We start from the raw sequence: 115,343 nt of genomic DNA on the forward strand, positions 1-115,343 counted from the left end.
TACGATAAGATATTAGGATACATAAAATTAGGAAAAGAAGAAGGTGCAGAAGTATTAACTGGTGGAGATGCAAATCATTTACAAGGTGAATGCGAAACAGGTTATTATATTAAACCTACTTTGTTTAAAGGAAATAACAAAATGCGAATTTTTCAGGAAGAAATTTTTGGTCCTGTTTTGGCTGTTACAACTTTCAAAGACGAAGCTGAAGCAATTGAAATCGCAAATGATACAATTTACGGATTGGGTGCAGGTGTTTGGACGCGTGATGCACATCAATTGTATCAAGTTCCTCGTGCTATTCAGGCTGGTCGTGTTTGGGTTAATCAATACCATAGTTATCCTGCTGGAGCGCCTTTCGGAGGTTATAAACAATCTGGTATTGGACGCGAAAATCACAAAATGATGTTAGATCATTATCGCCAAACTAAAAATATGTTAGTTTCTTACAGCAAAAAGAAATTAGGTTTCTTCTAAATCAATAATTAATCAAAATCTCAAAAAATGAAACGTGTTGATGCTACAGAAAAAGCAATTGATTTATTGAATGAATTAAAAGCTAAACATGGCGATTTAATGCTTTATCAAGCAGGAGGTTGTTGTGAAGGAACGCAACCACAATGTTTCAGAAAAGGAGAATTTTACCTTCGTTACAAAGATGTTTGCATTGGAGAAATTGATGGAGTTGAATTTTGGATTGATAAAGATTTATTCGAATATTGGAAACATGCTCATTTCGAATTAGATGTTATTGAAGCTATCGGAGCTGGAGGTTTTTCTTTAGAAGTTCCTCTTGGCAGAACATTCAAAGTCAATTACAGACTTTTCAATCAAGATGAACTTAATCAATTAGATGAAGTCAAAATCAATTTATAACAGAAAAGCCATTTGCTAAGCAAATGGCTTTCTTATTTTTAGAAAATAAATTTTATCCTAAAACTGATATCGCGTTATTAATGCGAGCAATTGTTTCGTCTTTACCTAAAATTGACATAATTACAGGAACATCTGGTCCTTGTAACGCACCAACTAAACTAAGACGTAAAGGCATTCCGATTTTTCCAAATCCAATTTCTTGAGTGGTTACAAAATTAGCCATTACATCATGAAGGGTTTCAGCATCAAAATCTGAAGTATTTAGAACTTCAATAAATTTATTCAAAATATCTTTTGAATCTTCTTTCCATGCTTTTTTAGCTGCTTTTTCATCGTAAGAAGATGGAGCTATATAAAAGAATTTACCTTGTTCGAAAATATCTTTAACGAAATTTGCTCTTTCTTTTAATAATTCAATCACTTTAGCATCTAAAGAAGAATTTGCTTCGATTCCATTTTCTTTCAAAACTTCCTCAAAAGATGGTAACAATTCTTCAACCGATTTTAATTGTAAATATTGATGATTGAACCAAGTTGCTTTTTCTGGAGAAAAACGAGCACCTGATTTCGAAACTTTTTCTAATGAGAATAATTGAATCAATTCTTCCATTGTAAAAATCTCTTGTTCAGTACCAGGATTCCAACCCAATAAAGCTAACATATTAAGCACTGCATCTGGGAAATAACCTTCTTGTTTGTATCCTTTTGCAATTCCTTCTTCTGTTTTCCATTCCATTGGGAAAACTGGAAATCCGTGTTTGTCTCCATCACGTTTACTTAATTTTCCTTTTCCTTCTGGTTTTAAGATTAATGGTAAATGTGCGAAACGAGGTGCTTCCCAACCAAATGCATCATACAATAATTCGTGCAAAGCCATTGATGGTAACCATTCTTCTCCACGAATTACGTGAGAAATTCCCATCAAATGATCGTCCACAATATTGGCTAAATGGTACGTTGGCATTCCGTCAGATTTGAACAAAACTTTATCATCTAAAGTTGATGCATCAATCGTGATTTTTCCACGAATCATATCATCCAACAAAACTATGCGCGCATCATCAATCTTGAAACGAACAACATAAGGTGTTCCATTTGCAATTAATTCATTCGTTTCAGCTTCTGTCAACGATAAAGAGTTCTTCAACTTTCCTCTTGTCGACCAATTATAGATAAATGTTTCTTTATTTTCTTCAGCCTTTGCACGAGCTGCTTCTAATTCTTCAGCTGTGTCAAAAGCGTAATAAGCTTTTCCGTTCGACAACAATTCGTCTACATATTCTTTGTAGATTTCTTTACGTTCTGATTGGCGATAAGGACCTAAATCTCCTCCAAATCCTACTCCTTCGTCAGGATTTAAACCTAACCATTTCAACGAATCGATAATATATTGTTCAGCACCTTCCACATAACGTGTTTGGTCTGTATCTTCTATTCTTAATAAAAACTTTCCGTTATGATGTTTTGCGAAAAGATAATTGTATAACGCTGTACGAACTCCTCCGATGTGCAAAGCACCTGTAGGACTTGGCGCAAATCTTACGCGAACTTCTTTTGCCATTGATTCAAAATTTTTGCAAATTTAAGCTGTTCCGTTCTATATTAGCTATTTATTTTAAAGAATATTCTTATTTTATCTTCTCGATAGATTACATTTATCTTTCATTAAAAACTACAAAATGAAATTATATACGATAGAAACAGGAAATTTTAAATTAGACGGAGGTGCAATGTTTGGAATTGTTCCGAAATCTATTTGGAATAAGACGAATCCTGCTGATGATAGAAATTTAATCGATCTTGCGATGAGATGTCTATTAATCGAAGATGGCGAAAGATTAATTTTGATTGATACAGGAATTGGAACAAAACAAGATGCTAAATTCTTTGGTTTTTACTATTTATGGGGCGATGCTACTTTAGATAATTCTTTAGCCAAACATGGTTTTCATCGAAATGATATTACAGATGTTTTTTTAACACATTTACATTTTGATCATTGTGGAGGAGCAATTCAGTACAATAAAGAGAAAGATTATTTAGAAGCTTCATTCAAAAACGCAAAATTTTGGACAAATGCCAATCATTGGGATTGGGCAGTAAATCCAAATCCACGCGAAAAAGCATCTTTCCTGAAAGAAAATATTTTACCTCTACAAGAAAGTGGACAACTTAATTTGATTGATTTACCTCAAAATGGACCAATTTTAGAAAATTCTCCACTTGGTTTTGATATATTATTTGTTGACGGACATACCGAAAAACAAATGTTGCCAATTATTACATATAAAGGCAAGAAAATAGTTTATATCGCAGATTTAATCCCGACCGTAGGTCATATTCCTTTGATTTATGTAATTGGGTTTGATACACGACCTTTAATAACAATTGATGAAAAAGCATCGTTTTTACAAAAAGCAATCGAAAATGAGTACATTTTGTTTTTTGAACACGATCATGTGAACGAATTAGCAACATTAAAAATGACAGAAAAAGGTGTTAGATTAGATCAAACCTATTCATTTTCAGAAGTTTTCGATTCTATTTAAAGTCAAAAACTTAACCAAAATGATTTCACAAATTCAGAAAAATATTTTCATACCTTTGTGTTGTCATTTTAAAAAAATATAGAAGCATGGGATGTGGATCTTGTGGAACTTCTAATGGCCTTCCGAAAGGATGTAACAATAATGGTGCTTGTGGCACTGATGGTTGCGGAAAATTATCAGTTTTTGATTGGTTATCGAATATGCAACTTCCAAATGGACAAGAAAAGTTCAATTTTGTGGAAGTTCGTTTCAAAAACGATCGAAAGTTTTATTATAAAAACGAAAACAACATATCTCTAAATATTGGCGATGTAATCGCTGTTGAAGGAACGCCCGGTCATGATATCGGGGTTGTTACACTTACGGGTGAGCTTGTTAGAATCCAAATGAAAAAGAAGAATCTTTCGTGGACTGCGGAAGATGTCAAAAAGGTTTATCGCAAAGCAAACCAAAAAGATATCGAAACTTGGGTAGAGTTTCGTGATAGAGAAAAACAAACAATGGTTGATTCTCGAATTATGGCTAAAAACCTTAATTTGGAAATGAAAATTTGTGATGTTGAGTACCAAGGAGATGGAGCGAAAGTAACATTTTATTATACAGCAGAAGGACGTGTCGATTTTCGTCAATTAATCAAAGAATACGCAGGTAAATTTGGCGTAAGAATTGAGATGAAACAAATCGGTTATCGTCAAGAAGCTGCAAAAGTTGGTGGAATTGGATCTTGTGGTCGCGAATTATGTTGTTCAACATGGTTAACAGATTTTCGCTCTGTGAGTACTGCTGCTGCACGTTATCAACAATTATCAATTAACTCGCAAAAGTTAGCTGGACAATGTGGTAAATTAAAATGTTGTTTGAATTTTGAATTAGATTCATATTTAGATGCATTGAATAGTTTTCCTTCAATGGAAAGTCGTTTCGAAACAGAAAAAGGTTGGGCACATTGTGTTAAAATCGACGTTTTCAAAAAAGAAATGTGGTTCGCTTATGATAAAGGAGGAATTGTTTGGTATAAATTTTCTGTAGAAGATATTCAAGAATTTTTAGCAATAACAGAAAAAGGTCAAAAAACTGAACCTTTAGAAGATTTAGCTAAAAATGTAGAAGAATCTAAACCAGATTTTTCTGATGTAATTGGAGAAGATTCATTAGAACGTTTTGAACGCAAAGAGAAACAAAACAAAAAACGTAAAAGAATTAAGAATAATCAAAATTCTGGAAACGAAAAAGTTGCTGCAAATGCGAATAATCTAAAACCTCAGAAGGCAAAACAAAAACAGCCTAATGAAGCGAAAGATAAAACAAATCGTCCTGAAAATAAACAAGGTAAGAATCCTAATCAGTCTAAAAAGAATAATCAAAATAGACCGAATAAAAATTCGAATCCTAATCAGAATCAACAACAAAATCAGCCAAAAGAGAAGCAACAGCCAACTCAGGCTAATGAGCAACAAGCTCAGCCAAGTACTGATCAGCAAAAGCCGCAAGGAAATAATCGCAATCGTAATCAACAAAAACGAAAACCGAATAATCCGAGCAATAATAGCCAACAAAATAATCAAACAAATCAGGCTAATCAGTCAACTCAACAACCAAAAAAACAACCTCAGCAAAACAATCAAAATGCTGAGCAAAAACAGAAAACAAAGGATGAGAATCAAACAAATAATTCTCAACCGAATCCAAATAAATCGAAAAATCGAAATAAAAAAAGATTTAATCGTGGGCCAAAACCAGATGATACGCAACAGTAGTTTGCTTTTTATTTTAGTCTTTTTCTTGTTTAGCTGTGAGGCAAAACATTATTATCAAGACACAAAAGATGTGAAAGACCAATGGAAGAGTAATCAACCTCAAACCTTTACGTTTGATGTTAAAGATCCTAAACCTTCGGCTGTAAACATTGGATTTGTGTTAAGAAATAATACGTCGTATGAATATAGTAACTTATATTTGTTCACGAAATTCATCGATCCTAAAGGAAATGAAATGATTGATACGTTACAGTATTACATCGCAAATCCTGACGGAAGTTGGATTGGTAAAGGAATGACAACAAAAGAAATGATGCTGGTTTATCGTGAAAATTTACCAATAAAAGACTCTGGTCGCTATCAACTAAAAGTTTGGCAAGGTATGCGAACAAAGAATTTGAAAGGAATCGAAGACATTAGTTTGATTGTTGATAAAGCTGAATAATACAGAATGGAAAACAATAAAAATTCTAAAACAAGCACAACTTCTAAAGCAAAAAAGAAGTTCAATAGCTTTTCATTGGCAAAAAAAATAATCGTAACCATTTGGGTACTATTTTTTGCCGCAGTAATAGGAGTTTTCGGAATATTTTGGGCGACATCTAACGGATGGTTAGGTGAAATTCCAAATGTACGTGATTTAGAAAATCCTGATATTTATGTCTCATCAGAAATTATTTCTTCTGATGGCGTTTTATTAGACCGTTTCGAAGCAGAACGTAGAACTCCTGTAGATTACAAAGACTTACCTCCACATTTGGTTGATGCTTTATTGGCTAAAGAGGATGTTCGTTTCTTTGATCACTCGGGTGTTGACGTAAAAGCTGCTGCACGTGCTATTACTTCTGGAGGAGACTCTGGAGGTGGTTCTACGATTACTCAACAGTTGGCAAAACAATTGTACACAAAAGATCCTTCTTCTAACAAAGTAAAACGTGTTTTACAAAAATTAAAAGAATGGGTAACATCTGTTCAATTAGAAAAGTTATACACGAAAGAAGAAATTATTGCAATGTATTTCAATAAATTCGACTTTATCTACGGTGCGAAAGGAATTGAATCGGCTTCTAAAGTTTATTTCAACAAAACAACAAAAGAATTAAATTTAGATGAAGCTGCAACTTTAGTTTCAATGTTTCAAAATCCTGTAGCATACAATCCTGTAAAATATCCTGAAGTTTCGAAAGAAAAGAGAAATCTTGTATTGGACCAAATGATGAAATACAACAAAATTTCTCAAGCTGAAGGTGAGGCTGCAAAAGCTGCTCCTTTGGTTACGGATAAACAAGATATCATGAAGCATGATGAATCGCATTCAGCATATTTCAAATCTGCGTTGAGAAAGGAAATTCAACAATGGATGGTTGATTACGAAAAAGAAACTGGTAAATCATATAATCTTGAAAAAGATGGTCTTAAAATCTATGTTACATTAGATTCTAGAATGCAAGCTTTAGCAGAAGATGCTGTAAAAAAACAATTAAAAGTTTTACAAGATCAGTTTTTTGGAGAACAACGAGGACGTAGTTTAGCACCATTTTATAATGTTTCTGCAGATAAAAGATTAAGAATTTTTAAGCAAGCTATGCAACGTACAGATTTGTACAAGAAGATGAAAGCAGAAGGAAAATCTGAAGCAGAAATTGAAACTGTTTTCACAACTCCACGAGATTCTGTACAGTTCTTTACATGGAACGGCATTCAATACAAAAAAGGTAAAACATTAATGGATTCTATCGAATATCACAAACATATTTTACAAGCTGGTTTGATGTCGATGGATCCTAAAGATGGAACGATCAAAGCTTGGGTTGGTGGTATTGATTGGAATTATTTCAAATTTGATCACGTAAAACAAGCGCGTCGTCAGGTTGGTTCTACTTTCAAACCATTTGTTTATGCAACTGCAATTAATCAATTAGGATTAACGCCTTGTCATACGATTTCTAACGAAAGAATTCCAGGAAATTGGTCTCCTCGTAATGCAAATGGAAAATATGGTGGATCTCAAGATTTAAGAACAGCTTTGGCTTATTCTACCAATATTGTTGCTGCTCGTTTGATTATGCAAACAGGTACAGAACCTGTTATCCAAATGACACGCGATTTAGGTGTTGAATCTCCTATTATTAATGATTATACTATTGCTTTAGGTTCAACAGATTTATCATTATATGAAATGGTAGGTGCGATGAGTGCTTTTGCAAATGGAGGAATTTATATCAAACCGCAATTAATTCTAAGAATCGAAGATAAACAAGGTAAAGTTATCAAAGATTATACTCCTCAAACTCGAGAAGTTGTCAATGAAAATGTTGCTTATACGATGATTGATTTAATGAAAGGTGTTGTAGATAGAGGTTCTGGTGCAAGATTAAGAAATCGTTACGGAATGACCGCAGAAATTGCAGGTAAAACTGGAACAACAAATGAGAACTCTGATGGTTGGTTTATGGGATTAACGCCAAATTTAGTTACTGGAGTTTGGGTTGGTGCAGAAGACCGATTCGCTCACTTTGCGAGTACAGCCACTGGACAAGGAGCTAATACTGCTCTTCCAATATGGGCTTATTACATGCAAGGTGTATACAAAGAAGGTGGAAAATTTGGAGTAACAGCTAGTGATAAATTCGAGAAACCAAAGGATATCGAGAAGCATTGGGATTGTTCAAATACCTACGGTTTCCATCAATATGATCAAATATATGACCCAGGTCCAATTATCGAAGGTGGAGATGGAATTACAACTTCTAACGATAATTATGATCAGAAAGAAGAAAATGAAAATTCAAATGAATAATTAATCATAAAAAAAAACCATTTGCGATGCAAATGGTTTTTTTTATTTTATTTAATCGATATTTTCATTCTCATTATCAAATTGATTATTATAAGCTTCGCGTTCTTGTGCTAACTTTTTTTCTCGTTGCTTCTTCTTAAAATCTTTAATTGTCATATAAGTTAATAACACAACAAGTGCAGCTACCAAAAAATAATTGGCATATGTAAATATATTAGTAATCGTATCTGCTACTACATCTTCTGGTGTTGTGACCACTTGATCTTCCATAGAACTATTTTTATTGGTAAAACTCTTTCGGGTATTCAACTATTCCTTTTACATTTTTCAAGGCATCAGGAATCAACTCAATCGCCATACAATTCTCATCTGGAACATCGAAAGGTAATTGAATATCAAATTCAGAGGCTTTTAAGTAACCAAATTTAGGATAATAAGTTGGATGTCCTAACAAAATAACAGATTCAAAACCTAATTCCCTTGCTTTTTGATGTGCAAATTCTATTAAATGACCACCAATTCCATTTCCTTGATAATTTGGCAAGACTACAACTGGTGCAAGCGCTAAAGAATCATAAGAAGAGTTAGAATTAATAATCTTAATCTTTGTCAATAAAATATAACCTACAACAAGTTCATTCATTACAAAAACTAAAGATAAATCTGGAACAAAGTTTTCAGAATTTCTTAATCTTTCAACTAAAAATTGTTCACGATGATCACTATATTCTTCATTTTCAAAAGCCTTTTCTATTAACTTGAAAACATGTTCGTAATCTCTTTCTTCCTCTTTTCTAATAAACATTCCTCATTCAATTGAATCATCTTATAAAATTAGAAAAAGGTTTTAACAAAACAAACTACAAATCGTATCTTTGTAGCTTATAGATTATAAGCAGATGAGTCATCCAAAAAGATATACAATTACAGCGGCGTTACCATACGCTAACGGTCCTTTGCACATTGGTCATATGGCAGGTGTGTATGTTCCTTCTGATATTTATGCACGTTTCTTAAGAAGAAAAGGGAAAGATGTTGCCTTTATCGGAGGTTCTGACGAACATGGTATTCCAATTACTATTCGTGCAAAAAAAGAAGGTGTTACGCCACAAGATATTGTTGATCGTTACCACGAAAACATTAAAAATACATTAGAAAATTTTGGTATAACATTCGATATTTATTCTCGTACAACTTCAGCTAAACACAAAGAAGTTTCTCAAGATTTTTTCAAAACATTGTATGATAACAACAAGTTTACAGAAGAAGTTACAGAACAATATTATGACGAAGATGCACACGAATTTTTAGCGGATAGATACATTCGTGGAGAATGTCCTAAATGTGGTAATACAGATGCTTACGGAGATCAATGTGAAAAATGTGGATCAACATTAAGTCCAGAAGAATTAATCAATCCTCGTTCTGCTTTATCTGGAAATACACCAATCAAAAAAGAAACGAAGAACTGGTATTTACCATTAGATCAATACCAAGATTTCTTATCAAAATGGATTTTAGAAGGTCACAAAAATGACTGGAAATCGAGTGTTTATGGTCAAGTGAAATCATGGTTAGATGATGGTTTAAAACCTCGTGCAATGACGCGTGATTTAAACTGGGGAGTTCCTGTTCCAGTAGAAGGTGCTGAAGGAAAAGTAATGTATGTTTGGTTCGACGCACCTATTGGTTACATTTCTTTTACACAAGAATGGGCAGAACAAAACGGAAAAAACTGGAAAGATTATTGGCAAAACGAAGAAACGAAATTGGTTCATTTCATCGGAAAAGACAATATTGTTTTCCACTGTATCATTTTCCCAACAATGATGAAAGCGCATGGCGACTACATTATGCCAGATAATGTTCCGGCAAACGAATTCTTGAATTTAGAAGATGATAAAATCTCAACTTCTCGCAATTGGGCTGTTTGGGCACACGAATATTTAGAAGATTTCCCTGGTCAACAAGATACTTTGCGTTATGTGTTAACAGCTAATATGCCAGAAAACAAGGATAATAACTTTACTTGGAAAGATTTTCAGACAAAAAACAACTCAGAATTAGTTGGAATTTTAGGAAACTTTATCAACCGCGTAATGGTTTTATCTCACAAATATTACGAAGGAATTGTTCCTGAAAAAACAATTGAATTTGAAGAATTAACTGAAATAAAATATTTTGCAAAACGTATCGGAGATCATTTAGAAAAGTATGAATTCCGTGCTGCTTTAACAGAATATATGAATTTGGCTCGTCTTGGAAATCAGTTTTTACAAGCGCAAGAACCTTGGAAAAAAGGTGATGATCCAGAAGCTGTAAAAGGAATTATGTACACTGCAACACAAATTTCTGCTGCATTGGCACAATTAGGAGAACCTTTTATTCCGTTTGCTTCGCAAAAAATGTTAACGATGATGAACTTAGAAAAAACAACGTGGGAAGATTTAGAATCGACTGACGAATTTGTACAAACAGGACATCAATTAGGTCAATCTGAATTAATTTTTGCGAAAATTGAGGACGAAGCAATCGAAGCACAAATCAATAAACTAAACGAAAGTAAAGTCAAAAATAATATGACAAACCCAAATGCAGAACCTCAAAAAGAATTGATTTCTTTTGATGATTTCCAAAAAATGGATATCCGTATCGGAACTATTTTAGAAGCGAAAAAAGTAGAAAAAGCTGATAAATTATTCGAACTAAAAGTTGATACAGGAATGGATGTTCGTACAATTGTTTCTGGTATTGCAGAACATTTTAACTTAGAAGAAATTGTAGGAAAGCAAGCAATGGTTTTAGCAAATTTAGCACCTCGTAAAATTCGTGGAATCGAATCGAACGGAATGTTATTATTCGCTGATAAAGCAGACGGAAAATTAACGTTTGTTAATCCAGAAGAAGAAACGCCAAACGGTGTTCAAGTTGGATAGACTTAGATTTTAGATATAAGTATTGAGATATTAGAAAGCCACTTCGATGAAGTGGCTTTTAATTTTTGCGATAAAATAATTTTCGATATTAATTTATACTAATTAACTTTATGGTTTATATACTTTTATGTTAAAATATTTATCGTGCTTACTATTATTGCTTTTCAATGTAAATGTTAATAGTCAAGAAACAAATCTTATAGGAAAATGGGTATTGGTAAGAACTTTATATAATGATCAAAAGTTTTTAGAAATTAATCATCTAGATTATGCTCAATCCTTAATTTACGATATTAAACCAAATGAATTTAAAATTAATAATTTTAAAAATTTTCCTGTTGAATTCCAAAAAAATCAAATTATTTATCCTTTACAAATAACAAACTATACTTTTGAAGGTGATTATTTAGTAACAAATATAGAAGGGAGTAATTTGAAGCATTATTTTCTAAAAGTAGAGGATTTATTGAAACGATTTTCTGAGTTTAGCCAACCTACATCATCTAACGAAGATTATATATTGGATAATGGATTAAACAGTTATGATTTTAACCAAGATATTCCTTTGGAGATTTTTATAAATAGAGGATTAAAAAATGTTGTTCCAAAAAATGATAAACGGATTTTTGAAGCTGAATTTGTATTAAATCTTAATCATAAAATTGAGGATATAAAGATTATCAATTCTATTTCTCCAAAATTTGATCAAGCGTATAAGAATCAGTTACAATTGGCTGAATTTTTTCTAAAAAATAATACTGATCGCAAGTTAATTATTAAAAATCGAATTATATTAGATAATGTTAACGTCAATTTCTTTCTCAATTCTAATGTAAGAAGCCTTGGTGAAAAAATTGAGGAGTATTATAAAAACAATAATTTTCCTAAAATAGTAGAATTATCTGAAAACTTTGATAAAGTAATCAAAAAAGAAAATAAAGAAAGTCTTTATATAAGTACAGTTCTTAAATATATTGCGATCTCCCACCTTGCTGTTGGTAATAAAAAAACGGCTTGTGATAAATTTAATGAATTAGGCGATATAAAAAATTTTCGTGTAAGAAACTTTCTTTTAGATTTTTGTAAAGAATAGTGGCTAACTTAAATTTTAGAAATCAAAAAGCTACTTCGATGAAGTGGCTTTTACATTTGAAAATTATCTCGTTAAAACTTCTATAAACTTTCCTTGTTCATTTTTTTCTGAATTAACTTTTAAAATATAATCCTTCTTTTTAATTAAAAAATAATCTTTTCCTTTCATTTTAAAAACTGTATCTCCTTTTTCAATTGAATCACACACATTAGAAAACCATCTACCATCATTAAAAGTATCTATTGTATTTGTTTCAGGATTATTTCCAATAATAGTAAAAGATGCAGATTTTACTCTGTCATCTTTATAATTTTTATTAGAAATAATATTTACACAATAATCTAACTCAGTCTGTTTTTGTCCATTTGTAAAATCACTTTTAAAAAAGTACAAATAGATAACAATTAATAAGAAAACAAATACTAATACTTTGCTATCAAATATTTTACTCATTAACCGCTAATGCTAAACATTCTCTGGAAAAGTAAACGAATCGCCTTGATTTGGTTTATTTTTTCGTTGTGTTGGATTATCTTCTTTTGTTATTTGATGCTCGTTTAGTTCATGCGCCGCTGTAAACGAAGTGACCATTGTATTTAACATTTCCGATGCTGCCGTTGGTGAATTTGGTAAAAGAACTAATTTGCTTCCAGATTTTTCTCCAATTGCTTGCAATGTATCATAATGTTGCGTTACGACAATTAATGCTGAAGCTTCTTGCGACGTAATTCCCGCTCCATTTAACACATCAACAGATTCTAATAAACCTTTTGCTATTTCGCGACGTTGATCAGCAATACCTTGTCCTTGCAAACGCTTTGACTCTGCTTCGGCTCTTGCTTTTTCTACAATCAAAATACGTGCAGCATCACCTTCGTATTGCGCAGCCAATTTTTCACGTTCGGCAGCATTAATACGATTCATCGCATGCTTTACTTGTTCGTCAGGATCAATATCTGTAACTAATGTCTTAACGATTTCATATCCATACGAATTCATTGCTTCTTGTAATTCACTTTTTACTGCAACCGCAATATCATCTTTCTTCTCGAAAACATCATCTAAACGAAGTTTAGGAACCTCAGCTCGAACAACATCAAAAACGAAAGAAGTTATTTGCGTATAAGGATTGTCTAATTTGTAGAAAGCATCATAAACCTGAGCCTTAATAACTTGATATTGCACCGAAACTTTTAAGCGAACAAATACATCATCTTTCGTTTTGGTTTCGACAACTACATCTAATTGTTGAATTTTAATAGACATTTTTCCTGCTATTCTATCCACAATCGGAATTTTGAATTGTAATCCAGGATTACGAATGCTATGAAACTTGCCAAAACGTTCAATCACAACAGCCGTTTGTTGCTTTACTGTGAAAACGAACAAAAAAAGAATAATAATTCCAAAAAATAATAAAATCCCTATATATCCCATGAGTTATTAGTGTTTTGATTTAGTTGGATTAAAATACAAAAAAATTAGGAATGTTAAGTTATAACATTCCTAATTCAAATTTTGCTTCTTCGCTCATCATGTCTCTATCCCAAGGTGGATCAAACGTGATTTCTACGTAACATTTTGATACGTATTCTATCTCTTCTACGCGCTGTTCTACCTCTAAAGGTAAACTTTCAGCCACTGGACAGTTTGGAGATGTCAAGGTCATGGTAACTTTTACCTCACCATCTGCATTCACTTGCGCATCATAAACCAATCCCAATTCATATATATCAACTGGAATCTCTGGATCATAAACTGTTTTGAATTTTTCAACCAATTTCTCTCCAATCGAATCTAATTGTTGTTCTGTTAATGCCATTGTTATCAATTGTTATTGTTCTGCAAATGTACGAATAGTTTAGCTTACGTGGAATTTTTCTAAATAACTATTTTTAATGATTTAAAATAAAATATTTATAAGTATAGAAAATCGCTTTTCTGGAGAACCCAAAAAAGCGATTTACAAACACGAAGAACTTTTTTATAAGAAAAGTTTTATCATTATATAGTTTTAATTATAGACCTACTGTCCAACCTTTAGCCCAAGTTGGTGTATCCACACCATTTCCAGCTCCTGTATTATCTGCTTTTGCATAAGCATTAGAAACGTTAACTGCTGCACCTGCAGAAGTTTTACCTGTTGCTTCTACTCCAACGTTAATAAATTGTACGTTTTTCAAGAATAAATCATTTGGAATCCAAGAGATTGTAGCATCATGTTCGATATCGATACCTTTTGCCCAGTTTGCTAAAACAAAATTCTCGAATTTTCCTTTCGTACCAACACGTAATTTCATTGCTTGATTTTCTCCTTCTCCTGTATAAGAAGTTCCTAAACCAATTAAAGTTACATATCTAATTGTAGGATTAGAAATTGGAGTTAAGGTATGATTACTTGAATTGTTATCCGCTTCTATACCTCTATTTCCTTTGCTACGACCTTCTTTTCCGTACCAATATTCGTTTGTACCAATCCAACCTTCTGTCCAGTCAAACTGATCATCTTCGTTTTCATTTGATACAATATATTTTGTGTTAACAGTTCCACCAAAGAATTCGATTCCATCATCAGAACCTGCATACATTTGTACATATTCAATTTTAGTTCCGTTACCAACACCAAATAAAGAAAGTCCATTAAATTCTTTTTCAGAATTATAAATTGCTCCTGCATATTCAATACGAGTATAGGTAATTGTACCAGAATTATCATTTGCAACATCACCACCATATGTTAATTCAGAAACCTCAGCAGTAGCTGTTTTTGCCTTGTTAATAGGTGCTTTACCACATAAAACTACACCTCCCCAAGAACCTGGTGCTTTTTTATCTGATGTAAATACAACTGGTTTAGCAGAAGTTCCGTTCGAAAATATTTTTCCTCCTTGCGCAACAGCTATAAAAGAAGATGTACCTCCGTTAGCAACGATTAGTGTACCAGCAGGAATTATTAATTCAGCTCCGTCATTAACTTGAATTTTTCCTGTTAAGTAGTATATTTTTGATGCATCTAAAGTAATTTTATCTCCACTTTTTAATTCACCTTTAAAATCAGCAGGATTCGCAACAAATCCTGAAGGATTTGTATTAATGTCTCCATTATCATCATCGTTACTACAACTTGTCAAGGCTAATGTAGAAAATGCTCCTACTAAAAATAGTTTTAAAATTGATTTTTTCATAATTAAATGTTTTATTGTGTTTGTTTTAATTGTTTTAAAATTGATAGTTAACAGATAAACCGAAGTTCATTCCTTTTTTATAGCTTAATGTTTTTACATCTCCATTCAAGTTTTCTTGAACACGATCTATCGTTGGATTTAATAGATTTTTAGCAGAGAAATTGATTCCGATATTTTTATTCAATTTCGAACGTAAAATGAAATCTAATGTGCTAAATCCTTTATCTACTTGATTTCCTCTTGTTTCAGTTCCAAGCGCATAAATACGATCAGAGAAATAGTTATAAGCCACAGTCGCCATTACACTTCCTCCGCTTGCCCATTTCTTAGAATAAGATAAATCTGCATTTGTAATAAACTTAGAAGCCCCTGTAAAAGCATCTTCTGCATTTGTAAAGTTGGTATTGATACGTTGACCATTGAACAATGTTTCGTTATACACTTTTTCATTATCCAATTCTTGATTAGAATACATATAAGCTCCATTAAAACCAACAGTTAATTGTTCTGGATTAGATGTTTTATTATCTAAAATTGATTTTCTAACCTCTAATTCTGCACCAACTGCATATCCCCAATCACCTGTATTTGCGTAAGAAATATCATTAGATGATGAAGCAATTGTTGTTGTATTGATTGGATCTTGAATATATTTCCCGAAACCTCCCAAAGAGATTACTTCTCCACTTTTCGGGAACCATTCCCATTTAATGTCTGCATTGTAATTTGTTGACGGATATAACATTGGATTTCCACGGAAAGTTTCTGTTACATCTTCATAAACAAACATAGCAGTTTCTTTGAATTGAGGTAATGTATAGGTTTTAGATGTAGCGAAGCGTAAGTTTTGATTATCTGTTAATTTATAACGTAACATCAAACTTGGTAATAATTCGAATTGATCGAATGAATTTTTACCTTGTGATAATGCTGTGTACCAATCGATACTTTGTTTAAGATATTCTGCACGAACGCCCAAAACAGCTGTTAATCGATCTGTAAAATTATATTCTACCTCTGCAAAACCAACTTGAATATCTTTTTGTCCGCTGTAAACTTGTGATCTATAACTTCCGTCAGATTTGATATCAAACGTTGTGATTTCGAAACCTGAACCATAATTAGACTGGTTGAAGAAAGCATCTAAATTATTTGGATCAACTTGAATTCCACTTCTCAAAATTTTGAAATTAAATTGATTCGCTTCAAAATCTCTTTCTTTGTGTCTACCTTGGTATCCAATAGAAATTTTAGCTTTATAATCTTTCAAATCTCCACCAAACACTCGGTTATATTCCAAGTTTGCAGAAACCTCGTTCTCATTAAGATTTTGGTAATAACGATTACTTAACGAAGCATCTTGAGAAGCTAATACATATTGTCCAGATTGCTTATCCAAACGCATTGTATTTTGCAAACGATCTGGCATATCTTGTTTCACCGTATTGTATGAAATTCCCCAATGAAACTCAGATTTATCATCTAACCTGTGGTCACCTAATAATTGATTGACAAAAACTTGGTTTCTTTCATAAGTTCCTCTGCGAATAAATCCATTATTATCTTCCGCTAAATCTCTAATAAAACCTTTATATTCTTGTAAACTTTGAGAAGTATTGTTAATAAAAATACTATTTGCTCTTAATCGATTATTTGGGTTAAAATCATAATACAGATTCACCATTCCTGTTGTATTCGTATTATAACTATCTTTTGTATACTCATTGAAACCTTTCAAATTATTTCCTTGAGCATCTACAGAACGTGCTAAACCTTTCTCGATACTTTGAGCTGAATTATCAAAAGAAGCTGTTGCAAAGAATCCGAATTTTGCTCCGTTTTCAAACTTGTAACTTTTACCTCCTTTTATATTGAAACCTCCAGCTACAGCAGATTTAGATTGTGGATTGAAACTATTTGTAAAATGATATCCAGTTGTTGCATTTGCTGGAATTTTCGTTTTTTGAAAACCAAACCAATTTGGTCCATCTTGCAAATTGAAGTTCTTATTTGTAATCGCATTTGAATTAAGATTTAATCCAGTTCCGATTTCTAATAAACCATTTCCTTCATATAATTTTGATGCAATATCAATATTTGCTCCACCAAAATCAGCCATCATTCTTACATTGAATGTTTTGCTCAACGAAATATAATCAATAACATCTGTTGGAAATAAATCCAGTTTAACATTCTTGTTACTTGGATTTTCTGAAGGAATTGGTAAACCATTCAATGAAGTATAATTATAACGATCTCCTAATCCACGTACAAAAACATCCCCCGTGCCTTCTTGCTTAGTAACACCAGCCATTTTTGCAACTGCCGATGCCGCATCACTTACACCTTTACGATCCAATTCTGCAGCACCAATATTCTCCACCATTTTCACAGATTTCTTCTGTATATTAAGTAAAGATGCTTCTCCAGATTTATCTTTTCGTCCTGTGACAACTGCTGCTGATAAATCAATTTTACCATCTTTAAAATCTTCTGGCTTCAAATACATGTTTAATGTATTCGAGTCTGATAAGTTTTGAGAAATTGATTGATAACCATCAACTTTAATATCAAGTTGATAAACATCGTCTGGAACAGAAATTTCGTAGTGACCTTTTTCGTCAGTTTTAGCTTGTATATTCAACCCTTCAACCGTAAAAGATTTTCCAGAAAGTGGTTCATTCGTTTGTTGATCAAATAGTGTTCCTTCTAATTTAATATTAGTTTGTGCAAACAATGCTACTGATCCTAATAATAAAAGTAAAGTTAAATTGCGTTTCATTGCGTTTGATAATTCGTGTTTGTTGTTTGCAAAGTTGTTGGATTCCAATGAAAAACATTTTTAGAAATTGTAAAGGTTTTGTTAGGTAATTGTTATGAAATTATCGTAATTTTAAATGAATGTTAAGAAATGTTTTTGGTTGAGTTCTCCTAAAATTTAAGCTTAATTTTACATCAACTAATTTTATTTAGTTATTACAAACAATTATGAAGAACATTAAAATTTTATTAGTTGACGACGAACCAGATATCTTAGAGTTTATTGGTTACAACTTAAAAAAAGAAGGGTTTGAAATAGAAACTGCTCAAAATGGTGTAGAAGGATTGAAACAAGCCAAAATTTTCCGCCCAGATTTGATTCTATTAGATGTGATGATGCCGCAAATGGACGGAATGGAAATGTGTGCAGAATTGCGTAAATTAGATTCTTTTCAAGATACTTTAGTCGTTTTTCTTTCTGCTCGCGCCGAAGATTTTTCTCAATTAGCAGGTTATGATGCTGGTGCAAATGATTATATTTTAAAACCAATCAAACCAAAAGTTTTAGTGAGTAAACTAAATGCCTTATTGAAGTTAAAACAACCTAACGAAGCACCAAAAGACGAATTTATCAAGCTAAATAATTTCGAGATTAACCGCGAAACCTATAAAGTAAATTTCCAAGGAGAAGACTTTTTATTACCAAGAAAAGAATTCGAATTGATTGCTTTATTAGCTTCAAATCCTGAGCGAGTTTTTAAACGCGAAGAGATTTTAGAAAAAGTTTGGGGAAACGAAGTCGTTGTTGGAGGTCGTACAATTGATGTACATATGCGAAAATTGCGCGAGAAATTTGGGAACGATCGTTTCTCTACAATCAAAGGAATCGGATACAAAATAAATGACTAAAAGCTCGTAATGGCTTCAACTTTCAAAGTTCAAAACATCTTTCTATATGCCTTTCTCAGTACACTAATCTTGGCTTTAGGATTTGTTTTGTTCTCTTTTTTATGGTTTGGAAATATTGAATTTATTCTCCAAGAAAAATTATTTTTCATCAGTTTGATGATTCTTTTATTGATTGGCTTAACCATTTTTTATTGGTTTTCTTTAAAAAATCAACGAAGAAAAGATTTCACTGAAATCTCGAAAAATATTCCACAATTTCAATCCAGTACAATGGATTTTGAAGAACTTTCTCAAAAAATATCAACCATTACAGAAGATCAATCCAAAGAAATAGATGTTTTACATGAGCGAGAAAATTACCGACGAGATTTCTTAGGAAACATTTCACATGAATTGAAAACGCCTCTTTTTTCGGTACAAGGTTATTTGTTAACATTGATTGAAGGTGGTGTTGAAGACGAATCGATTCGTGACAAATACTTAAATCGAATTAATAAATCGGTTGATCGATTAATTTATTTGGTAAAAGATTTGGATATGATTTCGGAGTTAGAACGTGGACGAATCAACATCGAGTTTTCAGTTTTCAATTTAACAGCTCTTGTTCAAGATGTGATTGATTTGTTAGAAATAAAAGCAGAAAAAAATAACATCAAAATTTCGCTAAATTATCCAATTCATCAACCGATAAAAGTCGTGGGTGATATTCAAAAAATACAACAAGTTTTAATTAATTTGATTGTAAATGCAATCAATTATTCAAATCCAAATACAGAAGTTTCGATTGATTTTGAAGAATATGATGACAAAATTCAGATTTCAATCAAAGATGAAGGTGTTGGAATAAAACAAGAGGATATTGACCGAATTTTTGAGCGTTTTTATCGTGTAGATAAATCAAGAAATCGTAATAATGGAGGTTCTGGATTAGGCTTAGCGATTGTAAAACATATTTTAGAAGCGCATAAACAAAAAATTTATGTGACAAGTAAAATTGGGAAGGGTTCTACTTTTTCTTTCTATTTACAGAAAAGTTAATAGTGCTCTTTTTTCTTGGTAAATTTCAACGTAATACTACGTTTGAAAACTTTCAATGTATCATTTTTAGCATCTTTCCATATAAAATAAGGCGGTTGAATATTCAATATGTTCCCTTTTGTTGCTAACGAATCATCAAACATTTCGGCATACATTACTGTATCTTTTTCTAAAAACGATTTATCTTTATAATCAATCAAATAATATTCATTTTTCAAATACATGGGATCTTTTACTCGCAGTGTAGAGTCTTTTGCATCTACATTCCATTTTATATGAATGGGATTAAATCCATCTTCATAACTCACAAAAATACGTGTCGTATTCACAATATGTCGAACAGAAAATATCAGGATAGTAAAAAAAACAAGTATACCGATATAGTAAAATATCAATTCTTTTTTCATGGTTTGGTTTAGGTGTTGATTATTAACGTACAAATATCGTCTTTCTAAGTTAAAAGATACATAAAAAATGTAAATTTGCACTAATTTAATTTTAATATAACTTCCGATAATGCAATATAATCCGAATGAAATCGAACCAAAATGGCAAAAATTTTGGATTGAAGACAAGACGTTCAAAGCTGATAATCAATCAGAAAAACCAAAATTTTATGTATTAGATATGTTTCCTTATCCATCTGGAGCTGGCTTGCACGTAGGTCATCCACTTGGGTATATTGCATCTGATATTTATTCTCGTTACAAAAAATTAAAGGGTTTCAACGTTTTACACCCAATGGGTTACGATTCTTTTGGTTTGCCTGCGGAGCAATATGCGATTCAAACAGGTCAACATCCTGCGATTACAACAACAACGAATATCGAAGGTGGTGTTGATAAACAAGGAAATGTGATTGCTGGTTACGAAAACCAAATGAAAAAGATTGGTTTAGGATATGACTGGGATCGTGAAATCCGTACTTCTGAGCCAGAATATTACAAATGGACACAATGGATTTTTAATCAATTATTTGATTCTTATTACGATAATTCAACTGATAAGGCTGAACCAATCAGTAAATTAGTTGAAACTTTTAGAACAGAAGGAAATGCTAATGTTAATGCAGTTGCAGATGAAGATATCGAAATTTTCTCAGCTGAGCAATGGAACGCTTATTCTGAAAGAGAGCAACAAACTATTTTATTGAAATATCGTTTAACATTTTTAGCAGAAGCAGAAGTAAACTGGTGTCCAGATTTAGGAACTGTTTTAGCAAATGATGAAGTGATTAACGGATTGTCTGAACGTGGAGGATTCCCTGTTGTTCGTAAAAAAATGACACAATGGATGATGCGCATCACAGCTTATGCAGATCGTTTATTATCTGGATTAGATGGAATCGATTGGCCAGACGCAATTAAAGAAGCACAACGCAATTGGATTGGAAAATCTCAAGGTGCATCAATCTTTTTTGATGTTGCAGGAAACGATGAAAAAATTGAAGTTTTCACCACTCGTCCTGATACAGTTTTCGGTGTTTCATACGTAACATTAGCGCCAGAACATCCTTTGGTTTCTCAAATCACAACAGCAGAAAATAAAGCGAAAGTTGATGCATATGTAGATTTCACATCAAAACGTTCTGAACGTGATCGTTTAGCAGATGCTAAGAATATTACAGGAGAATTTACAGGGGCTTACGCAACTCATCCATTTACTGGAAAACAAATTCCGATTTGGATTGGTGATTATGTATTAGCATCTTACGGAACTGGAGCTGTAATGGCTGTTCCTGCTGGTGATGAGCGTGATTTTGCTTTTGCAAATCATTTCAATTTACCAACTGTAAATATTTTTAAAGGACAAGATATTTCTGAAGCTGCTTTTACAGAAAAAGGTGGATTCGAATTACAAGATTCTGATTTCTTAAACGAATTAGATTATAAACAAGCAGTTGCAAAAGCAATTGAAGCTTTAGAAGAAAAAGGTTTTGGAAAAGGTAAAACAAACTTCCGTTTACGCGAAGCTGTTTTCTCTCGTCAAAGATATTGGGGAGAACCAGTTCCGGTTTATTTCAAAGACGAAATGCCTTACACAATTCCTACAGAAGCTTTACCAATTATTTTACCTGAAGTTGACGAATATTTACCAACTTCTGAAGGTGAGCCACCTTTAGGACGTGCAACAAAATGGGCTTTTGATACAACAACGAATCAAGTTGTAGATAATACTTTAATCAATAACGAAACTATTTTCCCAATAGAACTAAATACAATGCCAGGTTGGGCAGGTTCTTCTTGGTATTGGTTACGTTATATGGATGCAAAAAATGAGAACGATTTTGTATCAAAAGAAGCTGTTGATTATTGGCAAAATGTAGATTTATATATGGGTGGATCTGAGCATGCAACTGGTCACTTATTATATTCTCGTTTTTGGCAAAAATTCTTATTCGATAAAGGTTTAGTTCCTACAGACGAATATGCGAAGAAGTTAATCAACCAAGGAATGATTTTAGGAATGAGTGCTTTTGCATACCGCATTAATGGTACAAATACATTTGTTTCTAAAGGTTTAAAAGATCAACACGAAACAACTCCAATCCACGTTGATGTAAACATGTTAAAAGATGGAGGTGATGAATTAGATACAGATAAATTCAAAGCTTGGCGCGAAGATTATGCTACTGCTGAATTTATTTTAGAAGATGGAAAATACATCACAGGACGTGAAGTTGAAAAGATGTCAAAATCTAAGTTTAACGTTATTTCTCCTGATACTATTTGTGACGAATATGGAGCTGATGCATTACGTTTATATGAAATGTTCTTAGGTCCATTAGAACAAACAAAACCATGGAATACGCAAGGTTTATCGGGTGTTTATTCGTTCTTAAAAAAATTCTGGCGTTTATATCATTCAGGAGCAGAAGAAACTTTCTTCGTTTCTGATGACGAACCAACAAAAGAAGAGATGAAAGTATTGCATCAATCAATCAAAAAAGTAGATGAAGATGTAAACAATTTCTCTTTCAATACGTCGGTTTCTACATTTATGATTGCTGTAAACGAATTAGGAAAATTAAAATCAAATAAACGTGCAATTTTAGAACCTTTGGCAATTATTATTTCTCCTTATGCACCACATATTGCTGAAGAATTATGGGCTAAATTAGGAAACGAAACTTCTATTGCTTTGGCAGATTTCCCAGCATTTGATGAGAAATGGTTAGTTGCAGATGCTAAAGAATATCCTGTTTCGTTTAATGGTAAAATGAAATTCTTATTAGAATTACCTTTAACCTTATCAAAAGAAGAAATTCAAGAAATTGTAATGAACGACGAACGTACAATCAAACAATTAGGCGATCGTACTCCAAAAAATATTATTATTGTTCCTGGAAAAATCATCAATATCGTTGGATAATTTTTGGATAAAAATATAAATTTTGAGCCGAGTAAATTACTCGGCTTTTTTATTAAATTTATTTACTTATAATTGAACCTCAATTTTTATGAAATACACACCTATATTAGAAACAGAACGATTAATCATCAGACCAATTACGATTGATGATTTACAAGATTTTTTTGAAATGGATTCTCAACCAGAAGTTCATGAATTTCTAAAAAAAGATCCGATCAAATCTATAGATGAAACAAAAGAAGTTATTGAAGATATCCAAAAACAATATGAAGAACTTGGACATGGTCGTCTTGCTGTTGTAGAAAAAGAAACAGGTAAAATGATTGGTTGGACTGGTTTTAAATATATTATCGAAAGCGAATCGATGAATAATAAATTCGACTTTATTGATATCGGATATCGTTACAGAAAAGAAGCTTGGGGAAAAGGTTATGCAACCGAAGCAGCAGAAGCTTGTATGGAATATTACAGAAAAAATATGTCGCATATTAAACTTAACGCAATAACGCATGTTAATAATATAGCATCAAGAAATGTATTAGAAAAATTAGGCTTCGAGGTAACCGAAACATTTCATTTTGACATGTGGAATTTAGATTGTTTTTGGTACGAATTAAAAAAATAATTAATACTCAATACAATCATAACGCAACCTTTTAAGTAATTCTTTCTCTTAGATTTAAACACTATTTATGAGAAAGAATTATCTTTTTATTTTATTAAATTTAGCTTTCGCACAATTTATTTTTGCACAAGAAAAAACAAATGATGAACGTAAAAATGTCGTTTCACTAAATGTTCTTTCCGCTACATTATCTCCGCCAAGATGGACATTTGGTTACCTATATAAGATTAATGAACATTATTGGATTGGTACTGATATTGGATATGGAAGCGCTAAAAGTATTCCTGTAAGTCACAAACCTAAATACAAAATAAACGATGACTATCAAATAGTTGAAATTCGTCCTGAATTTTATGTAAATATCAATCCTGGAGGAAAAGTAAAACATCTTATTTCCTCGGAGTTATTTTATATTCATCATACAGATCATCTCGAAAATGGAGAATTTTATCGAAAAGATGATCAAAATTTTTCTTATTTATATTCTTATGATACTTCCGATTACAAACGAGAAAAATATGGAATAAATCTTAATTATAATGTTTTTATACAATTGCACAAAGGTCTTATACTAATGCCAAAAATTGGTTTCGGAGTCAAAACACGAAAAGTAAACTATTCTAATATCGATAATATGCAAAGCGTAGAAACTAAAATTTTTGATGATTTTATGGGAGGTTTAGAAAATCATTATAAAAAAGAAGGAACGATGACAGGTTTCAATTTAAATCTTAACTTTAAAATCGGTTATCAATTTTAAACAAAAGATGAAAAAAATAATTGTTACGACACTTTTTTTAGGAATAACACAACTAAATTTTGCACAAAAAATTTCGACAAACGACTACGAAATAAAAACGACTTTAGTAGATTTTAATCTAAAAGGAAAGGTTGAAAAAGTAATTTCTACAGCAACAGATGCAAAAGGAAATTCGGCGACTTTACCTTTTTTAGAAAATGAATTTTACAATCAAATTTCATTAGAATTTAATTCGAAAGGTTTGTTAACAAAGCGAACAAATTATTTAGATTATCAAGGAAAATTAGCTGTTTATAACTATGTTAATTACAACTACAATAACTCAAATTTAATTGATAAACAGACGAATACAGTTATTAACAATGGTGAAGATCCTAAACGAATTGCTTCGGACAAAACATTTGTTTATGATAACAAAAATCACTTGATTAGTTTGACTGAAAAGATAGAAGGAAAATCATCAAAATCTAGTTATGAAACGCTGTTTAACTATTCGAATAAGTTGAATAAAATCACAACGAAAGTAGAAGGTTCTACGATTTCTGAAAACAATTTGACGTACAATAAAAATGGCTTATTGGTTTTGGACGAAATGACTTCATTTGATGGAAAAAAAGGTCGAAAAACCTATTATATTTATGATAAAGAAACACCTGTTTTTCAAGAAGAAATTGTTGGAAATTCAAGTAAGATCATGTTCTTTGAAAACGGAAATATTTCGAAACTACAATCATTTGACAACAATAAAGCTTTGGTATATCAAGCTGATTTTGATTCGAAAAATGAAATTGTGAACTTTAAGAAACAATCCTTCCGAAATGGGCAAACCATTTTAACTTCTTATCAAGTTTCGTACGAATACGATGCAAAAAACAATTGGGTAACAGCTTCTATTTCCACAAATGGAGAAATAAAATATATCGTAAAACGTGCAATCAATTATTATTAAAATACAAAAGGTTGAGCAATGCTCAACCTAAAAATAAAGTTTTTAGTTCCAAACTTCTTCTGCAATTTCTTTGATCAATCGTATTTTATTCCATTGATCTTCTTCTGTTAAAATATTACCTTCTTCTGTTGAAGCAAATCCACATTGTAGACTTAAACTTAACTGATTTAATGGTATATATTTACTCGCTTCTTTAATTCTATTGATAATTATTGACTTTTCTTCTAAGGTTGGATTTTTACTTGTAATTAATCCTAAAACAACATTTTTATTTGCTGGTATATGTTTTAACGGTTCGAAATCTCCTGAACGATCATCATCAAATTCTAAATAAAAATTATCTACATTTTCTTTTCCAAAAAGATACTCAGCAACTGGTGCATATCCACCAGAAGTCGCCCAAGTAGAATGATAATTTCCTCTACAAACATGCGTAGATAGTCGCAAATCTTTTGGTAAATCTTTTAATGCTTCATTGTTCAATTTTAAATAGATTTCTTGTAATTCTGTCTGATCGTAATTTTCTCCAGCCATATTTTTCCAGAAATTTTGATCACATAACATTCCCCAAGTACAATCATCAATTTTTATATCGCGACAACCTAATTCATAAAATTTAAGAATTGTCTCACGATAAGCTTTAGAAATATCAGCAAATAAATCTTCTCTATTTGGATAAAATTCGTTCACTTTTTCTTCATTCGATTCGCGAACCAATTCAGCATAAAATTGTGCTGGAGCAGGGATACTTTGTCTTACAAGTGCTCTATTTGCCGTAATTTCTTTTAGAAAAAGAAAAGCTTGAAAATAAGGATGATCTTCTGAAAAATTAATTTTACCTGTTAATCGAGCTGAATCATTTCGAGTTTCTTCGCCATGAAATAAATAACCTCTTTCCATTAAATTATGTTCAACACCAGAGAATCCCCAAAAAAAATCTAAGTGCCAATAACTTTGTCTAAACTCGCCATCTGTCACTACTTCTAAACCCGCTTCTATTTGTTTATCAACAATTTTCTGAATTTCTTGATTTTCAATTTCACGTAATTCATCAACAGAAATTTCTTTTAACTCAAATTTTTGTCTTGCTTCTTTTAATCTATTTGGTCTTAAGAAACTACCAACAGTATCTACTTTCAAATTTGCTTTTGTACACATATCTTTTTTTTTAATTTTTATCTACACAAATTTAAAAAGACAAAACATTCAATTGTAATATTGTAAAAAATAAGTATTTTTAACTTTTATTAAGTGTTTTTATGAAATATTACACTTTAATACAATAAATATAATTAGATAAAAGAATAATATTTTGATGGATACATTAGACGCAATAGATTTAGAGCTTCTTCGAATACTACAAAAAGACTCAAAATTGACTGTAAAAAAGATTTCTGAAATGGTAAACTTATCTGCATCTCCAGTTTTTGAGCGAATAAAAAGATTAGAACAACAAGGATATATAAAAAATTATAGAGCTGTTTTAGACGCTGAAAAATTAAACAAAGGATTTATTGTTTTTTGTAACATTAAATTGAAACAACATGATCGTGTAATTGGTCATAAATTGGTAGAAGATATTTTGAAAATAGATGAAGTAGTAGAATGTTATAATATTTCTGGAGAATATGATTTCATCTTAAAAGTACAAGTTTTAGACATGAAACATTACCAAGATTTTGTTTTTAATAAATTAGGTGAATTAGAAAGTATCGGAAGTACACACAGTTCTTTTGTAATGGCTGAAATAAAAAATACATATGGGATTAATTTCTAATAAAAACAAAAGGTTGAGCTAAGCTCAACCTTTTTTCCACAAATAAATAACACACTACTTTTTAATTACTTTGAAAGTAGAGTTGTTAACTTTTATGAAGTAAACACCTTTTTGTAAAGTAGAAACATCCAATTGATTTTTCCCTTTTTGTAGTGTTTTCTCTGCTATTTTATTTCCTGTAATAGCGAAAATTTCGGCTTTAGAAGCTTCATTTGTTTCGATAAACAATAAATTGTTAACAGGATTTGGGTAAATATTTACCGAAGATTTATTCAATTCATTTGTTCCTAAAACAGCTGTTGAAATTGAAACCGTCTGCGCTACAACTTTTCCATTCGAATTGAATGATAGCTTTATTTTAGCTGTTCCGTTTTTTAATGGATTAATGACTAACTCATCATTTTCGTTAATAGAAATTTCTACAACATCATCATTTTCGATAATTTCTAAATCCTTCACAATCGCTAAAGCTAAATTATCATTGTCAGAAACTTTATCTTTCAAATCTATTGTCGTAGCTGTATTAATATGATAAGTTGTTTCTAAGTCATTAATAATTGGCGCTGAATTATCAGGAAAAACTGGCAAAGATTGAAACCAATAATAATCGTCTAGTGCAATTGTCTTGATTAAATTTCCTTTGTTATCAAATCTGTGAATCCAGTTTTTTTGGTAATGTGTTCCATAACCATTTTCTGTTGTCGTTACAATCAATTCATCTGTTACAGGATCTACACGCAAACCAGCTCCATAAATAACTTGTTTGTATTGCTCATCTTGTCCTGGAATAGTCGCAAAATTTTCGCTGAACTCGTTTTTGTCTACATCATATTTCACCATTGTTGGGCTCACAGACCAACCAGAACCTGGAAAAAAGTAAATCGCATTTTCTTGAGAAGAAGCCGTAAAACTACCTGCATTCCACGCTCCCCAAGTATTTGGAATTGTTTTCGTTGGAATTGCAACTTCTGTTGTTTCTAATGTAGTTGGATTAATTTTAACCAACTTATTTGCTAATGCTCCCCAAACGTTTCCATCTTTTGTTTGTGTAACAGAAATAAAACTACCTGCGATAGTTTGTTTAATTGTATGTGTTTTTGGATCGATTACTAAGATTCCACCTTTCTGAGTTACAGCAAAAACATAAGTTGATGTACGTATCATATTGGCTAATGCACCAACTTTATCAGCTCCTGAGATTAAAGCTCCTTGCTTCATATTTTCAATATCAAACAAATAAAGTCCACTCGAAGTTCCTACATATCCTGTTTTTGTATCTACTCCAACAAAACTTCTTCCATCTCCTCCAAGTGTCGTAAAACTTGCCTTTTTTTGTAAAGTTTTAGCATCTGCAATCACCAAACGATTTCCTTGTTTCGAAACAATGTAAAAATTATCGCCATAAATTGTAGCAAAAGGAGGTGTTACACCTAATTCTTCGTTTGTGTTTGCAGTTTTATAAATATTGTAATCAACCGTATTATCTTGATTTAAAAAATTGATTGATCCATTTGAATGACCAAACCAATCTTCATTCAAAATAAAAATACCGTTTGTGTATTCTTTTGTTTGTGCAAAACTTGTTTGTATTGCTGCTACCGTAAAAATTGAAAGTAAAAATTTTTTCATATGTTGTTTTTAAACTATCCGAAACCATCATCCAAAAATAACAGCTCCGGATAAAAAATATTTAGAATGAGATGTTATTGAATTTTTTCTACCTTAAGTTTATCCATTGTAAAATATAAAGCTGTATTTGCTCCCCAATTTCCTACATCAGTAGTTTCTAAGAAAAACATCAAGTATTTTACTTCTCCTAAAGCAGAAAGATCTACATCTTGCCAATTTGTTGAAATGTTATTAATTCCGTTTCTGAAATCAACAAAATAATGTGTAACAGGTTTTTCGGTAGTTAATTGCTTATTTGCAGAAACACCATAAATATGAATAGCAAAATAATCGCCTTTTTCAAATTTTCTTGCATAATCATCTCCGTTAAGAATCCCATAATAAGCCCATGGACTCATCACAAGTTTTACACTTTTAGCTTTATATTTATTTGAAGAGTCTGTTATTTCTACAACACTTGAGAAACGATCAGTATCTACTTCTGTTCCGTATTTAAGAACTTTGTCTGATGGTTTGTGATCTGCAAAAGAAACTAAAAATGGTGTTCCTTGTCCATCAGCACCTCCTTTTGCCATTGATCCCCATTGGTTATCTAACCAACCTCCTTCACTACTTATTTGATTTGAATTATCATTGCTGTTAGAAACTGTGAATCCCATCCATGTAAGATATTCTGGCCACGCAATGTGATTAAATTTGAAAATTCCAGAAGTTAGTTCAGCATTTTCAACATATGTACTTTCCCAGATTTTACCTCCAGCTGTAGAAGTTCCTTTTGAAAGGTCAAATTTTGATAAATCTAACGTTTCATATTTCTGTTGTTCAATTAATTCTGTATTATCATCATTGCTACATGATGCTAAAAAAAAGAATGATGTTGTCGCAAATAATAAATTAAAGAAGAGTTTCTTCGTAAAATTAAAATTCATTTTAATTATTTTATGATGTTATTAATGTAAATCGTAAGCTCCAGTTACTTCAGTTGAAATTTCGCCTAACCAACCCGCTTCCTGATTAGTTCCTGTGTATATTTTGATAAAATCTATTCCCATTAATTTGACTGGATTTCCGTTTTTATCAACAGCCCAATCAATATCAATATTTGAGTCTTCGGAACTATTTTGAGCATTATCTGCATAACCATATGCATATTGTTTTCCTGTCCAAATTCCATTATTTTCGGAATAATTATTTGGTAAAAGTGTTCCTGAAAACTTCAGTTCATTTTGTCCAAACCATAATGGATAATACGATTGCTTATGAAAAGAATTTTTCGTTTTATAGCCCGATTTTCCTTGATTATCTGTCCATTTTACATATTCAGGATTAGGAATAATATCTTCCACAGTTGGTTTTTGAAATGTGATCGAATAATTTTTTATTGTATTCGGATTTTTATACTCACTTCCTGCAATTTCGTACCATTCGTCTTCGTCAGGTTTTCCGTTTTTATTTTTATCGTACGCAACCATAATGATACCAGGCTCAGAAGATCCAGCGAAACCATTTCCTAAAACTTTGAAATCACGTTTATTTACCTTATTCATAATTGTATGATCAAAGCCAAAAACAACATAACCACCAAATCCACCTAAAGAGATCATTCCTGTTTCTTTTCCAATCAACTCTTTTTCTGCTTTAGCAGTCATTTCAGCTTGCTTATCCCCATCTACAAAAGCTGGAAGTTTATTAACAAACTGACCAATTGATGGTAAATAATCAAAAACTTGTGCGATGTATTTATTGTATGTCGTTGTTTCTTGTTTGACAATAATTTTTGTTTGTAACGTTTTAGTATCGGTTAACGATTTTATTTCTAATGTCAAATCATAATCACCAGCTTTATCTGAAACAAAACCTAATGTTTTTTCATTTCCGATAATTTCATTCCCAAATTTCCATGTATATGTCGCATTTTCGAAACCAGAAATCGTTGGCTCAATCGGGATGATTTTTAATCGTGTTGCATCATAAGAAGCTTCTAAAGTTGCATTATCAGGATTTAATTCGATAATATTATCGTCATCACTACAGCTTTGTATCAAAGCAAAACTTAGCGCAGTTAGTAAGATTTTTGAATAATTCATATGTAAATTTTATTTGTAAACAAAAGCAAAATGAGCTGGAATATTTCCACCAGCAGTTTTCCATTTAAAGACTCCATTTTTATCAAAACAATAGACATAACCCATTGAAATATAATTCCCTACATCGGTTATAAAAATGTCTTTTGTCTTTGGGTTAACAGCAATTCCGTAGGGTGTTTCTATATTTTTGATAACAGGATCATTCACCAATGTTTTATTGATAACCTGTTCTGTTTTGGTGTCTATTACGCCATAAGATTTGGTGTATTCGAAAGTGGTATAACTAAATTCGTTCGAAAAAAAATAGAGTTTATCATCATCAATCGTGAAGTTAGAAACTGGAATATCAAATTTCTTTTTAATTTGATGTGTCTTACTGTCAATAACAAAAAGATTAGATGAAATATCTCGATAATTACCACGAGAAGTAACATATAAATCTCCTTCAGAATCTTTTTTTATTCGATGAAGATTTACTTCAACATCAATTTTCTTCGTTTCTTTGAATGTTGATAAATCAATAACCGAAATTGTTTTATCATAATCTGGAGCACGATAACCACCTGAATTTGCAACGTATAAATTATTTCCAACAACTTCTAACTCGTCTGGTTGATAACCAACTGTTACTTGACGCGTCACAGATAAATTAATCGTATCAATTTCTACGACTTTTCCTAAAGGAGCTTTCGGATCAATTGTAACTGGTCCGGCATACGATGTTGCATACGCCTTACCATTTGCAAATGTGATGTATCGACCATTTTCTAAAGGAATTGTTCCTAAATGCTTCGCCGTTTTTGCATCCATTACCTCAATAAAATTAGAAACATTGATGACGGCATATAGTTTATTTCCATAAATCTTAATGTCATTCCCAACATCGCCTAATTCTTTTACCATGGTTGGATTTACAGTCGCATAAATATTTCGATTATAGGTTCCTGTTTTAAAATCCATATAATCTATTGTCGCCATATTACTTCCCATATTTCCTTCGTTCAGCAAATAAAATCCAACCACATCCGTTTCTTCTGGAGTTGTTACACCATCTTCTTCACTTTCGATTAAATAAGTATCTTGCTGACATGCATAAAAAGTGGTTACTGTTAATAAACAGACCATTAATCGTTTAAAATATCTCATAAATTTGCGCTTAATATGAATTTGAATTGCCTTCCTGGCATTGGATAATTGTAAATCACATCGTATTGTTGATTCAAAACATTGTTTAATTCAAAAGAAACTTTGAACGAATTTTGATTCAACTTAAATTCTTTATGCACTCCTAAATCATTTGTAAACCAAGGATTTAGTCGATTATATTTATTATTATCTTGATGCACATTGTATCGTTCGCCCACATAAATAAAACTGTAATTGAAATTCCACGTTTTGTATGAAGCTCCTAAAACAAAAGATCCGCTATGCTTGGCTGTATATGGAATTTGATTTTTGTAGTAACTTTTTGCAGGATTAGAATAATCTAACGCTTCTAAAAAACCATAGTTCAACATTGGCGAAACCTCAATATCACCTACTTTAAAAGTTGATCTTATTTTTACATCTAGACCTTTTATTCGGACTTCATCCAAATTCATCATCGTGAAACGAAACAAACTACTTGAAGGTGCTGCGATAATTTTATCAGTTACTTTATTATAATAAGCATCAGCTTGAATGGAAATATTTTTGAAGAAACTCTGAGATGATTTAGAATAGGTAAATCCTAAATTATATTGTGTAGAATATTCTGGTCGAAGATAAGAATAGCCAATATTCGTGTAATACAGATCGTTGAACGTTGGCATTCTAAAAATACGTTTGTAAAATGCTCTAATATTAAAATCGTGAGATTTGAATGGTTGATAATTTGCAATAATAGTTGGTGTCCATACATTTTTATCTGGTGCGCTTGTGTTTTTTTCGACCGATTCTTTCACAAATGTTCCTAATAAACTTCCTTGTAGATTAAGACGACCAAATCTGTAAGTTGAAGCAAAAGCAACCAAATTTATATGACGGGTTGGGTATGAAAATTCTTTTAAATCGGCATCTAAATTGCTAAACTGATAGTCCGTTGCAACGTTCACATCCCACTTATCATTAATAGCATATACATTCGCCCATGAAATATAAAATTCGCGTTGAATAAATTTATTTTCATTTTTTACCGTAGAAACAGTGTCTGTAAAATGTGTAAAATCGTATGCAAGTTTTGCATTAATCTTGGATTGAAAATTCTTGAAACGTTTTTCGTATTTTCCTTGAACAAAATAATTTTTATCTACCCATGTTTGTCCACGACCATCTAAACGTCCACGGACAATTGATGCTGGTATTCCTCTATCCGAATCAAACAAATAACCTTTTACATTCCAATTCGATTGATTTCCTTTCCCGAATAACCCCAATTCTACACGCTTCGCATCAACTTGTCCATCGCGACGTCTTAAAACGGTATCATAAGCTGTGGAACCATCTAAATTTTTGCGTTGATAACGAAATTTATACACACCATTCGTTTTGATATATTCTGCACTTAAAACAGCTGATAATCGATCAGAAATCTTATGTTCAATTCGTGTTGAAGGATTAATTAATTGAATAGATCCTAATTTATATCTAATTGTGATATTAGTTCTTTTGTTATTTCTAAAAATAGGCTTCTTTGTTTCTAAATAAATCGCCGAAGCTGATGCATAATCTTTTGCAGATTGAAAAATGTTACTTTTTTGACCGTTGTATAACGAAATGACTTCCATATCATCCAACGAAAACTTTCCTAAATCAACAATTCCATTCTGCGCATTTCCTAATTGAATTCCATCATAAAATACTGCAACATGTTGCGACCCCATTCCACGAACATCAATTGTTTTTAAACCACCAACACCTCCGTAATCTTTTATTTGTACACCAGAAAAAAAACGAACAGCGTCTGCCACAGAATGGCTATTTAAAGCCTGTAACTGCTCTCCTTTCAATTCCTGAACTGGAACTACTGATTTGTTATTAATTGTTGAAATTTCGACTTGTTGAAGCTCTAAAATACTATCACGAATTATTTGCGCAGAGGCAATGCCACATGAAAGTAAAATCAAGCTGCAACAATAAATTATAGTTTTTAGATTTCTCATTTAGCACTAATCAACTGTTGCTAACGAGAGTGTATGAAGTATAATAGAGAGGTAAACCTATCCAAAAATTGTTCTTCACGCTTTAGTCCCCGAAAGCTGTTAACATATATCATTTTGGTAGGTCTTCTGACTTACTCCTTTTTTAGAAATCCTTCCCATCAAAAATGACAGTGGATAAATATAATTCTAAAAAATTATGGAGCTTACAGCAGCGGGTCTGTTCAGGATTTTCACCTGATTCCCTGTTACCGAACAATTAAGTTCGCACCAAATGTTAGTCAAAAGTAAAGTTATTATTTTGAATAAAAAATTTAATCTGAAACAAAACAAAAAAAGCTAACTCTATGTTAGCTTACTCTTTTACTTTATTTATCTGAATTACTTCTCCTGTTTCATCTATCTGAACAGCGATTTTCTCATAATTCCATTTATCAAATTCTTTTTCACCAACAATTATAGCTGAACCAGTGCCTTTTGTACCTTTTATTGGAACTGTAATATTAGCTTCGCCCGTATTGTTTGTTACCGAAATATTTCCACTAAACATTCCATCAGTCTTTATATCTGTGCCTAATTTTTCCTTTACTTCAGGATTTTGATTAATGATATTCATTGCATGTTTAGTAACATCACTATCAGAAGTAATTTTACTAATACCCCAAAAAGCACCACCTACAATTAATCCAATAAAAAGAATAACAAATGTAAGACAGCCTACTGGTACAAACCATTTCCAATTTCGCTTAAACCAATTTTCTTTAGGTAGTAATTGATTATCGTATTGATTTTCTTCCATAATCTAAATTATTATAAGTAAATCAAATATAATTATTTTTGGGCGTTCCTCGCTAATAATCATTCGATAATAAAAAATAGTCTTTCGTGTAGCTCGGTCGGGCTATCCGTTCCAATCTTTTGTTTTTTGGGGTTGCTAAACTTGTCGAAGTACAAAAAACAAAAGGATTTCCACTACTATCCCTAACGCGGGTTGAGTTCTAAGTTTTGAGTTATAAGTTATAAGTTATAAGACGTAAGATTTAAGACTTACAGAATAGAAGTAGAAGTTAAACTATCATAAGGGTGTTTTCAAGTTCTGAGTAAGTTGTAAAAAGGAAGCTTTCATTTTATCAAGAAGAAGCTTCTCGTTGACTAATTAGAAGCCTCTTGTTGGATGAAAGCAAGCTTCTTGTTTTATAAAACATAGTTTGGAGATGCGTAAAGCTTAAAACGTTCAGCCTAAAGCGCGACGTATAACCACAAAAAAATCCTCAAGAAATAAATCTTGAGGATCTTAATAAAAACTGGCGACGACCTACTCTCCCGTAAGTAACAGTACCATCGGCGCAGGCAGGCTTAACTTCTCTGTTCGGAATGGGAAGAGGTGAGCCCTGCAGCTATAGTCACCCTAATATTTTTAAATAGGTATTAGTTCCTATTATATGTTGACATTATCAGAAGCTCTAGGCATTAAGCTTAAAGCTTTAGGCGTAAAGCCTTCACACAATCTTTGGTATTACATGTTTTAATCCAAATAAGATTAACTAACCTTCTCTATGACGATTAAATCAATGTTAGTATTTAATCTTTATTAATATTTTGTTGATTTGAAATCAACTTATCTGATTCGTTCTACTTTTTAAGAAAAAGTCTATGGGTAATTAGTACTACTCGACTATGACATCACTGCCTTTACATCTATAGCCTATCAACGTTGTAGTCTACAACGACCCTTTAAAGAAGTCTAATCTTGCGGCGAGTTTCGCACTTATATGCTTTCAGTGCTTATCTCTTCCAAACGTAGCTACTCAGCGGTGCACCTGGCGGCACAACTGATACACCAGAGGTTTGTTCAACACGGTCCTCTCGTACTAGAGTCAACTCCGCTCAAACTTCTAACGATCACAACAGATAGAGACCGAACTGTCTCACGACGTTCTGAACCCAGCTCGCGTGCCACTTTAATGGGCGAACAGCCCAACCCTTGGGACCTTCTCCAGCCCCAGGATGTGACGAGCCGACATCGAGGTGCCGAACCTCCCCGTCGATGTGAGCTCTTGGGGGAGACTAGCCTGTTATCCCCGGAGTACCTTTTATCCTTTGAGCGATGGCCCTTCCATACGGAACCACCGGATCACTATGTCCTGCTTTCGCACCTGATCGACTTGTAGGTCTCACAGTCAAGCACCCTTATGCCATTACACTCTACGCACGGTTACCAAGCGTGCTGAGGGTACCTTTGAAAGCCTCCGTTACTCTTTTGGAGGCGACCACCCCAGTCAAACTACCCACCATGCACTGTCCTTCCAAATGGAAGTTAGGCTCCAAGTAAATAAAGGGTGGTATTTCAACAATGACTCCACAATACCTAGCGATACTGCTTCATAGTCTCCCACCTATCCTACACATTATTTACCCGAAGTCAATACAAAGCTATAGTAAAGGTTCACAGGGTCTTTTCGTCCCGTTGCGATTAACCGGCATCTTCACCGATACTACAATTTCACCGAGATCATGGTTGAGACAGTGCCCAGATCGTTACACCATTCGTGCAGGTCGGAACTTACCCGACAAGGAATTTCGCTACCTTAGGACCGTTATAGTTACGGCCGCCGTTTACTGGGGCTTCAGTCAAAACCTTCGAGTTACCTCTAAGCTCCTTCCTTAACCTTCCAGCACCGGGCAGGTGTCAGACCCTATACGTCATATTTCTATTTTGCAGAGTCCTGTGTTTTTGATAAACAGTCGCCTGGGCCTTTTTACTGAGGCTGACATTGCTGTCAGCGACCTTTCTCCCGAAGTTACAGGTCTATTTTGCCTAATTCCTTAACCATGAATCGCTCGAGCGCCTTAGGATACTCTCCTCGACCACCTGTGTCGGTTTACGGTACGGGCTGCACATCTCGCTATTTCTTGGAACAATGTTCAGAGGATTATCACTCCAGCCGAAACCTTCGTGTACTATCCCTACTTTACGTAGGTTCAACGTACTATTCCGTCAGTACGCACCTCCTACAATCATTCGTCACTTTTATTGAGTGCAGGTACGGGAATATTAACCCGTTTGCCATCCACTACCCCCAAAGGGTTCGTGTTAGGTCCCGACTAACCCTCAGCTGATTAGCATAGCTGAGGAAACCTTAGTCTTACGGCGAATAAGTTTCTCACTTATTTTATCGTTACTCATGCCTACATTTTCTTTTCTAAAAGCTCCACCACCCATTACCAGGTGACTTCTGCGCCGTTAGAATGCTCCCCTACCAGATGTACATAAGTACAAATCCATAGCTTCGGTAATATGCTTATGCCCGATTATTATCCATGCCGGATCGCTCGACTAGTGAGCTGTTACGCACTCGTTAAATGAATAGCTGCTTCCAAGCTAACATCCTAGCTGTCAATGCAATCCAACCGCGTTTTCTCAACTTAGCATATATTTGGGGACCTTAGCTGATGGTCTGGGTTCTTTCCCTCTCGGACATGGACCTTAGCACCCATGCCCTCACTGCCTAGAAACATATATTAGCATTCGGAGTTTGTCAGGAATTGGTAGGCGGTGAAGCCCCCGCATCCAATCAGTAGCTCTACCTCTAATATACTTAACTAAACGCTGCACCTAAATGCATTTCGGGGAGTACGAGCTATTTCCTAGTTTGATTGGCCTTTCACCCCTACCCACAGGTCATCCGAAGACTTTTCAACGTCAACCGGTTCGGTCCTCCACTTTGTGTTACCAAAGCTTCAACCTGCCCATGGGTAGATCACAAGGTTTCGCGTCTAATACTACTGACTTAAGCGCCCTATTCAGACTCGCTTTCGCTACGGCTCCGGACCTGAAGTCCTTAACCTTGCCAGCAACATTAACTCGTAGGCTCATTATGCAAAAGGCACGCCGTCACACTTACGTGCTCCGACCGCTTGTAGGCGTACGGTTTCAGGTTCTATTTCAACTCTCTATTCGAGATACTTTTCACCTTTCCTTCACAGTACTAGTTCACTATCGGTCTTTGAGGAGTATTTAGCCTTGGAAGATGGTCCTCCCATATTCGGACAGAATTTCTCGTGTTCCGCCTTACTCGTTATCAACTAGATAAAAATTTCACCTACGGGACTATCACCCTCTACGGTTAACCTTTCCAGGTTATTCTGTTATCCTTATAAAGTCTTTAGGGCTAATCCGCGTTCGCTCGCCACTACTTACGGAATCTCAATTGATTTCTTTTCCTATTGGTACTTAGATGTTTCAGTTCCCAACGTTCGCTCTCTAATAAATTAGAGTGACATGTCTTCAACATGCCGGGTTGTCCCATTCGGAAATCTTCGGATATAATGTGTATGTGCCACTCCCCGAAGCTTATCGCAGCTTATCACGTCCTTCATCGCCTCTCAAAGCCTAGGCATCCGCCGTACGCCCTTTGTAACTTTTTTCTCGATTTAACCGTCATATTATTGAGCGGTTATGTTAATCTTACTCGTTTTTTGATTAATTGTATACCTTTATAAAACTTTGATCTATTTCTAAATCTGTTTGTTTTTGATTGTATGCGATTATAAATAAATTTATAATCTGTTTCTAATAATGTCAATGAACTCTTCTGTTAATTCGGAAATATGATAATCTGCTAATTAGCTAATTAAATAATTCTCAAATTAAAATCGTGGAGAATATCGGAGTCGAACCGATGACCTCTTGCGTGCAAGGCAAGCGCTCTAGCCAGCTGAGCTAATCCCCCTCTTTATGTTATTTAGTAGTCTCAGGCAGACTCGAACTGCCGACCTCTACATTATCAGTGTAGCGCTCTAACCAGCTGAGCTATGAGACTCTTTAATACTCTTAAAGAGTGGTCTTTTTGTTAGTTTTAAGATTTTAGTAATGAGATATGAGATTTAGATTTATCTAATTTCTCAATTCTAATATCCACTAGCTAACTTATATATTTATATATACAGTACAGAATAAAAAGCCGAATCAAAATCAATCTTCTAACTAATAGAAGAAAATTCGTCGTTCTCTAAATATGAGATGTTCCAGCCGCACCTTCCGGTACGGCTACCTTGTTACGACTTAGCCCTAGTTACCAGTTTTACCCTAGGCAGCTCCTATTACGGTCACCGACTTCAGGTACCCCCAGCTTCCATGGCTTGACGGGCGGTGTGTACAAGGCCCGGGAACGTATTCACCGCATCATGGCTGATATGCGATTACTAGCGATTCCAGCTTCATAGAGTCGAGTTGCAGACTCCAATCCGAACTGAGATAAGTTTTAGAGATTCGCATCTTGTTGCCAAGTAGCTGCCCTCTGTACTTACCATTGTAGCACGTGTGTAGCCCAAGACGTAAGGGCCGTGATGACTTGACGTCGTCCCCACCTTCCTCGCGGTTTGCACCGGCAGTCTCATTAGAGTCCCCGTCTTTAAACGCTGGCAACTAATGATAGGGGTTGCGCTCGTTGCAGGACTTAACCTAACACCTCACGGCACGAGCTGACGACAGCCATGCAGCACCTTGCATTCTGTCCGAAGAAATTACTGTTTCCAATAACGTCATTATGCATTTAAGCCTTGGTAAGGTTCCTCGCGTATCATCGAATTAAACCACATGCTCCACCGCTTGTGCGGGCCCCCGTCAATTCCTTTGAGTTTCATTCTTGCGAACGTACTCCCCAGGTGGGATACTTATAACTTTCGCTTAGCCACTGAATCCGAAAATCCAACAGCAAGTATCCATCGTTTACGGCGTGGACTACCAGGGTATCTAATCCTGTTCGCTCCCCACGCTTTCGTCCATCAGCGTCAGTTAATGTTTAGTCACCTGCCTTCGCAATTGGTGTTCTGCGTAATATCTAAGCATTTCACCGCTACACTACACATTCCAGCAACTTCAACATTACTCAAGACTAACAGTATCAATGGCAGTTCTATCGTTAAGCGATAGGATTTCACCACTGACTGATTAATCCGCCTACGGACCCTTTAAACCCAATAAATCCGGATAACGCTTGCACCCTCCGTATTACCGCGGCTGCTGGCACGGAGTTAGCCGGTGCTTATTCTTCTGGTACCTTCAGCTACTCACACGTGAGTAGGTTTATCCCCAGATAAAAGTAGTTTACAACCCATAAGGCCGTCATCCTACACGCGGGATGGCTGGATCAGGCTTCCACCCATTGTCCAATATTCCTCACTGCTGCCTCCCGTAGGAGTCTGGTCCGTGTCTCAGTACCAGTGTGGGGGTTCACCCTCTCAGGCCCCCTAAAGATCATCGTCTTGGTGAGCCGTTACCTCACCAACTAACTAATCTTACGCATGCCTATCCTACTGCGATAAATCTTTCAAAAAATTATGATGCCATAATCTCTATTATAAAGTATTAATCCTCCTTTCGAAGGGCTATCCTTTTCAGTAGGGCAAGTTGCATACGCGTTACGCACCCGTGCGCCGGTCTCTAGTTCCCGAAAGAACTATACCCCTCGGCTTGCATGTGTTAAGCCTCCCGCTAGCGTTCATCCTGAGCCAGGATCAAACTCTCCATTGTAAATTATTTTTTTTAGTCTAAAAGACTTCTGTTTTTACAACTTCGAATTTCCTATAGCTCCATTATTCAAGGATTGACTTCGTTATTATTCGGCTATTATTTCTTCTGTATATATTATAATTTCAAATGAACTTCTCAGTTTCAAACTTACTTAAACATCGCTGTCGCAGTAAGCGGTTGCAAAGGTAAAACTTATTTCTTAACTACCAAATTTTATTTTAAAAAATTTAAAGTTTTTATTTTAATAAGTCAAATTAACTCTACTCTCAAACTCCTTTCGGAATCGGTTTGCAAAGGTAAAACTTATTTCTAAACTACAAAATTTATTTTTGAAAAATTTTTGATCGTTATCGTTTTACAATGTCAACTACAATACTACTCGTCTTTCGTATTGGGATTGCAAATATACGCACCCTTTTCTCGTTTTTCCAAACACATTTTACATTTATTTTACATTCTATCCCTAACTGACTGTTATGACGCGAAATATTTTTTGATAAAAGTGATGAGTGGTGAGTTTTGAGTAGTGAGAATGGATATTTTTGATTGACAATTTTTGAAATACGAGGGAAAGATTGTAGAGGTTCAGTAGAAAATTGGATAATATAAAAGAACATATATTCATTTTTTCTTGATACAAAAAGAATCAATGCCTCGATATACTCAGCACAAGCAAATCAAAAACTTAACTAAAAGGCATTTTGGAATTTCGTTAAATAAGAAAAAATCTCTTTATTACAGACTAAAAAAACTACTAGATTTCTCGACAAGCTCGAAATGACAAGGAAAATAAGGTTGGTTTATTACGCAAAAGTGCGTTTTCACCGCAAGAAATGATTAGACGTTTTGCTTTTATTTACAAAAAGAAAAGCAAAATGTCTACTTTATAGGTAGCTACTCGGGAGAAATTGCGCAAAGCGGAATTATTTTTAAATAAAAAAGCTCGAAAAATCGAGCTTAATGTAAATATGGATTCAATATTATTATATAAGATGTTTCAAAATTCGATTCAATTCTTCTAATTCCACTAAGAATCCATCGTGTCCAAATAAAGATTCAATCTCTATATATTTAGCTTTTGGAATATGATTCGCGATAAATTTTTGTTCCGAAGGCGGAAATAAGATATCCGAAGAAATACCTATAACTATTGTATTGGATGAAATTTGAGCAAGTGAATTTTCTAAACTTTCTTTATTACGTGCAATATTCTGCGAATCCATTGCTTTGGAAAGCGTCCAGTATGAATGCGCATTAAATCGATCTGCTAATTTCTGCCCTTGATACTTTTGATAAGACGATGCTTTGAAATCATTATAAATCGAATGATCATCTTTCTGCTTTTGATCATATATAGTATAGGTACGATAAGAAAGCATAGCAATTGTTCGCGCTGCAATCAATCCATTTCTTCCTCCATCTTTTGTTTTATCATTAAAAGTAGAATCAGCTTCGATTGCTAAACGCTGAGACTCGTTGAAAGCAATTCCCCACGGAGAGTGTACTGCATTTGTCGCTAACAAAACCAAATTATCCACTTTTACCTTATTAAGTAATGTAAATTCTAATGCTTGTTGCCCACCAAGTGAACCACCAATTAATAAATGAATAGATGAAATTCCTAAATGTTCGGCTAAAAGCTGATGTGCGTTTGCCATATCTTTTATCGTAATTGTTGGAAAATCGCGGTAATAAGGAGCATTTGTTTCAGGATTTGTAGACAATGGATTTGTTGTTCCGTAATTAGAACCAATCACATTTGCACAAATGATAAAATGATCTTTCGGATTAAACAAATCGTTTTCACCAAAAAGACCAGCCCACCAATCAAAAACATCCGAGTTTGCCGTTAATGCATGGCAAACCCAAATGATATTGTCTTTATTTTTATTTATTGTTCCTGCCGTATGATAGGCAATTGTTAAGTTTTCTAAAGATTGACCATTTTCTAATTGAAATGATCCATTATAATGATAATGATTAAAATTCATTACTAATTTTATACGAAAATAATCAGTTTATTTAATTTTATCAAACGCTTGTTGCAAATCATATTTGATATCATCGATGTGCTCAATTCCGACAGAAAGACGTAACAAACCTGGATAAACACCAGCAGATTGCTGTTCTTCATCACTTAATTGTTGATGAGTTGTTGCGGAAGGATGAATAATCAACGATTTTGCATCGCCTACATTTGCCAAATGACTAATTAATTCTAAGCTGTCAATAAAATGATTGGCTTGCTCAGCACTTCCTTTGATCACAAAAGAAAGGACCGCTCCAAAACCATTTTTTAAATATTTCTTTGCCAGATGATGACTTGGAGAAGAAATCAAACCTGGATAATTTACTTTTTCCACTTGCGGATGAACTTCTAACCAACGTGCAATTTCTAAAGTATTGTCTAAATGCTTCTGAACTCTTAATGATAAAGTTTCTAAACCTTGAAGCAATAAAAAAGAATTGAATGGAGAAATTGCTGGACCAAAATCGCGCAAACCTTCTACACGTGCACGAATAATAAATTGAATATTACCAAAAGGACCATTAATTCCGAAAACATCAGAAAAAACTAAACCATGATAACCTTCTGATGGTTCTGAGAATTGTGGAAACTTTCCGTTACCCCAATCATAATTTCCACCATCTACAATCACACCTCCAATAGAAGTTCCGTGTCCACCGATCCATTTTGTAGCAGATTCTACTACCACATTTGCACCATGTTCTAATGGTTTGAAAATATATCCACCTGCACCAAATGTATTATCAACAATTAATGGAAGATTATATTTTTTTGCAATTGCAGAAATTGCTTCAAAATCGGGAACATTAAAACTCGGATTTCCGATAGTTTCGGTATAAATCGCTTTGGTATTTTCGTCAATTAAGGATTCGATAATCGTTGGATCTGCATTTTCTGCAAAACGAACATCAACTCCCAAACGTTTGAAACCAACTTTGAACTGATTATACGTTCCACCATAAAGATTAGAAGCAGAAACGAAATTATCGCCCGATTCTAAAATATTATTTAATGCAATAAATTGTGCCGCTTGTCCTGATGAAACAGCCAAAGCTGCAACTCCACCTTCTAAAGCAGCAATGCGTTTTTCGAAAACGTCTGTTGTTGGATTTTGAATTCGTGTATAAATATTTCCGAATTCTTTTAATGAAAATAAATTTGCTCCATGTTCAGCATCATTAAAAACGTATGATGATGTTTGATAAATAGGAACTGCACGTGATCCTGTTGTTGGATCTACTTCTTGACCTGCATGAACTTGTAAAGTATCGAAATGTAATTTTTTTTCTGTTGACATAATAAAATTGTGTTGAATGTGACTTTTAATTAAATGTTAGGATAAATTAGTTGCCGAAAAATTAGCGGCTACACATTCGAATTTTACTATTGATACAATTATAGATGCTTTGAAGCAGGACGCCGTGTCCAAAAGAATGTTTTTGAGAATTGTACTTCATCTGAAAAAATTTTAATCATTTCCAGTTACACATTGTAACTTCTTATTTGATGAAGTGAAATTAGAATAATTTTCTAAATTATAAAATATTTAAACTATTTTTAGAAAATAAATCTATAAAATTAATTTTAAAAGAAATTTTATATTTAAAACTCTAAAATAATTCTTTCGAAATCTATAAAAAGCAATTTAACAGAATAATATTTAAATAAGAAAAGTCAATTCTGACTAAAAAGTATAAAAAAAGGAGATCAAAAATGATCTCCTTTGTATTATTTGTTCTAAAAAAGTAATTAGTTCGCTAAAACGATTACTTTATTATTGTTCATTTCTATTGTTCCTCCTTTGATATCTAATAATAATGTAGACTCATTTGATGGAGATGTATAAACTTTACCTGATTGATTATCGAAATCTTCGAAAGTTTTTGTGTGAACTTTAATTTTGATTGTTCCTTCACCTAAAGTTGCAACGATAGGAGCGTGGTTATTTAGTAACTGAAATTCACCATCTTTTCCTGGTAATGTTACAGCATCTACTTCAGCATCGAAAACTACGTGTTCTGGAGTGATAATTTGTAAGTACATAATCCTATTGTTTTAAAAAAAAGAGTACTTAGTAACTTTTAGAGTAAAAGAAACGTAAGCACTCTTCTATATTGTTATATAAAAATATTATTTAACTTCTGCTAACATTTTTTCTCCAGCCTCAATCGCTTCTTCGATTGTACCACGTAAGTTGAATGCAGCTTCAGGATATTGATCAACTTCTCCGTTTAAGATCATGTTGAATCCTTTGATTGTATCTTTAATGTCTACTAAAACACCTGGGATACCTGTAAATTGCTCTGCAACGTGGAAAGGTTGAGATAAGAAACGTTGGATACGACGTGCACGGTGTACAACTAATTTATCCTCTTCTGATAACTCTTCCATACCTAAAATCGCGATGATATCTTGTAAAGCATTGTAACGTTGTAAGATTTCTTTTACACGTTGTGCTGTTTCGTAGTGCTCTTTACCAATAATTGCTGGTGTTAAGATACGAGAAGTAGAGTTCAATGGATCTACCGCTGGGTAAATACCTAATGAAGCAATCTTACGATCTAATACCGTTGTAGCATCTAAGTGCGCGAAAGTTGTAGCTGGCGCAGGGTCAGTTAAATCATCCGCAGGAACGTAAACCGCTTGTACAGATGTAATAGATCCGTTTTTAGTAGATGTAATACGCTCTTGCATAGCACCCATTTCTGTTGCTAATGTTGGTTGATAACCTACGGCAGATGGCATACGTCCTAATAAGGCAGAAACCTCAGAACCTGCTTGTGTAAAACGGAAGATATTATCTACGAAGAATAATACGTCACGTCCTTGACCTTGTCCATCACCATCACGGTAATATTCAGCTAATGTTAAACCTGATAAAGCAACACGAGCACGTGCACCTGGAGGTTCATTCATTTGTCCGAATACGAAAGCAGCTTTCGACTCTTTCATTAATTCTTTATCGGCTTTCGAGATATCCCATCCTCCATTTTCCATAGATTCCATGAACTCGTCACCGTATTTGATAATTCCAGATTCGATCATCTCACGAATTAAGTCATTACCTTCACGAGTACGCTCACCAACACCTGCGAATACAGATAAACCTCCGTGTCCTTTTGCGATGTTGTTAATTAACTCTTGAATTAATACTGTTTTACCTACTCCGGCACCACCAAATAAACCAATTTTACCTCCTTTTGCGTAAGGTTCAATTAAGTCGATTACTTTAATACCTGTGAATAAAACTTCTGTTGCAGTTGATAAGTCTTCGAATTTTGGAGCTGGACGGTGAATAGGTAATCCGTTTTGTTTGTCTAAATTCCCTAAACCATCAATAGCATCTCCTACTACATTAAATACACGTCCGTTGATTGCCTCTCCAACTGGAACCATAATTGGTCCACCTACAGCGATAACCTCTTGACCTCTTTGTAAACCATCAGAACTATCCATTGCGATACAACGTACAGTATCTTCACCGATGTGTTGCTCAACTTCAAGAATTAATGTTTCTTTTCCTTGACGAGGAACCTCTAATGCATCATAAATATTTGGAAGGCCTTCTGCGTTATCAAAAATAACGTCAATTACAGGTCCAATAACCTGTGCAATCTTACCTTTCTTTTGATTTGCCATTATATGAAATGATTTAGTTTATTTTATTTGGGTGCAAAGGTAAGTTAAAAACATTGTATTATTTACATAGTTTTTAAGATTTTTGTCATAATATTTTGATTAGTAATCAGAATATTACAATCTAAGGAAATTAAAAATAGATTTGAAGTTCGATTTGAAAGCCTTAATTTTGTGCAAAATCATTTTTAGTGAACGTTTATCAATCCGTAGAAGAAATCAAACCTATCAAGCGTCCTGTCCTTACTTTGGGCATGTTTGATGGTGTACACATAGGTCATCAATCTATTCTAAAACAACTCAATACAATTGCAAAAGAAATTGATGGAGAAAGTGTTTTGATTACGTTTAACCCACATCCTCGAATGGTTTTACAACCAAATTGTGATTTAAAATTTTTGACCACTTTAGAAGAAAAAGAAACCGTTCTTCATCAATTTGGATTAAAACATTTGATTATTCAAGCGTTTACAAAAGATTTTTCGCAAGTAACTTCAGTAGAATTTGTGAAGAATTTATTGGTTGATCAAATCAAAATTGACACATTGGTTATTGGGTACGATCATCATTTTGGAAAAAATAGAGAAGGTAACTTTGAGCAATTACAGGTACTTTCGAAAGAATATGGTTTCAATTTGATTCAATTGCAAGCAGTTGAAGAAAACGACATTGCAGTAAGTTCTACCAAAGTTAGAAACGCTTTGTTGAATGGAAATATCGCATATGCGAACAAAGCACTGAACTATCAATATCCACTTTCTGGAGAGGTTGTTCATGGTGATAAAATTGGACGTACACTTGGTTTTCCTACCGCTAATTTACAAGTTGATCCAAATAAATTAATTCCGAAAGATGGTGTTTATGCCGTTGATGTTTTCGTTGATAATAAAAAATATTTAGGTTTATTGAGTATTGGATTTCGCGAAACTGTTACCAATTCACGTGAGCATAGGGTAGAAGTGAATATTTTAAATTTTGATCAGGAAATTTACGGAGAAATAATTCGTCTCGAATTCTTAGGGCATTTAAGAGATGAAAAGAAATTTGATTCATTAGATGATTTAATTATCGCGATGAATCAAGACAAAGAAAATGCAATAAATTTATACGGAAATAAATAGTAAAAGGTTCGCGAAGCGAACCTTTATTTTTTAAAAATTCACTCCTCAATGAATTAGCATTACTATTAGTGTGTTATAAATATATAATATTTTTTAACACTTTCTATAAATAGTAACAAAATTTTCTTCATTATTCTAATTCACTCAATTCGAGGAAATAAATATTTTTTGTTACTTTATTTCATAGTAAGTAAAAATCTCTTTTTTATTCTTCTCCAAAATCCCCAATAAAACAGCATCCATCTTTGGTTGATTGGTAGTCAATGTAATTTTGTCTTTCACTTTCTGAAAAGTAATAATCACATTATTTGTTGAACTTTCAAAAACTAATTTAGTTGGAGTTGAAACATTCAACAGTTTAAAATTTGTACGCAAAATATCCGATTTTACTGTAAATTTTAATGGTTTATATAAAATAGATGAATTATCTATTGTTGATTTTTTTGGAGAAACCTGCAAAACAGAAGCTTCTTGCAAAGAAGTATTCGCCATTTTTTCATCTGCAACTACAGACATTTTCATCACTTTAGAAGTATCATCTTTTATTCTTGAAGTCCCTCTAATTACAATTGAACCATTTGTTTTCATGGAAACTGAATCTTTCACATATCCATTTACATTTAAAGTAGCAAATTGTTTTTCTTTTTCTATCGAATCTAAAACTTGTGAACGAGCATCCATTGCTTTAGGTGCTGAATATTCAGCAGCAGGAGCAGAAGCTTTACTTAATTCAGGAAAATAGCTTCCACTTGCAGCTGCACCAACAGTATTTTCTTCGATTACCTTGTACACAGATTGTTTAACAACCTTATCATTCTTCACAATTTCTATTGGTTCATCAAAAGTTTTATCTTTAGATTCCAACACTTTTATTTCTTCTTGTTCAACAGGAGATTGCTCAACAATTGGCGCATTTGTTTTTACAATTTGAAGAGAATTTTCTCTATTTTCTGTATTAATATTTTCGATAAAAAGCACAAAATAAGGAATTGCAATTAACGCAAAAACCGCTGCAGAAAACCAGACACTCGAAACGAATTCGCGAATTGGTTTCTTTTTCTTTTCTTCGTTCTGCAAACCAGATTCAATACGTTTCCAAACCAAATCTCTCGGTTTTTCGCCGACAGTTTCGTTACTTCTTGATCGAAATAAATCTTCTATTGGATCATTTATGTTCACGATAAATTTGATTTTATATGTTCATTCTTACTTAACATTTCCTTCAATTTGGTTTTCGCTAAATTGAGTTGCGATTTCGATGTGCCTTCTGTAATTCCTAAACTTTCGGCAATTTCTTTGTGCTTGTACCCCTCAATAACGTAGAGGGTAAATACGAGACGACAACCATCGGGCAAATAATTGAGGAGTTTCATTACATCATCTTCTTCTATTTGTTGCGAAGCTTCTTGATTAGATGAAATAGAAGAAGAGTAATCGTCTACATTGAGATGAAAAATTTTATTTTTCCGCAATTCCATCAAACATTCATTAATCATAATTCTCCTCATCCAACCTTCAAAACTTCCTTCGAACGAATAATGCTGTAGATTCTGAAAAATTTTCAAGAATCCTTTAACCAAAGCATCCTCTGCTTGCTGTATATCCGTAAAATATCGTTTACATACTGCAAAAAAACGCGCATCGTATTTTTCATAAAGCAGTCGCTGTGCTTTCGAATCATTATTGATACAAGCTTTTATCAGTTGTTTTTCGTCCAAAATACTTTTCTTTCTTCTGTTTAGATGCGAAAATTACGTTTATGGTTGCTTTGTTAACGTAAAATATTTGTTAAAGTTCTGAAAACTTATTTATTAAACATAAAAAAGTCGCTCAAAAAGCGACTTTTTTATGTTTATATTATGATAGAATCTTATCCTACCAATTTATTTTTTACTAAATATTCGGCAATTTGTACTGCATTTGTCGCAGCACCTTTGCGTAAATTATCAGCAACAATCCAACAATTTAATGTATTTGGTTGAGACATATCACGACGAATACGACCAACAAAAACATCATCTTTTCCTTCTGAATAGAAAGCCATTGGATAAGTATTTGTATCTGGATTATCTTGTAACGTAACTCCTTCTTGTTCTGCTAATAATTTGCGAACTTCGGCTAAATCAAAATCATTCTCAAATTCGATGTTTACAGACTCCGAATGTCCTCCTTGAACAGGAACACGAACTGCAGTTGCTGTAATATTCATCTCATCAACACGCATAATCTTACGAGGCTCGCGTGTTAATTTTAACTCTTCTTTTGTATAACCTGTTTCTTCGTCAAAAACATCACAATGAGGTAATGCGTTTTTGAAGATTTGATATGGATAAACTTTCGCAACGTCACGACCTTCTATTTCTCCATTCAATTGCTCTACAGCATCTTTACCTGTTCCTGTTACCGATTGATAAGTAGAAACAACAACGCGTTTGATACCATATTTTTTGTGCAATGGATTTAAAACCATTACCAATTGAATTGTAGAACAATTAGGATTTGCAATGATTTTATCGCTTGTTGTTAAAATATCTGCATTGATTTCTGGAACAACTAACGGACAGTTAGGATCCATTCTCCAAGCCGATGAATTGTCTATTACAGTTGTTCCAACTTCTGCAAACTTAGGCGCCCACTGTTTGGAAGTTTCTCCACCTGCCGAAAAAACTGCGATATCTGGTCGCATTTCTACAGCATCCTGCATTGATACAATTTTGTATTCTTTTCCTCTGTACTCAATAGTTTTCCCTATTGATCTTTCTGATGCTACTGGTATAATTTCAGTGATTGGAAAATTTCTTTCTTCCAAAACTTGGAGCATAACTCTGCCGACCATTCCGGTAGCGCCTACGACTGCTATTCTCATTTGTTTATTAAATAATGTATTATAAATTTCGAAATGCTAATTTACAGATTATTTCGATACATTTTTCTCTCTTTCATAGGTTTAGCAATCAATTTGATATGATATAATTTATGTTATGATGTTAATTCAGGTTTTTAAACTTTTCATTGAATTAAAATTGATGAAAATCATTAATGAAAGAATTTTAGACATAAAAAAAGTGAAACAAATTGTTCCACTTTTCAATAATTGTTTATAAACTTTTTTTCAACAATTATTTTTTGATGATTTTTTGAGTGTGAGTTACACCTTTATCATCTTTCACTGTTAAAATATAAACTCCTTTAGGAAGTGATGCAGTATTCACTTTACCTTCTTTAGAAACATTTACATTTATAGTTTTACCTGTTAGATCTGTTAATTGAATTTGTGCAATTTTTGAATTTTTTAATAACACATTAAATTCAGTGTTAATTGGGTTTGGAAACACATTCATGTCTTTAACATTTGAAAATACTTCTCCTGTTCCTAAAGAGGATTCTCCAATAACAACAAAAGCTAATCCATTGTAAGTACTATCTTCAACTATTTCTGATACTGTACTCCAAGATGTTAATCCACCTTTTAAAATATTACTTGGATCGATTACTTGGGCAGAATTATAATTAGAATCCCCAACAAACCAATTAAAATTTAACATACTATCGTTCATATCAAATAAATTTGTTTTTGCTGCAAATACCAACCAATATGTTTTATCTTTTGAAAGTATAAGATTATGACCTAATGCTTTTAGTACATCTATTGTAAAATAATAAATTCCCTCAGTATCAGGATCTTCTTCTATATAATAGGCTTCATGACTTTTATCAATATCAATTTTAACAACAGGTGTTACATTGTTACCAGGGTACCCAGTAGGTTTTCCTTTATCATCTTCGTAAATATAAAGAATTATGCCTTGAGAAACTTCAGTAGGAAATGTATGTTCATTCTGATATCCTCCAATCATTACTTTTCTTACATTACTATTTTCTTTCAGAATAAAATCGTCTGCTAAAGCAATATAAGTTCCATCATTTAATACTTGTGATAACATTCCATTTAGCGAAGATATTTCTTGATAAAATAATAGACTATCTTGTTTATTTGTTACTAATTCAGGAATGCTATTTGTTTTAGTAACAATGTTTGTTTTTAATAAATCTGTATTTTGTGCTAGACAAATAAAATTGATTAATAAAATAGTGAGTAGAGTAAGCTTTTTCTTCATAATTGTTAATTTAAATTAATTTCGTTTTTTGTTAATTTATTCATATAAATATACTCTAATAAATATATTATACAAAAAAATTAACATCATAATTAATAAAATTCATGATTATTAACTAGTAAAAGAATTTTAATCAATGTTAATGAAAAACGTATATCCTTTATATTTTTCTATAGAAATAAACTCGCAAGAATTTTTTTTTATAGAATTGGATTTTAACAGCTGTTTTTTCATATTTAATGATTTATAAAACAATCACTTCTATTGAATTTGTTATCATATTTATTACTTAAATTTTTAAAAAAAATTGAGATATTATAAGTTTTATTAACAAAAAGAGAAGCCAATAGCTCCTCTTTTTGTTAATTTATAATAATGATAAATTTATTTTTTGATGATTTTTTGGATTCTTGTAACTCCTTTGTCATCTTTAACTCTTAAGAAATAAACTCCTTTTGCTAAAGTTGATGTATTCACTTTACCATCTTTAGAGAATTTAACTGGAATAACTCTTCCTGTTACATCTGCAACTGTTACGTCTGCAACTTTAGATCCTTCTAATTTAATGTTAATCTCTGTTGTAGCAGGGTTTGGAAATACAGCTAATTTTGTAGAACCTAATTCTACAGTACCCATCGTTTCAGTAGATCCAGTAATATTTCCTACTGGATAAATATAAGCAGCACCTCCATTAACATTCGTTCTAACATCTGCATAACTACCTTGAATGACAACACAGCCACCTAACGGATTACCAAAATAAGCTGGTCGTGTTTCAGTTAAACCCGCCTGGCTTGTTAACCAAGGTTGAAATGATTCACTCCAATTATTTTGTAATCCAGTCATCGTAAATACAGAAGAAACTCCAAACTTTTGTCCTTCAGCAATAGGAAAAGCATCTGAAAACTCAATATTAACCCATTTCGCACTAGTAGATGCTGTTAAAGAAATACTACCATAATTATCTGTTTCTGTTACAGATGTGAACGGAATAGTACTACCATAAGTAGTTCCATTATAATATACAATTGTAGATTCGATTAAAGTATTATCCCATGCTCTCCCGAAAACATCTACTGAAATAGGTATAAATGCACCAGTAATACCATAATCCGCTTTTAAATCATAAAACCTAGTAATTGTAACAGGTGCTTGAACATTATTACATGCAACAGAAGCACTACCGGCTGTTATTGTTTGAGTTGATAGTTGAGAAAATGTTTGATTAGCCTTATTTATAGGAGTACTTTCAGAAATAACAGATTCATGAATATTTGCATCAAATTTAGCTATATTATCTTGTGCTAATGTTATTGTAGATAATACTGCAATTGATAAAAGAGTAAAAATTTTCTTCATAATTATTAATTTTTAGTGTTAATTGTTTTTAATTATTCAATAAAACTAATTAATAATAATGCAAAAGAAAAATTTTTAAAAATAAAAAATCCATAATCACAAGGATTATGGATTAAATAAATCTTAATATGATTTTTATCTTATTTTTAAGCAAACTCGTTATAAGCAGCTTTTAAATTTTCTGCGATAGCTGCTGCAGAGTGTCCTTCGATATGGTGACGCTCTAACATATGTACTAATTCACCATCTTTAAATAAAGCAACTGCTGGAGAACTTGGAGGAAATGGAGCAAAAAACTCACGTGCTTTTTCTACAGCTTCTTTATCAAAACCTGCGAAAACTGTTGTTAAATGTGCTGGAACTTTGTCATTATCCAAAGACATTACAACACCTGGACGTGCTGCACCTGCGGCACAACCACAAACACTATTTACCATTACCAAAGTTGTTCCTTCTTGTTTGATAGCTGCTTCTACTTGTTCTGGAGTAGTTAAATCTTCGAAACCATTAGAAGTTAACTGAGCCTTCATTGGCATTACTATTTCTGCTGGATACATATTCTTCTTTTTTTGTTTTAATAAAAATAAATTATTTTCAAAGTTACATAATTCTAAAACTTTTTAGATTACTTACTTTTGCAGTTACAAATTTACGTAGAATTTAGCAATATGAAATTGACTTTTGGTAAGAATGAGAAACTTAAAAGCAGAAAAGCATTCGATGAATTATTTTCTGATGGAAAAACATTTGTTTCTCATCCCATCAGATTTGTCTACAAAATCAAGCCAAAAGTGGATTATGATATACGAGTAGGAGTAAGTGTTGGGAAAAAGAAATTCAAACATGCGGTTGATCGAAATTTATTAAAACGTCGTGCAAAAGAAGCCTATCGTTTAAATAAATTAATAGTTTTACCTTCTCTTGATTATTCTATTGATTTAGTGATGATATATACATCATCTAAACCTCAATCTTTTGAAGTGATAGAGCAATCTGTCAAAGTTTTATTAGAAAAATTAAACGAAGTGATACAAACAAAAAAAGATTAATCGAACTGATTAATCTTTTTTTTATTTTAATGAAATAAATGGTTTATTTCTTAAGATTTGCTTGTAATCTGAAAAAACTAAAGTAAACAGATACTAAGATCAAGCCGCAAACAGAAGCTCCAATTCCTAAAACGCTACGAAAGTTTCCTTCAGCCATCAATCCAGCTTTATAATCCATCTCATATAGGTTGTAACCTAATCCTATCAACAAAACGATTGTCGCGATATAAATATATGTTTTCATTTGATAATGAATTTTTAAATTTTAATTTCATTCATAAACAATGCGCCAATATTTGAGGTAAATAATTTAATCGCTATTGATAATAAAATTACTCCAAATACTTTTTTCAGCACCGATAAAACTCCAGGTCCCATCCATTTTTCGAGTTTTCCTGCAAATTTCAGCACCAAATATACGATTAACATATTTAATATAATCGCTATCACAATGTTAATATCTGAAAACTGAGAACGAAGTGAAAGTACAGTTGTCAAAGAACCTGCACCCGCAACTAACGGAAACGCAATAGGAACAATGGATGCAGAGTTAGATTCTACACCTTTTTGAATTTCAATTCCTAAAATCATTTCAATAGCGATGATAAAAATCACAAAAGCTCCGGCAACAGCAAATGACTGAACATCAACTCCGACTAATTTTAAAATTTTTGTTCCAAAGAATAAAAAAGAAATCATCAAAATTCCTGCTGCAATAGAAGCTTTTTCGGACTGTATATGCCCAACTTTACTTCTGATTCCTACAATAATTGGAATACTTCCTAAAATATCAATAACTGCAAAAAGAACAGCAAAAGTGGTTCCGATTTGGTTGAAAGAGAATTTCTGAAAAAAAGATGTAATACTATCCATTTCTTGTTTCTTAATTTTTATAATTGGTTGGTACAAAAGTAGATGTTTTTTGTCAAATTATAATATTCAAGTTTAAATAGATTTACTGATCTAACCAATTTTTGAAATCGGTCACTTTTTCTCGGCTTACAATCATATCTTGTTCGTTGTAAGTAGTTAAAATTATTTTTAATCTTGAATTAGAATACATTGTAATTTCCTTAATCGAATCTATTTGGATAATTTGACTACGGTTAATTCTAAAAAATTTCTTCGGATCAAGTTGTTCTTCTACTTTATCTAAGGAAAAATCAATCAAGTAATTTCGGTTCTCTTTTGAGTGAATGTAAGTTGCTTTGTTTTCGCTAAAAAAACATTCGATATTCTCGGTTTCAATAATTTTGATTGAAGTTCCTATTTTGATGGAAAAACGTTCTTTAAATTTCTCGATTTTATTGGTTGAAAAAAGACTTTTCAATTCATTTAAATTAAATCTAGATGAAGTTTGCTGAAATTGTTTTTCGAATTTATCAAGTGCAAATTTCAATTCCTCTTCATCAACTGGTTTCAACAAATAATCTACCGAATTTAGCTTAAAAGCCTTCAAAACATATTCATCATAAGCTGTCGTAAAAATTATCGAAGAAGACAATTCTACTTGATTAAAAATCTCAAAAGACAACCCGTCTGACAATTGTATATCCAAAAAAATTAAATCTGGATTTGGATTTTCCTTCAACCAAGCAACACTTTCTTCGACAGAATGTAGCATTTCATGAATTTGATAACCCAATTTTTCTACACGTCTTTTTAGTAATCGCGCTGCTGGTTTTTCGTCTTCTATAATTAATATTTTCATCACTATTTATTGCCATTTTTTATTTTGCTCTTTCTCCAAGATTTCTTTAGCCTTATTTTCTTCCCAACCAGAACCATACGCAAAAACTTTTACAGCATTTAGTGCAACTCCCAATCCCCAACCTAAAACTGGCCAATAAAACCACCAATGTCCATTACTTGTAACTAAATTCAGAATAAAAAAGAATAAACTCATTACAACATAAGTTCCTAAATGTGCATAAAACTTTTTCAATTCCTTAGCTCGTTCTATGGCACGTTGATAGGCTTGTTGCTCATCAATATTTTGTGATTGTGTATTCATAGTTGTATTTTTTTGTGTTAAAATAGGAAGTTTAACGTTAAAAATTTCTTCATTTTTTTCGATAAGCACTTCTCGATTAGAGATTAATTGATATCGGTTAATAATATTTTTTAATCCAATTCCCGTCGAATCTTTGATTGTTTCTTTAGGTTGAAAAGAGTTTTCCACAATTAAGAAATTGTCTTTTTTAGAAATTTTTATTTTTAATGGTTTTTGTTCCGAAACCACATTATGTTTGATTGTATTTTCTAATAAAATTTGCAATGAAAGGGGAACAATAAATTCGTTTTCTGAAAAAATTGATTGTTCTATTTCAAAATCAATACTATTCTCAAAACGCAATTTTAGTAAATTAACATAGGTTTTCGCAAAGTTTATTTCTTCTTGAATCGGAACAACTTCTTTATCTTTTTGTTCTAAAACATAACGATAAATCTTAGAAAGTGACGTTGTAAAATCTATTGCGTTATCTGGATTTTCTTCAATCAAACCTGTTAAAACATTCAAACTATTAAAAAGAAAATGAGGATCTAATTGGTTTTTTAATGTTTCGAATTGTGCAGTTGCAGTTTCTGCTTTTGTTGATTCTTTTACAATTTCTTGCTCAAGTTTATTCTTTTTTCGATCGATAAAATAAAATAATCCTAAAAAAAATGAAGTTATTAAAGCTACCAAAAAATAATTGATCAATTGATCATAAAATATTTTTTTATCCAATAAAGGATTTACAAATTTTACGAATACATAATATAAACCTAATGTGCTAAAAATAGATCGCAAAAAATACTTTCTGATAATTTTATTTGGATTAGCAGATTGAGGCAGATTTTGTCTAAAATCGTGAAATATACTTGTATTAATAAACGATGCAGCAAATGCAAATGCAAAATATCCAACAAAATATTTTAAAGCTTCTGGATGAAAATATTGATCAATTGTAACATTAGGAGATGTAAAAAACAATACGCTATATATCAAAATATTGACAACGAATAAGATTAAAATATTACGTAAAATCAATTTCTTTTCGGACACAATTATTCCATAAATAAATTTGTAAATAATAAATCCTAAAGCTGAATATTTAATAATATTATTTCCAATTTCTTCATTCTTAATTGATACTAATGAATAAATCATTAGTATTAATACAAAAATTATTTTTTTTACATCACTATTCATTTCAAGCAATTAAATTAATCAACCAAAAAATAATTTCGTGAATAAACTGAGCAAATAAAGCTATCATTATTGTGTGGTTTTACATTCATTATTCAATAATTTTTCAGCGCGATCTTTTCCCCATTTTGGTTCGTTATTCTTTGGCTTTTCAGCATCAAATAAAGCTAAAGATTTTTTTACATTTTTACAATCTTGTGTAATATCCATCCCGCTGTACTTTGCAGAATTGATATTAAACTCTGCTAATCCTAAAACAGAACGTGGATTTGTAGGATTTAATGCCAACGATTTTTGATAAGTTTGTAAAATTTCTGGGTAATAAATTGCACCATTTTGCATTGGATTTTGCACTAATTCTGCAGTTAAATACAAGGCTTTTAAGTTTAAAATCTCAGTATTTAACGGATTATTTTTTAATAAATCATCTAATTGATCTTTTGCTTGTGATAAGATTTTTTCGTTATTATCTGTATTTGTAGATTCAAATGTTTTCAAGATTTCAGATAAAGTCAAGTAATATTTTGGTAACCATTCATTAGGATAAGTATTTATTAATTGCTTAAAATTAGCTTCTGAAGAATGATTTCCTTTGTTCCATTCTATTAAAGTATTACTCAAATCTGATTCAAATTTATTTTGTGCAAAAGTTGATATTGAAAATAATGTTACGATTGTTAAGAAGATTGTTTTCATAATTTGTGTTTTTTATTTGTTGAGTCAAAGTTCTTACAAACACTTTTTTTATGAAATTATATGTTACCGAATCGTCAAATATACTGGATGAATTGTAAAATAAAAGGGACAACTCAAAACTGAGATTATCCCTTTTACGATCTAAAAAACTTGAAATTTATTTTCGCATTAATTCTTCTACTACATTTTGTGTTGCTTCGAAAACTTCTTCTAAATTTTGATTCAATCCTCCGAAAGCATATTTCGCTTGTCTTGCATTATTCAACAACAATTTCCATTGCTCTACAGCAAGTACGCTTACACCATTTTCGGTTAACTTAGCTGCAATTATTTCGTCTGAAAAATTAGCTAAATCTATGTTAGTATTCTTCATTGCAACATTGCACAAAATGGTTTCTTGTAATTGATAAAAATCTTTCTGATCTTCTGCTTTTATTTTCTGTTTCAATTCTTCTAATTCAACAGAAATTTGATGTAAATTAATTGTTGGTTTTTCTACCAATGTAAATTTTTGTGTTTCCGTTTTTGGTTGAAAAGCTTCGAAATTATTTTGTTCGTTAAGTGGTTTTATTTTAGGTAAATTACTTTCTTTTTCAGAAGGATTATTTTTCTTTCTCATCAAGAATAAGCTTCCTGCACTCAACGCAATTACGCCTCCTGTTAACCATAACCAACCACTTTTTCCTTCTTTAACATCATTCTTTATCTCATCAAATTTATCCGAAAATGTAGAATCCGTAGACAAATTAGAAGCTAAACTTGTCGAAGCATTATTACTTTTAGAACCTGAAACATTAATATTAATTGAATCAGATTTTAATGTTATATATTTTTCTTTTGCAGGATCAAAATAACTAAATTCTACAGGCGAAATCGTGTATTCTCCTCCATAATTTGGAACAAGAACTGTTTGCTCTGCAACTTTACCTTTCATTCCTGTATCATACGTTTTGTAGGCATCACGTTTTTTAGGCGCAAATTTTTCCAAATTTTTTGGTGTTGTTATTTCAGGTAAATTAATGGTATTGAAATTTCCTGTTCCAACAATTTCAACATCAAAATTGATGCTTTCGTTTGTTGATACTTCTTTTTTATCAACCGAAGCATTCATTTTAAATTGCCCTACAGCGCCACTAAAATTCTTTGGTTTACCTTCTTCTGGTAATTCTTTTGCATTAATCACGACTGGATTACTGCGTACTTCTACAGGTTCTGCTCCATACGTTGTTGGCAATACGACATCTACTGAAAATGGATCAATTTCAATTTTTCCTGGTTTTTGAGGAAATACATAATAACGTGCAATTTCTTCTGAGAAATATTGTTTACCAGCAACTATTTCTTGTTTGATATTTTCGGGAGAACTTTTTACTATTTTAGGGCTTAATCCATCTAAATTTCCTTGACGAAAATTCTGTTTACGATTTAAATACGACAAATCTTTTGCATATAATTTTACCGATAAACCTACTTGTTCGTTCACATAAGGATTTGTTTTAGAAACTTTACTTTCTAAAAAAACAGGTTGCGATGTATTACTTCTAAAACTATTGTGTGTTAAACCTGTTCCTTTCACAATAACATCAACAGGCTTTGAAGTATATGTTTTTCCGTTGATAACAATTTTTGCTGCTCCAACTCTATATTTTCCTTCTTTTTCTGCTACAAAAGCTAGAACAATTCCATCTTCTATTATTCCACGTCCATTAACATAGGATACGTTTTGAGAACGTTGTTCGCCCACAATCTGTAATCCTTTATGTGGAGGATATTTCATTGCCTGATCAATCGTATAACTATCGGTGTTAGATTCGATAAAAAAGCCCACAGTAAATGCTTCTCCTAAACCGACCTGCGTTTTATCTGCATCCGATTTAAAACTAATTTGTTGTGCTAACGTTGTTATAGACACTAGGGCAAACACTAAAAAGCTATTTATAACTCTTATCGTTGTCATTACCAATCCTTAGATGTTGTTGTACGTTGTTTTTCTGCTTTTTGCTGAATAATTCTTCGTTGAGTTTTGGCTTCCTGGTTTTGTAATGCTTTTAGCAAACCATCTCCCAAATTATTCTTTGCATTATCTTGTTCTTTTCCATCTCCATTATTTCCTTGTTTTATTTCTGGAGACGAATTATTTCCTTGTCCTTTATTATTTCCATTTTCACCACCAGCTTTCGGATTACCTCCTTTATTTTGCTGTTTTTGCTGATCAGATTGTTGATTTTGTGACTGATTCTGATTTTGCTTTTGGTTATTTTGGTTTTGTTGATTCTGTTTATTTTGTTGCTGTTGTTTCTGCTGATCTTTTTGATCTTGTTTATTCTGATCTTTATTGTCTTTATTGTCTTTATTATTTTGATCTTTTTGCTTTTCACGTTCTTTCTCTAACATTTTTTTTGCTAAAGCATAATTGTAACGTGTTGCATCGTCTTTTGGATCATTTTTTAAGGCTTGTCGATAATTATCAACCGCATTTTGATAATCTTTTTCTTGCATAAACGCATTTCCTAAGTTGTGATAGGCAAGATGTTTATCATTCTTTGTTTTCGAAACTTCAGCAGAACGTTTGTAATGAGCAATGCTTTCTTTATATCGTTTTTGTTGAAATAAAGCATTTCCTAAATTGTAATTTGCTTTGATAGAAGTTGGATCTTCCATTGTAGCTTTTTTGTAGGCAACTTCTGCATTATCAAATTTTCCTTTTTGATAATACTCATTTCCTTCAATAATGTAGCTTTTCGCTTTCGATTGACTATAACCAAAAACGGATAAAAGCATTATTCCTAAAAATCCTATTTGTTTTAAAAAATACATCATTTTACCATACAAACTTACTATTTCTTTTTGTTAAAAATCTTATATTCAGATGTTAATAATTCCACAAAAAGTAAACACACCGCAACCGCTAAAAACCACTGAAAAATATGATTCATATCTCTTGTTGTAGAGTTAGCAATTTCGTTTTTATCTAATCGGGCTTTATACATTGATAATGCGGATAATGCATCTTGTGTATTATCTAAATGTATGTAAGTTCCGTTTGTATCTTGTGCTAATTCGCGTAGATTTTTATCTTCTAATTTTGTAATAACTGTAGACCCCGTTTCGTCCTTTTTATAGTCTTCGGCGTAGCCATTGTAGTACATTGGAATTGGAGCTCCTTTATCTGTTCCTACACCAACTGTTACAATATGAATTCCGTTATCTTTTGCTATTTTAGATGCTTGATTTACGGTATTTTCGTTATCTTCTCCATCAGAAATTAAAACAATTAATTTACTTGTATTTGCTGAACCTTTGAATGTTTTAGCTGCTTCTTGAATCGCATTTAAGTAATTTGTTCCTTGACTTGAAATTAACTCTGTATTAACATTTTGCAAATAACTTTCGATTGCTGCATAATCATTTGTCAATGGAGAAATTGTATAAGCGTTGGCTGCAAAAGCAACCAAAGAAGCTCTATCTCCACCCAATTGACCTAATGTTTCGGTGATTAACTTCGTTGCTTTTTCTAAACGAGAAGGTGCAACATCTTGTGCATTCATACTCGAAGAAAGGTCTAATAAGAAAACCATATCAATCCCTTCTCTTTTTACTTGTACATCGCGTTCTCCATAAAGAGGATCCATTAAGGCGATGACAATTAAAAATAATGCTACACAAAAAGCGATAATTTTAAATCCATAACGCTTAGAAGAAGTGATTGGAAAAACAAATGGAAATAAATCTTTATCTGCAAAGGTTTTCTTTATACGTTCGCGCCATTGAAATACTGTTATCGATAAAAAAATAACGATAAACAATAAAATCATCAACCAAATATTATGTAATTCTCCCCACTGCATTAGATTAATTCTTTAAAAACGGTTCTTCTTAAAATTGCTTCTAATACTAAAATGATAAATGCTGGTAATAAGAAACGTGCAAACAATTCGGTATAATTATAATATTTGACTTCGTTAATTTCTGTTTTTTCAAGTTTATCAATTTCTTGATAAATGTTTTTCAGGCTTTCATTATTCGTTGCACGGAAATATAAACCTCCCGTTTTATCTGCAATTTGTCCCAACAATTTTTCGTCAATTTGTACTGGACGCATATCAAAAACATAATCACCTAACATATCGTAACCATAAGGCATAGGCGCCATTCCATTTGTTCCAATACCAATTGTATACACTTTTATCCCTTTATCTGCTGCAATATCAGCAGCTTGAATAGGCGAAACATACATCAAATCTCCGGAAGGATTTACACTTTCAACACCATCTGTAATCAAAATCACCACTTTTGATTTTGCTTTACTATTCTTAAGATGATTAACAGCAGTTGCTAAACCTATTCCTATTGCCGTACCATCTGCCAGACTTCCTGAATGCAACATTTCAATTTCTTGTGTCAATACATCTCGGTCTGTTGTGAGTGGAACACGAGTTAAAGCTTCTCCAGAATATTCGACTAAACCAATTCGGTCTGTTTTTCTTCCAAGTGAAAAGTCTTTTGCTACATCTTTTAGAGCCGTTAAACGATCTGGTTTCAAATCACGCGCTAACATACTCAACGACGTATCTACTGTTAATAAAATATCTACACCTTCGTCAGATTTTACCTTTGTTGTAACATCTACATAACGCGGACGAGCTAATGCAACAATGCATAAAGCCATCGCAATAATTCGCATCAAAAACAGTAGTGGTTTATATGTTGCTAACGAACTTTTAGCTCCACCGAAAGCTTTGAGAGAAGGTAATTTTAAGGATGCTTTTTTCTGACTTGTTTTACGAATTTCTCTAAAAATAAAGAAAGGCAAAGCAAGTAATAAGAGTAAGATCCAAGGATTTTGAAACTCAAAATTTAGCATTCCTAATTGTTATTAAACTGTTTATATTTTTCTCCTGTCACTTGATCTTTTTGTAAATCTTCATTTTCAGGAATTTCTAAAGGTTTTACACGCTCCACAAATTCATCTATCCAATTTCTGTGTGTAGTATTTATTGGTTCATCAAACTCTTGTTTGGCGAATTTAACCAAATCAGCATCGAACAAAAATTGTTTAAATTTCTGTATATCTTCTGGTAAAATATCTTGTTTTGTTGCAATGTATTTTACTAAATCATCAGACAAAATTTCTAAAGCCGAAAAATTATATACACGCCCTAAATAACGTCTAATAATAAATGATAATTGTGTGTAATATTCTTTTTGTTCACCACGTTTCAAATATTTTTTTGCGTCCAATGCTTTCAAACTTGCCTTCGCTTCATCATAAGGCGTTTTGTATGATTTTTCGCCCGATAATTTTGATTTTGCACGAACATATAACACAACCAAAACTATTCCGATAATAAACAAAATCAACGCAATAATGCCATACAACCAATACTTATTCCAATAATCGCGCATCGAATATTGTTCTTCCATCACAGGTTTTATCGGGAAAATTTCATTCTTAGTTGTATCAACTGCAATATCTTGAATTTCAATTTCAAGTTGTTTTGTCGTTAGATCTTTTCCATTTTTTTGAATGATAAATGACGGAATATTAAATTTCCCTGCATCATATCCAGTCAATTCCAAATGTTGAACAATTTCAGATTTTCCATCTGTTTTTACTGTGTCAAGTTTTTGATCTAAAACTTCTATATGATAATTTAAAGAATCGGCAATTGTAGGAAATACCACTTTATCTCCTTCTTTGTAATCAATTTTTACTTCATATTTTATTGGCTCACCAACTTTAATTGTCGTGCGATCCAATTTTGGCGTAATTTCTTGCGCAAGTGAAAATTGAAAGATAAAAAAACTTACTAAAAGCAATAAATTCTTCATTAGGCTTTATGACTTTTAAAGTAGTTTAACAATGGGCGAACATAATCTTCGTCGGTACGAATACTAATTGCACCTGAATGATTTTTCTTGAAAATAGATTGATAACGTTGATCCAAATCGCGGTAATATTGTGCATATTGTTGACGTAATTTTTTCGAAGAAGTATCAATCAAACGGATTTCTCCTGTTTCATTATCTTGTACGTGAACCAAGCCAATATCTGGAAAAGATTGCTCTTTTTCGTCATAAATTCTAATTCCAGTCACATCATGTTTTTTTGCTACGATTCGCAACGCTTTTTCGTAATCAGAAGAATCAATAAAATCTGATAAAATAAAAACATTTGATTTTCGGCGAACCAAATTCATAAATGTTTCCAACGTCGCTGCCAAATCAGTTTTCTTGCTTTTTGGCTCATACGAAACAATTTCTCTTACCAAACGCAACACATGTTGTTTTCCTTTTTTTGGAGGAATAAATTTTTCGACTTGATCCGAATATAAAATCAAACCAACTTTATCATTATATGTAATTGCTGAAAAAGCTAATGTAGCACTCAATTCAGCAATCGTTTCCATTTTAATTTGTTTTCGTGTTCCAAAGTTTTCAGAATTCGAAACATCAACCAATAAAAACATGGTTAATTCACGTTCTTCTTCAAAAACTTTTACATAAGGTTCACTATATCGAGCAGTTTTATTCCAATCAATATTACGAACATCATCACCATATTGATAAGGACGAATTTCACTAAAAATCATACCTCTCCCTTTGAATGAACTTTGATATTCACCCATAAAAAGGTTGCTCGCTTTACGCTTGCTTTTTAGCTCAATACGTTTTACACGTTTGATGATTTCTTTTGCATCCAAAGTTTAAATGATTTTGAATAATGGTTTAAGGAACTGGAACAACATTTAGAATATTGTCGATAATTTCTTCTGGCGAAACATTTTCTGCTTCTGCTTCGTAGCTAATTCCAATGCGATGACGCAATACATCTTTTGCCATTGCACGCACGTCATCTGGAATAACATAAGCACGTTTGCGTAAAAACGCATAAACTTTTGATGCTTGTGCCAAATTGATTGATCCACGAGGAGAAGAACCAAAGGAAATCATTGGAACTAATTTTTCTAATCCAACTTTATCTGGAAAACGAGTAGCGAAAATAATATCTAAAATATATTTTTCAATTTTTTCATCCATATAAACTTGTTTCACCATTTCACGCGCATCCAACAATTCTTGAATAGAAATTACTTTTTCAATTTTTGGAAAAGATTGATTAATTGAGTTTCTCAAAATCAAACGTTCTGCCTCAAATTCTGGATATGTAATTACAGTTTTCAACATAAAACGGTCAACTTGCGCTTCTGGTAAAGGATAAGTTCCTTCTTGCTCAACTGGATTTTGAGTTGCCAAAACCAAGAAAGGTTTTTGTAACGGATATGTTTCGTCACCAATTGTTACTTGACGCTCTTGCATCGCTTCTAATAAAGCAGATTGCACTTTTGCAGGCGAACGGTTAATCTCATCAGCTAAAACGAAGTTCGCAAAAATTGGTCCTTTTTTGATTCTAAAATCGTTTTCTTTTACATTGTAAATAAGCGTCCCCACAACATCTGCAGGTAACAAATCTGGTGTAAATTGTATACGAGAAAAAGATCCATCAACAGCATCAGATAATGTTTTAATCGCTAATGTTTTTGCTAATCCAGGAACACCTTCTAATAAAACGTGTCCATTTCCAAGTAATCCGATTAATAGACTTTCAATCATTTTTTCTTGTCCAATAATCGCTTTATTGATTTCCGATGTCAACCTTGCAATGCTTTCGCTTTTTGCTTCTATTTGTTGGTTTAGTTGTTGTATATCCAAAATTTCGTTGAAATTAATGTTTATATTATTGATTCAAATTTCCTCTAAAATTAACAAATACAATTGATTTAGAAATTAAAACTTTCATACAATATTGTTAAACTTTGTTAAGACAAATGTAGTGTAGCAAACGATTTGATAAATATTTTTTAAAAATATTTTCGAATAGTTACAAACTATTTATAAACAATGTTCGTTTTCAATTAAAATTCATTTAAACCATTAAACAATAACTATTTAAAGAATATTTATATTTTTACTAAAATTTATTAAAACTATTATGAAAAACTACTTATTATTAATCATTATTGTACTTGGTTCTATAATTTATGCACAGAAAGAAAAAGTAAAATCTGGTACTGTTGACTTCTTAAAAGGTCAGTCGAAAATGAAGGTTATTTTTGACTATTCAAATCTAAAAATTAATGCAGATAGCATTACAGAAGCAGAATATGTCCAAAAAAAGATTGTTGATCTAAATAATAAAAATGCTGGAAATGGAGATATTTGGAATGATAAGTGGATTGGTGCTAAAGAGTCTATTTGGGAACCAAAATTCATGGAATTATTAACAAAATATGGTGCAAAATCTACTGGTATTTCTTTCTCTGAAAATGCTACAGACACTCCTTACACAATGATTGTTAAAGTAGATTGGATATATCCAGGATGGGATGCATTTGTAATGAAACAAGCAGCAAAAGTATCTACAACTATTTCTATTGTTGATTCTAATAATTTTGAAGATAAAAAATTTGTTGTCAATTATAAAGAAGCTCCAGGAACTCAATTTGGTAATAATTATAGTGATGAATCGAGAATTGGAGAAGGATTTGCAAAAACAGCTAAAACTTTTTCTAAAATGTTAGAGAAAAAAATAAAATAATAGTATTCAGCATTTAATTAATCCACTCAAAATGAGTGGATTTTTTTATTCATTTTTGTTAAAATAATTTTGAATTCTGTTATTTAACCGACGTTTTAAATGACTTTACCTCAATATTTTTGCTTCAGTTTTTTTGTGTTGCAACTTTGTACAAGCAAAATGAAAGAACATATTAATTCTAACATTTTAAGTTGTAAACAAAACACAGATTATTATGAAAAAAGTATTTTTATTAGCAAGTATGATGATGGTTATGGCAGTTTCTGCACAACAACGACCACAATCACAAAAAAACAGTGACAAAAAAGAACAAAGACAACGTCCTTCTGTCGATAATCAATTAAAAGAATTTGAACAATATAATTTAACATCAACACAAAAGAAGAAAGTAAAGTCGTTGTTAGAAAGTAGAAATTCTCAAATAAAAAAATCATTTGAAAAAGGTAAAAAACAACAAAATGGAATGAATGATTTTGATACTAAGTTAGAGAAAATTTTAGATAAAAATCAATACAAAAAATATAAACAAAATAGAACAGAACACGCAAGATCAAAAGATTATAGTATGCGTGGTAAAAATTATTTAAACGATCAAAGACGTTCTAAAAAATCTGCATAAGCAGTCTATAAATCATGTTAACCGACAAAATTTACTGGTTAACCTTTATTTATTGAAAAAGTGAAAATTAAATTACATTTTTACTTCGAATTTTAAAGTTATTCATTGTAGCACAAGTTACAGTAATTCATAAATAAGTTTTTTTAAAAGTAGTTTTTAAAATTCATTTTCATTCAATTATCAAGTGAAAAGCGAGCCAATTGGCTCGCTTTTCCATTTTATTCTTCTGGCATTGCTTGCCATTTTTTATATAAATTAATAATAAAATAAAAACTAATAATAAATAATAGTGGATTGATGTAAAGGAAAACTTCTGCAAATTGTTGTAACATCAACAGTTCTTTGTTTGTTTCTCTCAACTCATAAATTCCAATTCCCGAATTAGAATCGTATAACATTTCTGCTCGCAAATCTGTATAAAAACTAAGCATCATCATTCCAATAAAAATATTAGTCGCAACAAACCAATTTAGATTAACTCCTGTTATAACTTTATATTTTTTGGAACGTAATCCAAGTAGTGTAATTACAAAAAAAGCAATGTAAAATAGTAATAATATAATGTAAGGCGTAAATTTTGTATAACCGAAACCTGCATCAATAGAAATACCGAAAACGCTTCCTAAAATTCCTAAAATTCCAGATCCAATCAAAGAAATTAACCAAACTTTGAATGAACTAAATCTGAATGTAATGACAAGAACTGTAAAAATTAACGCAACAAGTAAATAGTATTGAATTTGATCTAACCAAGTCGATTGATATTTCGCAAACTCAATATTTTCATACACGCTGTTCAAACTATTTTGGTTGATATAATCGTTCTGAATTTTATTAGATGTTTGAAAAACATCAATATAATTAAGTTTATGATCAATAAAATAATACGGATATTGAGGCAAATAATCGATCCAATTTTTATGTTTGAACTGATAACCTATTTCTTGTTTTTTCAGTAAATCGGTATAATTATTCAATAAATTTTCTATCGCTTTTCGATCATTTTTCTGCAATAAAGCAATCCATTGCTCATCGTAAAATTGATGATTTTTAGTAGAATCTTTCAGATTCTCAAATGCCATAAAACTATAATTATATAAACTCGCTAAGTTGTAATAAACATCTGGTTTTCCTGAAGCATTAACAGGATTTGCATATGAAACAGAATCTAAACCGATGGAATAAGCCGAATCAACGGCCATCTCTGCTGGATAAGCGATTTCATCTACAGATTCATTAGTAGATTTTATACTATTTTTTAAAGGTTGGTAGGTTTCACTAAAAATAATCTTTGAATAACTAAATCGTTCTGGAAAATAATCTCTTAATAAAGTTTCAAATTCAGGATTTCTGAAATAAGGTTCTAAAATAGAATCATATGAATACATAGGATTTTCTCTTAAATACTCCTTTTTATTAATTTCATATAACTCTTTTGTTTCTTTTTCCGAAACCAACGAATCAAAAGCTGGAACAGGTAAATTTCTCGAATAATTATCATAACCAAAAGTTGGTTGTAAGGTAAAACCTTGTGTTCGGTTAATAATGTCAATATCTTTCAAATATTGTTCTTCAGACATATAATTTGAAACTCTTAATTTCAAGCCTGTCTTAAAAGAATTTGATGCATACATCATCAAAAAGAAAATGAAAAAAACTGCTAAAAATTCTTTGAACAGATAATTTCTTGAAGTTGGATAATTAGATTTGAAACGATTATTTTTAATATAAAAATACAACCAAATTACAGTAATAATTACTCCAATTAACACATAATAAATAAAGATACCTGAATTGGAAAATACTTCGAAAAGTCCACTTTCTTGTAGTTGAGATTTTTTATTAAAAAACAAAAAACCATTGATAAACGCAATAAAATTGAAGATCAAAACCGTTAGTAAAATCCAAATAAATTTCAGATTCCAAATCAGTGGATATTTTGTAATTAAAGTTTGATTTATTTTTTTGAACATAGTGAGTTGGTTTTAATTGACAAAAAAGCGACGACTTGATTTCGAAATATCTCGAATGTATTTTACTTTCAATGCTGATTTTCCTATTTCGGTAAGAATAATATTCATTGAAATATGTTCATCAAAATAGGCGATATAAGAACCTCCATTAAATTTGATTTGCTTAATTTCAATACTCGATAAAGCTGTTAATAACTCTTCTTTAGTATTCTCAATATCGATTTCAACAATGGTAAAATCTCCTTCTAAATCATTTTTATCTCCCTGTACCTTAAGCTTTCCTTGTTCTAAAAAGAGAACTTCTGTTGATACTTTTTCAACTTCATACAATTGTTGAGAACTCAAAATAACTCCAAAAGGATTTCGAATCGACTGCGATAAATATTTCAAATCTTCGAGAATAATTTGCTGCGCCAAAATGTCCAAATTCGCTAAAGGTTCATCTAACAATAAAACTTTTGGACGGCGTAATAACGTTCGCGCCAATTCGAATCGCATTTTATAACCAGAGGACAATTGTCGCCATTGCAAATCTTTATATGGCCAAAGTCCTAAACGTGCTAGCATCACATTTGCTAACAACCAATTTTCTTCGCTGTAAATATTATAACATGTTAATGTAAATTGTAAGTTTTCCATCAAGGAACCATACAAAACTTCGATTCGCTGCGGAACATAAACCAATTTTGTTTTCAACTCGAAACTAAAAGGTTTTGCAGAGGAAAAATGATAATTAATTTCACCTGAAGTTGGTTTTAATTCACCACAAATCAAACGCAATAAAGTCGTTTTTCCATTTCCATTTTCACCAACCAAACCAACAACTTCTCTCGATTTGAGATCGAATGTTATAGGATGAAGTTTAAAATTTCGACGATGATAAGCTTTTTCAACATTGTTTGTTGATATCAAAGTTTCCTCTTCTTGAAAGGGTGGAGCGGTAGTCTTTTTTAGCTTTTCAACAAATTGTAAAGCTTGAGATGTTTTATAATCATTTGTAGATTTTTCGTTGTAATAGGTATCTGAATACGAAATAATCTCTTTGTAAAAATCTTTCTCACCCAAATCTAAAACACAATCAATTAATCGTCGATAACCTAAATCGAGATCATTATTTTGCAAATGATTTTCTACTTCGTTTAGCCGTTGGTTAAATTCATTCATAAACTGATAATTAGTCAATTACGAATATAACAATGCTTTTTGTTTAATAAAATAGCTATTTGTAGTTAAATTTCAGTTTCAACATTTTTTGATAAACTATCTTAATTACTTTTTAATTTATTGTTTATCAATTATTTATAATTAACAATTTTTAATATAATTGAATCAAATCAATATAAATAAAGACTTATTCACAACTTTTAATAAACTAGGTTTATAACATTTTAATTCACTTCAAATCAGTCATTTACTATGAACAATTCAAAATATTTAATCATATATAAACAATATCTTAATAACTCAGTTAAAAACATATTAAGTTACTATATAACAGGAAATTACTATTAACAATTTCATCCCACAAAATGTATTAATTGATAAGCTGAAATAAATTCGTTTTATCAATTAGTTACAAAAAAAGTCGAGCAAAAGCCCGACTTAAATTTTTACTATTTAAAGTATTTTTTTCCTTTTTATTTTAAAATTGCAGCAACTCCAGGTAATTCTTTACCTTCTAGAGATTCTAACATTGCTCCACCTCCTGTAGAAACGTAGCTTACTTTGTCATCGTAACCAAATTGTTTTACGAATGCAACAGAATCTCCACCACCAACTAACGAAAAAGCTCCGTTTGCTGTAGCTTCAGCAATTGCATCTCCTAAAGCGATCGTACCTTTTGCAAAATTTGACATTTCAAAAACTCCTAAAGGACCATTCCAAAGAATCGTTTTCGAATTGTTGATGACGTTTGCAAAAACTTTTGACGATTCTACTCCAACATCCATCCCCATCCAACCATCTGGAATTTCGTTTGAAGGAACTGTTTGTGAATTTGCATCGTTACTAAAATTATCAGCGATAACATTATCAACTGGTAAATAAACTTTTACATTATGTTTTTCACATTCTGCTAAAATTTCTTTTGCCAAATCTAATTTATCATCTTCAACCAAAGAATTTCCAATTTTACCTCCGTTAGCTTTTACGAAAGTATATGTCATTCCTCCACCAATAATCAAGTTATCAATAACTGGTAAAATATTGTTGATAATCGTAATTTTAGAAGATACTTTTGCTCCTCCAAGTACTGCTGTTACAGGTTTTTCACCATCAGCTAACACTTTGTTAATAGCAGTTAATTCTTGTTCCATTAACAAACCAAAACACTTATTTTCTGGAAAAAATTCTGCTATAATTGCTGTAGAAGAATGAGCTCTATGAGCAGTTCCAAATGCATCATTTACATAAATATCTCCAAATTGAGCTAATTCTTTTGCAAAGTCTTTATCACCAGCTTCTTCTTCATTATGGAAACGAACATTTTCTAATAATAAAACTTGGCGCGGTTTTAGATTAGCTACTTTTTGTTTCGCATCATCGCCAATAACATCATTTGCAACGATTACATCAACGCCAAGAATTTCTGAAACTTTTGATGCAATATGTTTTAATGAATATTTATCATTGAATTCGCCTTTAGGACGTCCCAAATGACTCATTAACACAACAGCTCCATCATCTTTCAATACTTTGTCGATCGTTGGTTTAGCAGCTCTAATTCTTGTGTCATCAGTTACATTTAAATTTTCGTCTTGCGGAACATTGAAGTCAACACGAATCAATGCTTTTTTATTTTCGAAATTGTAGTCGTTGATTGTTTTCATATTTTGATTTGAAATTTTGAATTACACAAAAGTAATCAAAGTTTCATTTTCGAACTTAAAATCATTCAACACAATTTTCAACTATTAACAATTCATAAATATTATAATAGATTAATAAATTTTTAAATTTTAAAAAAAGAAAAAAATGTTACTATTATTAGCACTGTTAATATGTGGATAACTAAAGTGAGATAAATTTTATTTAATAGCAATTAACAAGCTATTATTCGTAATTTTGTTTTGTAATGAAAGAGTTAGATAAGCTATTAACAAATTATCATTTTAGTTGATAAACAGCTTTTGTTAAAAAGAAGTTTTGTGAAAACTATTCATAACGGTGTGTAAATCTTTCATGCCAAAATGAAAACTTTTACTTGACTTGTATTGATTTATTTCTAATTGGATTTTTGAATCAGATTTCCAAATTTTTCCTTCGAAAAGTTATTAGATTTATTCAGTAAACTTTTAACAAGTTGTTACTTTAACTTAACGTTTGATTTACAATTATTTAAACAAAAAAACAAAAAACACCTGTTAATTAAATGAAAATTGCAATCGGAGCGGACCATGCTGGGTTCGATTATAAGGAGAAATTAATAACCTTTTTAACAAGTCAAGGATTTGAAGTTGAAGACTTTGGAGCGTTCTCAACAGCAAGTGTTGATTACCCTGATTTTGCGCATCCAACAGCACAAGCTGTAGAAGATGGTAAAGCAGATTTCGGAATCTTGATTTGTGGAAGCGCACAAGGCGTTACAATGACAGCAAATAAACACCAAGGAATTCGTGCTGCACTATGTTGGATGACTGATATTGCGCGTTTGGCTCGTCAACATAACAATGCAAATGTATTAACATTACCTGCACGTTTTATTGCGTATGAATATGCAGAAGAAATTGTAAACGCATTTTTATCGACTCCTTTCGAAGGTGGTCGTCACCAAGGACGTGTAGATAAAATTGCTTGTTCGTATAACGGATAATTTTATACATATATAAAAGACATAAAATCGGTCAATTCGTATGAATTGATCGATTTTTATTTTAAATAATAAACTTAAATATGTATTTGAGTTTAAATAATTAATTATAAATAGAGTATATAGTTTAAAATTAATTATTTTTTAAACCAATTATAGTCAATAGTTAACTTTATTGTTTTTATCATTCTAATTTTACATCCAGAAATTAATGAAGCAATTATTTAAAGATTAAAAGAATGAGCAGAGCATTATTACTTAGAGAACAAGCAATATCTTTCGTAAAAGAAGAATTCTCTAAAGGATTACAACAACAATTAAACATTATTCCTGTATCAGGACCATTAGTAGTTTTGGATGGAACAGGTATTAATGATGATTTGAATAGTATAGAAAGACCTGTAAAATTTCCGATTAAATCTTTGAATGATAAAAATGCTGTAGTCGTACACTCTTTAGCAAAATGGAAACGTATTCGTTTAAAAGAATTAGAAATAGAACCAGGTGAAGGAATTATTACTGATATGCGAGCATTACGTCCTGACGAAGATTATTCGCCAATTCATTCTATTTATGTGGATCAGTGGGATTGGGAAAAAGTAATTGTTCCTGAAGATCGTCAACTTGCTTATCTTTTCCAAACGGTTGAATCTATTTATAAAGTCATCAAACAAACTGAAGAAAGTGTAGAAGCTAAATATCCTCGATTAAAATCGGTTTTACCTGATAAAATTACGTTTATTTCTTCTGAAGATTTACTACAAAAATACCCAACATTTACTCCAAAACAGCGAGAGAACGCAATTTGTAAAGAATTTGGAGCGGTGTTTATTTATGGGATTGGAGGTGTATTGAGTAACGGAGAATTGCACGATGCGCGTGCTGCAGATTACGATGATTGGAGTACAGAAAACAGCCAAGGATTTAAAGGTTTGAACGGTGATATTTTAGTTTGGAACCCTGTTTTAGAATCTGCTTTCGAATTATCTTCGATGGGAATCCGCGTTGATAAAAAAGCATTGACTAAACAACTAGAGATTAGAAACTCTTCAGATCGTAAAAACTTATTATTCCATTCAATGTTACTAGATGATAAGTTAACAGAATCGATTGGAGGGGGTATTGGACAATCTCGTATGTGTATGTTTATGTTGAAATCTCGACATATCGGGGAAGTACAAGCAAGTATTTGGGACGGAAAAGTAAAAGAAAAATTGAAAGAAGAAAGCATCGAATTATTATAAGTTTAAAAAGCAGTTTCCTTAAAAGAAACTGCTTTTTTTGTGTCTTATTTCAAAATAAACAATGTTTATAAGTGTTAATAATAGATATTAATTTATTTTAATTCAGCATTTTAATAAATTTAAAGATTGTTCATTAAGAAATACGTTCGTTTTTCTTTGCAATAAAACTATCAAAAATTTTTGGCTCAATTTTCGCAATAACTCAAAACGTTACAAGTAATCTTATCCTTAATGTAACATAGAATTAGTTGTAAATTGTTATTTTAGAGAAGGATATATTACCTTTGCAGTGGTTATGTTGTTTATTAACATCTTATTAAAAGTTATCAAAAATTAATTGATAATCAATAAATTGAGATGTTTATTTATTAACTATTTATAAAAAGAGTTTCTAAAATAGAAAAAGAAATTCGAGAGAAAACAAATTATGCCAAGAAAAAATTTTAAAAATACAAAGGCGAAAAAAGACAAAAACATAACAAAGTTTACCAAGTCTATTATCGAAGTTTTATTTCAAAATCCAAATAAACCTTTAAACTATAAACAAATTGCAGCAGCATTAAACTTAACTAATAGAATCGATGTTGAATTATTAATTAAGAATATTAATGTTTTATTAGCTGATAAAAAGATTTCTGAAGTAGAAAGAGGAAAATACAAAATCAATGCGACGAATGATTATATGGTTGGGATTGCGGATTTGACTTCTTCGGGAAGTGCCTATATTATCATTGATGGATTAGAACAAGATATTTTTGTACAAAAAGGAAAAACGAGAAATGCTTTAATGGGCGATACAGTTCGTGTCTATGTTTATCCAAAAAAGAACAAAAATTCGTCACGTGTAGAAGGTGAGATCGTTGAAATTGTAGAACGAAATAAAACAGAATTTACAGGAATTTTCGAATTAGGAAAGAATGGAAATTTTGGTTTTGTTACCATGCAAAATGGAAATCACGATTTTTTTATTCCAAAAGAACGTATCAATGGTGCGCAACCAGGAGAAAAAGTTGTAGTTCGATTAACAAATTGGCCAGAAGGTTCTAATTCTCCATTTGGTGAAGTGACTCAAGTTTTAGGAAATCCGGATGACACAGATGTAGAAATTCATGCAATTTTATTAGAATACGATTTGCCAGCTCAATTTCCAGAAGATGTAGAAGAAGAAGCAAATCAGTTGGATACTTCGATAGATGAAGCCGAAGCTGCTCGTCGTCGAGACATGCGAAATGTAACAACGTTCACAATCGATCCAAAAGATGCGAAGGACTTTGATGATGCTTTATCGATTCGAAAATTAGAAAATGGTAATTGGGAAATAGGTGTTCACATTGCTGATGTTACGCATTATGTTCGTCCAGGTTCGTTAATCGAGCAAGAAGCATACAAGCGCGCAACTTCTGTTTATTTAGTAGATAGAGTAGTGCCAATGTTGCCAGAAGTTTTATCGAATGTTGCATGTTCTTTGCGTCCTAATGAAGATAAATATACATTTTCGGGCGTGTTCGAAATGGATGATAATGCAAAGATTGTAAAAACATGGTTTGGTCGTACTGTAACGCATTCGGACAGACGTTTTACATACGAGGAAGCGCAAGAAATTATCGAAGGAAAAGATGGCGATTTTAAAGATGAAATCTTGACTTTAGATCGTTTAGCCAAAACAATGCGTGGAAAGCGTATGAAGTATGGAGCGGTTAATTTTGATAAAGTCGAAGTAAAATTCGATTTAGATCAAGCGCATAATCCACAAGGAATATTCTTCAAAATTTCGAAAGATTCGAATAAATTGATTGAAGAATTTATGTTGTTATGTAACCGAAAAGTTTCAGAATTTATCAGTTTAGATAAAAATGGAAAAGAGAATGCAAACACATATATTTACCGTGTTCACGATGATCCTAATCCAGATAAATTATTAGATTTAAAGAATTTTATCCGTCAGTTTGGTTATGAACTAGAGATTGGAGATCGTAAAACTACTATTAATTCGATGAATAAATTGTTAGCAGAAGTAAAAGGTAAGCCTGAAGAAAATATGGTGGAAACTTTGTCAATGCGAACAATGGCAAAAGCAAAATATACAACAGAAAATATTGGGCATTATGGTTTGGCTTTCGATTATTACACACATTTTACGTCACCAATTCGTCGTTATCCAGATATGATGGCTCACCGTTTATTACAAGATTATTTAGATGGTAAAAAATCGCCAACAGCAGCTGTTTATGAAGACAAAGCAAAACATTGTTCTTCTCGCGAAAAAATTGCTGCCGAAGCAGAACGCGAGTCAATCAAATACATGCAAGTAAAATACATGGAGCAGTTTGTAGGACAAACATTTGATGCGTTTATTACAGGTGTTCAAGATTATGGAATTTTTGTGGAAATTCCAGAAACTCGTTGCGAAGGTTTGATACGTTCTCGCGCAATGAAAGGAGATCATTTTGTGTTCGACGAAAAAAATCATGCTTTAGTTGGAAAACGTACTGGTGTTAAATATCAATTAGGAAGCCCAGTTAGAATCAAAGTTTTAGGTGCTGATTTAATCAAGAAGCAATTAGATTTTGAATTAGTTGATGCTTAAGTTTCATAATTTAAACTTATCTTGCAGACCTTAATTAAGTTATGGAAATAATATTTTCGGCCATACTAATAGGTTTTTTATTAAGTACAATTCTTATCGGACCTGTATTTTTCTTGCTTATTGAAACAAGTCTACGAAGAAGTTGGAAAACCGCTGTAGTATTAGATTTAGGAGTTATTGCTGCTGATATTTTATGTATTGCTGCTGCCTATTTTGGAAGCAAAGATTTTACAGATTATGTGACCAATCATCCCAAATTTTACCGCATTTATATCATTGCAGGTTTCTTTGTTTTGATTTATGGAATTTTTATGTATTTTTCTAAACCAAAGCTGCATATAGAGGGCGAAGCAGGATTTGTGAGTAACAATTATTTGAGAACTTTTATCAATGGATTTATCATGAATTTATTGAATATTGGTGTCATTGTTTTTTGGTTTGTAATTGTATCTTCAATTATGATTCAATATCCAAATCCAAGCGATTTTATGCTCTATATGGGAGTTGTTTTGACAACTTACTTTGTAATCGATTTGGGTAAGATATTTTTGGCAGGGAAGCTACAGAAACGTTTTACAGATCAAAAAGTATTTATGGTGCGAAAAGGAGTTGGAATTTGTCTTTTAGTCTTTGGATTAATTATTATTCTCAAAGGCTTCGGCTTTTTTAAAGAAATCGATCAAAAGATAGAACATCAATTAATCAATCAAGAACAAACAAGTTAAAATATAAACACCCATCAAATTTTTGATGGGTGTTTTTAATTATTAATTTCTCGTTAATATCAGCTGAGATCCATCAACATATGATTGATCTAATATTAATGTCGATTTAGAGTAAGTTGACATCCATTTCAAATTATCAATCTCTATATTATCACTATTATAGTTAAATTTATAATCTCCATTATTATATCCCAGTGTTTCTGAATTAGCACCTGAAATAACTAAAGTATTATCACTTTTAAAGTTATACACAATATTTTGTTGATCGTAATTAACTGTTTTTAAAGTTATTTCTCCAGTTTGAGAAGTAACATAAATTTAACCTTGTGATAATTTCCAATTACCAATTATTGGTGATTTATTTTCCGATTCATCATCATTACATGAAGAAAAAACTGAAAATATGATTAATGTAAGATAGAATAGTTTTTTCATAATTAATTTTGATTAGTTTAATCATTTATTTAGAATAATACATCCATAAATTACCTCAAAAGTGACTTCCCCGAATTCTTATAATTCCATGATTTTAGCTTTAATAAATCAGCAATTGTTGAAGCAATTTGATCAGTATATGTTTGATTTTGGTTGAATTTTTTAGGGTTAATTCCATTCCCTATCATCAAAATAAAACCTTCGTCTGATCCTGGAATTTCATCATAATGCTCAGACCATTGTCTTCCATTTCCGCGTCCATGATCTGTTGTTACAATAATCGTTGTTTGATCTTTGTAAAAAGGATCACTCTGTACATAATTCCATAACTCTTCAATCATTCTATCATTGCGATTAATCGAATTTATATATTGATCATAATCTTCTATATGTCCGTAATCATCGGCTTCTCCATAGCCAATAAAAAGTAATTTTGGCTTTTGATGTTTCATGGCTTCTAATGCAAATTCATGTGTAAAAATATCAAATCTTGTTCCCCACCATTGTCGTGGCGTTTCCAATTGAAAACGTTCTGTAAGAATTTCTCGTTCAGATTTATTTTTATTAAAACTATCTTGATAACCAGCGTTTACCAACAGTTTAGAGCGTTCTTGGTTGAAGATATAAGGATACATCATCCAGCTTCCGAAAATCATAACTTTATCTGTTAATTTCTTTTGTTGATTAGCAATTTCGAAAACCGAAACATTTGGATTTTGAATTGCTTTATTATTTACAATTCGCTCATCATCTGCTTTTCCTGTAATTATTTCATTGTATCCAGGATAAGACCATAATCTTTTGTTTTTTAAATTTACAAAGTTTTGTTGGTCTCTATTTCCTAAAATAACACCATCTTCTCTGATTGTTTTCCATGTAAAAGGCATTAATAATTCTCGACGTTTTAGTGAATCTTCCGCCCAGTATTTATCATTGGTTTGTACAATTAGTGAATTATATTTTTTATCGTTTAAGATTGATTTTTCTACTCCTCGAAAAACTTCTTTCCAACGAACACCATCTAGTGTAATTAAAATTACTTTTGGTTCTTGTGCAAAAAGAAAATTGGAGAATAAGGCAAGAATAAGAAATGTATATTTCATGTGATTTTAATTTCTTATAAAAATAGGAAAAGCATCGATATGATGCTTTTAAAATATTATTTTTCGAGTTTGTTTATGATTTGTTGATAAACTTCTTCAGGACTTAAATTTTGAAAATAATCATAATTTTCGAAACCTTTTGGATCTTTTCCAAAGATAGATGTAGGTCGACATTTTAATGTTTCATCTTGTATAATATCATCTATTGATTGTCCATAACCCAAAAAACCAGCAAATGGATGCGTTCCGCCCCAAATGGAAATGGTACGTGTTCCCATTAACGAAGCCAAATGCATATTAGCACTATCCATGGAAATCATAGCTTCTAATTTTGAAATTGCTTCTAATTCTTCTTCAAATGACATTGTTCCTGCTAAAGATTTAATAGTCGGATTGAAACTTTCCCATGTTTTTAACTCTTCAGCTTCAGCTTTTCCTCCACCAAATAAATAAATTTTGTAACCATTTTCAGCTAATTTTTTAGCAACGATTTTCATCTTTTCAATTGGATACATTTTACTTGTAAAGGCAGCAAAAGGAGCAATTCCGATAGATTTTGGTTCTTTAGTAGATTTAGGTTCTATTTTATGCTTTAAATTGACGTTAAAACCAAGTTGACGCAAAACATCAGCATAGCGTTCTGTTGTTAGTTTTAATTGCTTAAAAACGCGATTTTCTTGATTTACTAATGCTTTCTTCTCAGATCGACCTTTGTCTAAGGTTGCAGTTTTAGTTCCGTTTAAACGAAATAAAGCTGTAATGATTTTTGATCGAATAACATTGTGAAAATCTGCAACATAATCAAAATGATAGTTTTTTAACTCCTTGTATAATTTGAATAAGCTAAAAAAGCTTTTATAATCTTTATTTAAATCAACTGAAATGAATTTTATTTGCGGAAATTGCTTGAAAATAGTTCCCATAAAAGGACGAGAAGCAACGTATACTTCTACGTTTGGATTCTGTTCTATAAACTCTTTTAAAACAGGAGCTATCATTGTAACATCACCCAAAGCAGAAAAACGTAAAACCAATAATTTTTTACGATTCGTGTTCTCCATTATTTCTATTGTTAATTTCTTTTGCAACCATTTTCATTTGCTTTTCAAACTCCTGTTTTGATGCTTCAAAATATTGATCTGAATTTTCTGCATGTTTAGCAATTTTACGCAATGACTTTCGGTCACTTTTTATAAAAATTTCGCCAATTTTAGATGCTTCTTCATAAGTAAATCCATATTTCAAAAGAATTTGTCTCCCAACATATACCGAAGAGAAAAAGTTTTCTCTATATACTTCGTTCAGGCCGTCTTTTAAATAATTATACGCATAACTACGATTTTTTGCACGAACAATTATTTCAAGATTTGGAAAATTTTTTCGAACAATGTAAACCAATTTCTGATTAATTTCTGGAGGATCTAAAGCTGCCACAAAATATTTAGCATGTTCAGCACCAGCAGATTTCAATAAATTGACATTTGTCGCATCGCCATAAAATACATTAAAACCTTGTTTACGCATTTTCTCAACACGCTCGCTATCATTATCCAAAACAATAGATTTTATTCCAGTACTTTTTAATACACGACTAATGGTATTTCCAAAATCACCAAAACCAGCAATAATAATTTCTCCTTCGGCAGAATGTGGATTAATTTTATCATTTTCGATAATGGTTTTCACTCTAGTTTTTACACCAAAATATTTGAGTATTAATTTTTCGTTCAAGACTAGAAGTAATGGCGTAATCACCATTGTAATTGCAGTTGTAGCAAGCATTAAATCGTACCATTCTTTGTTTAGAATATCAAGATTTCGTGTTAAAGATAAAATTACAAATGCAAATTCTCCAACTTGAGATAGTAGTAAAATAAACAACCATTTTTGATCAAAATCAAATTTGTGTTTAATACCTATAAACCATAAAACCAATGATTTGATAAACATAATTCCAAATGTCAATCCAAGAATCATTAAGGGTTTGTCTCCTATTAATTTGAAATTTATTGTTGATCCAACTGCAATAAAAAATATGCCTAATAAAAGTGATTTAAATGGCTCTATATCGCTTTCTAGTTGGTGTTTATATTCATTATTTGCCAAGACAACACCTGCAATAAAAGCTCCTAAAGCAGGAGAAATTCCAACTTTTTGCATTAAGATAGAAACACCAATGACTAAAAGTAATGCAGAAGCAGTATAAATTTCGCGAACTTGTAATTGTCCGACATATTTAAAATATGGTGTAATGATATATTTTGCAATAACATAAATAAAAGTAATTGCACCAACAATGACTAAAGTTTTCATGAAAGCCGGACCGCCAACTAATAAACTTTTTGAATCGTCTCCAATCGATTGTATCAAGGAATCTCCAACCAAAAGTGGAATTATTGCTAAAATTGGAATAACCATGATATCTTGAAACAACAACACCGAGAAAGTTGATTTTCCAATACTAGTTTTTGTTAATCCTTTTTCACTCAAGGTTTGCATAATTATCGCTGTGGAGGACATTGTTATTGCAAAAGCGAGAGAAACAGCTAACGAAAAATTCATTTTTAGCGCAAACATACCAACTAAAGTTGCAATGATTATAGTTCCTAAAACTTGCATTCCTCCAAGGTTGATGATTTTATTTTTCATCTTCCAGAATTCTTTTGGATCAAGTTCTAAACCAACTAAAAAAAGCATCATGACAACACCAAATTCAGTTGCGTGCATTATATCTGTTCCATCTTTACCAACAAATTCTAAGACGTAAGGTCCAATTAAAACTCCGGCAATTAGGTAGCCTAAAACAGAACCCATTCCTAATTTTTTGGAAATAGGAACACAGATTACGGCAGAAAAAAGAAATATAAATGCTTGGCCTAAAAAGTCGTTCATTATTACTTAGGTTGATTAGTGCTTATTGCTAACTATTATTTTGTTTTGATTGAAATGCAATCGCATAAAATTTGAATTGTTTAATCATTGCCAATAACCCGTTTGCACGTGTTGGTGATAAAAATTCTGATAACCCAATTTCATTAATGAAATCTGTATCCGATTCTAAAATATCTTTTGGAGTTTGATTGTTATACATTCTGACCAATAAAGCAGCAATACCTTTTGGTAAAATTGCATTAGAATCAGCAGTAAATTCAATCGTATCATTATTCATTTTTGCAGCTAACCAAACAGAAGATTGGCAACCTTTGATGATTTTGTCATCTGTTTTTTCTTCTTCTGGTAAAGTTTTTAAGCTTTTTCCTAATTCGATTAAATATTCATAGCGTTGTTCCCAATCTTCAAAAAATGAGAATTCATCTACTATTTCGTTTTGAATTTCTTTAATTTTCATATGACAAAGTTAGAAAGTTTTTGATAGTTTTTCCTCAAAAAAAGACGTTAAATACCTTGATTCTTTTAGAATTCTTATTTTTGTTGTTTGATAAATTTCAATTCCCAAAAAAATGAAGTACACTTTCATTGTTAATCCAAATTCTGGAAACGCAAAACACAGCATTTCAATTGATTTTTTACAATCGAAATTTGATGCTTCAGATGAAATTGTTTTGAAAGAAACGGCTTATCAATTTCATGCAAAAGAATTGGTGCAAGAAGCTATTAATGAAAAATCAGATGTGATTGTTGCTTGTGGAGGAGATGGAACAATAAATGAAGTAGCAAGTGCATTGGTAAATTCAAACATTCCTTTGGGTATTCTACCTGCCGGATCTGGAAATGGATTAGCAACTAATCTTAATATTCCAAAAGATATAAACAAGGCAATCGAGATTATCAAGAAGAATTCTATTCATTCGATAGATGTTGGTAGAGTAGAGGATAACTATTTTTTTAGCAATTTAGGTTTTGGTATTGATGCAGAAGTTATCAAAACGTATGAAGAAAATCAAAAAAGAACTATAACAGGATATGTTGATGCTTCTGTAAAAACGTTGTTGAATTATAAATCTAAATTGTTTCGACTTTATATAGATGATGCGATTATCGAGAAAAGTTTTTATTATCTTTTCTGTTCTAATTCTAATATTGCTGGTTATGGAATCTCTTTTACTCCAAAAGCCGATTTATCTGATGGCGAACTTGATTTGTTAATGATTGAGGACTTAGATGTTTTTGAACAATTTTATTTCTCGGTGTTAGTTTTGGCTAAAAAGATTGATTTGTTAGATAAAGCAAAGTATCGTAAAGTCAAAAAATTCAAAATTGAAGCACTAGATGGTTTACCAATTTCTTATCAACTTGATGGAGAGGTACATCAATCTAATTCACTTCAAGTAAAAGTTAAAGTACTACCAAGTGCGTTAAAAATTATTTATTCATTATAATTTATCATTAATTAACATTTTAATCTATTGTATTATAGTTAATTAAAAGGTTGTTAACTAAGTTATAAACGTTTTGTTTGTAACCAATTTTCTTTTAATTTTTACATAGATGTTTGCAATCGTTGTAACTTTGATAAAACTTTTACAATGAAAACTCCTTATAAAATTTTAGCAATTGATTCTAATCACGAATGTTTGAATAATGGACTTCGTGAAGCTGGATTTATTGTTGATGAAGATTATACTTCATCAAAAGAAATCATTGAACAGAAAATTGACGAGTATGATGGTTTGATTGTAAGGAGTAGATTCCCAATTGATAAAGATTTTTTAGCTAAAGCAACTCATCTAAAGTTTATTGGTAGAGTAGGGGCAGGTTTAGAAAATATTGATGAAGAATTTGCAGCAGAGAACAATATTGTATTATTTAATTCTCCAGAAGGTAATCGCGATTCGGTTGGCGAACATGCAATTGGAATGTTATTGATGTTGATGCATCATTTGCGTAGAGCTGACAATGAAGTACGTCATGGAATTTGGAAACGAGAAGAGAATAGGGGTGATGAATTAAAAGGAAAAACAGTCGGAATTATAGGTTATGGAAATATGGGAAATGCATTTGCTAGACGCCTACAAGGTTTCGATGTTAATGTTATTTGTTATGATATTTTACCTGATAAAGGAAATGAATTTGCAAAACAAGTTTCGTTAACTGATTTTTTTGAACAAGCAGATGTGGTTAGTTTACATACACCTCAAACTCCAGAAACGATGAAAATGGTTAATGCTAATTTTATTTCAAATTTTAAAAAACCATTTTATTTTGTGAATACAGCTCGTGGAAAATCTGTTGTGACAATAGATTTGGTAGATGCTATGAAAGGTGGAAAAGTTTTGGGCGCGGCTTTAGATGTTTTAGAATTCGAAAAATCTAGTTTTGAGAAATTAGTTGCATCAGAATTACCAGCAGAATTTCAGTATTTGATAGAAGCAGATAATGTTGTTCTCGCGCCGCATATTGCAGGTTGGACACATCAGAGTAAAATTAAATTAGCCGAATATATTCGTGATAAAATTATAAATTGGAAGAATAATCAAGATTAATAAAAGGCTTTTTTAAGCCTTTTTTCTTCAATATATCCCAGAAGCACATCCAAAAAAGTATTTTTTGTAATTAACTTCTAAATTATTCTTTCTAAAAATTTCTTCAACTTTTTTACACGATTCAAATTTTTGCGTATAAATCCATAACATTTTATAATCATTAGGATTCCCTAAAAATAGTTTTCCTAGTATTGGAATTACTTTTCCAAGATAAAAAGAATAGATAAAGAATAAGAGGTTGTTTTCAGGTTTTGAAATTTCTATAAATGTAAATTGTCCATCTTTTTTTAGTAATCGAAAGACTTGTTTTGCCAATAAATCAATTTGAGAATCATCAAATGTTTTTAGTCCAAATGCACATGTAATAACATCAAATTGTTCTTTATCTAATTCATTGTTCAAAACATCATCTTGACAAATTTCTATTTTATTATCAAAAACTTTTTTGGCTTTTTTACTTGACTTTTCAACCATTTCTTCTGAAAAATCTAATGCATAGAATTCGGCATTTGGAAATCTTTCTTTGATATAATTCCAATTTTCTCCTAAACCTGAAAGAAGATCAATAACCTTTATGTTAGATTCATTTTGTTCTATTTTTTTTATGAATTGTTTTCTCCAAATGATAGAAAAACCGAACGATGTAATGTAGTTCATTCGTTCATATGACTTCGACATTGTGTTGAAGAGTTTCTTAACAAATAATGGATCATAAATATTTTTCATAGAATTAGATTTAATTAAAAAGGTTCCGAATTTTCGGAACCTTTTTTCATTTTGTAAGTTTTTTGTAAACCTTATACAAAATAACTGCTACTATAATTACAAGAACGATTTGGAGAAGAATCCAAAGTATCACATTAAATGTCGATTCGCCTGAAATTGATAGCATATGTATGTCTCATGTGTTAACTGAATGCTAAAATATAAAATATTTTTAACATTTAATTAATAAAATCAAAAATTATTGGTTTTTCTTTTAATTGGATTAATGATTGATAAACTTATCACATATCAATTTATAAGTTTAGAAAGCATCATAAATTTGTAAAAAAATTAATAACTATGAATTATCAAATATTTAAATCAGATTTAAGAGGAGGAGCTAATCACGGATGGTTAAACACTCGTCATTCATATAGTTTTGCTAATTATTACGATCCTGCTCGTATTCATTTCGGTGCATTACGTGTTGTAAACGATGATATTATCACTGGTGGAATGGGATTTGGAAAACATCCTCACGATAATATGGAGATTATTACGATTCCAACTAAAGGAGGTATTTCTCATCAAGATTCTATGGGAACAGGTTCTATAATTGAGTCTGGAGATGTACAAGTAATGAGTGCTGGAACTGGTGTTTTTCATAGCGAAATGAATGCATATGAAAATCAAGAGGGTCATTTTTTTCAAATTTGGATTATCCCAAATAAAATGAATGTTGAACCTCGTTATCAACAAATATCTGTTCGCGATGTTGCTAAAGAAAATGATTTGTATCAAGTTCTTTCGCCTAATGCAGATGATCAAGGTGTTTGGATACATCAAGATGCTTGGATCTTTTTAGGAAATTATACAGAAGATAAAGTAGAGACTTACACTGTACAAAAAGAAGGAAATGGAGTTTTCTTTATGGTTGTAGAAGGTGAAGTTGAATTTGACGGAAATAAATTGGAAAGAAGAGATGTAGTTGAGATAAAAGATACAAACGATTTTTCGTTTAATGTATCTAAAGGTTCTCGATTAATGTTGATAGAAGTTCCAATGGAAATCTAATCAATTTTCATGTTTTAGTTGTTTTATATACAAGGCAGATTCCGTTTCTGAATTCTGCCTTTTTTTGTGCAAAAAAATATCCTTTTCAATACAAGTATTTAGTATATTTACTGCTGATAAAACTTTAACTTAAAACGTATTAATCTATACTATATGAAACGTTTATTGATCATTGCTTCTTTCGCTTTAATGATTATCAGCTGTAAAAATGATAACATCGAAATTGATTCTTCTTCTGCACAAACTTTTAGTGAAACTGTAGATAAAATTTCTAAAGCTTTGCCTGTTATGCAACAAGATAAATTTAAGGAAGCTTTGCAAATTATTTTCGAGTATAATACAAGTTCAACAATGGATAATGAAGCTCGTTGGGGAATAGTTCGTACGTTATTGGATGGTAAAACGGTTGATGAAGTTTTTGATATTGCTGAGAAAGTTGCGCTTCAAAATAAGTTTACATGGAATAGAAATCAAGTTCCTTTAGTGAATGGAATTCCTAAACCAGGAGCAACAGAAGTTGTAGAAACTCCTACAGAAGCAACATCTAATGTTCAACGTTTTGATTTTAGTGTAAAACAAGATGATTCAGGAATTTCAATTTCTCCATTTTTTTATAATGCCCAAGGAGAAGAAATTCAGCTGGATCAAGCTGTAACAGCAACAATAGAAGTTTTTAATTCAGGAAATATTGTTTATACATTTCGTTCAGCAATCGATCCAAATTCTATGGATGATTTGTATAGAAAGAATGCGATTAACATCAAATATTCTTCGTTAGATGCATCTAAAATTAAGAATGATCGTTTGGATATCTTGGTTCGCATTCCTAATTCTGAACGTTATTTAACAAACCGTAAAGCTGTAAAAATTCCGTTGAATTTAGTTGGAGTGTCAGAAGTTGTAGATTCAGCTGTTGTTGAAAATACACCTGCTCATGTAAGTAAAGAGGCTGGAATGGTAAAATCTTTATCGAATCGTTTTATGACGAATTTATCGAAGAAAAACTATTCAGGAGCTTTTGCATTAACAAGAAGTGGAGAGTGGAATACGTTTCAAAAGTTTTCTTCTGATGATGTCATTAAGAATTTAGAACAAGCAACAATTAATGATGCTAAAGTTTTAGATGCAGACGAAAAAGTGGCTTTGGTTGAAGTACAAGCAAACTTAAAAGATCAATCTTCTAAAACGTATCAAGTTACTTTAGAAAAAATTAATAATAAATGGTTTGTTGTTAATTTTAAATAATTTCAAAACCAACTTTAATAAAAAAACGCGTTCAATTTTGAACGCGTTTCTTGTTTTATATTGAAATGAATTATTGACCCGCTTCTTTAGCAGCGTCAGCTTTCATTTTAGCATTAGCAGTAATTGCAATCTCTACACGACGGTTTTGAGCACGTCCTTCTGCAGTAGAATTATCAGCAATCGGTTCTTCTAGTCCTTTTCCTTGAGATGTTAAACGAGAAGATGATATTCCTTTGCTAACTAAATAATCTTTTACAGATTGTGCACGTTTTTGAGATAAAGGTAAATTATATCCTTGTGAACCTACATTATCTGTGTGCCCAACAATTAATAAATCTGTATCTGGGTATTCATTAAAAACTTCTACTAATTTATATAAGTTTGTTTTAGCAACAGCCGTTAAAGAAGCTTTATTATATTCAAATGTAACTCTTGAATTTTCATCTAAAATAAGGTTAATTCCTTCTTCAGTTCTTACAACTTCAGCACCTGGTAAAACTTGCTCAATTTTTTGTGCTTGTTTATCCATTTTGTTACCAATAACTCCACCGGCAGCACCACCTACAGCAGCACCAATTACAGCACCTAAAGCTGTATTACCACCTTTACCAATGTTATTTCCTAAGATACCACCAATAACACCTCCAGCTACAGCACCAATACCAGCACCTTTTTGAGTATTATTTGCATTTTGTACAGCAGTACAAGAAGACATAATGAATGAACCTCCTAATACAATTGCAACTATTTTAGTATTTATTTTTTTCATAATTTCTAAGTTTTTTAAATTGTTGATTAACGTTGGAAGTTATAAATTACTTGAGCAATTTTTCCGTTTGCGTTGATATCTTGTACCAATTTCATAGAGTTTGCATCAACATAATCTACACGCATTTTATATCCAGCAGTATTTTGTTTCGCTTTGATTCCTGTTACATCTTTAAAAATAAAATAAGTAGTTGAACCATCTTGTTCTAAATTCCATATAATATTTGCTGTTCCAGAAGGACAGTCGCCACCAGCATTATTAAAGGTGTACGTTCCTTTCTTATTATTTTGAACTAAGTTCCAAGTAGAACCTTCGTAACATTCTGGATTTGCTGTGTCAAAAACTCTAGAAACAGCATCTGTAACTTTTACATTACCTTGGACCTCATTAGTTGTTAAACCTTGATAGTCTACATTTGTTAAAGTCCATGCTCCTCTAACTTCTTTTCCAGTTTGTATTTCTTGTTTTGCAACAGTTGTAGAAGCACAAGAAGATAAAAATGCAGAAGCGCATATCCCAAATAATAAAATACTTTTTTTCATAGCTATTTATTTTATTTATGATTATAGTCCCAAAAATGGCTCTTATAAATTAGTTTTAATTAATTTATTTTAAAAATAGGTTATAATCCTTGTTAAGGTGATTGAAATGCGTTTAAATAAGCTTATTTTAGTTTTTAGCTTTTATAACATAGATTAAAGAAGAATATTCTCCTGTTTTCTTTGCCTTCGCATTTGATTTTAAACCAACTTTTATTGCATTTATAAATCCTAATTTATTTCCTTTATATTTTTCAGAAAGAAGGCTCACATAAAATGAATCTAATTTCATCGGATGAGTAGATTCAATTTTCATACCAAAGTTGTTAAAAAGCTTATTCATGCTACTTGCAGAAAAATGCCATAAGTGTCTTGGAACATCATAAGCGGCCCAATATTTTCCGTAATATTCTGCATCATAAGATTTGTGATTTGGAACAGCTATAATTAATCGACCATTTTCGGTTAAATGATTTTTTAATTGCTCAATAATTTCATTCAAGTTTGGGATATGTTCTAAGACATGCCATAGCGTAATGATATCAAATTTTTGATTATTTTGTTCTAACTCTGTAGAAGTGACTTTTTCGATACCAATTTTTGATTGCGCAATTCTACGTGCCGAATCATTTGGTTCCATTCCCAAAACATCATAACCATTTTTTTGTAGATGTTCTAAAAAATCTCCTACGCCGCAACCATAATCTAAAATCTTTTTACCGGTAGAAACTTTATTCATCAATTCTAATTTGTTATTTAAATTGATGGATTTTGCCATTTGGTAAAAACGTTCAAAGATTGATTTCTTACCATCGGTATGCGAAATGTAATTTTTACTTTCGTAATATTTACCCAAATTTTCGATAGGCTGGGGGAGTGTGTATAAAACACCCGTTTTAGAATCTTCAAATAACTCGAAGTTTTCTCCAGTTAAAAAATAATCTTTTAAATCTAATTTCTTAATACCAGAAAATCCTTCTTTTGAAGGATTTTCTTGAGATGTTTCACGTGAAACATTTTCCATATTATCTTCCCATGTAAATTAATAATACACTTATATCTGCTGGTGATACACCACTAATTCTTGATGCTTGTGCTACCGTTGCAGGTTTTATTTTTGTTAATTTTTGACGAGCTTCTATTGACATCGAACCAAAAACATGATAATCTATATCTGCTGGAATTTTTAGATTTTCCAAACGATGCAATTTATCTGCATTCTGTTGTTCTTTTTTGATGTACCCTTTATATTTAATCTGAATTTCTGTCTGTTCTAATTCTTCTTGATCGTATTCATTAGTCTCAATAAATTCTTTTACACGATCTAATTTCGTAAAATCAGATAACTTTAATTCTGGACGAGAAATAACAGAAATCATTTTATTTGGTTGCTTCAAAGGAGTTCCATCACGCTCTTCAATTACGTCATTTATCTCTTGAGGTTTGATTGAATGTTCTTCGAAATAATTGACCAATTTCTCAGCTTTATCAAATTTTTCTTCCATTCTTTTCAAACGATCTTCAGAAGCTAAACCAATATCAAAAGCTTTTCTTGTCAAACGTTCGTCCGCATTATCTTGTCTTAATAAAATACGATATTCTGCACGAGAAGTAAACATACGATATGGTTCTTCTGTTCCTTTTGTAATCAAATCATCGATTAAAACACCAATATACGCTTCGTTACGATTTAAGATAAATGGATCTTTCTCTTGAATTTTTAATACAGCATTTATACCAGCCATTAATCCTTGAGAAGCTGCCTCTTCATAACCTGTTGTTCCGTTAATTTGACCAGCACAATATAAGTTGTCAATTAACTTTGTTTCTAATGTATGTTTTAATTGTGTTGGTGGAAAATAATCGTATTCGATGGCATAACCAGGACGCAAAATTTTAGCATATTCAAATCCAGGAACGGAGCGTAAAGCTCTTGCTTGAATATCATCTGGCAAAGATGTTGAGAATCCATTTATATAAAATTCCATTGTTTCCCAACCTTCAGGTTCAGCGAAAATTTGGTGACGATCTTTGTCCGCAAAACGATTAATTTTATCTTCAATCGAAGGACAATATCTTGGTCCAGTCGATTTAATGGTTCCATTAAACATTGGAGAACGATCAAAACCTTCTCTTAATAAATCGTGCACTTCTTGGTTAGTATAAGTAATCCAACAAGAACGTTGTTTCGTTAATTTCGGAGTGTTTGTGTACGAGAATTTAGATGGATTTTCATCACCTGGTTGTTCAACCATTTTTGAATAATCGATTGAACGACCATCAACACGTGGAGGAGTTCCTGTTTTCATTCGTCCAGCTTCAAAACCTAAATCAACTAATTGCTCAGTAATTCCGAATGCTGCAGATTCTCCCATTCGTCCACCTCCAAATTGTTTTTCTCCAATATGGATTAAACCATTTAAGAAAGTACCATTTGTCAAGACAACAGCTTTTGAACGAATTTTCATTCCCATCGCTGTAATAACTCCACACACTTTACCATTCTCTATGATTAAGTTTTTGACCATGTCTTGGAAGAAATCAACATTCTCAGTTCTTTCTAATGACAAACGCCATTCTTCTGCGAAACGCATACGATCTGATTGAGCACGTGGCGACCACATTGCAGGACCTTTAGATTGATTCAACATTTTAAATTGAATCATTGTTTTATCAGTAATGATACCAGAGTATCCACCTAAAGCATCAATTTCACGAACAATTTGTCCTTTTGCAATTCCACCCATAGCTGGATTACAAGACATTTGTCCTATTGTTTGTAAGTTCATTGTAACAAGAAGCGTTTTAGCTCCTAAATTGGCTGCTGCTGCTGTTGCTTCTGCGCCAGCGTGACCACCTCCAACTACAATTACATCATATTCTGATTGAAATATCATTTGATTTGTAAACTTATTTTTCTTGTTAAAATAATAAATGTTCCACGTGGAACATTATGAATTTAGATAGCGACTAAATGTTTCTAAATATTGATTTTCTTTCGCAGTCATCATTTCTTTTTCTTCTGGTTCTTTGTCCATATAACCAGCAAAATGTAATATTCCGTGAATAATTACACGAGCCAATTCGTTATCAAAAGAAACTCCATTTTGCTCTGCATTATCCTTTATTCTTTCGATACTAATAAAAATATCTCCCATCAATTCATCTTCAATAGAATTATCGAAACCGATAACATCTGTGTAATAATCGTGGTCTAAATATTGTCGATTAATTTGAAGTAAGTATTCATCATCGCAGAAAATATAGTTTAAATCTTCTATTGTTTTCCCTTCATTCTTCATACTCTCTACGATCCAATCTATCCAAGTTTGAGCATCTTTTAACTCAAAATCTGTTTCGTAAAATAATTCTATCATAGTTCTAAAACCAGTAACCTAAACTTAAATTAAATAATCCTTTTTTTGTGTAAGGCGAATAACTCCAAATAAAATTTAAAGGACCTAATGGACTATCGTAGCCATAGGTAACGCCATACCCAAGATATTTGTAATCTGTTAAACTTAATTGCTCAAATCTATCAGTGATATTTGCAATATTCATAAATAGACTTGCGTAATGATTTTTCAAAATCCGAGCTTGAATGTGGGAACCAAATAACAATTGATTGTCGCCAATCGCAGAGCCAAAAGGAAGCCCATAAAACTTTGTATAATTGAAAAAATCTTGTTCAACATAACCTCCGATATAAAACTTCTGAGGCATTGTTACATTATCGTTGAAAAAGGTTCCAAAGTTAGCAGTAAATCTGTAACTTAGGAAATTATTTAACGGAAAATTTGCCTCTAAACTTGATTCTAATAAATAGTTATTTTCAAACCCAGTGACATTAGAATCAAATAAATACTTAAAACTTCCATCAAATTTTAAACCACTTCGTGCAAAATTCGCATTGTTTCGGTTATCTGCTTTGATATAACCATACGCTTTCCAATAATAACCTTCCGATTTTGCTGGAAAATCTTCGTTAGACGCAATAAAGTTGTTGGTGAATACTTTTGCATATTGATGTTCTAATCCAATTCCTATCGCAAACTTTTCTTTAATTGTTGATTGGATATATAATTGATTGATATATTCTCTAAAATTATAATTTACTTTTTTGTAAATATTATCCTGTCCAAAGAAGTATCGAAGATCGATTTCTTTATCAAAATAGTGTGAAAAAGAGTTGAATCCAATGCTTGGTAAATACCCATTGTCAATGAAAAAATTGATGTTATAACGCGCATAATCTCCAACAACAACATCTGCTGAAAAAACAGAGTTTTTAACAAATAAATTTTTAGAAGTTAAATTCAAAAGTAGTCCTGTTTTGAATAAATCGTCATAATGTAATCCAAAACGGATTGATTGTTTGGTTTTATTTTCTTGAACTTTTAACGTTAATAAATTTTCTTCGTCAGCAATTTCTGAAATTTTATAGGTGATATTATTAAAGTTTCCAGAAGCATATAATTTCGAAATTCCATATTTTAAATCATCGTACTTAATAATTTCTGGCGTACGAATCCCTAACTTACCTTCGATGTAATTTTTATTGAAATTCTTCAAGCCTTCCACTTCAATTTCTTTTACCAAAACATAATCATCGAGTTTAATTTCGTTTCGAGTTTTGTTCGAAGCATGCTGTTTTTTTGCAATTTCTTTTAGTTGATCATACACTTTTTCAGAAGCAACTAAACCACGATTATAAATAGAATCTACTTCATCAAAACTTGTTACAGCATATTCTTTTAGCTCGGGTTTGATTAATAGATCCACTAATTTCTTTTGCTCATCCGTTTTTTTGACGATACTCATTGTCATAATCTGACTTAAAATATCAATCGCAGAATTAAGGTCATCACGTTTTTGTAATCCATCACCTAATTCGACTCCGATAATTATATCAGCACCCATATCTTTAACTTCTTTAACAGGAAAGTTATTTACAACACCACCATCTACATATATTTTTCCATCAATAGTAACAGGATCTAACATGGTTGGATAAGCTCCAGATGCTAGAATAACACGTGGTAAAAAACCTGAACGAAACACTTTTTCTTCACCAGTTTCGAGATCTGTTCCAATACAAACAAATGGTGTAGGAAGCTTATTAAAATCATCAATGTTATGAACAGGTCGTAATAGATAAGTTAATAAATCAAGAGGACCTTGACCTTTAGAAATAGCATTTGGAATGGTTAATTTAAACTTGTCAAAAGGTAATTCTAAGATGTATTTTTCCTTGTAAGCTTTATCGAAAAAAGGAATTTCTGCTCGATCTTTATTCTGTGTTATTAAAGAAGAAATATCCAATTGATGCATGATTTTTTCGAGCTCATCAGGCGTATATCCAGCAGCATATAATCCTCCAATAATTGCGCCCATACTAGTTCCTCCTATATAATCAATTTTGATACCTGCTTCTTCTATTTTTTTTAGCGCACCAACATGTGCATAACCTTTCGCTCCTCCGCCACTCAATACAACACCAACTTTTAGTCGTGTAGAATCTTGTTTACTTTCTTGAGCAAAAGAGAGAGAAGATATGAGTATTACGAAAGCGAAAAATCTACGCATAAATTTGTTTGAATTGTGGAATAAAGATAAGGAAATTTTATGCGATTGGATTTTTATATTTTTCAATAAATAATGATTAAATTTATAAATATCAACTCACTATTAAATGAAAAAATTATCAATCTTCATAAGCTTCTTTTGTCTAATTTCTTGTTTGAAAAAAGGGAATGATAAAGAACAAAATATTATCAAATCTATAGCTGATATTAATTTTGATAAAGGTGTAACTCCAAAATTTACAGCTCATACAATTAATAAAGGATTGTTTAATTCTAAAGATTTGAAAGGTAAAAATGTAGTTTTAGTAGTTAATAGAGTGGATCAAGAAGGACATATGGCTGAAGATTTTAATGCTTTAGTGAAAAAATTTAAAGATAAAAATGTTGATTTTATCTTAATTATTGATGGTGATTTAGAATCTGAAAATAAGATTGAAAATATAATTAATCTCTATGATTCAACTACAATTTTTATTGATAATAGGAAAGTAGAGTTTAGTAATAATCCACAAGTTAATCATACTATTTATTGTTGGCCAGCTAAAATTTTGATGGACAAAGAAGGTAAAGTAATTTATTCTTCATGTGGAGGATATGGTTTTTCAGATGAATATGAATACAAATTGGATAGTTTAGTTAATCATAAATGATAAAAAAAGAGCTACTTTTCAGTAACTCTTTCTATGTATTATTCTTTATAATATACTCGTTTTATCCGTTGCGAAACAGATGTCAGTACTTCGTAAGGTATTGTATCTAACCATTCGGTTACATCTGCAATTGTTGGTAAGTCCCCAAAAATGGTCACTTCATCACCTTCTTTACACGGAATATCCGTTACATCAACCATCATCATGTCCATACAAACAGAACCTACAATAGTAGCTAATTGCCCATTAACACCAACTTTTCCTTTTCCTTTTCCAAGTGAGCGGCGAATTCCATCAGCATAACCAACAGGTAAAGTTGCAACTTTTGTATGGCGTTCAGCTGTAAAACGACGTCCGTAACTTACCGTTTCACCTTTTTCTATTTCTGATATTTGAGAAATTACGGTTTTAAATCGAACAACTGGTTTCAAATATTTTTCCATGAAATCGGTATATTCCGAATAGCCGTACATACCAATTCCTAAACGAACCATATCGTATTGATGTTCACCATATGCCACAATTCCAGGAGAATTTAATGCATGTTTAATTGGTTTTATATCTAATGCTGTTGTAATCGCTTCATAACTGTTGTCAAAACGATGCAATTGATATTTCGCATATTCTTGTTCTTCTGGCATATCAGCAGTTGCCAAATGCGTGAAAATTGATCGAACATAAACATGAGAATTATTTTTTAGAATCGCAATTAATTCTTCGAAATCATCTTCATGAAAACCAAGACGATTCATTCCAGTTTCCATTTTTAGGTGAATTGGATAAGGTGAAGAAATTTGTTTTTCTTGTAATTTCTGAATGAATAATTTTAAAACACGTAAACTATAAATTTCTGGTTCCAATTGATAATCGATCACAGTAGAATAACTACTTTGTTCAGGATTCATCACAATAATTGGAACTGTAATTCCAGCCTCGCGCAATTCTTTTCCTTCGTCAGCTATTGCGACACCAAGAAAATCAACACCATTATTTTGTAAGGTATTTGCGACTTCAAAACTTCCAGTTCCATAGCTATTTGCTTTTACCATACACATCAATTTTGTGGTAGGTTTTAGCAACGAGCGGTAGACATTTATATTTTCGATAAGATGTTGCAAATTAATTTCAAGAACAGAATCGTTGGAACGTGTTTCCAATTCATTCGAAATTTTTTCTAATTTGAACGGACGAGCACCTTTTAATAAAATTGCTTCGTTATCGACATGTTGATGTTTGAATTGTTCTAAAAATTCTTCAGTCGAACTGAACGAACGAACGTATGATTGAAATAAATTTTTGAAGTTCGAAATTTTTTCACCGATCAAAACAATTTCATCAAAATGATAAGGATTCACCAAATCGGCTGCTTGTTGATATAAATCTTCGTCAGCTAAGTTACTTTGTAAAATATCAGTCAAAACCAGCGATTTTTTATCTCGAGGTTGTTGATTTAGAACATTAAGACCAATTTTTAACGAATTTAGATCAGAATTGAATGTATCATTAATTAAGATAGAATGATTAATCGCTTCCTTTATTTCCAAACGCATTTCAATTGGTAAAAGCTGATAAAATTCGTTTTTAAATCCCTTGTAATCAATATTCAAACTGATTAATATCGTTAAACAGATCAGACTATTTTTTATAGATGCATCATCAATGAAAGGAATCGAATACGTGAATTCTTCTTGATTATGTAAAATAGAAATTTGTGTATTGGTCTGATTACTTATGATTTGCTTGATTTTTACAGTGGCAGAATCTGAATAACCATACGTGTATTTATCTATTTTTTCTAAATGTTGGTTTTTAAGAATTGCTTGATGAACTTTTTCATTCTCGATATTGAAAACTAATTTTTCTACATTCGAAAATAATTTTAGTTTCTCTTCAATCAATTCATCTTGATTTTTGAAATTTTCTAAATGTGCTTCTCCGATTTTTGTTAACACACCAATTGTTGGTTGAATAATTTCTTCGAGATTTTGCATTTCATTTGGCATAGAAATTCCAGCCTCAAAAATTCCTAAATCATTTTTCTCTTCCATTTGTAAAACAGAAAGCGCAGCTCCAAATTGAGAATTGTAACTTTTTGGGCTACGAACAATCGAGAATTTTTTCCATAACAATTGATTCAACCATTCTTTCACAATTGTTTTTCCATTAGATCCAGTAATTCCAATTACGGGATAATGAAATTTCTTGCGATGGATTTTTGCCCAATTTTGTAAAGCAAACAGAGGATTCTCGACTTCGATAAAATTTGCATTTGGCAAATTAGTTAAAGCTTTTTCGACCACAAAATTTCGAATTCCTCTTTGATATGCATCTTGTAAATATAAATGCCCATCTTTTTGATTGCCGTGAAAAGCAAAAAAAATTCCGTGAGTTGGATTGACAATCATTCTCGAATCAAAAAAAATTTGATTGATGATTTCTTCTCCATTTCCAATCAAAGTACCATTGATGATACTCGAAACCTGATTTAGATTATAAGTTTTCAACTTTTTGTTTGTTTTGTTCTTCCCAAAAAGCAACTCGGCTTAATGGTTCGTATTCTGAAGTTTCGCCTAATTCGACAAGACGATCACTGTCAATTTTTCTGTGCGAATAATTTGCCAAATTTCCTGTGCGTACACAAATAGCATGAACTTTTGTAATGTATTCAGCAGTAGCCAAAAGATTAGGCATTGGTCCAAAAGGTCGACCTTTGAAATCCATATCTAAACCTGCAACAATTACACGTTTTCCTTCGTTCGCCAATTGATTGGCAACATCTACAATACCTTCATCAAAAAATTGCGCTTCATCAATTCCTACGACATCACAATCATCTGCCAATAATAAAATCGCAGAAGAATATTCGACAGGAGTTGACGTAATAGAGTTCTGATTGTGCGAAACGACTTCGCGATCTGCATAACGCGTATCAATAGTTGGTTTGAAGATTTCGACACGTTGCTTAGCAAATTCAGCACGTTTTAGGCGGCGTATAAGTTCTTCGGTTTTACCAGAAAACATTGAACCACAGATGACTTCTATCCATCCACTTTTTTTATTATGATTAAAGGTGTTTTCGAGGAACATAGTTTAAATAATTTAGATTAAAAATGTGAGAACAAATTTAAGGAATAAATTAGATGAGAAAAGTAAAAAAAATATAAAGATGTTTTTATAAGAAAAGATGAATATTTACGTTTTATTGACAAAAACATATGTTTATCTGTAATTTAGAAATAACATATAGAATGAGTTTGTTATTAAAAATGTAATGCAAAAAAAGAGACATGTAAAATTTTACTTTTACCAAGAATTTGTTGATGTTGTTACTCTATTTATATTGTTTTTTATTTTTTTAAAATTACAATATCAATATTTTTGGACAGAAGATTATCCTTTAGAGAAAATCCCAACTTATTTTGAACTTTTAAAGTCCCATTATAAGGCACTATTATTATTTTTGGTTATTTGGTTTTTAATAGCAAAGAATGTGTCTTTGTATGATGTACCAAGACGTGTGAAATTTGTGGATATTCTAAAAAAAGTCTTCTATCAAATTTTATATTTTTCTGTTGTTGTTTTTGCAATTTCTGGTTTAAAAACCTCTGATTTATATTCTCCTCAATTAGGGATAGCTTATCTTTTTAGTATTTTTTTTATTGGTGTATTTTCTCGATTATTTATTTTTATTTATTACAGAAAATTACATCTTAAGGGATTGAATATAGAAAATGTATTAATTATAGATGAAAATGATAATACAAATAAGTTTGCAGATTTATTAAAAGAGCGTAGAGATTTAGGAATTAACCTTTTCAATAAGATTTTAAATAATCAAATTAACTTAAAAGAAGATATTCTAACAATTAATGGAATAGATTTTAGAGAGTATGTTTCGATAAATAAAATAAAGAAAATATTTATTTCTCAAAAAGGAGAAATGAGTAAAGAAATTATATATAAAGTAGCAATTTTATCAGAATCTAATCTTATTAATGTATCATATATACCTGATTCTATATATAATGGAATAACAGAATTAAAAGTTGTTTATATAGATACTTTACCCATTTTTGAAGTAAAAAGATTTCCTCTTGATTTAAAATTTAATCAAGTAATTAAAAATATTTTTGATTTTGTTTTTGCCTCTTTCATATGTATTTTTTTGTTAAGTTGGTTATTTCCTATTATTTCTTTATTGATTTATTTAGATTCTAAAGGTTCAATATTATTTATCCAAAAGAGAAATGGATTAAACGGGGAAGAATTTGATTGTTATAAATTCAGAACAATGGTAGATTCTAAATATAATTCAATAAAAGCTACAGAAAGAAATGATCCACGTGTAACACATATAGGAAAGTTTTTGCGAAAAACTAGTTTAGATGAGTTACCACAATTTATTAATGTACTAAAAGGAGATATGTCTATAGTTGGTCCGCGACCACATATGATTTCTCAAGACTATTATTATAGAGATTTAATCAATCGATACAATATTAGGCATTATGTAAAACCTGGTATAACAGGATTATCTCAAGTAAAAGGATATAGAGGTGCTATAGATTCTAATGAAGATATGGAAAAACGTATCAGAACAGATGTATATTATGTTCGTAACTGGTCTTATTTGCTAGATATTCAGATAATTTATCAAACAATAGTCTTAGTTGCGCAAGGTGATGAAAATGCAATATAAACTAAAAAAGTTACTCAATTTGAGTAACTTTTTTAGTTTTAGAAGTTATATGAAATATACAATAAAGCAATACAAAAAACACAATACCTCGTTGACGATGAAATATAGATTCTGTAAACATGATAGAAGAGGTTAGAATTGTATAAAATAAAAAAACAAAATCATGATATTTAATTGCATTTATCCAATTATAAATAATCATAATCATTAATAAAATAAATCCCAAAATTCCTAATTCTGCAAAAGATTGTATATACTGATTATGAAAATTTAATTCCCCATAGTAATCTACTAAATGACGATCTATTTGTTTTTGTGTAATTTTTTCTTGTGTTGCGGAGGCACCAAAACCTGTCCAAAAAATACGATCTTCTTTCAAAAATTCTTTAAAAAGACGTGTTTGATATAGGCGAAAAGCTGTGCCGTTAAAATAATATTCTGAACCAAATATTTCTTGTTCCCATGCGTTTTTCAAAGAAACGTTTATTACACCATTTTCAAGAGTAACATTTTCTGTTGTATTTTGAAATTCTAGGTCGAAACGTTCTTTTATTTTTGAACTTAAAGGAATCATCAATATAAAAAAGGCTCCAAGTATAATTAAAATATTTTTCTTTTTGATTGTTGATTTATTATAAAAAAAACTAATTAATACGCCCAAAAGAGTGATTACAATTACATTTTTAGATGATAATAAAATAAGAAAAGAAAAAAGTAATAAAGTAGCTAAAAAGTCATACCATTTTTTATTTTTCTTTACAAATAGGTTAATAAATGCGAAGGAAATAAATAGAGAAATATAGATTGCATTAACCTCTAATGTAACTAAATCATGATAGAAAAAATAATGAGATTCTCCTGTTTTAATAAATCGATATAAAGCCCTTAAAAGATAGAGAATAGTCGCAATAACCATTAGATAGCTATAGTTATTGAAAATCACATCTCTTTTATGCTTTTCTATTTTGGGTAAGAATAAAAATAATAGAGGAATAATAATAAAAAATAGAGCTTTTGAGAGATATTTACTTGAATCTTTGAAATCTATTGTCCATGATAATGAGATAACACACAGTAAATAATATAAAATTGGAATGAGTAAAGAATAAGAAAATGAAAAATGGAGTTTCTTATAATTTACAATAACAGCTAAAACAAATAGTCCAAAAGCTATATTGATAAAAGCAAAAGGAAGAGGCAATGAGGCTAATAATAATATTAGACTCATTACTATATAATTTGTATGTTTTAAATTCCGGATCACTATCACTATTTTATTGTAAACGCAATTTTTTTAAATAATTTATTTTTACAATAATTTATTTAAAAAGCTGTTAAATATAAAACAATAAAGAATAATGAAAACTAAAATAATTCAGTTTACGCCATATTTATTTATACTTTTTTTCTTTTTCGAACTTAGTAAATATGTATTGAACATTCCAATAAATGATGATTATAGAGCTATAATAGGGTTTATGAATACTTATTTAGAAGTAGGTTTTATGGATAAAATAGCATTACTTTTTAGTCAAGCAAATGAACATAGATTATTTTTTGATAGAATTATAACTTTAATAGATTACTATATTTATGGGGAAGTTAATTTCATACACTTAGCAATAATAGGAAATTTAGCATTACTTTTTATTTTTCTTTTTATAAAGAAAAATGTTGTCGATTTTTATCATATACCCAAAGAAATTTTAATAGTTATATCGGCACTATTGTTTACGTTAAGTTTTTGGGAAAATATGACTTTTGCAATGTCTGCATTATCAAATTTTTATTCACTATTATTTTCTATTATTTCTATATATTATTTTGTAAATAAAGAAAAGAAATATGATTTTTTAGTTTCTTATCTATTTCTTTTTTTAGCTATTTACACTCAAGGAGGAGGTGTTTTTGTCATACCAATAGTATTATTGTATTTAGTTTGCGAAAGAAATAAGAAAGATTTGATTATTTTTTGTTTATTTTCAATCATTATTTTGTGTTTCTATTTTGTTGGATACAAACAACCAGAGCATCATTCAGGAATTTTACAAAATATAATTAATTATCCTTTTCAATCAATTCTATATTTCTTTACTTTTCTGGGTAATGATTTTAATTTTTTCTTGATATTTGATAATACATTAAGCAAATCTCTTATATTTTGTGGGATATTAGGAGGATTTAAATTAATAACCTTTCTTTTTCTTTCCAAAAAGAGATTATATAAAACAAACCCTTTTATATATATGATTTTATGTTTGATATTACTAATATCAATAGTTACAGCTTTGTCAAGGGTTTATTCAGGAATAGAAACTTCAGCAGCATCAAGATATAGATTAAATGGTGCAATTTTCACAATTTTCACAATTATTGGATTTTATTTAGTTGATTTAAAAATTAATGTGAAAAAGATGAATATATTTTTTATAATTTCATCAATATTATTTTTTATATTTATTAGTTTACCACATAGTGAATATCTTTATAATAGGAAATATGTAAGTCTTCTAGGGGTTTTAAGATATAACGAAAGTGAAAATATTGATTTATTGAATACATTAAATGAAGAAAGGATTTATAGTGGAGAAGCAATTAAAAAATCTGAACAATTAAACTTTTATTCTTTACGAGATGTTTCAGGAATAGGAATTTTTTTTCCAAAAAGTTTTTTAGTTGAAAATTTGAATTTAGATGTAAATAACCAGCTGAAAGATGTAAAAGTAAATGCGTTTGTAAGTGATGTTTTAGATATGAATAGTTCCTTTTTAATTGAGGGATTTGCTTTTATAGAGGGCTTAAAAGTAAATCAACAAGATGTTTATATTGTATTACAGAACATGAATGATTTTTCAATTAAAATATTCTCTACTAAAACTATAAAACGATTTGATTTAAATTCTTATTTTAAGAAAGATGGATTGATTAACGCAGGTTTTGTAGCAAATATTAGTCATGAATTTATTGCCAAAGGGGTTGATTATAAGGTTGTAGCTTTAATAGAGGATAATAAAACAAAAAAAATAGTATTTTCAGAATTTGATAAAATTATAAAAAGATAAGGAAGAAGAGTTTCTTTCTTATCTTTTTATATACAAAAGTTTAAAATATCTTATAATGAATTTAGTGATTTTTTTAATTCATCAGTACTGTTTAAAAATACATTATTTTTTGTTTTGAATTTAAAAGTATAATCATCTTGGTTGTAGTTAATACTTTCATTTGAGATAAAGTACTTTAAATACGCACCATCAGAACCATCAATTTTATTTTCTCCTCTTTTAAAAGTAATATTTTTTATTACCGCTTCTTCTTGTCTTAATTCAGTTAATTGAATTTGAATATCTTTTATTTTTACAGAAGTTGGGATGACAAAATCGTAAATTTGGAAAGAATCATCTGCGTAAACATTTTTTGTAATTGATTTTTGAATAGAAAATTCTTTATCATTTTCCTCCATGTAATATAATCTAATTAAGTCATTTTTTTTAAACTTAGCATCAATTATAACCTCTAAATTATTACTTTTAAGAACTTCGGTTTTATTATTTTCTTTGGTTCTTTCTTTTTTATCATTACAAGAAAGAAGGAAACAACTTAATGTTCCACTAATCAACAATGTGGTAATAATTTTTTTCATATGATATAAGATTTTAAAGTACTATAATATTTTTCATTAATAATATTCCAACTAAATTCTGTTTCAATTGCAATTTTATTTTGATTAATTTTTTGCAATTCTTTTTCTTTCTCTATGTTATTATAAAGTTGTTTAACATCATCTTTATTAGAGAAATAAAAAGCATTTTTTTTCAGAACACCTTTGTTAAACTCGTTATCATTTGCACAAATCAAACAATTAGAAGCCATAGCTTCTAAAAGAGAAGGATTTGTTCCACCAACAGAGTGTCCATGAAAATATAAACGTGAATAATAACGAATATTGTTTAATTCTTCGAAATTATAAATTCCACCCGTAAATATAATGCTTGAGAAACCTTTATATTTATCTTTCAAAAATTCTCCGTAAGGTGTCTCATGTTTTCCTATTACAAGAAAAGGCTCGTTTCTAGAAGAGCTCGTGACACCATCCAAAATCATTTCGAGATTATTTTCTGGTTCAAATCGTGCAATTAAAAGGCTATATTTTTCTCTTTTAATCTGATATTTTTTTAGAACAGACTCATCAGGATTGGTAAAGTTATCCGCACCATAAGCAATATATGTGGAGTCTTTGTTATATTTTTTCTTTAGATAACTTTGTATTCCTAATGAATCTGCAATTAAATGATCAGAATGTTTAGCTCCTAATTTTTCTGCGTATTTAAGAAAGTTTTGTACTTTCTTAGAATACTTGCTGCGCTTCCATTCTAATCCGTCCATATTGGTTACAATTTTAGCCTTTTTAGGCATTAACCACCACCAAATGGTACTGCTCGTATAACCTAACTGAAGAATTACATCAAAATTACGTTTACGAGCATCTAAAATACAATTCAAATCGTAGAGAAACTGTCCTGCTGTTCCCATTTTATCTTCTGGATCTTTGCAATGAATTAATTTAACACCATTAAAGGTGCTTTTTTTATAGGGATGGAGAGAAGAATTATAGACATAAACATCTTCACCTTTATTGGCTAAATAAACAGCAAAAAATTCGACAAACTGTTCAAAACCACCATGATGATTGGGTATTCCTCTTGTTCCTAAAATAGCAATTTTCATGATAGATTATTTGCTAATTGATATCCTTCTAATGTTTTTTCTGCTGTTTTTTCCCATATATAATGTTTAAGAATTTTTTTCTTTAAATTTTGATTTACAGGATTGTTATATGCATTATCAATAGCCTCTCTTATACTTTTAATATCATCAGGTTCGCAGTAGTAAGCCATGTCTTCAAAATACTCCTCAGTATCACCTTTTTTAGTAATAACAATGTTACAATCCATTGCTCCAGCTTCTAACGATGATAATCCAGGAGTCTCCATCCAACTAATCAAACAATGTACTTTTGCAAGTTTATATAATTTTGCAAGGTCTTGATGAGAAACAGGACCTAAAAAATGAGTGTTTTTACCTGCTTCTTTGTGAACTTCTTCCACAAAAGATTTTTGATTTTTTGATTCATTTCCAACTAAAACTAGCGTATAAGGACTATTTTTAATTGCTTTTACTAAATTTAGAGTAGACTTCCTTCCTTCTATTCTTGCAGCACAAAGAATGCAATTTTCGAACTGAATATATTCATCTTGATGATCAATTTTAACATACTCATTAAATATGTTCTTGTCTATAGCATTAGGGATATTTAAGTAATTGTAATTTTTCAATTTAAACTCCTCGGCTATACGTTTCATTTCTAAATCAGAGTTTGGGAGTAATACAGTAACATTGTCTACAATTTCTTTCATTAATTTATAATGCCCTTTCTTTACCATATTCCATACACCTGAATGAAATCTATTTTCATGATAATGTCGGATAATTGTTTTTACATAGCTAATTTGATATGGAGATAAAATATTAGCAATTTTTTGGAAAATACCACCTCTTGCCTTTCTTTCGTACTCAGTATACAAGCCATAAATTGTAGATAATACAATTTTTTTATTTTGTCTTTGAGCATTTTTAAATTGTAAATAGATATCTTGAGGTTCCATCAAATTAAATAAATGGACTAGATCATAATTAGATAAATCTGGTTCAAGTTCTATTGAAATATCTATTTGAACTCCTAGTTTTTCTAGATATTCTTTTGTTTTTAATATTTGAACTAAATCACCACCAGGAGCAGAGTATAAATTTGTTCTACTTTGAAATAAAATTTTCATTTAAAAGATTTTTTGATTTAAAAATTACTTCGTAATAAGCTATAAGACCACCAACAAATAATGATTTATTATCTAATTTTAAATAAAAGCCTAAAAACACTAACGTAGAAAAGAATAAGAATATACCCGTACTATTTATAAGTAACTTGATATTATTTAATAAAGGATTTTGTGTCTTGGAGTATAAATTAGATAAATATATCATACAGATCAAGAATATTACTGTTCCAATTATTCCTGATTTTAAAAATATAGTAGTGTATCCATTATGTAAAATAGGGGCGTGTCTTACTTGACTTCCATCTGTTGTCCACATTAAAGAGCCATAATTGACGGAAGATCCAAATCCTTTGCCTAGCCAAACTCCTAAATCGTCTTGATTCATAACTTGATTTACAGTAATTTTTGTCTCATAAGATCTGAAATTGTCATGAAAGCGAGGTGAATTATCATTTTTTACATATGGATCATATATTTCTTTAGGGGAATTTTTTATTTTATATAGAAATGCCTCAAAACCTTTTCCATTTCTAGAGGGATTCATGTCATAAATAATTTTGTAACCAATCCCAAAAATTAACATAAGTGAGCAAAATGCAATTATCTTTCTTTTAGATATTTCAAATAACCCAAACATTCCACAACCTAAAATAAAGAATTGTATCATATTCGTTCTTGCTAGATATAGAACTAATGAACCACCAATAAATAAAATTAAAAACAGTAATTTTTTTCGAGAAAAATTAAGTTGAAATTTTTTATGAAATAAAAGAATTATGAGTGCAAATGTTTCAAAATCTGAAAAATAACCACCGTAATATCTTATATCATGGATACTGTTTATCTGATGTATTAAAGCAGAAAAAAATAAAATGATATAATGTATAGTTGCTATAACAAAAGCAGAGTATATAACGGTTTTGAAAAAATCACTTTCCTTACTTCTGATGCATTGATAACCAATCATTAGTCCTACTACGGGCTTTATGAAATATGATATGTCACGAAGAATGTCATAAAGTTTATAATCATATAAAAAAGCTCTAAAGCCTCCAATAAAAACAATTATCAAGAAAAACAAACACAATCTTAGGATTGTTTTGGAATAGAATCTTTTTACTGTAACAGCAAAAATAATTAACCATATAAGTAAACTTAATTCATAAATATTGATATACGAAAATCCAACGGCTATCAAAAACAGAAGTTGATAAGGCCATTCTTTGGTTAATCTAATTCCCATAAAAAATATTTCTTTTTTTTGATAGAGCAATAAAATATAGAATAATCACTAGTAATTCAGTTAAAATCATTGCAATAAAAGAGCCTTTTAATTCATAATAATTAATAAATATGCTTAATATAACTAATGACAAAATACAACTGAAATAGATTATTTTAGTATATTCAGAAACTAAATTGAGTGCAAACATTAACTGTCTCAAAGCTTGTGAAACTACAAGAAAAATTGGTACAAATAATGCTATTTTTAATAAAGATTGTATTGTATTATAATCTACTAGTCTAATATGAAAATAACTTAAAATGAAATGACTAGAAAAAATAATAACTAAACACCCCAAAGTAATAATTGCAAAATTAGAGAGATGATAAATTCTCCAAACTTTAATACCTTTTTTTCTATTTTTTTCTATTGCATCACAAACATGTGGATAACTATAGTTGAAAAACATAAAAATAAATGTTCTAAAAACGCTAAATATTTGTTCTATAATTCTATAAATTCCTGCAGAAGCGCTTCCAGTAAAATAACCAACAATTAGTATTGGAAAATATTGATAGAAAGCTAGACATAATTCTGAGATACAGATATTAGAGTCTGATTTAATAATTTTTACACCATTGTAAATATTATTTAATTTAAAACTCAATTTGTTTTTTTTTACATAAAAAATTAAGTAAAAAATATAAACAATAACTCCACTCATTCCTAAATAGAAATTAGCCCATATATAATCTTCTCGATTTTTTATGAATAAATAAATGCAGATAATATAAATTATTTTTGAAATAATATTTAGCAATGCAATCTGCTTAAATTTTTCTAAACCTTGTAAAAACCAATTTGGATTGACTACTTGCGAAATAACAATAGGTAAACTTAAAAATAATAGTTTTTTTTCAAAAAAATTAGGAAGCAATAATATTCCAATAAGAAATATGCCTAAAATTGTAAAAAAAATAATTGTCTTATAGCTATAAATATCACTTATTCTTTGATTTATATACAAGAGATTTACTTTATTAATAACAATTTCTTTTGTACCATTTAAATAAGAGCTGTAATCAACAATGCAGCATAATATTAAACAGATAGAAAATGCAATACCAATTTTACCCAAACCATCTTCTTTACAAATTTTCATTAAATGAGGCATTACAATTAAAGGGCTAAGTAGATTGATAGATTGTCCAATGGAGTAAACTAAAAAATTGGTTATTTTCGAAGGGATCTTCATCCTTTTAAAATTATTTTATCTTTCTAACTATGGAAAATAATAGAAATAAACCAATTAATATAACAGGGAATAAAAGATGAAATTTTCCATTTGTACCAGAAAAGTCTAAAATATTAGCAGAAAAATCTAGTGGAGTAATAATATATGCCAAATTGTATTGATGTATTTTTAATTCATGATTTTCTTGTACCAATTTTAGTTTTTCTTGAACTAATGAATTTAACTGACTTTCTCCATTAACTAATATTGTTGAGTTGTTTGTACTTAAAGAACCTGCTTTTTTTATAATTAAATCAATTTGAGAAATGGTTGAATCATTAATTATTATTTTATCTTTTACATTTTGTAGAATTTCTTTACGAAAAACTTGATAAAATTTACTAGAGTTTAGATAATTCATAATATTATCTAATTCTTTTTGGTCAATTTTTTTATTAGAATTAACAGTGATCAAATGATTTGTAAAATTTTTACTAGTAGCCTTATCTTCAGATACTTTTTTTGCATCATTATTTTCTGTTAAAGTCTTGAATATTTCATAATTCTTATCATCTTGATTCAAAAACTTATACAAATTTGTAATTGGTTTTACCTCTATTTTTGATATTTTAGAATCAAAATTAATTCCTGCTTGAGTTAAAAAGACAGTATCATTTTGCTGAATTTTAGAATTTAATAAATCAATTTTTTCATACAAATAATCTACAGTGTCAAAATTTGGGACAACAACAATATTACTTTCATATTTTTTATTGTATTTGTTATAAAAAACTCCAGCAACTGTCCCAAGAATAAATAATCCAATTAAAATAAAGATATTCTTCTTTATAAATTTTATAGAATTTGAAATGATTTTTAAAATTTGAGTCAAACCTTTTTTTACAGAATTTGAAACTTGTAATAAGTCAATTTCGTTATTTTCTTGTTGAGTAGAATTATTATTCATTTTTTATAAGTGTGTTTAATTATAGTGCTTCAAAATTTAAAGTACGATTTTATAAATCGTATTTCTACAACGTAGAAAAAAAGGATTTATTCTACTTTTTACGCATAAAAAAACCTCTTATAAAGTTTATAAGAGGTTTCTCGAATTAATTCGAAAATATATTTTTATACAAATAAAGATAAATTATCTTTCGTATTTCTTTTCATTTTCGGTTCCAAAGCTAGCGATTTTCATTAACCACCATCCTAACAATGCGCATCCAACGAATGTGAATAACCATCCAAAGATAACACCAACTGGAGATAATAAGTTTTCAAAAGTCCATTTGAAAATATCACCAATCGCAAAAAATAAATCAGTTATAACTCCCATATTCTAGTTTATTGCTTAATTTGCATCAAAGTTAATAAAATGTTGGTTAATCTACTTGACAAAAGGAATTTTTTTATACAGATTTTTATCATTGTGCTGTTTACGTTGCTTGGTATAACGAATTTTAACAGTATTGATCTGAGTAATTTAGAAAAATTAGGTGTAATCCTGACGTTTTTAACAATAGCTTTAGTTGGATATACTGATAATACAAACGATTTAATTAGCACATCTTCTTATCCGACTTTCATTTATATTTTATGGATAATGCCTTTTATAGCAGGTTTATCCGATTATCGTATTGCAGGTAGTTTGTTACTTGTTACCTATGTTACGATTCAATTACTTTATTTCGAATCCGAAAAAAACGATACATATAATGCTTTTGATATTGGCGTTTTTATGAGTTTTGCCATCTTATTAAGTCCTGCACTTATTTTTTTAGGAATTGTTGTGTTTACTTATTTCTTGACATTAAGAGTGGTTGAACCAAAAATTCCAATTCTTGGTTTTTTAGGATTTCTTTTGCCAATATTAATTGTTGCACAAGTTAGTTTTTTGTTAGACTATCATTTTATGCTAGATTTTTACAAAGAACAATTAATGTTGACAATAGTGCATTTCGATCTAAAACAATTGTTTTTAATTCCAATTGCAGTTATATTAATTTATTCAATTGTCAACCATTTTAAAAATATAAATAAACAAACAGCTCAAAAGAAAAGAATTTTTCTGTTGATGTATTTCATGTTTCTTGCCATTTTAGTGACATACATTCTATTTGGAGGAAATAATGATGCTTACCTTTCATTTTTAGGTTTTAGCATTATGCTGATGTTAACAAGATATTTTAGCGAAAGCAAACCAAAAATAGAATGGCTAAAAGAAGCTCTTCTATGGATTTTGATGATTTGCTTGCTAATCTATAATTTTTATGATCGAATCCCGAGATTCTTCTCCTTGATTACGGAAGTAAGTTTTTAATTCGAATTCGTTTCCATCAAAAACACCATAGGTAAAGTAATTAATCCAATCACCAAGATTGATATGACGAGCTTTTCCTATTGCAATTTCCATTGGTAAGTGTCGATGTCCATACACAAGGTAATCGTAATATTTACGATTCAATTGCTGACGACTATACATGATTAACCATTCGTTATCAACACCAAGAAAATTGACATCTTCATCACCAGAAATCATTTTATTTTTTCGAGAAGCTGTAATTCCTAACCACATTGCCAAATCTGGATGAAGGAGATAAAAAAGAAATTGACAAACTTTGTTTGTGAATACTTTTTTCATGCGTTTGTAGCCTTTATCTCCAGGCCCTTTCCCATCGCCATGAACAATAAAAAATTCTTTTCCGTTGATGATAAAATCTTGCTTATCACGAAAAACAATTGCATTGATTTGTTCTTCCAGATAATCTTTCATCCACAAATCGTGATTTCCGACAAAGAAATAAATTGGAATTCCACGATCAGAAATTTCGGCTAATTTTCCTAAAACACGAACAAATCCTTTTGGAACAACATGTTTATATTCGAACCAAAAATCGAATAAATCACCAATCAAAAATAAAACACCACAATCGTCTTTTATTTCGTCAAGCCATTTTACAAACAATTTTTCGCGTACTAAACTATCTTTTTCATTCGGAGCACCAAAATGATGATCCGAAGAAAAATAGGCTTTTTTACCAGCTTCTAATTGTATGTTTATTGGTTGTCCTCCGCTAACCATTCTGCGTAAGAATTTTCAGTTTCGTGTAATTTTAAAGCAACCAAATCGATATTTTTTGGTAAAAGCGGTTTTATTCTTTCCACAATCCACAAAATCATATTTTCTGCAGAAGGTTGATAGTCTGTAAAAACAACATTATGTCCTTCGCTTAATAATTTTTGTCCTAGAGATTTGTGAGGAGAATTTTCGTTCAACAAAATAGCATGATCAAAAAGATCTACAATTTCTTTGTTTACAATTTTCTTCAAATCACCAAAATCCATTACCATTCCAAGTTTCACATCGTTGATATCTTCAGAAGGAATACCTTTTACAGTAACAAATAATTTGTAAGAATGTCCATGTATATTTTTACACTTTCCGTCATAACCATGCAAAGCATGTGCAGTTTCGAACGTAAAAGCTTTTGTAAGTCGAATGATTTTCATTAAATTTAGTACTAAACTTTAATTTGCAAAGGTAATGGAAATCAAAACAATCGTAAATTCTTTGGTTGATTTATTTTTTCCGATGCGTTGTTTGGATTGTCAAGACGTTATTCAACCTTCGCAGTTTCTGTGTGTTTCGTGCTCAACAAAGCTCTCTTTTACACATTGGCAATTCAATCAAAACAATAGTGCTTATTCCAAATTACGAAATTATTGTGAAGTCGAAAACGTATTTTCTTTGTTAGAATTTAAGCATCACAATACAACGCAAACGATTTTGCATGAAATGAAATATAGAAATCGTCCCGAAATTGGAATTGATTTAGCGCAATTAATAAAATTTGATTTGAGTGAATATGATGGTATAATTCCAATCCCGTTACATCCAAAACGGTTGAAAAAAAGAGGTTATAATCAAGTACAAGATTTTGCTCGAGCATTAGCAGAAAACAATCAGATTAATTATTTTTCGCAAGGGTTAATTCGAACAAAGTATAATTCTTCTCAAGTGAATGAAGATAAAAAACATCGATTAAATAACTTGAAAGATGCATTCGAAATCAGTCCTAATCTTAAGCCAGGGCATTATATTTTGATTGATGATGTCTTAACAACTGGTGCAACAATTGCTTCGGCAATTAAAAAGTTTAACCTTTTGGAAAATTTTAAGATAAGTGTAATTACCATTGCTTGTGCTTAATAACAAGCTTTTTCTTAACTTGCACCCATGAATAAGACGACACGTTTTTCGCTTTTGATGTTAACTATTTTATTGGTTATTTCTTGTGCAAGACAAGGTTCACCAACGGGAGGACCTAAAGATGAAACTCCGCCAGTTTTTTTAAAAGCTGATCCTGATACCTTGGCAACGAATGTTGATGTTAATTTACAAGAAGCTGTAATTAACTTTGACGAATATATTATGTTGAAGGAATACAGTAAAAATGTTGTGGTTTCGCCTTCGTTTCAAATACCACCAATTGTAACGCCGCAAGCATTAGCAAAGAAATATATTTCGATAAAATTTCAAGAACCTTTATTACCAAATACAACTTATAGTTTCAATTTTGGTGATGCGGTTCAAGATTTTAATGAGAACAATAAGTTATCAAACTTTCAATATGTTTTTTCAACAGGTAGTTTTATTGACTCATTAAAAGTGACAGGTCGTGTAAATTCGTCATACGATTTCAAATTACCAGAAAAGATATTAGTCGGACTATATAAAGTAGATAGCACTTATAAAGATAGTGTAGTTTTACAAAAGAAACCATATTACATTGCGAGGGCGAATGATAGAGGAGAATATCAGTTAAACTATTTAGCTTCTGGTAAATATAAATTAATTGCATTTGAAGATAAGGTAGAGAATGTGATGTATGATTATGGAAAAGAACGTTTCGCTTTTCATAACGAACCGATTGAATTGAACGCGAATCAAGAAATAAACTTGAATTTATTCAATCAAAAACCTGCTTATCGTAAGCCTGAAGCAAGTTTTAAACAAGAAGGTTTAATTGTATTTAAAACAACTGGCGCTACAGATGATGTTACAATAACTCCAGTAGCAAAAGAATTCAAAACGGCTTATATACAGAAGTTTCCAAAACAAGATTCGATAAATTTTTGGTTCAATCCAAAGGTTGATACAATTGTAGGAAGAAGTACAAAGTTGAATTTTAATGTACAACACAAAGATCAGATAGATGAAGTAAGTGCTTTGTATTCAAAATCGACAACTGAGCGTAAATTAGAATTTAAAGCATTAAATGATCAAAAATTAGCACCGAATAAAGAATTTAAAATTCAGGCAAATGCGCCAATTAAATCATTGGATTTATCTAAAATTCATGTGTTTAAAGATACAGTTTCAATTCCATTTAAAGTTTCGATTGATACGATTAATGCACAAAATTTGAATTTTGCTTTCGATAAAAATTTAGACGAAAAATTTGAGGTAAATATTTATCCAAATGCATTAACAGATGTATTAGGAGAGAAGAATGATACACTTGCATATCCAATAAAAATGGGAACTCGTGGTGATTTTGGACATCTAAAATTAACGCTTCAGAATGCGCCATCAAAACCATTTATTTTACAATTTTTGAAAACAGATCAAAATTTCACAGTATTAGAAGAGATTTATAATCCGGCAAATAAAAATTATTTTGAATTCAATTTTATTGAACCAGGAGAATATTTGTTTAGATTATTAGTTGATGAAAATGAGAACGGAAAATGGGATACAGGAGATTATTTGTCTGGAAAACAACCAGAACCTATTTATCTATATCCAGAGCCAATTAAAGTTCGTGCGATGTGGGATGCGACTGAAACATGGATTTTAGGAGAAGCCAATCAACCTGTTTCGTTACCAAATGATGAAAAGGATTCAGATAAAAATAGAATACGTAGAGGAGAATTGAAAGAAGGCGAGGAGCGACAAAATCCTCGAACAACAAATAAAAAGTCAGAGGAATAGTTTCTCTGATTTTTTTATTTTAATCAATACGTAAATCTTTTGTAATACTTGCGTAATGCTGTATATCATAAACAGGGCAGCCAATTCTATCTAAAATAATATTTCCTACAATTAAATATATCTGAAATCTTGTTTTGGGTGTATTGTTATCAAAAAATTGTTTACAATTTGTAATAAGAATGCCATTTATAAATTCTTCAACAGTACTTTCTGAATTTCATCATCTTTGAAATTAATATTGAAATGATTTTCAAATTGCATGATTAATTCAACTGTATCTAAACCCATAAAATTAACTTTCTGGTGCTAAATATATAAAAGGAGAAATAGGTATGTTTCTTAGAATTGAATAAATCAACAAAAAAATAAGAAAATTACGTGCAAAACTTGTCGGCAAATGTAATTTTCCTGAAATAGGTTCGGCTAAAAAAATATTGGCGATTACAGAGTAATAAAACTGAATGCAAATATAAAGCGCGAAAGGTAAAAGTAAATTGTAACGAAGCGATTGTAAAATATGGCCGTGTACAAGCAAAGAAAAAGCACGTTGTCCACCACAACCAGGACACCACAGATCTGTTACAGCATGAAACATACATTTTATAGTAAACGGACTTTGGTTGTTGTAATAGCTGTAAAAATACACAATTACCAAAATAGGCAATAAGGTTGCTAAACCATAAACCAAAATCCGTTTCATCATATTATTTAGTGATACTACTTAATTTTAAGATTATCTATCTAAGACATCTTTATATTGATTCATAATTGCGTCGCTACCTTGTGTAATAAATACGAAAATTAGATAAATTAAGTTTATTGCAATTAAACCAAAAGCAACATAGCTTAAAATTTTAGAGTTTTTAGCAGCTTGTTCAGCGCCAATATAATCTCCAGCATCATATTTAGAGTTGGCTTGCGTAGAAAACACAATCGCAACAATTCCTACTATAACAGAAATGCAGCATGGTGAACAAACACCTAAAACTGTAGCTACAATAGATAAGACAAGGTTGTTTTGTGGTCTTGGTCTTATTTCTTCTAAAGAAGATTGTTGAGGTTGATTAAAATCTTGGTTAGATTGGTTTGAATAATCCATAAAAATGTTTTTTAAAGTTGAGATAAAAATATAAAAAAATACTTATAAATCAATTGCTTGAGAAAATTTTTAATCAACTATTGAAATAACATTCGATAAATATCTTCAACTTTCGAAATACGAACAATTCGAATTCCAAAATCTGTATCTTTTATTTTATTATATTTTGACACGA

The 115,343-nt window shown here is 31.0% G+C and carries 100 protein-coding genes, 2 tRNA genes, 3 rRNA genes and 1 riboswitch (2 of these 106 cut by a window edge); of the genes, 33 read left to right on the forward strand and 72 right to left on the reverse strand.

From position 1 onward, the window contains the following. On the forward strand, window positions 1-477 hold the 3' portion of the coding sequence (locus tag AC2I98_RS10395) for an aldehyde dehydrogenase family protein (protein ID WP_486411616.1). 1,029 nt of this gene lie to the left of the window's left edge; the window shows 477 of its 1,506 coding nt (coding positions 1,030-1,506); its start codon lies off the left edge, out of view; the stop codon is at window positions 475-477. 27 nt (window positions 478-504) lie between these two features. Beyond that, window positions 505-876, forward strand: a complete 372-nt coding sequence (locus AC2I98_RS10400) for a DUF779 domain-containing protein (RefSeq protein WP_486411617.1) — start codon at window positions 505-507, stop codon at window positions 874-876. A gap of 52 nt (window positions 877-928) precedes the next feature. Here the strand turns inward: AC2I98_RS10400 and gltX are convergent, their stop codons facing one another. After that, window positions 929-2,437, reverse strand: a complete 1,509-nt coding sequence (gene gltX / locus AC2I98_RS10405) for a glutamate--tRNA ligase (RefSeq protein ID WP_486411618.1) — start codon at window positions 2,435-2,437, stop codon at window positions 929-931. Between the two features lie 118 nt (window positions 2,438-2,555). Between gltX and AC2I98_RS10410 the strand changes: the two genes are divergently transcribed. From AC2I98_RS10410 to AC2I98_RS10425, 4 genes are all read left to right on the forward strand, one after another. After that, entirely contained in the window at window positions 2,556-3,425 is an 870-nt protein-coding gene (locus tag AC2I98_RS10410; RefSeq protein WP_486411619.1) for an MBL fold metallo-hydrolase, read from the forward strand. Window positions 3,426-3,511: 86 nt separating this feature from the next. Further along, the gene (locus AC2I98_RS10415) at window positions 3,512-5,182 is read left to right on the forward strand and encodes a PSP1 domain-containing protein (protein WP_486411620.1); all 1,671 of its coding nucleotides are present in this window, start codon (window positions 3,512-3,514) and stop codon (window positions 5,180-5,182) included. Beyond that, a complete protein-coding gene (locus tag AC2I98_RS10420) occupies window positions 5,166-5,627 on the forward strand; it encodes a gliding motility lipoprotein GldH (RefSeq protein ID WP_486411621.1) in 462 nt (153 codons plus the stop codon). Before AC2I98_RS10415 ends, AC2I98_RS10420 begins: the two co-directional genes overlap by 17 nt. A 6-nt stretch (window positions 5,628-5,633) precedes the next feature. Next, window positions 5,634-7,982 carry a penicillin-binding protein 1A gene (locus AC2I98_RS10425; RefSeq protein ID WP_486411622.1) on the forward strand — a complete coding sequence of 783 codons (2,349 nt, stop codon included), beginning with the start codon at window positions 5,634-5,636 and terminating at the stop codon, window positions 7,980-7,982. A gap of 51 nt (window positions 7,983-8,033) precedes the next feature. Here the strand turns inward: AC2I98_RS10425 and AC2I98_RS10430 are convergent, their stop codons facing one another. Both AC2I98_RS10430 and AC2I98_RS10435 read right to left on the reverse strand, forming a co-directional pair. Further along, complete coding sequence (locus AC2I98_RS10430; RefSeq protein ID WP_486411623.1) at window positions 8,034-8,252, reverse strand: hypothetical protein; 219 nt, start codon at window positions 8,250-8,252, stop codon at window positions 8,034-8,036. Window positions 8,253-8,262: 10 nt separating this feature from the next. After that, entirely contained in the window at window positions 8,263-8,787 is a 525-nt protein-coding gene (locus AC2I98_RS10435; RefSeq protein WP_486411624.1) for a GNAT family N-acetyltransferase, read from the reverse strand. Window positions 8,788-8,881: 94 nt separating this feature from the next. Between AC2I98_RS10435 and metG the strand changes: the two genes are divergently transcribed. Both metG and AC2I98_RS10445 read left to right on the forward strand, forming a co-directional pair. After that, complete coding sequence (metG, locus tag AC2I98_RS10440; RefSeq protein ID WP_486411625.1) at window positions 8,882-10,918, forward strand: methionine--tRNA ligase; 2,037 nt, start codon at window positions 8,882-8,884, stop codon at window positions 10,916-10,918. A 127-nt stretch (window positions 10,919-11,045) separates the two neighbouring features. Next, window positions 11,046-12,011 (forward strand): hypothetical protein, encoded by a 966-nt coding sequence (locus AC2I98_RS10445; protein ID WP_486411626.1) that lies wholly within the window; start codon window positions 11,046-11,048, stop codon window positions 12,009-12,011. A 63-nt stretch (window positions 12,012-12,074) separates the two neighbouring features. Here the strand turns inward: AC2I98_RS10445 and AC2I98_RS10450 are convergent, their stop codons facing one another. The 5 genes from AC2I98_RS10450 to AC2I98_RS10470 form a co-directional block, all read right to left on the reverse strand. Then, on the reverse strand, window positions 12,075-12,464 hold the full coding sequence (locus AC2I98_RS10450) for a hypothetical protein (protein WP_486411627.1): 390 nt from the start codon (window positions 12,462-12,464) through the stop codon (window positions 12,075-12,077). 12 nt (window positions 12,465-12,476) lie between these two features. Further along, on the reverse strand, window positions 12,477-13,448 hold the full coding sequence (locus tag AC2I98_RS10455) for an SPFH domain-containing protein (protein WP_486411628.1): 972 nt from the start codon (window positions 13,446-13,448) through the stop codon (window positions 12,477-12,479). Between the two features lie 58 nt (window positions 13,449-13,506). Further along, window positions 13,507-13,833: a DUF59 domain-containing protein gene (locus AC2I98_RS10460; protein ID WP_221856371.1), complete on the reverse strand. Its 327-nt coding sequence runs from the start codon at window positions 13,831-13,833 to the stop codon at window positions 13,507-13,509. 196 nt (window positions 13,834-14,029) lie between these two features. Then, a complete protein-coding gene (locus AC2I98_RS10465) occupies window positions 14,030-15,196 on the reverse strand; it encodes a hypothetical protein (RefSeq protein ID WP_486411629.1) in 1,167 nt (388 codons plus the stop codon). A gap of 34 nt (window positions 15,197-15,230) precedes the next feature. After that, window positions 15,231-17,978, reverse strand: coding sequence for a TonB-dependent receptor domain-containing protein (locus AC2I98_RS10470; RefSeq protein ID WP_486411630.1), 2,748 nt, complete (start codon window positions 17,976-17,978; stop codon window positions 15,231-15,233). 206 nt (window positions 17,979-18,184) lie between these two features. On the opposite strand from AC2I98_RS10470, the gene AC2I98_RS10475 reads away from it, so the two are divergent. Beyond that, window positions 18,185-18,865 (forward strand): response regulator transcription factor, encoded by a 681-nt coding sequence (locus AC2I98_RS10475; RefSeq protein ID WP_486411631.1) that lies wholly within the window; start codon window positions 18,185-18,187, stop codon window positions 18,863-18,865. Between the two features lie 9 nt (window positions 18,866-18,874). Then, a complete protein-coding gene (locus AC2I98_RS10480) occupies window positions 18,875-19,903 on the forward strand; it encodes a sensor histidine kinase (protein ID WP_486411632.1) in 1,029 nt (342 codons plus the stop codon). On the opposite strand, the gene AC2I98_RS10485 is transcribed toward AC2I98_RS10480, so the two are convergent. Beyond that, complete coding sequence (locus AC2I98_RS10485; RefSeq protein ID WP_486411633.1) at window positions 19,900-20,310, reverse strand: hypothetical protein; 411 nt, start codon at window positions 20,308-20,310, stop codon at window positions 19,900-19,902. The two genes, AC2I98_RS10480 and AC2I98_RS10485, sit on opposite strands and share 4 nt — an antisense overlap. Before the next feature lie 109 nt (window positions 20,311-20,419). Here AC2I98_RS10485 and leuS point away from each other — a divergent pair, with 109 nt between their 5' ends. From leuS to AC2I98_RS10505, 4 genes are all read left to right on the forward strand, one after another. Continuing rightward, window positions 20,420-23,275: a leucine--tRNA ligase gene (gene leuS, locus AC2I98_RS10490; RefSeq protein ID WP_486411634.1), complete on the forward strand. Its 2,856-nt coding sequence runs from the start codon at window positions 20,420-20,422 to the stop codon at window positions 23,273-23,275. An 88-nt stretch (window positions 23,276-23,363) separates the two neighbouring features. After that, window positions 23,364-23,900, forward strand: a complete 537-nt coding sequence (locus AC2I98_RS10495) for a GNAT family N-acetyltransferase (RefSeq protein ID WP_486411635.1) — start codon at window positions 23,364-23,366, stop codon at window positions 23,898-23,900. Window positions 23,901-23,967: 67 nt separating this feature from the next. Next, the gene (locus tag AC2I98_RS10500) at window positions 23,968-24,660 is read left to right on the forward strand and encodes a hypothetical protein (RefSeq protein WP_486411636.1); all 693 of its coding nucleotides are present in this window, start codon (window positions 23,968-23,970) and stop codon (window positions 24,658-24,660) included. Between the two features lie 7 nt (window positions 24,661-24,667). Next, a complete protein-coding gene (locus AC2I98_RS10505) occupies window positions 24,668-25,609 on the forward strand; it encodes a hypothetical protein (RefSeq protein WP_486411637.1) in 942 nt (313 codons plus the stop codon). Between the two features lie 42 nt (window positions 25,610-25,651). On the opposite strand, the gene AC2I98_RS10510 is transcribed toward AC2I98_RS10505, so the two are convergent. Beyond that, window positions 25,652-26,767 carry a 5-methyltetrahydropteroyltriglutamate--homocysteine S-methyltransferase gene (locus AC2I98_RS10510; RefSeq protein WP_486411638.1) on the reverse strand — a complete coding sequence of 372 codons (1,116 nt, stop codon included), beginning with the start codon at window positions 26,765-26,767 and terminating at the stop codon, window positions 25,652-25,654. Between the two features lie 157 nt (window positions 26,768-26,924). On the opposite strand from AC2I98_RS10510, the gene AC2I98_RS10515 reads away from it, so the two are divergent. Then, the gene (locus AC2I98_RS10515; RefSeq protein WP_486411639.1) at window positions 26,925-27,386 is read left to right on the forward strand and encodes an Lrp/AsnC family transcriptional regulator; all 462 of its coding nucleotides are present in this window, start codon (window positions 26,925-26,927) and stop codon (window positions 27,384-27,386) included. 54 nt (window positions 27,387-27,440) lie between these two features. Here AC2I98_RS10515 and AC2I98_RS10520 read toward each other — a convergent pair whose 3' ends face one another. The 15 genes from AC2I98_RS10520 to atpD form a co-directional block, all read right to left on the reverse strand. Then, complete coding sequence (locus AC2I98_RS10520) at window positions 27,441-29,015, reverse strand: DUF5074 domain-containing protein (protein WP_486411640.1); 1,575 nt, start codon at window positions 29,013-29,015, stop codon at window positions 27,441-27,443. A 74-nt stretch (window positions 29,016-29,089) separates the two neighbouring features. After that, complete coding sequence (locus AC2I98_RS10525) at window positions 29,090-29,944, reverse strand: DUF4465 domain-containing protein (protein WP_486411641.1); 855 nt, start codon at window positions 29,942-29,944, stop codon at window positions 29,090-29,092. 21 nt (window positions 29,945-29,965) lie between these two features. Then, a complete protein-coding gene (locus tag AC2I98_RS10530) occupies window positions 29,966-31,102 on the reverse strand; it encodes a PKD-like domain-containing protein (RefSeq protein WP_486411642.1) in 1,137 nt (378 codons plus the stop codon). 9 nt (window positions 31,103-31,111) lie between these two features. Further along, window positions 31,112-32,248, reverse strand: coding sequence for a DUF5074 domain-containing protein (locus tag AC2I98_RS10535; protein ID WP_486411643.1), 1,137 nt, complete (start codon window positions 32,246-32,248; stop codon window positions 31,112-31,114). Beyond that, on the reverse strand, window positions 32,245-34,242 hold the full coding sequence (locus AC2I98_RS10540) for a TonB-dependent receptor (protein ID WP_486411644.1): 1,998 nt from the start codon (window positions 34,240-34,242) through the stop codon (window positions 32,245-32,247). The genes AC2I98_RS10535 and AC2I98_RS10540 overlap by 4 nt, the downstream gene beginning before the upstream one ends. Before the next feature lie 98 nt (window positions 34,243-34,340). Next, window positions 34,341-34,529: riboswitch (cobalamin riboswitch) on the reverse strand. 65 nt (window positions 34,530-34,594) lie between these two features. Beyond that, window positions 34,595-35,038, reverse strand: a complete 444-nt coding sequence (locus AC2I98_RS10545) for a cytochrome c oxidase assembly factor Coa1 family protein (RefSeq protein WP_486411645.1) — start codon at window positions 35,036-35,038, stop codon at window positions 34,595-34,597. Between the two features lie 503 nt (window positions 35,039-35,541). Continuing rightward, window positions 35,542-35,650 (reverse strand): 5S ribosomal RNA (rrf, locus tag AC2I98_RS10550). 230 nt (window positions 35,651-35,880) lie between these two features. After that, window positions 35,881-38,667: ribosomal RNA gene (locus AC2I98_RS10555) — 23S ribosomal RNA — on the reverse strand. 231 nt (window positions 38,668-38,898) lie between these two features. After that, window positions 38,899-38,972, reverse strand: a tRNA-Ala gene (locus tag AC2I98_RS10560). A 16-nt stretch (window positions 38,973-38,988) separates the two neighbouring features. Further along, window positions 38,989-39,062: transfer RNA gene (locus tag AC2I98_RS10565), tRNA-Ile, on the reverse strand. A 193-nt stretch (window positions 39,063-39,255) separates the two neighbouring features. After that, window positions 39,256-40,774: ribosomal RNA gene (locus tag AC2I98_RS10570) — 16S ribosomal RNA — on the reverse strand. The 16S, 23S and 5S rRNA genes sit together here with 2 tRNA genes alongside, the layout of an rRNA operon. A gap of 983 nt (window positions 40,775-41,757) precedes the next feature. Beyond that, window positions 41,758-42,765, reverse strand: a complete 1,008-nt coding sequence (locus AC2I98_RS10575) for a homoserine O-acetyltransferase family protein (protein WP_486411646.1) — start codon at window positions 42,763-42,765, stop codon at window positions 41,758-41,760. A gap of 27 nt (window positions 42,766-42,792) precedes the next feature. Then, window positions 42,793-44,100: an O-acetylhomoserine aminocarboxypropyltransferase/cysteine synthase family protein gene (locus tag AC2I98_RS10580; protein ID WP_486411647.1), complete on the reverse strand. Its 1,308-nt coding sequence runs from the start codon at window positions 44,098-44,100 to the stop codon at window positions 42,793-42,795. A 452-nt stretch (window positions 44,101-44,552) separates the two neighbouring features. After that, window positions 44,553-44,846 carry a FoF1 ATP synthase subunit delta/epsilon gene (locus tag AC2I98_RS10585; RefSeq protein ID WP_486411648.1) on the reverse strand — a complete coding sequence of 98 codons (294 nt, stop codon included), beginning with the start codon at window positions 44,844-44,846 and terminating at the stop codon, window positions 44,553-44,555. 87 nt (window positions 44,847-44,933) lie between these two features. After that, window positions 44,934-46,442 (reverse strand): F0F1 ATP synthase subunit beta, encoded by a 1,509-nt coding sequence (atpD, locus tag AC2I98_RS10590; RefSeq protein ID WP_486411649.1) that lies wholly within the window; start codon window positions 46,440-46,442, stop codon window positions 44,934-44,936. Between the two features lie 188 nt (window positions 46,443-46,630). Here atpD and AC2I98_RS10595 point away from each other — a divergent pair, with 188 nt between their 5' ends. Continuing rightward, window positions 46,631-47,560: a bifunctional riboflavin kinase/FAD synthetase gene (locus AC2I98_RS10595; protein ID WP_486411650.1), complete on the forward strand. Its 930-nt coding sequence runs from the start codon at window positions 46,631-46,633 to the stop codon at window positions 47,558-47,560. A gap of 171 nt (window positions 47,561-47,731) precedes the next feature. Here AC2I98_RS10595 and AC2I98_RS10600 read toward each other — a convergent pair whose 3' ends face one another. The 6 genes from AC2I98_RS10600 to AC2I98_RS10625 form a co-directional block, all read right to left on the reverse strand. Continuing rightward, a complete protein-coding gene (locus AC2I98_RS10600; protein WP_486411651.1) occupies window positions 47,732-48,739 on the reverse strand; it encodes a hypothetical protein in 1,008 nt (335 codons plus the stop codon). After that, the gene (locus AC2I98_RS10605; RefSeq protein ID WP_486411652.1) at window positions 48,736-49,278 is read right to left on the reverse strand and encodes an RNA polymerase sigma factor; all 543 of its coding nucleotides are present in this window, start codon (window positions 49,276-49,278) and stop codon (window positions 48,736-48,738) included. Before AC2I98_RS10605 ends, AC2I98_RS10600 begins: the two co-directional genes overlap by 4 nt. Window positions 49,279-49,430: 152 nt before the next feature. Further along, window positions 49,431-50,426: an aspartate-semialdehyde dehydrogenase gene (locus AC2I98_RS10610; RefSeq protein ID WP_486411653.1), complete on the reverse strand. Its 996-nt coding sequence runs from the start codon at window positions 50,424-50,426 to the stop codon at window positions 49,431-49,433. A gap of 253 nt (window positions 50,427-50,679) precedes the next feature. Further along, on the reverse strand, window positions 50,680-51,678 hold the full coding sequence (locus AC2I98_RS10615; protein WP_486411654.1) for a T9SS type A sorting domain-containing protein: 999 nt from the start codon (window positions 51,676-51,678) through the stop codon (window positions 50,680-50,682). A gap of 384 nt (window positions 51,679-52,062) precedes the next feature. Then, window positions 52,063-53,037: a T9SS type A sorting domain-containing protein gene (locus AC2I98_RS10620; protein ID WP_486411655.1), complete on the reverse strand. Its 975-nt coding sequence runs from the start codon at window positions 53,035-53,037 to the stop codon at window positions 52,063-52,065. Between the two features lie 146 nt (window positions 53,038-53,183). Then, window positions 53,184-53,594 (reverse strand): BrxA/BrxB family bacilliredoxin, encoded by a 411-nt coding sequence (locus tag AC2I98_RS10625; RefSeq protein ID WP_486411656.1) that lies wholly within the window; start codon window positions 53,592-53,594, stop codon window positions 53,184-53,186. A gap of 111 nt (window positions 53,595-53,705) precedes the next feature. On the opposite strand from AC2I98_RS10625, the gene rnpA reads away from it, so the two are divergent. Then, a complete protein-coding gene (rnpA, locus tag AC2I98_RS10630; RefSeq protein WP_486411657.1) occupies window positions 53,706-54,086 on the forward strand; it encodes a ribonuclease P protein component in 381 nt (126 codons plus the stop codon). Between the two features lie 43 nt (window positions 54,087-54,129). Here the strand turns inward: rnpA and AC2I98_RS10635 are convergent, their stop codons facing one another. The 12 genes from AC2I98_RS10635 to AC2I98_RS10690 form a co-directional block, all read right to left on the reverse strand. Further along, window positions 54,130-54,330: a hypothetical protein gene (locus AC2I98_RS10635; RefSeq protein ID WP_486411658.1), complete on the reverse strand. Its 201-nt coding sequence runs from the start codon at window positions 54,328-54,330 to the stop codon at window positions 54,130-54,132. A gap of 14 nt (window positions 54,331-54,344) precedes the next feature. Further along, window positions 54,345-54,959, reverse strand: coding sequence for a MarC family protein (locus AC2I98_RS10640; RefSeq protein ID WP_486411659.1), 615 nt, complete (start codon window positions 54,957-54,959; stop codon window positions 54,345-54,347). A gap of 82 nt (window positions 54,960-55,041) precedes the next feature. Then, entirely contained in the window at window positions 55,042-55,797 is a 756-nt protein-coding gene (locus AC2I98_RS10645) for a LytR/AlgR family response regulator transcription factor (RefSeq protein WP_486411660.1), read from the reverse strand. A 6-nt stretch (window positions 55,798-55,803) separates the two neighbouring features. Then, a complete protein-coding gene (locus AC2I98_RS10650; protein ID WP_486411661.1) occupies window positions 55,804-57,240 on the reverse strand; it encodes a histidine kinase in 1,437 nt (478 codons plus the stop codon). A 108-nt stretch (window positions 57,241-57,348) separates the two neighbouring features. Next, window positions 57,349-57,975, reverse strand: a complete 627-nt coding sequence (locus AC2I98_RS10655) for a tetratricopeptide repeat protein (RefSeq protein WP_486411662.1) — start codon at window positions 57,973-57,975, stop codon at window positions 57,349-57,351. A 157-nt stretch (window positions 57,976-58,132) separates the two neighbouring features. Further along, window positions 58,133-59,887: a BatD family protein gene (locus AC2I98_RS10660; protein WP_486411663.1), complete on the reverse strand. Its 1,755-nt coding sequence runs from the start codon at window positions 59,885-59,887 to the stop codon at window positions 58,133-58,135. Window positions 59,888-59,931: 44 nt separating this feature from the next. Next, window positions 59,932-60,795, reverse strand: a complete 864-nt coding sequence (locus AC2I98_RS10665; protein WP_486411664.1) for a tetratricopeptide repeat protein — start codon at window positions 60,793-60,795, stop codon at window positions 59,932-59,934. Window positions 60,796-60,812: 17 nt separating this feature from the next. Beyond that, window positions 60,813-61,823: a vWA domain-containing protein gene (locus tag AC2I98_RS10670; RefSeq protein WP_486411665.1), complete on the reverse strand. Its 1,011-nt coding sequence runs from the start codon at window positions 61,821-61,823 to the stop codon at window positions 60,813-60,815. After that, entirely contained in the window at window positions 61,823-62,839 is a 1,017-nt protein-coding gene (locus AC2I98_RS10675; RefSeq protein ID WP_486411666.1) for a vWA domain-containing protein, read from the reverse strand. Before AC2I98_RS10675 ends, AC2I98_RS10670 begins: the two co-directional genes overlap by 1 nt. Before the next feature lie 2 nt (window positions 62,840-62,841). Next, window positions 62,842-63,807 (reverse strand): BatD family protein, encoded by a 966-nt coding sequence (locus AC2I98_RS10680; protein ID WP_486411667.1) that lies wholly within the window; start codon window positions 63,805-63,807, stop codon window positions 62,842-62,844. Then, window positions 63,807-64,679, reverse strand: coding sequence for a DUF58 domain-containing protein (locus tag AC2I98_RS10685; protein ID WP_486411668.1), 873 nt, complete (start codon window positions 64,677-64,679; stop codon window positions 63,807-63,809). Before AC2I98_RS10685 ends, AC2I98_RS10680 begins: the two co-directional genes overlap by 1 nt. A gap of 25 nt (window positions 64,680-64,704) precedes the next feature. Beyond that, on the reverse strand, window positions 64,705-65,706 hold the full coding sequence (locus tag AC2I98_RS10690) for an AAA family ATPase (RefSeq protein ID WP_486414072.1): 1,002 nt from the start codon (window positions 65,704-65,706) through the stop codon (window positions 64,705-64,707). Between the two features lie 262 nt (window positions 65,707-65,968). On the opposite strand from AC2I98_RS10690, the gene AC2I98_RS10695 reads away from it, so the two are divergent. Together AC2I98_RS10695 and AC2I98_RS10700 are read left to right on the forward strand one after the other, a co-directional pair. Next, a complete protein-coding gene (locus tag AC2I98_RS10695; RefSeq protein ID WP_486411669.1) occupies window positions 65,969-66,574 on the forward strand; it encodes a hypothetical protein in 606 nt (201 codons plus the stop codon). A 214-nt stretch (window positions 66,575-66,788) separates the two neighbouring features. Next, entirely contained in the window at window positions 66,789-67,193 is a 405-nt protein-coding gene (locus tag AC2I98_RS10700) for a hypothetical protein (protein ID WP_486411670.1), read from the forward strand. A 218-nt stretch (window positions 67,194-67,411) separates the two neighbouring features. On the opposite strand, the gene AC2I98_RS10705 is transcribed toward AC2I98_RS10700, so the two are convergent. From AC2I98_RS10705 to AC2I98_RS10715, 3 genes are all read right to left on the reverse strand, one after another. Then, window positions 67,412-69,166, reverse strand: a complete 1,755-nt coding sequence (locus AC2I98_RS10705; RefSeq protein ID WP_486411671.1) for a hypothetical protein — start codon at window positions 69,164-69,166, stop codon at window positions 67,412-67,414. Between the two features lie 12 nt (window positions 69,167-69,178). Further along, window positions 69,179-70,330 carry an ABC transporter ATP-binding protein gene (locus AC2I98_RS10710; RefSeq protein ID WP_486411672.1) on the reverse strand — a complete coding sequence of 384 codons (1,152 nt, stop codon included), beginning with the start codon at window positions 70,328-70,330 and terminating at the stop codon, window positions 69,179-69,181. Between the two features lie 473 nt (window positions 70,331-70,803). Next, window positions 70,804-71,994, reverse strand: a complete 1,191-nt coding sequence (locus AC2I98_RS10715) for a phosphoglycerate kinase (RefSeq protein ID WP_486411673.1) — start codon at window positions 71,992-71,994, stop codon at window positions 70,804-70,806. 542 nt (window positions 71,995-72,536) lie between these two features. On the opposite strand from AC2I98_RS10715, the gene rpiB reads away from it, so the two are divergent. From rpiB to AC2I98_RS10735, 4 genes are all read left to right on the forward strand, one after another. Next, entirely contained in the window at window positions 72,537-72,977 is a 441-nt protein-coding gene (gene rpiB / locus AC2I98_RS10720; RefSeq protein WP_486411674.1) for a ribose 5-phosphate isomerase B, read from the forward strand. Between the two features lie 236 nt (window positions 72,978-73,213). Beyond that, the gene (asnA, locus tag AC2I98_RS10725; RefSeq protein WP_486411675.1) at window positions 73,214-74,218 is read left to right on the forward strand and encodes an aspartate--ammonia ligase; all 1,005 of its coding nucleotides are present in this window, start codon (window positions 73,214-73,216) and stop codon (window positions 74,216-74,218) included. A 427-nt stretch (window positions 74,219-74,645) separates the two neighbouring features. Beyond that, window positions 74,646-76,805 carry a ribonuclease R gene (gene rnr / locus AC2I98_RS10730; protein ID WP_486411676.1) on the forward strand — a complete coding sequence of 720 codons (2,160 nt, stop codon included), beginning with the start codon at window positions 74,646-74,648 and terminating at the stop codon, window positions 76,803-76,805. 41 nt (window positions 76,806-76,846) lie between these two features. Beyond that, window positions 76,847-77,530: a LysE family translocator gene (locus tag AC2I98_RS10735; RefSeq protein ID WP_486411677.1), complete on the forward strand. Its 684-nt coding sequence runs from the start codon at window positions 76,847-76,849 to the stop codon at window positions 77,528-77,530. Between the two features lie 485 nt (window positions 77,531-78,015). Here AC2I98_RS10735 and AC2I98_RS10740 read toward each other — a convergent pair whose 3' ends face one another. From AC2I98_RS10740 to AC2I98_RS10755, 4 genes are read right to left on the reverse strand one after another with little or no spacing between them, the layout of a single operon-like run. Then, a complete protein-coding gene (locus AC2I98_RS10740) occupies window positions 78,016-79,068 on the reverse strand; it encodes an alkaline phosphatase family protein (protein WP_486411678.1) in 1,053 nt (350 codons plus the stop codon). A 56-nt stretch (window positions 79,069-79,124) separates the two neighbouring features. Then, window positions 79,125-80,129: a glycosyltransferase family 9 protein gene (locus tag AC2I98_RS10745; protein WP_486411679.1), complete on the reverse strand. Its 1,005-nt coding sequence runs from the start codon at window positions 80,127-80,129 to the stop codon at window positions 79,125-79,127. Beyond that, window positions 80,110-81,960, reverse strand: a complete 1,851-nt coding sequence (locus tag AC2I98_RS10750; protein WP_486411680.1) for a monovalent cation:proton antiporter-2 (CPA2) family protein — start codon at window positions 81,958-81,960, stop codon at window positions 80,110-80,112. The genes AC2I98_RS10745 and AC2I98_RS10750 overlap by 20 nt, the downstream gene beginning before the upstream one ends. A 28-nt stretch (window positions 81,961-81,988) precedes the next feature. Further along, on the reverse strand, window positions 81,989-82,417 hold the full coding sequence (locus tag AC2I98_RS10755; RefSeq protein WP_486411681.1) for a SufE family protein: 429 nt from the start codon (window positions 82,415-82,417) through the stop codon (window positions 81,989-81,991). A gap of 112 nt (window positions 82,418-82,529) precedes the next feature. Here AC2I98_RS10755 and AC2I98_RS10760 point away from each other — a divergent pair, with 112 nt between their 5' ends. Both AC2I98_RS10760 and AC2I98_RS10765 read left to right on the forward strand, forming a co-directional pair. Next, window positions 82,530-83,408 (forward strand): diacylglycerol/lipid kinase family protein, encoded by an 879-nt coding sequence (locus tag AC2I98_RS10760; protein WP_486411682.1) that lies wholly within the window; start codon window positions 82,530-82,532, stop codon window positions 83,406-83,408. Between the two features lie 147 nt (window positions 83,409-83,555). Then, window positions 83,556-84,512 (forward strand): 2-hydroxyacid dehydrogenase, encoded by a 957-nt coding sequence (locus AC2I98_RS10765; protein WP_486411683.1) that lies wholly within the window; start codon window positions 83,556-83,558, stop codon window positions 84,510-84,512. 27 nt (window positions 84,513-84,539) lie between these two features. Here AC2I98_RS10765 and AC2I98_RS10770 read toward each other — a convergent pair whose 3' ends face one another. After that, window positions 84,540-85,238 (reverse strand): class I SAM-dependent methyltransferase, encoded by a 699-nt coding sequence (locus tag AC2I98_RS10770; protein WP_486411684.1) that lies wholly within the window; start codon window positions 85,236-85,238, stop codon window positions 84,540-84,542. Window positions 85,239-85,577: 339 nt separating this feature from the next. Here AC2I98_RS10770 and AC2I98_RS10775 point away from each other — a divergent pair, with 339 nt between their 5' ends. Both AC2I98_RS10775 and AC2I98_RS10780 read left to right on the forward strand, forming a co-directional pair. Further along, window positions 85,578-86,291 (forward strand): pirin family protein, encoded by a 714-nt coding sequence (locus AC2I98_RS10775; RefSeq protein WP_486411685.1) that lies wholly within the window; start codon window positions 85,578-85,580, stop codon window positions 86,289-86,291. 153 nt (window positions 86,292-86,444) lie between these two features. Beyond that, window positions 86,445-87,536: a hypothetical protein gene (locus AC2I98_RS10780; RefSeq protein ID WP_486411686.1), complete on the forward strand. Its 1,092-nt coding sequence runs from the start codon at window positions 86,445-86,447 to the stop codon at window positions 87,534-87,536. A 70-nt stretch (window positions 87,537-87,606) separates the two neighbouring features. Here AC2I98_RS10780 and AC2I98_RS10785 read toward each other — a convergent pair whose 3' ends face one another. From AC2I98_RS10785 to AC2I98_RS10810, 6 genes are all read right to left on the reverse strand, one after another. After that, window positions 87,607-88,305: a YiaD family glycine zipper/OmpA-like lipoprotein gene (locus AC2I98_RS10785; RefSeq protein WP_486411687.1), complete on the reverse strand. Its 699-nt coding sequence runs from the start codon at window positions 88,303-88,305 to the stop codon at window positions 87,607-87,609. Window positions 88,306-88,331: 26 nt separating this feature from the next. Continuing rightward, entirely contained in the window at window positions 88,332-88,847 is a 516-nt protein-coding gene (locus AC2I98_RS10790; RefSeq protein WP_486411688.1) for a hypothetical protein, read from the reverse strand. Between the two features lie 127 nt (window positions 88,848-88,974). Next, the gene (locus AC2I98_RS10795) at window positions 88,975-89,868 is read right to left on the reverse strand and encodes a class I SAM-dependent methyltransferase (RefSeq protein WP_486411689.1); all 894 of its coding nucleotides are present in this window, start codon (window positions 89,866-89,868) and stop codon (window positions 88,975-88,977) included. Between the two features lies 1 nt (window position 89,869). Beyond that, the gene (mnmG, locus tag AC2I98_RS10800) at window positions 89,870-91,741 is read right to left on the reverse strand and encodes a tRNA uridine-5-carboxymethylaminomethyl(34) synthesis enzyme MnmG (RefSeq protein ID WP_486411690.1); all 1,872 of its coding nucleotides are present in this window, start codon (window positions 91,739-91,741) and stop codon (window positions 89,870-89,872) included. A gap of 54 nt (window positions 91,742-91,795) precedes the next feature. Beyond that, a complete protein-coding gene (ybeY, locus tag AC2I98_RS10805) occupies window positions 91,796-92,221 on the reverse strand; it encodes an rRNA maturation RNase YbeY (protein ID WP_486411691.1) in 426 nt (141 codons plus the stop codon). A 4-nt stretch (window positions 92,222-92,225) separates the two neighbouring features. Next, the gene (locus tag AC2I98_RS10810) at window positions 92,226-94,430 is read right to left on the reverse strand and encodes a patatin-like phospholipase family protein (protein ID WP_486411692.1); all 2,205 of its coding nucleotides are present in this window, start codon (window positions 94,428-94,430) and stop codon (window positions 92,226-92,228) included. Between the two features lie 106 nt (window positions 94,431-94,536). Here AC2I98_RS10810 and AC2I98_RS10815 point away from each other — a divergent pair, with 106 nt between their 5' ends. After that, window positions 94,537-95,079 (forward strand): peroxiredoxin family protein, encoded by a 543-nt coding sequence (locus AC2I98_RS10815; RefSeq protein ID WP_486411693.1) that lies wholly within the window; start codon window positions 94,537-94,539, stop codon window positions 95,077-95,079. Between the two features lie 38 nt (window positions 95,080-95,117). Here the strand turns inward: AC2I98_RS10815 and AC2I98_RS10820 are convergent, their stop codons facing one another. Both AC2I98_RS10820 and AC2I98_RS10825 read right to left on the reverse strand, forming a co-directional pair. Continuing rightward, complete coding sequence (locus AC2I98_RS10820) at window positions 95,118-97,583, reverse strand: bifunctional UDP-N-acetylmuramoyl-tripeptide:D-alanyl-D-alanine ligase/alanine racemase (protein WP_486411694.1); 2,466 nt, start codon at window positions 97,581-97,583, stop codon at window positions 95,118-95,120. Continuing rightward, complete coding sequence (locus tag AC2I98_RS10825; RefSeq protein WP_486411695.1) at window positions 97,570-98,166, reverse strand: thymidine kinase; 597 nt, start codon at window positions 98,164-98,166, stop codon at window positions 97,570-97,572. Before AC2I98_RS10825 ends, AC2I98_RS10820 begins: the two co-directional genes overlap by 14 nt. Before the next feature lie 184 nt (window positions 98,167-98,350). Here AC2I98_RS10825 and AC2I98_RS10830 point away from each other — a divergent pair, with 184 nt between their 5' ends. Next, window positions 98,351-99,778, forward strand: coding sequence for an exopolysaccharide biosynthesis polyprenyl glycosylphosphotransferase (locus AC2I98_RS10830; protein WP_486411696.1), 1,428 nt, complete (start codon window positions 98,351-98,353; stop codon window positions 99,776-99,778). 10 nt (window positions 99,779-99,788) lie between these two features. Here the strand turns inward: AC2I98_RS10830 and AC2I98_RS10835 are convergent, their stop codons facing one another. Next, window positions 99,789-101,006 (reverse strand): O-antigen ligase family protein, encoded by a 1,218-nt coding sequence (locus AC2I98_RS10835; protein ID WP_486411697.1) that lies wholly within the window; start codon window positions 101,004-101,006, stop codon window positions 99,789-99,791. Between the two features lie 130 nt (window positions 101,007-101,136). On the opposite strand from AC2I98_RS10835, the gene AC2I98_RS10840 reads away from it, so the two are divergent. Beyond that, entirely contained in the window at window positions 101,137-102,840 is a 1,704-nt protein-coding gene (locus tag AC2I98_RS10840) for a hypothetical protein (RefSeq protein WP_486411698.1), read from the forward strand. A 50-nt stretch (window positions 102,841-102,890) separates the two neighbouring features. Here AC2I98_RS10840 and AC2I98_RS10845 read toward each other — a convergent pair whose 3' ends face one another. The 7 genes from AC2I98_RS10845 to AC2I98_RS10875 all read right to left on the reverse strand — a co-directional run bounded on the left by AC2I98_RS10845 (window position 102,891) and on the right by AC2I98_RS10875 (window position 109,410). Next, window positions 102,891-103,418: a hypothetical protein gene (locus AC2I98_RS10845; RefSeq protein ID WP_486411699.1), complete on the reverse strand. Its 528-nt coding sequence runs from the start codon at window positions 103,416-103,418 to the stop codon at window positions 102,891-102,893. Further along, window positions 103,415-104,503, reverse strand: coding sequence for a DUF1972 domain-containing protein (locus tag AC2I98_RS10850; RefSeq protein ID WP_486411700.1), 1,089 nt, complete (start codon window positions 104,501-104,503; stop codon window positions 103,415-103,417). The genes AC2I98_RS10845 and AC2I98_RS10850 overlap by 4 nt, the downstream gene beginning before the upstream one ends. Further along, complete coding sequence (locus AC2I98_RS10855; RefSeq protein WP_486411701.1) at window positions 104,500-105,612, reverse strand: glycosyltransferase; 1,113 nt, start codon at window positions 105,610-105,612, stop codon at window positions 104,500-104,502. The genes AC2I98_RS10850 and AC2I98_RS10855 overlap by 4 nt, the downstream gene beginning before the upstream one ends. Then, window positions 105,590-106,855, reverse strand: a complete 1,266-nt coding sequence (locus tag AC2I98_RS10860) for a hypothetical protein (RefSeq protein WP_486411702.1) — start codon at window positions 106,853-106,855, stop codon at window positions 105,590-105,592. The genes AC2I98_RS10855 and AC2I98_RS10860 overlap by 23 nt, the downstream gene beginning before the upstream one ends. Then, the gene (locus tag AC2I98_RS10865; protein ID WP_486411703.1) at window positions 106,845-108,092 is read right to left on the reverse strand and encodes an oligosaccharide flippase family protein; all 1,248 of its coding nucleotides are present in this window, start codon (window positions 108,090-108,092) and stop codon (window positions 106,845-106,847) included. The genes AC2I98_RS10860 and AC2I98_RS10865 overlap by 11 nt, the downstream gene beginning before the upstream one ends. 10 nt (window positions 108,093-108,102) lie before the next feature. Continuing rightward, entirely contained in the window at window positions 108,103-109,038 is a 936-nt protein-coding gene (locus tag AC2I98_RS10870) for a hypothetical protein (RefSeq protein WP_486411704.1), read from the reverse strand. A gap of 183 nt (window positions 109,039-109,221) precedes the next feature. After that, entirely contained in the window at window positions 109,222-109,410 is a 189-nt protein-coding gene (locus AC2I98_RS10875) for a hypothetical protein (RefSeq protein WP_486411705.1), read from the reverse strand. Window positions 109,411-109,449: 39 nt separating this feature from the next. Here AC2I98_RS10875 and AC2I98_RS10880 point away from each other — a divergent pair, with 39 nt between their 5' ends. After that, complete coding sequence (locus AC2I98_RS10880; RefSeq protein WP_486411706.1) at window positions 109,450-110,394, forward strand: DUF6427 family protein; 945 nt, start codon at window positions 109,450-109,452, stop codon at window positions 110,392-110,394. Here the strand turns inward: AC2I98_RS10880 and AC2I98_RS10885 are convergent. Together AC2I98_RS10885 and queD are read right to left on the reverse strand one after the other, a co-directional pair. Next, window positions 110,329-111,156 carry a UDP-2,3-diacylglucosamine diphosphatase gene (locus AC2I98_RS10885; protein WP_486411707.1) on the reverse strand — a complete coding sequence of 276 codons (828 nt, stop codon included), beginning with the start codon at window positions 111,154-111,156 and terminating at the stop codon, window positions 110,329-110,331. The two genes, AC2I98_RS10880 and AC2I98_RS10885, sit on opposite strands and share 66 nt — an antisense overlap. Then, window positions 111,132-111,578, reverse strand: a complete 447-nt coding sequence (gene queD / locus AC2I98_RS10890) for a 6-carboxytetrahydropterin synthase QueD (RefSeq protein WP_486414073.1) — start codon at window positions 111,576-111,578, stop codon at window positions 111,132-111,134. Before queD ends, AC2I98_RS10885 begins: the two co-directional genes overlap by 25 nt. 40 nt (window positions 111,579-111,618) lie before the next feature. Here queD and AC2I98_RS10895 point away from each other — a divergent pair, with 40 nt between their 5' ends. Then, window positions 111,619-112,284: a ComF family protein gene (locus tag AC2I98_RS10895; protein WP_486411708.1), complete on the forward strand. Its 666-nt coding sequence runs from the start codon at window positions 111,619-111,621 to the stop codon at window positions 112,282-112,284. Window positions 112,285-112,311: 27 nt separating this feature from the next. Then, entirely contained in the window at window positions 112,312-114,069 is a 1,758-nt protein-coding gene (locus AC2I98_RS10900) for an Ig-like domain-containing domain (protein ID WP_486411709.1), read from the forward strand. A 292-nt stretch (window positions 114,070-114,361) separates the two neighbouring features. Here AC2I98_RS10900 and AC2I98_RS10905 read toward each other — a convergent pair whose 3' ends face one another. The 3 genes from AC2I98_RS10905 to radA form a co-directional block, all read right to left on the reverse strand. Beyond that, window positions 114,362-114,772: a DUF2752 domain-containing protein gene (locus tag AC2I98_RS10905; RefSeq protein ID WP_486411710.1), complete on the reverse strand. Its 411-nt coding sequence runs from the start codon at window positions 114,770-114,772 to the stop codon at window positions 114,362-114,364. Window positions 114,773-114,802: 30 nt separating this feature from the next. Further along, the gene (locus AC2I98_RS10910; RefSeq protein ID WP_486411711.1) at window positions 114,803-115,168 is read right to left on the reverse strand and encodes a CD225/dispanin family protein; all 366 of its coding nucleotides are present in this window, start codon (window positions 115,166-115,168) and stop codon (window positions 114,803-114,805) included. 77 nt (window positions 115,169-115,245) lie between these two features. Further along, on the reverse strand, window positions 115,246-115,343 hold the end of the coding sequence (gene radA / locus AC2I98_RS10915) for a DNA repair protein RadA (protein ID WP_486411712.1). Its footprint extends 1,267 nt past the window's final position; the window shows 98 of its 1,365 coding nt (coding positions 1,268-1,365); its start codon lies off the right edge, out of view — the gene reads right to left on this strand; the stop codon is at window positions 115,246-115,248.

The sequence above is a fragment of the Empedobacter sp. EJD.6dd genome (assembly GCF_057369435.1).

Coding starts and splice junctions, on each gene's coding strand:
- AC2I98_RS10400 (WP_486411617.1), top strand. CDS start 505: ATGAAACGTGTTGATGCTACAGAAAAAGCAATTGATTTATTGAATGAA.
- gltX (WP_486411618.1), bottom strand. CDS start 2,437: ATGGCAAAAGAAGTTCGCGTAAGATTTGCGCCAAGTCCTACAGGTGCT.
- AC2I98_RS10410 (WP_486411619.1), top strand. CDS start 2,556: ATGAAATTATATACGATAGAAACAGGAAATTTTAAATTAGACGGAGGT.
- AC2I98_RS10415 (WP_486411620.1), top strand. CDS start 3,512: ATGGGATGTGGATCTTGTGGAACTTCTAATGGCCTTCCGAAAGGATGT.
- AC2I98_RS10420 (WP_486411621.1), top strand. CDS start 5,166: ATGATACGCAACAGTAGTTTGCTTTTTATTTTAGTCTTTTTCTTGTTT.
- AC2I98_RS10425 (WP_486411622.1), top strand. CDS start 5,634: ATGGAAAACAATAAAAATTCTAAAACAAGCACAACTTCTAAAGCAAAA.
- AC2I98_RS10430 (WP_486411623.1), bottom strand. CDS start 8,252: ATGGAAGATCAAGTGGTCACAACACCAGAAGATGTAGTAGCAGATACG.
- AC2I98_RS10435 (WP_486411624.1), bottom strand. CDS start 8,787: ATGTTTATTAGAAAAGAGGAAGAAAGAGATTACGAACATGTTTTCAAG.
- metG (WP_486411625.1), top strand. CDS start 8,882: ATGAGTCATCCAAAAAGATATACAATTACAGCGGCGTTACCATACGCT.
- AC2I98_RS10445 (WP_486411626.1), top strand. CDS start 11,046: ATGTTAAAATATTTATCGTGCTTACTATTATTGCTTTTCAATGTAAAT.
- AC2I98_RS10450 (WP_486411627.1), bottom strand. CDS start 12,464: ATGAGTAAAATATTTGATAGCAAAGTATTAGTATTTGTTTTCTTATTA.
- AC2I98_RS10455 (WP_486411628.1), bottom strand. CDS start 13,448: ATGGGATATATAGGGATTTTATTATTTTTTGGAATTATTATTCTTTTT.
- AC2I98_RS10460 (WP_221856371.1), bottom strand. CDS start 13,833: ATGGCATTAACAGAACAACAATTAGATTCGATTGGAGAGAAATTGGTT.
- AC2I98_RS10465 (WP_486411629.1), bottom strand. CDS start 15,196: ATGAAAAAATCAATTTTAAAACTATTTTTAGTAGGAGCATTTTCTACA.
- AC2I98_RS10470 (WP_486411630.1), bottom strand. CDS start 17,978: ATGAAACGCAATTTAACTTTACTTTTATTATTAGGATCAGTAGCATTG.
- AC2I98_RS10475 (WP_486411631.1), top strand. CDS start 18,185: ATGAAGAACATTAAAATTTTATTAGTTGACGACGAACCAGATATCTTA.
- AC2I98_RS10480 (WP_486411632.1), top strand. CDS start 18,875: ATGGCTTCAACTTTCAAAGTTCAAAACATCTTTCTATATGCCTTTCTC.
- AC2I98_RS10485 (WP_486411633.1), bottom strand. CDS start 20,310: ATGAAAAAAGAATTGATATTTTACTATATCGGTATACTTGTTTTTTTT.
- leuS (WP_486411634.1), top strand. CDS start 20,420: ATGCAATATAATCCGAATGAAATCGAACCAAAATGGCAAAAATTTTGG.
- AC2I98_RS10495 (WP_486411635.1), top strand. CDS start 23,364: ATGAAATACACACCTATATTAGAAACAGAACGATTAATCATCAGACCA.
- AC2I98_RS10500 (WP_486411636.1), top strand. CDS start 23,968: ATGAGAAAGAATTATCTTTTTATTTTATTAAATTTAGCTTTCGCACAA.
- AC2I98_RS10505 (WP_486411637.1), top strand. CDS start 24,668: ATGAAAAAAATAATTGTTACGACACTTTTTTTAGGAATAACACAACTA.
- AC2I98_RS10510 (WP_486411638.1), bottom strand. CDS start 26,767: ATGTGTACAAAAGCAAATTTGAAAGTAGATACTGTTGGTAGTTTCTTA.
- AC2I98_RS10515 (WP_486411639.1), top strand. CDS start 26,925: ATGGATACATTAGACGCAATAGATTTAGAGCTTCTTCGAATACTACAA.
- AC2I98_RS10520 (WP_486411640.1), bottom strand. CDS start 29,015: ATGAAAAAATTTTTACTTTCAATTTTTACGGTAGCAGCAATACAAACA.
- AC2I98_RS10525 (WP_486411641.1), bottom strand. CDS start 29,944: ATGAATTTTAATTTTACGAAGAAACTCTTCTTTAATTTATTATTTGCG.
- AC2I98_RS10530 (WP_486411642.1), bottom strand. CDS start 31,102: ATGAATTATTCAAAAATCTTACTAACTGCGCTAAGTTTTGCTTTGATA.
- AC2I98_RS10535 (WP_486411643.1), bottom strand. CDS start 32,248: ATGAGATATTTTAAACGATTAATGGTCTGTTTATTAACAGTAACCACT.
- AC2I98_RS10540 (WP_486411644.1), bottom strand. CDS start 34,242: ATGAGAAATCTAAAAACTATAATTTATTGTTGCAGCTTGATTTTACTT.
- AC2I98_RS10545 (WP_486411645.1), bottom strand. CDS start 35,038: ATGGAAGAAAATCAATACGATAATCAATTACTACCTAAAGAAAATTGG.
- AC2I98_RS10575 (WP_486411646.1), bottom strand. CDS start 42,765: ATGAATTTTAATCATTATCATTATAATGGATCATTTCAATTAGAAAAT.
- AC2I98_RS10580 (WP_486411647.1), bottom strand. CDS start 44,100: ATGTCAACAGAAAAAAAATTACATTTCGATACTTTACAAGTTCATGCA.
- AC2I98_RS10585 (WP_486411648.1), bottom strand. CDS start 44,846: ATGTACTTACAAATTATCACTCCAGAACACGTAGTTTTCGATGCTGAA.
- atpD (WP_486411649.1), bottom strand. CDS start 46,442: ATGGCAAATCAAAAGAAAGGTAAGATTGCACAGGTTATTGGACCTGTA.
- AC2I98_RS10610 (WP_486411653.1), bottom strand. CDS start 50,426: ATGAGAATAGCAGTCGTAGGCGCTACCGGAATGGTCGGCAGAGTTATG.
- AC2I98_RS10615 (WP_486411654.1), bottom strand. CDS start 51,678: ATGAAGAAAAAGCTTACTCTACTCACTATTTTATTAATCAATTTTATT.
- AC2I98_RS10620 (WP_486411655.1), bottom strand. CDS start 53,037: ATGAAGAAAATTTTTACTCTTTTATCAATTGCAGTATTATCTACAATA.
- AC2I98_RS10625 (WP_486411656.1), bottom strand. CDS start 53,594: ATGTATCCAGCAGAAATAGTAATGCCAATGAAGGCTCAGTTAACTTCT.
- rnpA (WP_486411657.1), top strand. CDS start 53,706: ATGAAATTGACTTTTGGTAAGAATGAGAAACTTAAAAGCAGAAAAGCA.
- AC2I98_RS10635 (WP_486411658.1), bottom strand. CDS start 54,330: ATGAAAACATATATTTATATCGCGACAATCGTTTTGTTGATAGGATTA.
- AC2I98_RS10640 (WP_486411659.1), bottom strand. CDS start 54,959: ATGGATAGTATTACATCTTTTTTTCAGAAATTCTCTTTCAACCAAATC.
- AC2I98_RS10645 (WP_486411660.1), bottom strand. CDS start 55,797: ATGAAAATATTAATTATAGAAGACGAAAAACCAGCAGCGCGATTACTA.
- AC2I98_RS10650 (WP_486411661.1), bottom strand. CDS start 57,240: ATGATTTATTCATTAGTATCAATTAAGAATGAAGAAATTGGAAATAAT.
- AC2I98_RS10655 (WP_486411662.1), bottom strand. CDS start 57,975: ATGAAAACAATCTTCTTAACAATCGTAACATTATTTTCAATATCAACT.
- AC2I98_RS10665 (WP_486411664.1), bottom strand. CDS start 60,795: ATGATGTATTTTTTAAAACAAATAGGATTTTTAGGAATAATGCTTTTA.
- AC2I98_RS10670 (WP_486411665.1), bottom strand. CDS start 61,823: ATGCAGTGGGGAGAATTACATAATATTTGGTTGATGATTTTATTGTTT.
- AC2I98_RS10675 (WP_486411666.1), bottom strand. CDS start 62,839: ATGCTAAATTTTGAGTTTCAAAATCCTTGGATCTTACTCTTATTACTT.
- AC2I98_RS10680 (WP_486411667.1), bottom strand. CDS start 63,807: ATGAAGAATTTATTGCTTTTAGTAAGTTTTTTTATCTTTCAATTTTCA.
- AC2I98_RS10695 (WP_486411669.1), top strand. CDS start 65,969: ATGAAAAACTACTTATTATTAATCATTATTGTACTTGGTTCTATAATT.
- AC2I98_RS10700 (WP_486411670.1), top strand. CDS start 66,789: ATGAAAAAAGTATTTTTATTAGCAAGTATGATGATGGTTATGGCAGTT.
- AC2I98_RS10705 (WP_486411671.1), bottom strand. CDS start 69,166: ATGTTCAAAAAAATAAATCAAACTTTAATTACAAAATATCCACTGATT.
- AC2I98_RS10710 (WP_486411672.1), bottom strand. CDS start 70,330: ATGAATGAATTTAACCAACGGCTAAACGAAGTAGAAAATCATTTGCAA.
- AC2I98_RS10715 (WP_486411673.1), bottom strand. CDS start 71,994: ATGAAAACAATCAACGACTACAATTTCGAAAATAAAAAAGCATTGATT.
- rpiB (WP_486411674.1), top strand. CDS start 72,537: ATGAAAATTGCAATCGGAGCGGACCATGCTGGGTTCGATTATAAGGAG.
- asnA (WP_486411675.1), top strand. CDS start 73,214: ATGAGCAGAGCATTATTACTTAGAGAACAAGCAATATCTTTCGTAAAA.
- rnr (WP_486411676.1), top strand. CDS start 74,646: ATGCCAAGAAAAAATTTTAAAAATACAAAGGCGAAAAAAGACAAAAAC.
- AC2I98_RS10735 (WP_486411677.1), top strand. CDS start 76,847: ATGGAAATAATATTTTCGGCCATACTAATAGGTTTTTTATTAAGTACA.
- AC2I98_RS10740 (WP_486411678.1), bottom strand. CDS start 79,068: ATGAAATATACATTTCTTATTCTTGCCTTATTCTCCAATTTTCTTTTT.
- AC2I98_RS10745 (WP_486411679.1), bottom strand. CDS start 80,129: ATGGAGAACACGAATCGTAAAAAATTATTGGTTTTACGTTTTTCTGCT.
- AC2I98_RS10750 (WP_486411680.1), bottom strand. CDS start 81,960: ATGAACGACTTTTTAGGCCAAGCATTTATATTTCTTTTTTCTGCCGTA.
- AC2I98_RS10755 (WP_486411681.1), bottom strand. CDS start 82,417: ATGAAAATTAAAGAAATTCAAAACGAAATAGTAGATGAATTCTCATTT.
- AC2I98_RS10760 (WP_486411682.1), top strand. CDS start 82,530: ATGAAGTACACTTTCATTGTTAATCCAAATTCTGGAAACGCAAAACAC.
- AC2I98_RS10765 (WP_486411683.1), top strand. CDS start 83,556: ATGAAAACTCCTTATAAAATTTTAGCAATTGATTCTAATCACGAATGT.
- AC2I98_RS10770 (WP_486411684.1), bottom strand. CDS start 85,238: ATGAAAAATATTTATGATCCATTATTTGTTAAGAAACTCTTCAACACA.
- AC2I98_RS10775 (WP_486411685.1), top strand. CDS start 85,578: ATGAATTATCAAATATTTAAATCAGATTTAAGAGGAGGAGCTAATCAC.
- AC2I98_RS10780 (WP_486411686.1), top strand. CDS start 86,445: ATGAAACGTTTATTGATCATTGCTTCTTTCGCTTTAATGATTATCAGC.
- AC2I98_RS10785 (WP_486411687.1), bottom strand. CDS start 88,305: ATGAAAAAAATAAATACTAAAATAGTTGCAATTGTATTAGGAGGTTCA.
- AC2I98_RS10790 (WP_486411688.1), bottom strand. CDS start 88,847: ATGAAAAAAAGTATTTTATTATTTGGGATATGCGCTTCTGCATTTTTA.
- AC2I98_RS10795 (WP_486411689.1), bottom strand. CDS start 89,868: ATGGAAAATGTTTCACGTGAAACATCTCAAGAAAATCCTTCAAAAGAA.
- mnmG (WP_486411690.1), bottom strand. CDS start 91,741: ATGATATTTCAATCAGAATATGATGTAATTGTAGTTGGAGGTGGTCAC.
- ybeY (WP_486411691.1), bottom strand. CDS start 92,221: ATGATAGAATTATTTTACGAAACAGATTTTGAGTTAAAAGATGCTCAA.
- AC2I98_RS10810 (WP_486411692.1), bottom strand. CDS start 94,430: ATGCGTAGATTTTTCGCTTTCGTAATACTCATATCTTCTCTCTCTTTT.
- AC2I98_RS10815 (WP_486411693.1), top strand. CDS start 94,537: ATGAAAAAATTATCAATCTTCATAAGCTTCTTTTGTCTAATTTCTTGT.
- AC2I98_RS10825 (WP_486411695.1), bottom strand. CDS start 98,166: ATGTTCCTCGAAAACACCTTTAATCATAATAAAAAAAGTGGATGGATA.
- AC2I98_RS10830 (WP_486411696.1), top strand. CDS start 98,351: ATGCAAAAAAAGAGACATGTAAAATTTTACTTTTACCAAGAATTTGTT.
- AC2I98_RS10835 (WP_486411697.1), bottom strand. CDS start 101,006: ATGAGTCTAATATTATTATTAGCCTCATTGCCTCTTCCTTTTGCTTTT.
- AC2I98_RS10840 (WP_486411698.1), top strand. CDS start 101,137: ATGAAAACTAAAATAATTCAGTTTACGCCATATTTATTTATACTTTTT.
- AC2I98_RS10845 (WP_486411699.1), bottom strand. CDS start 103,418: ATGAAAAAAATTATTACCACATTGTTGATTAGTGGAACATTAAGTTGT.
- AC2I98_RS10850 (WP_486411700.1), bottom strand. CDS start 104,503: ATGAAAATTGCTATTTTAGGAACAAGAGGAATACCCAATCATCATGGT.
- AC2I98_RS10855 (WP_486411701.1), bottom strand. CDS start 105,612: ATGAAAATTTTATTTCAAAGTAGAACAAATTTATACTCTGCTCCTGGT.
- AC2I98_RS10860 (WP_486411702.1), bottom strand. CDS start 106,855: ATGGGAATTAGATTAACCAAAGAATGGCCTTATCAACTTCTGTTTTTG.
- AC2I98_RS10865 (WP_486411703.1), bottom strand. CDS start 108,092: ATGAAGATCCCTTCGAAAATAACCAATTTTTTAGTTTACTCCATTGGA.
- AC2I98_RS10870 (WP_486411704.1), bottom strand. CDS start 109,038: ATGAATAATAATTCTACTCAACAAGAAAATAACGAAATTGACTTATTA.
- AC2I98_RS10875 (WP_486411705.1), bottom strand. CDS start 109,410: ATGGGAGTTATAACTGATTTATTTTTTGCGATTGGTGATATTTTCAAA.
- AC2I98_RS10880 (WP_486411706.1), top strand. CDS start 109,450: ATGTTGGTTAATCTACTTGACAAAAGGAATTTTTTTATACAGATTTTT.
- AC2I98_RS10885 (WP_486411707.1), bottom strand. CDS start 111,156: ATGGTTAGCGGAGGACAACCAATAAACATACAATTAGAAGCTGGTAAA.
- AC2I98_RS10895 (WP_486411708.1), top strand. CDS start 111,619: ATGGAAATCAAAACAATCGTAAATTCTTTGGTTGATTTATTTTTTCCG.
- AC2I98_RS10900 (WP_486411709.1), top strand. CDS start 112,312: ATGAATAAGACGACACGTTTTTCGCTTTTGATGTTAACTATTTTATTG.
- AC2I98_RS10905 (WP_486411710.1), bottom strand. CDS start 114,772: ATGATGAAACGGATTTTGGTTTATGGTTTAGCAACCTTATTGCCTATT.
- AC2I98_RS10910 (WP_486411711.1), bottom strand. CDS start 115,168: ATGGATTATTCAAACCAATCTAACCAAGATTTTAATCAACCTCAACAA.